The sequence below is a fragment of the Kitasatospora sp. NPDC034035 genome (assembly GCF_055575755.1).
In genome coordinates, this window is sequence record NZ_JBVISA010000022.1 from 1 (window position 1) to 112,217 (window position 112,217).

Sequence of the window (112,217 nt, forward strand, 5' to 3'; positions counted from 1 at the left end):
AGACACCATCAGGCCGTAGCCCGCCGAAGCCACTACCGGCGGCGACTCGCCAGCCCCTCAACCGGATAGATCACGAAGTCGCACTGGAGTACTAGGCCGCGCCCACCGGGCCGGGTGCCCGCCCCGCGCTGGACGAATTCCAGGGGGCGGGCGCCCGGCCCGTGTCGCGTCTCAGGGCAGTCGAGGTATCAGGGCAGTCAGGTTTCCGGGCAGTCAGGGTTTCCGGGCAGTCACGACGGTGAAGGCGGCCAGGGCAGGCCAAGCACGGCCCGGCCGAGGCGCAGCAGGCAGTCCCCGAGATCCGGCCGGGTGCTGTGCGGGCGGTTCCGCACCCCGTCGTTGACCAGCGCGAACAGCGCGTGCACCCGGATCCGGGCGGCCGCCGCGTCGTACTCCGGACGCACCTGCCGCAGCAGGCCGACCCAGGTGCGCAGGAAGTCCCGCCGGAAGTCCACCGCGGCCCGCCGGTCGGGCGGGGCCAGCCGCTCCGTCTCGCTGAGCATCGCGCCCAGGTAGTCGCCGTTGCGCAGCGCGAAGCCCACGTACGCGTCCAGCCCGGCGGCCAGCGCCGCCCCGGGCCCGTCGGCGGCCGCGATCGCGCCGCCCACCTCGTGCCAGAGCCGCTCCCGGCTGCGCACCAGCGAGGCGGCGAGCAGGTGGGCCTTGCTGTCGAAGTGCCGGTACACGCTGGGGCCGGAGATGCCGACGGCGGCGCCGAGCTGGTCGGTGCTGACGTTGTCGAAGCCCCGCTGGTGGAACAGCCGGACGGCCGCCGCGAGCAGTTCCTCCCGGCGGGCCTGCGGCCCGGGTTCGGGCGCCGGTCCGGCCGCGGGCTCGACGGTCGTGCCGTCCAGCGAGACCGCGAGGACGGCCGCGACCAGCTCGCGCAGCAGCGCCTCGGCACGGCGGGGCTGCGGCACGGCCGACTGGTAGGAGAGCCCGGCGCAGGCCGAGAGCGCCGACCAGCAGAGCAACTCGGCGTCATCCGACGCCAGTTCGGGACGCTCCGCACGCAGTACGACGGTCATCGGCGCGACGTCCGCGCGCAGCTCACGGCGCAGCGCGGCCCGCCGGTCCGGCGGCAGCAGCCGGGCGTCGCGCTGCACCAGGGTGCCGAGCGGGCGGTGGCCGACCGCGACGGCGGCCAGCGCGGCGCCGAGCTCCTCGGTGGTACGGGCCGCGCGCAGCCCTTCGGCGAGCTCGTCCAGCCCCAACCGGACGGCGCGGTCGAGCAGTTCGGGCTTGCCCCGGAAGTGCCGGTAGAGCGCGGGCGCGGTGATGCCGACCCCGGCGGCGACCTCGGTCATCGAGACCTGGTGGTAGCCGCTGCGGTGGAAGCGGTCGGCAGCCACGGCGAGGATCTGGGCACGCCGCCCGCGCGGCCGTCGGACCACCATGGCACGCCTCCCTCCCGTCCGGCCGGACACTCCGCCCGTACCGTTCCGAGCACCCCGCCCGTACGGCTCCGAACGCCCCACCCGGTGCCGTCCGGGCGCCCCACCCGGTGCCGTCCGGGCGTCGACCGAAGGCTAGCAAGGATTCACTTGGCGCCCCCGCCGACCTTGATTTCCACGCCTGTCGACTCTGGACAGCCGAAGCTACCCGGGATTAACTTGTGGGGCCATCACCTGGTACGTTCCGCCCCGCCGGCAGCTCCGGCCGGCACCGTCGAAGGGAGCGCCGCCGTGCGCCGCACCGTGTTCAACGAGGACCACGAGGCCTTCCGGGAGACCATCCGGGACTTCATCGCGGGCGAGGTCGTCCCGGTCTACGAGAGCTGGGAGGCCGAGGGCCACCCGCCGCGCGACTTCTACCGGCAGCTCGGCGCGCTCGGCGTCTACGGCATCGAGGTGCCGGAGGAGTACGGCGGCGCGGGCGAGAGCGGATTCAAGTACCAGGCGGTGATCGCCGAGGAGACCGCCCGGGCGGGCGTGAGCTTCGGCTCCTCCGGCGTGCACACCGGACTGGTGCTGCCGTACCTGCTGGAGTACGCGAACGAGGAGCAGAAACGGCGCTGGCTGCCCGGCTTCGTCTCCGGCGACATCATGACCGCGATCGCGATGACCGAGCCGGGCGCCGGCTCCGACCTCGCGGGCATCACCACCACCGCGCGGCTCTCCGACGACGGCACCCACTACGTCCTGAACGGCGCCAAGACCTTCATCACCGGCGGCGTGCTGGCCGACCTCGTCCTGGTGGTCTGCCGCACCGCCCCGTACGACCCGGACAACCGCCGGGCCGGCCTGTCCATCCTCTGCGTGGACACCACCTCGGCGGGCTACACCGTCGGCCGCAAGCTGCAGAAGATCGGCCTGCGCACCTCGGACACCGCCGAGCTGGCCTTCAGCGACGTCAAGGTGCCGGTGGAGAACCTGCTCGGCGAGGAGGGCAAGGCCTTCTCCTACCTGACCCACAACCTGGTCCAGGAGCGCCTGGCGATCGCCGTCGGCGCGTACGCGGCGGCCGCGGCGGGGGTGCGGTTCGCGGTGCAGTACGTCAAGGACCGCAAGGTGTTCGGCAAGGCCGTGGCCGAGTTCCAGAACACCAAGTTCACCCTGGCCGACTGCGAGGCCCAGGTGGTGGCGCAGCAGTCGATGGTGGACCGCGCGCTGGAGCTGTACCAGCACGGCGAGCTGACCGTGGCCGACGCGGCCGCGGCGAAGCTGTTCTGCACCGAGTCGGCCTCCACCGTGATCGACAAGTGCCTCCAGCTGCACGGCGGTTACGGCTACATCCTGGAGTACCCGATCGCCCGGCTCTACACCGACAACCGGGTGTTCCGGATCTACGGCGGCACCAGCGAGGTCATGCGCAGCATCATCGCCAAGTCGCTCGGGCTGTAGGCCCGTTCGGGTCCGTTCGGGCCCGACGGCGTGGCGAGCCGCACCCCCATGGCGGCCCGCCGCGCCGCTGTCCGGGGGCTGTTGTCCGGGGGGGCTGATGTCCCCGGGGCTGGTGTCCCCGGGGCTGGTGTCCGGCGGGCGGGTCACTCAGTTGGGCGGGTCGCTCAGTTGGGCGAGCTGTGCTCGGCGCGCCAGGCCTCCCAGCCGGCTGAGGAGGCCACCCGCGCCTCGCGCAGGGCGCGGTGGGCGAGCGCGGTGGGCGGGGTCTCCAGGCCGCGCACCCAGCCGCGGCCGGCCGTGATCAGTGCCGCGCACACCATGGCCGCCCCGGTCGCGCTGAGCACGGTGCCGATCGCGGTGAGCGCCACGCCCCCGGTCACCAGTGAGCGGTTGACCTGGAACCCGTTGAAAATCTGCTTGGTCGCCATGCCTCCACGATGCGGGAAGTCGGCGAGGCCTGCACCTCGGACCGCTCGGGGTTGGCCCGCACGGGCCGGACCGCTCCGGGTGCGGGAGGCCGGGATGTCCGCGACCCTGGGCACACGGAGTGAGGAGGCGGCGCGATGCCCGATCTCGAACAGCTCGCCGTGGAACACGCCGCCCTCGCGGCCGAGAGCCCGCACGGGCGCAGCGCCCACCTGGTGCTGCACGACGGCGCCCTGCGGCAGACCGTGATCGCGCTGACCGCCGGAACCGCGCTGGACGAGCACAACCCGCCCACCGCCGGAAGCGTCCAAGTGCTGCGCGGCCGGGTCTCGCTGACCATCGCCGGGCGGCGGCTGGAGCTGTCGACCGGCCGCCTGGAGCCCGTCCCGCAGGAGCGGCACGGGCTGCTGGCGCACGTCGACTCGGTGGTGCTGCTGACCGCCGTCACGACCTGACGGCCCGAGCCGAACCGAGCCGAACCGAACCGCTCAGCCGGACGTGAAGACGCTGGCGCTGACCAGCCGCAGCCCCCGCAGGAAGTCCTGTCCGCTGGGCGCGAGTTCGGGCGCGGCCAGCCACTGGGCGGCGTAACCGGCCAGCAGGGTCTGGTAGAAGGCGCCGCGGACGACCTCCTCCTCGGTGTCCGGCACCTCGGTCAGCCCCTGGAACAGGGCGGCGAGCCCCAGCCGGCCCTCCTTCTGTGCCTCCGTGAATGCCTGCGCCAGGTCGGGGGCGTGCGCGGCCTGGGCTAGCGCCTCGAACTGGGCCGCCCAGAGCCCCCGGTGCTCGACGAAGACGTCCCGCAGGCCGTTCCAGACGGCGGCGAAGCGCACCTCCGGGTCGTCCGACACCTGGTTGGCGGCGAACACCACCACGCCCAGGGCCTCCCCCATCTCGCCGATCGCCTCGATCATCGCCGCGTTGAGCAGCGCGTCCTTCGAGCCGAAGTGGTAGCCGATCGCGGCCAGGCTGACACCCGAGGCGGTGGCGATGTCGCGGGCGGTGGTGCGCCCGTAGCCCTTCTCGTACAGGCAGCGCTTGGCGCCTGCCATCAGGTCTTCGCGGTTTCCCATGCCCCCGATCCTACGGAAGGACTGCACAGATGTCTTGCACGGTCGTCTTGCACGAGCGATTTACACATATGTACTAGACAAGCGTCTGACACGCTCGTACTGTCTACCTCATGACCGCAACCACCGGCCGCGCAGGCCGTCGCGAATGGATCGGCCTGGCCGTCCTCCTGCTCCCGACCCTCGTCCTCGCCATGGACATGGGCGTGCTCTTCTTCGCCGTCCCCTACATCTCCACCACGCTGGCGCCGAGCGGCACCCAGCAGCTGTGGATCATGGACATGTACTCGTTCCTGCTGGCCGGGCTGCTCATCACGATGGGCTCGCTGGGCGACCGGATCGGCCGCCGCCGGCTGCTGATGATCGGCGCCACCGGTTTCATCGGAGCCTCGCTGCTGGCCGCCTGGTCGCACGACGCCAACCAGCTGATCGCGGCCCGCGCCCTGCTCGGCACCGCCGGGGCCACCGTGATGCCCTCGACCCTCGCGCTGATCCGCAACATGTTCCACGACCCCAAGCAGCGGCAGATCGCCCTCGGTGCCTGGGGCGGCATCCTCACCGCCGGGGCCACCCTCGGCCCGGTCACCGGCGGCCTGCTGCTCGACCACTTCTGGTGGGGCTCGGCCCTCCTGCCCGCCGTCCCGGTGATGGCCCTGGTGCTGCTGACCGCGCCCGCCCTGCTCCCCGAGTACCGCGCCACCGCCCGCACCGGCCGCTTCGACCTGCTCGGCGCCGCGCTCTCGCTGGCCGCGATCCTGCCGCTCGTCTACGGGATCAAGACCCTCGCCATCGAGGGCTGGAGCACGCTCCCCGCGCTCGCCGTTCCGGCCGGCCTGCTGCTCGCCGCCGCGTTCGTGTGGCGTCAGCGCACCGCCGCGAACCCGCTGCTCGACCTGAGCCTGTTCCGGATCCGCACCTTCAGCGGCGCGATCAGCGTCAACACCATCGCGATGTTCGCGATGATGGGCTTCTCCCTCTTCACCTCGCAGTACCTACAGCTGGTCAAGGGCATGAGCCCGCTGATCGCCTCGCTCTGGTCGCTGGTGCCGAGCGTCGGCGTCGGCGCGGCGGTCGGGATCAGCTCGGCGCTGGCCGGCAAGGTCCGCCCGGCGGTCCTGATGGGCGGCGGGTTCCTGATCGGCGCGGTCGGCTTCGCGATGATGACGCAGGTCGGCGCGCACTCCCCGCTGGCGCTCATCCTCACCGCGGCGGGAGTGCTGGCCGCCGGGACCGTCGGCACCATGACGATGACCGCCGAGATGGTCGTCTCCGCCGCCCCGGTCGAGCAGGCCGGCGCCGCCGCCGCCACCTCGGAGACCGCGGTCGAGCTCGGCAGCTCCCTCGGCATCGCTCTGCTCGGCGCGGCCGGCGCCGCGGTCTACCGCCACCAGCTGGACGGCGCCCTCCCGACGGGCGTCGACGGCGAGGCCGCCCGGACCGCCCGGGACACGCTCGGCGGCGCGGTCACCGTGGCCGCCCACCTGCCCGGCCGGCTCGGCGCCGACCTGCTGGAGACCACCCGCGCCGCCTTCACCGACGGCCTGCACGTCGCCGCCGGGGTCGGCGGGGTCCTCGCCCTCGGCGCCGCGCTCCTGGCCTACCGCCTGATGCGCCACCTCCCGGCCGCCGCCCCCACCCCGGCCCCCGAGACCGAGGCTGAGCCCGAGACCGAGGCCAAGCCCGCCACCGTCACCGTCTGACCCACCCCGGCCCGATCCACGCGAGTCATCGAGAGCCCCCGCCCACACCAGGGCGGGGGCTCTCCGCCGTCTCCGACGGCTGGATCCACATCTGCCGGTGTCGCGGCGGTTGCCTACCGACATGACCCAGACGACCAACACGCCGGCCTCGACCGTGTAGACGACCCGGTAGTCCCCGACCCTCAGTCGCCATCGGGCGTGGTGCGCCTGAAGGGCCTTGATGTCGAACGCCGAGGCGTCGCCGGCGTCCAGCGCCCTCTGGAGTTCGGTGAGTCGGTGGAGGATCCGGACCACATCCGGCCTGGGCACCTTGAGAAGCTCCCGCTGAGCGCGCTGGCTGAACCGCGTGACGTACCCCATCGCGATCAGCCGTGGTGCTCGCGAGGCATGGCGGCCATCGACTCGATCACTGGCTCAGTCATGCCGCATATTCGCCTCGGCGTGCCAGGGTGAGCGGCATGGGTGCTGATCGGGCGCGGGTGCGCGGGAGTTACGACACGGTGGCGGCGGAGTACCTGGAGCGGGTCGGGGGTGAGCTGGCGTACAAGGCGGTGGACCGGGCGCTGCTGGGGGTGGTCCTGGAGGAGGCGGCCGGCGGGGTGGTGGCGGACCTGGGGTGCGGGCCCGGGCACGTGGCGGGGTGGCTGGCCGGGCACGGCGCCGAGGTGGTCGGGGTCGACCTCTCTCCGCGCATGGTCGAGCTGGCCCGGCGCGAGCAGCCGAAGGCCGCGTTCCGCACCGGCGACCTGCTGGCGCTGCCCGCCGCCGACGGGGAGTTCGCGGCCGCGGTGGCGCTGTACTCGGTGATCCACCTGGAGCCGGACGAGTTGGCGCCCGCGTTCGCCGAGATGCGGCGGGTGCTGCGGCCCGGCGGGGTGCTGCTGGTCTCCTTCCACCTGGGCGCCGAGGTGCGGCGGATGGAGGAGTGGTGGGGCCACCCGGTGGACGTGGACTTCCACTTCCTGGAGACCGGCACCGTCGCCGACCGCCTCGCCGGGGCCGGGTTCACCGTCGAAGCGCGGATGGAGCGCGAGGGCCTGCCCGAGGAGGCCCCCACCCGGCGCGGCTACCTGCTGGCGCGACGGACGGAGTGAGCGGGGCGGGCGGCGGCGGACGCAATGAGCGTCCACCCCGGGGTGGACGCACCACCGTCCACCCCGGGGTGGGTGCGCCGGCGACCCCACGGGAGCACCGTGGAAGGGTCCCTCCGACCGCCGGGAGCCGCCCCATGTCCCTGCCCACCCTCCTCTCCCTCCTCGGCGTCCTGTGCTGGGTCGCCTACGAGCTGCTGCTGCGCCGGCGCGCGGACGCCGCCGCCGGCACCTGGCACGCGGACCGCCGTGACCGCGGCTCGACCCGGCTGCTGCTCGGCTGCTACTGCACCTCGGCGCTGGTCGTGGTGCTGTTCGACCGTGGCTCGATCGGCCAACTGCCGGCCTGGGCACGCTGGTTCGGGGTCGCGACGGTCGCCGTCGGGCTGGCGCTACGGGCCTGGGGCATGCGCACCCTGGGCGCCTACTACACCCGCACCCTGCGCACCGTGGACACCCAGCGGGTCGTCCGCACCGGCCCGTACCGGCTGATCCGCCACCCCGGCTACGCCGGCAGCCTGCTGGTCTGGATCGGCTACGCCCTCGGCACCGGCAGTTGGGCGGCGGCCCTGGTGGTCGCGGCGCTGCTGTCCGCCGCGTACGGCTGGCGGATCGCCGCCGAGGAGCGGCTGCTGCTGGACTCGTTCGGGAGCGAGTACGCGGAGTACCGCCGGGTGTCCAAGCGACTCATGCCATTCGTCTACTGATCGCACCGGGGCGGGCTGCGGATGCGGGCTCCGCCCGGGCCCTCCGGACTCCGCCGTCTCACAATCCGCTCGAGCGGCACCTGGTTTTTGGCCAGCGTTTCCCGGCCGGTGTATCCGTTCGCCGTGAGGGCCAGGCATACTGGCCAGCACGGGCTCTAGCGCCCGCCATGACTCTAGACAAGAAGGGACCGGTGGCCAGGGATGCTGCGGAACGGTCTTGAGCCCTGGCACATCTTCGTGGTGCTGGCGGTCGTCATCCTGCTGTTCGGATCGAAGAAGCTGCCGGAGATGGCACGCGGCCTGGGCAAGTCGATGCGCATCCTGAAGGCCGAGACGAAGGCCATGCGCGAGGACGAGACCCCGGCGGACGCCGGCACCGCGCAGAGCACCGCCGCTCCCCAGCAGAGCGCGGACCGTCCGGCCGTCACGCCGACCAACGTGACCAAGGCCGAGGACACGAAGCGGCCCGAGACGAACATCTGAGTCTCCCCTCTTCTCCGGAAAGCCCCTGGTGAACCCACCAGGGGCTTTCCGCTGTCCGGGGGGCGCTCGTCCCACCGGAACCCGCCTGCTGAGGTGCTACGGCGGGTCCCGACGCCCCGGTCGTCGTGCTGACCACATTCGACGACGACCGGCTCTACCCGGCCCTGGCCGCCGGGGCCTGCGGGTTCCTCGCCAAGGACGTCGAACCGGCCACGGTACCGGACGCCGTCCGGCGGGCAGCGGCCGGCGACAGCCCGTACAGCCCGTCCGTACTGCGCCGGGTGGTCGCCCGGGCGTCGGCCGACTGGACGGGACCGGAGCGGCGGGAGGCGGTGGCACGGTTCACCGAGCGGGAGGGCGAGGTGCTGCGACATCTGGCGGAAGGGCTCTCGAACGGCGAGATCGCCGACCGGATGCACCTCGGGGTGACGACGGTGAAGACCCACGTGTCGAGTCTGATGACCAGGACCGGCAGCCCGAACCGGGTCCGGCTGGCAGTACTGGCGATCCAGCAGGGGCTCACCTGAACGGAGCAGGCGGACGGGCGGCGCGGGCGGCTGACGGGAAAGGCTGGGCGGGATGTCCGAGAACCCGCCTCCGCCACCGCCACCCGCCGATGTGCGGGCCTGGTCGGGGATGCTGGCCGCGTTCACGCTCCTGATGGTCGCGTACTTCACGCTGCCTCTGGAGTGGTTGGGCGAACGGCGGCCGGTGCTGAGCTGGGCAGTGTTCGCGGGGGCGCTGGTCGGAATGACCTGGTTGATGCTGGTCAAGATCGCGGGTGTGCTGCTGGGGACGGTGAAGCGGCCGGTGGTCTGGCTGGCCTTCCTGATCTGCCTGGCAGTGACCATCTTCTCGGCGACGTACTACGTGTTGGGATCGCACAAGGCCGAGTTCGCCGGGCTGGAAACCCGACTCGACGCGCTGTACTTCACGGTCGTGACACTGGCGACGGTGGGCTACGGCGACATCACGGCCTCGGGGCAGTCGGCCCGATTCGTGGTGGTCCTGCAGATCGGGTACAACTTCGTGTTCCTCGCGGCAGCGGCCGGGACGGCGTCCCGGACGATCCGGGGGAACGTGGAGCGGCGCATCCGGAAGAAGAGCTGACTCGGGGATTCGGCGCGGCGGGCCTGTGCACGCGACCCGCCACACATCCGGTCGGTCTAGCTGTCCTCGTCGGGCGGGGCCACGCGGAGGGCGGTGACAACACCCAGGGCGACGGTCGCGAAGGCGAGGGCGAGGAGGACCGCGAACGCGGTCGCGATCAGGAATCGCACGAGGCGTCCCGCTCGGCGTCCAGGAGGAGCACGAGCAGGTTCAGGAGGGTCGAGGCCGGCGCCGTGTTGAAACGGACGAGGACCCGGCCGTCCATGGTCCGGTCGGTGGCAGCCGAGGGCCAGATCAGGCCGAACTTCCGTCCGCGCTCCTGAACTTCGGCCAGAAGGGTGCGGATGTGGTCGTCCGTGTAGTGCCGGATCCGGGGGTCGGTCGGCAGCATCGGCCGGCGGTTCACGCGGCGGAGTCCAGCTCGCACTCGAACCAGACACACTTGCCGCGCTCCTGGGGAAGGACGCCCCAGCGGCGGGTGAGGCCGGCAACGAGCTGGAGACCCCGGCCGGACTCGGAGAGCGGGGAGGGGGTCTGCTCGATGGGGAGGACGGGGCTCTCGTCGGAGACCGAGACCCGGAGGACCTTGCCGAGGAAGAGGATGTGGATGATCGGCGCGGGGGTGTTCCCGTGCCTCCAGGCATTCATCAACAGCTCACAGAGGGCGAGTTCGGCGTCGAAGGTGGCCGAGGACGGCCACCCCGCGCGGACCATCGCGTCCCGGAGGGACTGGCGGGTGAGGGCGAAGGAGGGCGTGTTCAGGTGACGCATGGGAGATCTCCCGGGCGTGATTGAGAAGGAAGAACCGGCGGACACGTCGCCGTGAGCCAGGCCAGGCAGATGGGCATGGCTGCTCTGCGGTGCGGACAGCGCGCATTACTGACGATCCGTCGGATCGCTGTGAGAACGACCATAGCGCAGGCGGGGCTCAAATTTGAGCCCACCATAAGGGGTCTTCACCCGAACGTGGCACCTCCGCCCTCGAGGCCTACGGCAGACTGGTCATCATGGCGCTACGACCGAACCCAACCCTTCGCCAGCGGCGGATCGGGGCCGAGCTGCGGAGGATGCGGGAGCAGGCCGGCCTCGGCGGCAGCCAGCTGGCGCGCGAACTCGGGATCCAGCCCGCCCAGATCACGCAGATCGAAAGCGGCAAGGGTGGGGTCAGCGTTGAGCGGCTGCGGACCATCGCCGCCGTGTGCATGTGCACCAACCAACCTCTGATCAACGCCCTCGCCGACGTGATCACCGAGCGAGACAAGAACAGTTGGTGGGAGGAGTATCGCGGATCCGTTTCCACGCACCTGCTCGACATCGCAGAAGTGGAAGGCACAGCGAAGAAGCTCACCACCTACACGATCACGTTCGTTCACGGGCTGCTACAGACCAAGGCCTATGCCGCTTCCGTCTTCGCTCGCGCGATTCCGCCGCTACCGGACCACGAGGTCGATGTCCGCACAGACTTCCGGATGAGGCGACAACAAAACGTCCGATCTGGCACGACACCCATCCGCGCTTTCATCCATGAGGCAGCGCTTCGGATGCAGTTCAGCGGCCCGAAGGTCCTCGCCGAACAGCTCGACGCCCTGATCGACCACTCCGAAGACCCCAAGGTCTCGATTCGGGCCGTGCCGTTCGACGTCGAGTCCCTGCCCGGGCCAAGCGAGAACTTCACCTACGCAGAAGGTGCCGTAACCGAGCTGGACACGCTCCAGATCGACACCAGCCACAACAGCATGATCTTCGACTCGCCTGCACAGCTCGCGAGCTACCGCGAGATCCTCAGGCGGATGGCTTCAGTTGCGCTCTCCGAGCAGGAGTCACGAGACTTCATCCGGCAGATCAAGAAGGAGATTGAAAGCAAGCATGGATAGCTCCGCATGGCGGAAGTCCAGTTACTCCGGCTCAAGCAACGCATGCGTGGAGGTCCGCACGATGGACGGGCGCATCGAACTCCGCGAGTCCGACGAGGGCCACCTCATCCTCCGCACCACCCCCGCCACCTTCGCCACCCTCCTCCACGGCATCAAAGCCGGCGAGTTCGACCATCACGCCTGAACCCAAGTGGCCCACCACGGGACGGCTGGAGCCGAGCGACTTCGACCGCGCGGAGACCGGCGTTGCCGACCGCTTCCACCTCGCGATGGCCGGATACGAACAGGGCGTCGGAGCGCGGTATCAGCACGTCCTCACCGAAATGGGCGGTCCCGACGCGGAGACGCTTCACGATCTCATCCTCGCGGCGATGATCAGCTGTGACCTGCTCGGCCTTTCGAGGTGGCTCGACCAGCGGCACGGGCCCGAGGCTTTCCGCCGCACCTTCCGCTCACCGGCCTACACCGGGCCCGACCCCGGTGAGTAGACGTCCTTTCGTGGCGCGGGAAGTCGGCCGGGCTGACTTCCCGCGCAGAACACCCGCTGAAGGGCTCGCTGCACAGAAATATCCACAGGCTGTGGACAACGTCGTGGATTCAGGAGCGGCTGGTGTCGATGACGCAGAAGCGGTTGCCCTCAGTGTCTGCAAGGACGACGAAGTCCGGGTCCTCGGGGTAGAGGTCCCACTCCACGCGCTCGGCGCCGAGGGCGAGCAGGCGTTCGACCTCGGCGGCTTGGTCCTCGGCGTCCCCGGCGTAGAGGTCGAGGTGGACGCGAGGGTGGTCCTGGACGGGGGACTCGCTGAGGGCGAGGGCGAGCTGTACGCCGCTGCCGCCCTCGGCGGGTTCGAGGACCGTCCAGTCGTCCTCGACCAGGCCGCCGCGCGGGACGTAGTCGAGCGCCGCCGCCCAGAAGGCGACGGCGCGGGGCATGTCGGAGACACCGAGGACGAGGGAACCGATCGTCAGCATCCCGCCATTGTGGCGGACCGTCAGTCGTCCTGGAGGTCGGCGGCGGTGTGGAGGGTGGCGAACAGGGCCGAGAGGCGGGCGTTCCAGTTGGCGTAGGTGGGGGCGTCGATGGCGTGCTTCTTGGCCATGTCCTTGATCACCCGCTGGGCGTTCTTGAGCTCCTGCGCCGCCTCGTCCGGGTTGCCCTCGTTGAGGCGGGCGGATGAGGCGTCGAGGATCCTCAGCAGCTCCACCTGCTTGTCGCGCTCCTTGGGGACCTGGGCCTGGGCCACCGCCTGCCGGAAGGACTGGAGCTGCAGAGCCGCCGGCTGGTTGCGCGGGACGGCCTGGGTGGGTGTCGGGGCCGCCGGCGGGGTGGTGGGGGCGGCGGAGGGTGCGGTCCCCGCCGGGGTGGGCTTCGCGGCCGGGCCGGGGGCGGTGGCAGCCGGGGGCACCTTGGTGGCGGCGGCGTTGCCCGCCGGTCCGTCGAAGGCGGTGAGGGCCAGGGCGGTGACGCCGGCGAGGCCCGCTATGCCCAGCGCGCCGAGGACGAGGGGCTTGCGGCGGCTGGTGCGGGCGGGAGCCGGGGCAGGCGCGGGGGCGGGAGCGGGAGCAACCGGAGCCGGAGCCGGGACCGGCGCCATCACCGAGGTGGCGGCCGGGGCTTGGGGCGGCAGCAGGGTGGTGTGCTGCTGGTTCGGTGCGACTGCGCCCGGGACGGGGACGGGCGGCAGCATCTGCGTCGGAGCGGCCGTGGCCAGCAGTTCGGCCGTCGGGTCGCCGACGACCAACCCGGGGACGGTGGCCAGCAGTTCGGCCCGGGCAGCAAAGGCGTCGGCCGGACGGCCGGCCGGGTCCTTGGCGAGCAGCCGCAGCACCGCCGCATCCAGGGCGGGTGGCAGGCCGGGGCGCCGCCCGGACGGCGGCAGGGGCTGCTCACTGACGTGCTTGAAGGCGATCGCCACCGGGGTCTCGGCCGTGAACGGGGTCGCGCCGGTGAGCATCTCGGTCAGCACGCAGCCGACCGCGTACAGGTCGGTCCGCCCGTCCAGCGCCGACGCGGTGGCCTGCTCGGGCGACAGGTACGCCGCCGTCCCGAGCACGCTCGCGGTCTGGGTCAGGTTGCCGGAGGAGCCGGCCCGGGCGATGCCGAAGTCGACGACCTTCACACCACCGTCGTCGGTGATCATGATGTTCCCGGGCTTGATGTCCCGGTGCACCAGCCCGGCGGCGTGCGCGACCGCCAGCGCCTCGCAGACCGCCGCCGCGATGCCGATCGCCCGCTCCACCGGCAACTGGGGCTGCTGCGCCAGCACGGCGGCCAGCGACCGGCCGTTGACCAGCTCCATGACGATGAACGGGGTGCCCTGGTCCACACCCGAGTCGAAGACCATGACGATCCGGGGGTGCGCCAGCATGGCGGCGTGCTGCGCCTCGCGGCTGAAGCGCTCGGCGAAGCGGGGGTCGTCGGCGAGGCCTCCGTTGAGGACCTTCACGGCCACCTGGCGGCCCAGCACGCGATCGACGCCGCGCCAGACGGTGGCCATGCCGCCGACGCCGAGCATGTCGACGAGTTCGTAACGCCCGTTCAGCGCCCGTCCGATCACCTGGAGCTCCCCTCACGTGCCCTGCCCGGGGTCCCGGGCCGCCTCGTGCACCCGTGCACGATAGCCGTACGGCCTTGCGACCCGGCCGGGGGCGGAGGGGGGCGGCCGGGGGACCGGGCAGCGGTCCCCCGGCCGCCGGCGCGGGGGTGCGGCCCGCCCTGACTGCGGGAGGGCGGGCCGCACGTTTCCGGGCCGGCCGGGCCGGCAGCGCGTCCGGGGTGACGCCTTGCCGGTCCGGCCGGGGCCGGCCGGGTGGACGGTGGGCACGGGGGAGCCGACCGGCCACCCGGAGTCTTCGGGTGGTACTGCTTCCTGCTGGTACCACGAGTGTTACCGGGTGGTGCTGGTACTGCGGGTGGTGCGTTCCGGGTGGGCGGTGAGCCCGGGGGGAGTCGCTCGCCGCCCACCCGGAGTTCTGGGGTTATCCCGTGGACGACTGCCCGTCCTCGGATCGGCCGGTCTTGCTCGGGCGGATGTCCGGCAGGGTGGGCGCGGCGGGCAGCGGCGGGACGGTCGCACCGGTCTTGCCGGGCTTGGTGCCGCTGCCGCCGGTGTCCTGGCCGTTCCCGCCGCCCTTGCCGGCGTCGGTGCCGCCCTTGCCGGCGCCCGCGCTGGGAGCGTCGCCGGGCCGGCCGGGGTCGCGTGGCTGCGCACTGGTGCCCTGGTGGTCGCCGTCTCCCGCGCCGAGGGCCTTGGCGCAGAAGTCCGGCACCCGGTCCGCTCCCTCGGCGGCCGCGACCAGCGGACCGTAGAGCGGATCGGTGACCAGCCGGGCAGGGCGGTCGCCCTTGGCCGTCCGGTCGGCGAAACCGCGGCAGAGGCCGAGCAGCGCGGGCGGTACGGCCGGACGATCGCCGTGACCCTCGGCCGACGGGGTGCCGGGGGTCGCGGTGCCGAAGGGGGCGGCCGTCTGTGGGCCGGGGGAGGCGGCGTCGGACGGACGGGCGGAGCCGGACGGCGGGGCGAACGGGGCGCCGGCGAAGTGGCCGCCGCCCGACGCGCCCGGCGAGGTGCCGGAGGCGCCGCCCTGGGCCGCGAGCGTGCGCTCGGGCTCGGCGGTGCCGCCGCTCAGCGGGGACGGCAGGTTGCCGGTGCCGGCGGCGACCGCGACCCCGCACAGCGCGGTGGCGCCGAGCACGGCGGCAGCAGCCTTCGTGCTGAAGGCCCTGGCCAGCGCTGCGGTTGCCATTGATCGTCTCCGGACGGGGGTCACTACGGGGTCGGGCGTGAGACTCGCCTCCCGGAACGCGGCCAGGGCGGCTTCCTCCCCGGCCAGTTCACCGGCCGTCGCGGGAGCGGCGGCCGCGGCGAGCACCCGGGCGAGCTGCCCGGGACCGCCGTCCGGTCCGGTGAGCGAGGCCTCCTGCCCGGCCGACGGGGCGGCCACGGCACCGCCGAGCAGCTGCTCGGCGGTATCACGGTCGATCCGACGGGATCGGTTGGTGCTCATCTCATGTCCTTCAGCGTCGCGGCCCGGCGTTCTGTCACACCCTGCGGAGAACTTTTTTTCGCGGGTTTCCCCGCGGGCTGCCCGGAGGCCTTGCCCGCGCTCCCTTCGGCGGCCTTCCCGGGGTCGCCGGGGGCCCTTCCTGCGGTGCCGCCGGGGGCCTTGACGGCGCCCTCGTCGGCTGACCCGCCCGTCCGCGCAGCCGGGATCCCGCCCCCGGACGCGAAGGGCTGCTCCAGTAGCTTGGCCAGCCGTCGAAGCCCCCGGTGGGCGGCCATCCGGACGGTGCCGGCCCGCTTGCCGAGCACCTGGGCGGCGCTCTCCGCGTCCAGCTCCATGACCACCCGCAGCAGCACTGCCTCGGCCTGGTCGCGCGGCAGCCGGGAGATCAGCGCCAGTGCGTCGGCGGTGCCCACGGTGGTCAGCGCGGCGCCCGCGGTGTCATCCCCGGCCGCAAGTTCGACGAGGTACTCGAAGGGCAGGTCGGCGACCGGACGGCGGCGGCGGGCGCGCAGGTGGTCGAGTGCCCGGTGGCGGGCGATGGTGGCGGCCCAGCCGCGGAAGCCGTCCCCGTCGCCGGAGAAGCCGCTCAGGTCGCGGGCGATCTGCAGCCAGGTCTCCGAAGCGATGTCCTCGGCGTCCTGCATGTCCTCCGGCCGGCCGCCGACCAGCACCCGCAGGTAGCGCAGCAGGCCCGGTTGGACGGTCCGGAACAGCAGCCGGAACGCCTCCTCGTCCCCGCCCTGCGCGGCGCGGACCGCGTCGGCCAGATCGACGGGAGCGGCCGCCGGTCCCGGTGGTGGGTCGTCTGCGGTCGGTATTGGTCCGGACCGGCCGACTGGGCTGCCGGTGCCCGCTCCGGGGCGCTCTGCACTCTGCACCCGCCACATGATGCGCCATTCGGGCGAACAGGTCGGCTCCGGTCGAAGGACCGGCCCGCCCGGGGCCAAGGTCCCGCGCGCTGCTGCCCTTCGTCCGCAGACCCGGCGGGCCTGCACCGCCTATGTTGTCCGTAGACGAATCAGTCCGGGGCCGCCGGCACGCCCGGAGACCGGATCCGCCGAAGTGCCCGGTCCGCCGCCGCGGACCCGCCGCGCCCGACGACGTACGCGCGTCCACACGCACCCGGTTCGTGCACATCCGGGACGCATGACCCGGCCCCGACCGCGCAGACGAGGCGGGGACCACCGGCGGCCCACCCAAGACCCCGCAGGACCGGCACAGGACCGACCGAGAACCGGCACAGGACCGGCGCAGGACCGGCGCAGGACCGACCGAGGACCACCGCAGGGGCCGGCCGAGGACCACCGCAGGACCGGCCATGCCACCCCCAGGCCCGCCCGAGGGTGCCACCAGCAGCCACGGCCAGTAGCCACGACCAGCAGGGACGAACGATGACGACTGCCCTCGAGCTCCACACGAAGGGCCTGCGCGAACACCTCGCGCCCGCCCTGCGCGCCCTGGGCCTCACCGGGTGGCGCCGGAGCTTCAACCTGCCGGACGACACCCACTGGGTGCTGCTCGGCCTCGTCGAGCGCCCCGCCGCCGACCGGGTGCCCTTCACTTCGACCTCAGCCTGGTCCGCCGCACCGACTGGACCGCTGCCGCCCTGCCCGGCCATCGGCCCGACCCCCGCGTCCGGTACGGCATCGAGACCTGGCGGGCCCGGATCGGCGAGGTGCTGCCGGTCGGCGAGGACGTCTGGTGGGAGGTGCTGCCCGGGCGGCGCTGGCAGCTCCCACTGGACGATGCCGTCGCCGCCGTCCGGCACTACGGCCTGCCGGAGCTGCGCCGCCGGGCCGAGGCCGACCGTGCCCCGACCGGGGAGACCTATCTCTCCCCCGCCGAACTGCAGGAGGTCAACGCCGCGCTGCCGACCGTCGCGGTGGCCCGGGTGCAGCGCGCCGAGCTGGCCGACAAGGCGCTGGTGCTGACCGGTGCCTGGACCCGGGGCGACGCCGTCGCCCGGACCGTCCTGGCCGGGGTCGCGCAGGGGTTCCTGTCCGCCGGGGACGAGCGGTTCGGCACCGTCCGCTGCCGGGACACCCTGGACCGCGAGCTGTGGACCTTCCCCGCTGACGACTAGAGAACCGCAGGTCGGACGGGGTGTCACGGTGCGCTCCATGACAACTGTCACGCGGATCCCGCAACGGACGGCACTGCTCTGACGGAGGGTCGGCCGGAAAGACTGGAGGCACGACGCGGGCAGCAGCCCGCGGCCACCAGCCGGGGAGGAACCCACCGTGAGCCAGATCGTCAGCGCCGCCGCCGGCGCCCCCACCCTCGCCGTCACCCCCACCGTCACCCCCACCGTCGCCGTCGCCGTCTCCGCCCGTGCGAAGGCCGCTCCCGCGAAGGCCGCCGCCGATGTTCGGCAGGCCCAGGCAGTTGCCGAGGGCGCCGCCCACGCCAAGGCCGCCAACCCGCTGCTCTCCGGCCTCCGCCCGCTGGCCCTCGACGTGGCCGCCCCGCTGGCCGGCTACTACCTGTTGCACTCGGCCTGCGGCCTGAGCGAGTTCGCCGCCCTGGCCTGGAGCAGCGCCTTCCCGGCCGCCCGCACCGTCATCGGCCTGCTCCGGGAACGCAAGGTCAACCTGTGGGCCGCGCTGATGCTGACCGTCAACCTGGCGGGCCTCGCCCTGACCTTCGTCACCGGCGACGCCCGGATGATGATCGCCAAGGACGGCGGACTGAGCGGCACCGTGGCGCTCGCGATCCTGGTCTCGGCGGTGATCGGCCGACCGGTGATGAGCCCGATGCTGATGCCCTTCCTCACCAAGGGCAAGCGGGACCGCGCCGCCGCCTGGCAGCGGCTGGTCGAGGGCCGGGCGGCCGCGTCGCGATCCTTCCGCCGCCACGAGCGCCTGTTCTCGGGCATCTGGGGCGCCGCGCTGCTGACCGAGTGCGCGGCCCGGGTGGTCGGCGCCTTCACCCTGCCGGTGTCGACGATGGCCTGGCTGTCCACCGTGTTCCTGATCGGCGCGATCGTGGCCGGTTCGATGCTCGGCCAGATCGCCACCGAGCCGATGGAGAAGCTGGTCAGTGCCGAGACCGAGGCCCCGACCGCCGCCTGAGCCCCACACCCGCCCGCCGCCCGACCGCCGCCTGACCAGCACCCCGACCACCACCCCGATCAGCACGGGAGCGCCACCCCGACCGGCACGTGAACAGCCGGTTCCGAGGACTCGAACGGCCAGGAACCATCCTGATCTCCCGGGAGTCCTTACATAACGAGGGGGTAACGGGACCCCCCGACGAGGAAACGGGGAGTCCCATGAACCGGACGACGGACGCGCTGACCACCATCGAGGACCGCACCCTCGTCTGGGACGGCTGCCTGAACATCCGCGACCTGGGCGGGCTGCCCACCGCCTCCGGCCGGCTCACCGCCCGCCGTGCGATAGTCCGGGCGGACAACCTGGACCGCCTCACCTCCGAGGGCTGGGACGCCCTCCTCGACCACGGGGTCCGCACCGTGATCGACCTGCGCAACGCCGAGGAGTACAAGCCGCTCCTCCCGCTCCCCGACGACGTCGACCTGATCCGCGTCCCGCTGGACGAACTGGCCGGCCCCGCCTGGTGGGAGGACCACGGCCGGCTGGACGGCACCCCGCTCGCGCTCCGCCCGTACCTGGACCACTGCCCGCACGCCGCCGCCGCGCTGATCGCCGCGATCGCCGGCGCCCGCCCCGGCGGCGTGGTCGTGCACTGCGGCGCCGGCCGTGACCGCACCGGCCTCGCCGCCCTGCTGCTGCTCGCCCTGGCCGGGGTCGACCGGGCCTCGATCGCCGAGGACTACCTGCTGAGCGGCCCCAACGTCCGCCCGCTGTACGGGATGCTGGGCCTGCCCGACCCGTACCGCCGGATCGACGCGGTGCTCGCCGAGGCCGGCACCACCGCCGAGGCCGCCCTGGAAGCCACGCTCGACGGGTTCGACCCGGCCGGCTACCTGCTCGCGGCGGGCGTCACGCCCGACCGGATCGCCGCCGTCCGCAGCCGACTGCTGCCGGCCGCATAGGAACCGCCAGGCAGGAACGCCGCACAGGAACCGCCACATAGGACCCGACGCACAGAAGCCGACGCACAGAAGCCGCCGCGCAGGACGGGTCGCCGGAAGCCTTCACGACAATCGTCAATCGATGGTTGACGATCCCGGGGCGACAACCTACGGTTGACGCATGGAGAATCCCGTTGTTCCCAACACCACTCCGTTGCGCCTCGACGACCTGATCGCCGCGATCAAGAAGGTCCACACCGACGCGCTCGACCAACTCTCCGACGCGGTCATCGCCGCCGACCACCTCGGCGAGCTCGCCGACCACCTGATCGGCCACTTCGTCGACCAGGCCCGGCGCTCCGGCGCCTCCTGGACCGACATCGGCCAGAGCATGGGCGTCAGCAAGCAGGCCGCCCAGAAGCGCTTCGTCCCCAGGGACCCGGCCACCCCGAACGACCTCGACCCCAGCCAGGGTTTCAGCCGGTTCACCCCCCGGGCCCGCAGCGTCGTGGTGGCCTCGCAGGAGGAGGCCCGGAAGGCGAGCAACGCCGAGATCACCACGGAGCACCTGCTGCTCGGCCTGCTCGCCGAGCCCGAGGGCATCGGCATGAAGGCGCTCGCCGCCCAGGGCGTCGCCCCGCAGGCCCTGCGGGAGGCGGCCACCGCCGCCCTGCCGGCCGCCGTCGACGAACTGCCCGCGCTGATCCCGTTCGACGCCCGGAGCAAGAAGGCGCTGGAGCTGACCTTCCGCGAGGCGCTCAAGCTCGGACACAACTACGTCGGCACCGAGCACCTCCTGCTCGCGCTGCTGGAGCAGGACAACGGCCAGGGCATCCTCACCGCGCTGAAGGTGGACAAGTCCGAGGCGGAGACCTTCGTCTCGGAGGCCATCGCCGCCATCATCGCCGCCCGGAACGCGGAGTCCGAGCAGCAGGGTTGAGGACCCGGCGCCGCGCCCCGGGCGGAACACCCGCCCGGGGCACGACACTTCCTGCTGGAACCCGGAGCCTAGAAGCCGGAGACTCGGGTGGTGACGATCCGGACCCGGCCGTCCTCCGCCGCCTCCAGCGCCGCCCGCAGCCGGGCCGATCGGGCCGGGCCGAGGAGCTCCAGCGCCTCCTCGAGCGGGGCCCAGCGGTGGTCGTCCAGCTCACCGGCTGGGACGGTCACGGGGGTGCCGTCCGGGACGGTGCCGAAGTCGAACATGAAGTGCTCGGCGGGGTGGTCGAGTTCGGCCGAGGGGTGGGTCCAGGAGATGGCCAGCAGCTCACCGGCCTCCCGGACGATGCCGGTCTCCTCCTCCAACTCCCGCTTGGCGCACTCGACCGGGCCCTCCCCGAGGTCGATCGTGCCCCCGGGGAACTGCCAGTGCTCGCGGTACCCGGCCTTCACGATCAGGATCCGACCGGACTCGTCCCGCAGCAGGCCGCCCGCCCCCGCATAGATCCGGGGCAGGGACGCCAGCCATTCCTCGCGGGACTTCAAGGGCTCAGCCGTCACGGTGCTCCTCCTGGGGCAGGTGGGGTTCGACGGCCCCACTCTGCCACCAGGCTTCGTCCCCAGGCTTCGTCACCGCACCTCGCTACCGCACCTCGCCACCGGACCTCGCCACCGGACCTCGCCACCGAAACGTCGCCGCCGGACTTCGGAGCGGACCGATGAGTCGGCACCGTCATGCCGGTCCAATCCGTATGACCACCACCACCGGGACCACCGGCGAGACCACACCGAGCACGACCGTGCTGACCTGCGACCTGCGCGCGCTGACCGCCCCCGACCTGGCCGTCGTCGACGCGCTCGCCCGGCTGCGCCTCGCCGCCGCCCGGTACGGGGTGGACGTGGTGCTGCTGAACGCGAGCGGCCCGCTGCGGGAACTGCTCGCGTTCAGCGGGCTCGCGGCACTGCTGCCGGGCGCGGCCGATCCACTCGACCTGTACGGGCTACTCGGCGTCGACCTCCCCCTCGCGGACATCCGGGCGGACATCCGGGCGGGCGTCGACCGGTCCAGCGCCGACCGGCCCGACCCCGGCCTGCCCGGCATCCAGTCGGGGCGGCAGGCCGAACAGTGGGAAGAGCACATCGGTGTCCAGGAAGTTGGTGAACCCGGTGATCCGCCCCGCTGACACCTCCGGCACGATCAGCGCCCACGGCTCGTGCCCGCCCGCCGGGCTCGGCCGGTACTGGGCGAAGGCCGGCCCGCCGTTGGCCGTCACCGGGAGCAGCCGGGAGTCACGGCAGCCGTGCCCGGGGCCCAGCATCCAGGCCCGGATCTCGTCCTGCCCCTGCAGCCACATCGCGAACGGCGGCATGTTGAGCGTGACGTCCTCGTGCAGCAGGGCGGCCAGGCCGTCCATGTCGTACGCCTCGAAGGCGCGGACGTAGCGGTCCAGCAGCGCGCGGTGGTCCTCGTCCAGCGCGGGGACCGGCCGGGCGGCCGAGGCGTCGGTGGCGAGCACCGCGCGGGCGCGCTGCAGCGCGCTGTTGACCGAGGCCACCGTGACGCCGAGGAGTTCGGCGACCTCGGCGGCCTTCCAGCCGAGCACCTCACGAAGGATCAGCACCGCCCGCTGCCGGGGCGCGAGCCGCTGCAGCACGGCCACGAAGGCCAGCTTCACCGATTCGCGCTGGGCGGCCACCTCGGCCGGGTCCCCCGTCTCGGGCAGCACCCGGCCGTCCGGGGCGGGGCCGATCCAGGTCACCTCGGGCAGCTGGGTGTCGTGCGCCGTGGCCACCGTGACCGGGCCCGCCAGGTCCATCGGACGGGCCCGGGCGTTGCGGCCGTTCAGCGCGTCCAGGCAGACGTTGGTGGCGATGCGGTACAGCCAGGAGCGCAGCGCGGCCCGGCCCTCGAAGCCCCGGTGCCCGCGCCAGGCCCGGACCATGGTCTCCTGCACCGCGTCCTCGGCCTCGAAGACGGAGCCGAGCATCCGGTAGCAGTAGCCGGTGAGTTCCGTCCGGTACCGCTCCAGCTGGAGCTCGACCGGCTCCTCCGTGATCACGTCGGCCATCGTGCGCCCCCGTCGTCGTGCCGTGCCCTGGTGAACGGGACGAACGTAGCGCAGGGCACCGACATTGATCCGCTCACGGCTCCGGCAGCCGGCCGTCGGCTCACCGCTCCGACGGCCGGCTCACTGCTTCCCGTACACCTGGCCGGAGCCGAAGCCGGTGGTCACCAGCTTCCACAGGGTGGGGAACTCCTCGCCGGAGATGCCGGTCGGGTTGAGCCCGACGATCACGGTGCGGGAGAGGTCGCGGGTGGCGAAGAAACCGCTGCTGTAGCCGGGCCGGGCACCGGTCTTGCCCCAGATCTCGGTGCCGTTCGGCAGCACGCTGCGCAGCATGCCGCCCGCGCTGAAGCAGGCGTGGCCGGCGGTCGGGCCGATCTCGCAGCTCTTGTTGTGGTCGTTCGGCACGTTCGGGACGGCGAACACCTCAGCCTGCTGGGCGGGCGGCAGCAGCCGGCCGCGGAAGAGGGCGTCGAAGAACCGCTCCAGGTCGGCGGCGGAGGAGATCATGCCGCCTTCGGCCCACGGGTACGGGCTCTGCTCGGTGACGTCCACCCGGTCGGTGGTGCCGTCGGCGGCGCGGACGTCCACGTAGCCGGAGGCGTGCGGACCGTGAACGGTCAGGTCGTCGGCGGCCGGGACGTAGGTGGCGTGCAGGCCGAGCGGGCCCGTGATGCGTCGGCGCACCTGGTCGGCGAAGGTGTCGCCGCTGACCTTCTCGATCACCATCCCGGCGACGAAGTAGTTGTTGCCGTTGTACTGCTGGGCGGTGCCGGGCACGAAGCTCATCGGCTGGGTGAGCATGTCGGCGACCACCTGCTCGGGGCTGAAGTAGTCCGCCTTGTGCGCGGCGAACCACGCCGTGCTGCCGTCCCCCGCGGTCATTCCGCCGCCGCCGGGCAGACCGCTGGTGTGGTCGAGCAACTGCCGTACGGTGACCGGCGGGTAGCCGGTCGGCAGCAGGCCGGGCAGGTAGTGCTGGACGGTGCCGTCCAGGTAGACCTTGCCCTCGGCGACGAGCTGGAGCATCACGGTCGCCGTGAACACCTTGGAGATGCTGCCGATCCGGAACCGGGCATTCGCCGGGACGTCCTCGCCCGAGGTGCCGCGCCACCGCGCGTCCTGGCCGCCCACCCGGACCAGCGCGCCGGTGATGTCGGCGGGCAGGGTGTCGAGGGTCTTCGCGAGCGATTCCCGGTCCAGCGGCCCCGGTTGGGCCGACGCGGAGGCGGAGCCAGCGCTGACGGACGGCGCCTCCGCAGCCAGGGCCGGGGCCGCAGCGCCGACCGTGACGGCGGCGAGCAGCGCACCGGCTGCCGCAAGGGTGGACCAACGAATGCTGCGCGTACGGGTGTTCATCCGGCTTCTCTCCAACGACGGCTCGCCCGGCGGGCGGTGGCTCTGACAGGAGAGAGTCTTCGGCGGGACACCCGGCCGCGGCATCCGGGAACTCCCCTGAGCCGGCCCGGAGAAGGCCCCCGAGAAGACCCCCGAGGAGAGCCCCGAGGAGAGCCCTGATGAAAGCCCCCGAGGAAAGCCCCCGAGAGCACCCCTGGCCATGCGCCGGGGGCGGACACCCGCAGCTCGGTGCCCGCCCCCGGCCGGACGGTTCAGTGGGCGGAGTGCTTCTCCGCGCCGCGGTGCCGGTGGCCCTTGAGTTCGGCGTGCATCGCCGGAGCGGAGTGCGTGGCCGCGGCCGGCGTGTCGCGCCCGCCGTGGCGGAACGCCTCGCCGGTGCCGTACCCGGCGCCGGCGGAAGACACCGCGCCGGTGCGCAGCTTCGGCCCGATCCGGGCGGGTGGGCTCGCCATGCCGCGGCGTTCCAGCAGTTCCTGGGTGCCCTGGCGGAGCTGGGCGGTGCTGCCCGGTGTTCGCTTGGTCATCGTGGGCCTCCCTTCGGCGGTCCACCGGCCGGACGGGCGTCGGCCGGAGGGGCCGCACGGGCTTTATGTCCGGATTTTATCCGTCGTGCGCGCCCACGCCACCGGGGAGAGCGGGGAGAGCCGCGAGACCCGGGAGACCGGGGAGACCGGGGAGACCGGGGAGACCGGTCGCGAACGCCCGTCTCAGCCCATGACCTCGTGGACGAAGCACCAGCGCCAGTCCTCCCCCGGCTCGTACGAGCGGATCACCGGGTGGGAGGTGTTGTGGAAGTGCGCGGTGGCGTGCCGCTGCGGCGAGAAGTCGCAGCAGCCGATGTGGCCGCAGTCCAGGCAGATCCGCAGGTGCACCCAGTCCCGGCGCCCCTGCGCCAGGCAGTCGGCGCAGCCGTTGGTGGGAGGAACGGGCTCGATGTCCTGAGGGGCCAGAGCGAGGTCTTCGCAGGCACTCATGAGTGCAGGCTAAGCCGCCCCGGGCCGTCCCGCCCGCTCAGAACTCCCCGGACGGCCCGCTCAGGACGACCCGGCCCGACCCGCCCCGGACGGCCCGCTCGGCCTGCCCGGGACGCCTCCGGCGCTCAGGAGACGCCGGACGCCTCGGACTCCGCCCCCGGCGCCGTCCAACTCGCCAGCAGCGCCAGCTTCTGGGCGGTCGGCGAGCCCACCGGGGCGGTGTAGACGACCAGCAGTTGGTCCGGCGAGCCGTTGACGCCCAGGGTCTCGTAGCCGAACTCCAGGTCGCCGACCAGCGGGTGCCGGACCAGCTTGACGCCGTGGGTCTTCTCCCGGACCAGGTGGTCCGCCCAGAGCCGGCCGAACTCCTCGCTGCGCACCGACAGTTCACCCACCAGGGCGCTCAGCTCCGGGTCCTCCGGGTGCAGTCCGGCGTCCCGGCGCAGGTAGGAGACGGTCTCCGCGGCGACCGCGTCCCACTGCCGGTAGTAGTCCCGGGCCGCCGGGTCGAGGAAGCCGTGCCGGGCCTGGTTGGGCGGGCCGTCCGGGCCGCCGTCCGTACGCGTGGAGAAGCCGTTCACCGCGTCGCCCAGCGCGTTCCAGGCCAGGACGTCCATCCGGCGGCCCAGGACGAAGGCCGGCACCTCGGTCATCAGGTCCAGCAGCAGCCTGGTCCCCGGGCGGACCTGCTGCCGGGCCTGTCCCCGCGCGGCACCGGCGGCGGCACCGGCCGGGGCCTTGGGCGGACGGGCGAGCGAGCGCAGGTGTGCCGTCTCCACCTCGTCCAGCCGCAACACGCGGGCCACCGCGTCCAGCACCGCGTCCGAGGCGCTGCCGCCCCGGCCCTGCTCCAGCCGGACGTAGTAGTCGACGCTGACGCCCGCGAGCTGCGCCACCTCCTCCCGGCGCAGCCCCTGCACCCGGCGGCGGCCGTGCGAGGGCAGGCCCACCTCCTCCGGCAGGATCCGGGCCCGGCGCGTGCGGAGGAAGTCCCCCAGGGTGTTCTCCATGCCTGGCAGGTTAGCCGCGAGCGGCCGCGCGAGGGTGGTACTGCCGTACCCAGGAAAGGCCGTCCCGGGAAGGGGGTTCCCAGGACGGCGGTACCCGGGAAAGGCACAGCCCTGGGTCGGCGGCGGCGGTCCGCGCAGAGTGGTCGACGTCAGCCCGACCACCGCCGGAAACCCCGGAACCCCCGGACCCTCTGGCCCCCGGAACACCGGAACCTCTGGACCCGGACCCCGGAACCTGGACCCCCCTGGAGCCCCCGATGAGCCTCGCCTCCCTCGCCACCCGCACCGCCGTCGTCACCGGAGCCGCCAGCGGCATGGGCGCCGCCACCGCCCGGACGCTCGCCGCCCAGGGCGCCCGGGTCGCCCTGCTCGCCCGGCGCACCGATCGGCTGGACGCGCTCGCCGCCGAGATCGCCGCCGCCGGCGGGCAGGCGCTCGCCGTCACCGCCGACATCACCGACCAGGCCTCCGTGGACGCCGCCGCGAAGGCCGTCCACGACACCTACGGGCAGGTCGACCTGGTCGTCAACAATGCCGGGGTGATGCTGCCCAACCCGCTCGTCGACGGCCGGATCGACGAGTGGACCCGCATGGTCGACACCAACCTCACCGGCGCGCTGCGGATCGTCCGCGCCTTCACCGCCGACCTCACCGCGGCCGCCGCCGAGGGCCGCACCGCCGACCTGGTCAACGTCTCCTCGATCGCCTCACACGTGGTCTTCCCCGACTACGCCGTGTACGGCGCCACCAAGGCCGCGCTCACCCAGCTGTCCGCCGCCCTGCGCAGCGAGCTGGGCCCGCGCGACGTCCGGGTCAGCGCGATCGAGCCCGGCCTGACCGACACCGAACTCGGCGGGCACATCGACAACCCGGCCCTGCGCGAACAGCTCGGCGGCATGTTCGACGTCATCCCGGCGCTCGCGGCCGAGGACATCGCCGACCTCATCGCGTACACCGTCAGCCGCCCCCGGCACGTCAACCTGCGCCACCTGGTCGTGCTGCCGACCCGGCAGGCGTGACCGGCCCGCCCGGCGTCCACGCTCCGCACGCACGGGTGGCATGGGAGCATGCCACCCGTGGCGATCGTGACGGGGAGAACGAACGGCGACACCGACGGGGGCGACACCGGCGGTGTGCCCGCGCAACTGGCGGGTGACGCGGGCGATGCGGGTGACGCGGGCGACGCGGGGGTGCCGGACGGCGGTGCAGCAGGCAGCGGCACAACGGGCAGCGGCGGTGCGACGGACACCAGTAGAGCGGGCAGCAGGGTCACCGGGATCCCCGGGCAGGCCGGACCCGGCCGGTTCCCGGCCCGCCCGGTGCCCGCCACCGGCCGGCTCCGGCAGCCCGTCGCCCTGATCCGGTTGCTCGGCGGCCTGTTCGCCATCGCCCTCACCCTGCTGCTCGCCGACTACGCCCGCGCCACCACCGGCGGCATCGCCGCCGACGTGGCCGAGGCCGCCGCCCTGGTGCCGCGGCCGCTGGCGAGCCTGGCAGGCGGGCTCACCACTGCCGCCGTCCTGCTGCTGCCGGTCGGCCTCGCCGTGCGCCGCCTGCTCGGCCCCGACCGGCGGCGCGCCCTCCAGCAGGTCTCCGACGGGCTGCTCGCCGCCGTCCTCGCGTACGGCGCCACCCTCGGCGTGGACCTGTGGGCGGACGGCCTCGCTCCGCACTCGCTGCTCACCGCGCTCAGCCAGCCGCTGCCCGGCGACGTCCTCGGGCACACCGAACCGGTGTACGGCTACCTCGCCCCGGTCCTCGCCTTCATGACCGCCTCCGGCAGCCGCGAACGCCGCCTGCCCTGGACCGTCCTCGCCCTCTCCGGCCTCGCCGGACTGGCCGGCGGCTTCGCCACCCCCACCGCGCTGCTGCTCGGCCTGCTGATCGGCTGGACCGGCGCCCACGGCACCCTCTACGCGGTCGGCACCCCCGACCCCTGCCCCCGGCCCGGCGAGATCCTGCGCGCCCTGCGCGAGAGCGGCCTGCGCCCGGTCGAAGCCCACCCGACCGGGCCCGACCGCTACCGGGTCCGACAGGCCGACGACCGCCCCGACCTCGACGTCCAGCTCCTCGACCGGCAGGCCGTCACCGCCGCCGCCGTCCAGCGCGCATGGCGCCGGCTGCGCCTGCGCACCGCCCCCGACCCGCGGGTCCTGCGCTCCCCGCGCACCGGCCTGGAACACGAGGCCCTGGTGACGTACGCGGCCCTGGCCGCCGGCGTCCGCACCCGCAGCATCGCCGCCACCGCCGGTGTCGGCCACGACACCGCCCTCCTCGCGTACGAGCGGCTGGCCGGCCGCACCCTGGACCAGCTCGCCGACGAGGAGATCACCGACGAGCTGCTCACCGACGCCTGGGGCCAGCTCGCCCTCCTCCAGCGCCGCGAGATCGCCCACCGCGCCCTCGTCCCCTCCTCGCTCCTGGTCGACGGCTCGGGCGCGGTGCACCTGGTCGACTTCGCCGACGGTGACATCGCCGCCACCGAACTCGTCCTGCGCTGCGACATCGCCCAGCTCCTCACCACCCTCGCCCTGCGCACCGGCGCCGCCCGCTCCGTCCGCACCGCCACCACCGTCCTCGGCCGCGACCCCATCGGCGCCGCTCTCCCCCTCCTCCAACCGATCGCCCTCACCCACACCACCCGCCGCGCCCTCAAACGCCACGCGAAACCCACCGGCCCGGCCCCGGCCCGGCCGGAACCGTCGCCCGCCGCCACCCCGGCCGCCTCGGCTGGCACCGCCCCAGGCGCAGGCACCGGCACCGGCACCGGCACCAGCACCAGCACCAGCACCGCCGACGGGGCGCAGACCCAGAACGCCCCCGTTCCCGGTGGGCTGCTGGAGGAGATCCGGGCGGAGGTGCTGCGGGCGCGGCCGCAGGTGGTGGGGCGGCCGGTGCGGTTGGAGCGGTTGCGGCCGCGGACGATGCTGGCCGTCGTGGGCGGGGTGGTGGCCGGGTGGCTGCTGATCCCGCAGCTGTTCGCGGCGGAGGACAACCCGGTCTCCGCCCTGGCGGACGCCGATCCATGGTGGCTGCTGCTGGCGCTGGTCGCGGCGGCGACGAGCCACGTCACGGCGGCGATGGGGTTCGTCGGCTTCGTGCCGGAGCGGCTGGACTTCCGCAACGCGGTGCTGGCGCAGGTGGCCGGGTCGTTCGTGAAGCTGGTGTCGCCCGGCGGGGTCGGCGGGGTCGCGCTGAACACCCGCCTGCTGCAGCAGGCGGGGATCCCGACGGCGCAGGCGCTGTCCAGCGTCGGTGTGGGGACGATGATCGGACTGGTGCTGCACCTGCTGCAGCTGGGGGCCTTCGTCTACCTGCTGGACCTGCAGCCGGGCGGCTCCGAGCTGGACGCGCTGCCCGCGGTGGTCGGCGGGCTGGCGGGGGCGGCGGCGCTGCTGGCGTTGGTGTCGGCCATCCCGGTGGCCCGGCGGTGGCTGGCGGCGCGGCTGCGGCCGTTGACGACCGAGGTGGTGCCGCGGCTGCTGGACCTGCTGCGCAGTCCGACCCGGCTGGCGGTCGGGGTGACCGGGCAGCTGCTGGTGTCGATCTGCCTGATCTCCTGCCTGTACTGCTGTACCCGGGCGATCGGCCGGGAGCCGTCCTTCGCCTCGGTCGCGGTGGTGTTCCTGGTGGGCAACGCGGCGGGCAGCGCGGCGCCGACCCCGGGCGGGGCCGGCGCGGTGGACGGGGCACTGATCACGCTGCTGCAGCAGACCGCGTCGATGGAGAAGGGCGGCGCGCTGGCGGCGGTGGCGCTGTACCGGCTGCTGACGCTGATCCTGCCGGTGCTGCCGGGCTGGGCGGCGCTGGCCTGGCTGCAACGCCGCCGCGCGCTCTAGGGTCCGCCACACGCCGTAGGGCCGCCGCTCGGGAACAGCCCGGCACGCGGGGCCCGCTCGGGTTCAGCCCGACCCCGCGCGGCCCGCTCGGGACGGCTACTCCCGGTACTCGTCCTCGTCGAGCTGGACCACCCGGGTCTGCTCCGCGACGTCCGCGACGTCGGTGGCCGGGTCGGCGCCGAGGGCGCGGCGCTCGGCGACCTCGTCGTACTCGTCGACGTCGGGCGCCTCCTCGTCGGGCTCGACGGTCTCGGCGGTCTCGTCGATCAGGTAGTCCTCGTGATCCTGCGGCATGGCATCGTCCTCACTGTTCGGAGGCTCCCACGGGCCCGGGTGGCGGTACTGGCAGTATCCGCCGCCCGGTGCCCGGACGCGAAGCGCCGAGCCCGCCCGGGCGTGTTGCCGCAAGCGCCGTGCCGCCTCCGTGCCGCCTCCGTGCCGCCCGGCCGAACCCCTCGCATTGACCCACGAATCACGCTGCCGAATGACCCAAGAGAAGGGTGCATTCCGAGCCTAGGGTCGTAGCCATGACGACGAACGAGCTCACCGAAGCCCCCGCCCGCCTCGACTACGCCCGCACCGTCCCGAAGGTGTTCCGGGCGATGATCGCCCTGGACGCCGCCGCCCGCGAGGGCCTGGACCCGGCGCTGGTCGAGCTCGTCCAGATGCGCACCTCGCAGCTGAACGGCTGCGCGTACTGCCTGGACATGCACACCAAGGACGCCCGCAAGGCCGGCGAGAGCGACGAGCGGATCTACCTGCTGCCGGTCTGGCCGGAGGCCCCGGCCGGGGTGTACAGCGAGCGCGAGCGGGCCGCCCTGGCACTCGCGGAGGAGATCGCGCGGATCGGCGGCGGGGTCTCGGACGCGGTGTACGCCCGGGCGGCCGCGCACTTCGCGGAGGCCGAGCTGGCGCAGCTGATCTCGGTCTGCTTCACCATCAACGCCTGGAACCGCATCAACGTGGCCACCCGCAAGTCCCCCGGCGCCGCCTGACCGGGCCACCTGCCGGACCGCCGCGCGGGGCACCGTACGCAGCACCGCCCGGTGGCCCGCGCGGAACGCCGCCCAGGCCACCGGGGGTACGATCGGTGCCGTACAAAGGGCTTACCCACACCCACCCGGTGGCCCCGAGGCCCACACGAACGACGGGGAAATCATGTCCGGCTCGCACTACTTCAGCGGTGCACCCGAGGTCGCCAGCGACCGTCGGCCGATCACGGTCTCCCTGCCGGACCTGACCCTGGAACTGACCACCGACACCGGGGTGTTCTCCCGCGAGCGGCTCGACCCGGGCACCCGGATCCTGCTGGAGCACGCCCCGCAGCCGCGGGTGCGCGGCCCGATCCTGGACGTCGGCTGCGGCTACGGCCCGATCGCGCTCACCTGGGCGACCCGGCGCAAGCGCCTGCCGGTCTGGGGGGTGGACGTCAACGAGCGCGCCCTGGAGCTGGTGCGGCTCAACGCCGAGGCGCTGGGGCTGGGCAACGTCCAGGCCGCGCTGCCGGACGACGTCCCGGAGGACCTCCGGTTCGCGACGATCTACTCCAACCCGCCGATCCGGATCGGCAAGGCGGCACTGCGCCGCCTGCTGACGCACTGGCTCGGCCGGCTGACCCCGGACGGCTCGGCGTTCCTCGTGGTGCAGAAGCACCTGGGCTCGGACTCGCTGCAGAAGTGGCTGAACGACCAGGGCTACCCGACGACCCGGGTCGCGTCGGTCAACGGGTTCCGGATTCTGGAAGCGCGGCCCCGTCCCGAGGTGGGCGAGGGCTCCGAGAATGGACGAGGTACGACGTCGTGAAGCAGCTCCGCGGGACCGAACTGAAGCGTCTGCACCGCTCGTGGCGGCGCAGCAACGAGTTCCGGCTCGCGATGATCCTGGAGAACCTGCAGTCGCCGTTCAACGTCGGCTCGGTGGTCCGGACCGGTGCGGCGATGGGCGCCGAGAAGCTGTACCTGGTCGGGGACACCCCGTCGGTGCGCTCGTCCGGCGCGCAGAAGGCCGCGATGGGCACCGACAAGTACCTGAAGGTGGAGCACTTCCCGACCATCGCCGAGGCGGTGGCGGCGGCGAAGGCGGACGGCTTCAAGGTGGTCGGCCTGGAGCTGGCGGACGAGGCGGTGCCGATGTTCGCCGCCGAGCTGACCCCGGCGGTGGCCTTCGTGCTCGGGCACGAGGACCGCGGGATCACGCCGGACGCGCTGGAGCTCTGCGACCAGGTGGTGTTCGTGCCGCAGCTGGGCCGGGTCGGTTCGCTGAACGTGTCGGCGGCCGCGACGGTGGCCTGCTACGAGGCGCGCCGGCAGGGGTACACGATCAGCGGCACCCCGGACGGCGACCTCGGCGGTGACTTCGGGGGCGACCTCGGGGGCGACGAGGACTGAAGCGTGTGAACGGCGGGAGGGGTGTGCCGAAAGGCCCACCCCTCCCGGCGTTTCCGCCCGGAAACCCCGCACATCTCTGCCGAACGGCAGATGTGCGAACGGCCTCCGCCCGGAAGCATTCCGTGCGTGACCGAACTCCGGATCCTCGACCTGACCAAGGAGTACCGCGGCGACAAGCGCGCGGTGGACTCCTTCACTCTGACGCTGCGGCCCGGCGTGCTCGGCCTGCTCGGCGCCAACGGCGCCGGCAAGTCGAGCCTGATGCGCATCCTGGCCACGGTCACCCGGCCCACCTCGGGCCGGGTGCTCTGGGAGGGCGAGGACATCGCCCGCCGCCCCGGGCCGCTGCGCCGTGCCGTCGGGTACCTCCCGCAGGACTTCGGCGTCTACCCGCAGCTCACCGCGCGCGAGTTCCTCGGCTACCTGGCCGCCGCCAAGGGGATGCGGCGGCGCCCCGCGAAGGCCCGGATCGACGAACTGCTCGAGCTGGTCAACCTGTCGGGCGCGGCCGGGCAGCGGCTCGGCGCGATGTCCGGCGGGATGCGCCAGCGGGTCGGCATCGCCCAGGCACTGCTCAACGACCCGGCGCTGCTGATCGTGGACGAGCCGACGGTCGGGCTGGATCCGGAGGAGCGGCTGCGCTTCGGCAGCCTGCTGAGCGGGCTCGGCGCCGACCGGATCGTCGTGCTGTCCACCCACATCGTCCCGGACGTGGCCGCCACCGCCGACCGGATCGCCGTCATGGGGCACGGCCGGCTGCTGCACCACGGCACCCCGGAGGAGTTGCTCCGCCGCGCCGAGGGCTCCGTCTGGGAGTTGACCGTCGGGGCCGAGCAACTCCCCTCGCTGCGTTCGCGGTTCCTGCTCGGCGGCACCACCCGCACCCCGCAGGGCGTCCGGGCGCGGGTGCTGTCCGGGGCCCGGCCCGCACCGGAGGCTCAGCCCGTCACGCCCCGGCTGGACGACGCGTACCTGCTGCTCACCGCCGCCCCGGCCGCGGCCGAGGAGGTGGCGGCATGGTGACGCGCGTCGGGGCGCTGGCCCTGGCCGACTTCCGGGAGCGCCGACGGCGGCCCGGCTACCTGGTCGTGCTGCTGGGCACGCTCGCCCTCGGGCTGCTGGCCGCGCCGGTCGGCGACTCCCGCTGGGAGGTGTTCCAGGTGACCGATCTGCACGGCCGCTACACCAGCGGCTACGTGGGGACGGTGACGGCGCTCGGCGGCGCGGTCTGGCTGTCGCTGGCGGGCTTCGGCATCGTGCGCGGGGCGATCCCCCGGGACGAGCAGAGCGGTGTCGGCCGGCTGCTCGCCGCCACGCCGATGAGCCGGATCGCCTATCTGGCCGGCAAGTTCGGCAGCAACCTGCTGCTGTTCGGCTCGATGCTGCTCGCCCTGGCCGGAACGGCGCTCGGGGTGCAGCTGCTCAAGGGCGACGCGGACCACGTGGACGTGGTGCGGCTGCTGCTGCCGTACGTCCTGATCACGCTGCCGCTGCTGGCGGCGGTGGCCGGGTGCGCGGTGCTCTTCGACACCGTGCCCGGGCTGCGCGGCGGGCTGGGGGCCGCGGTCTGGTGCGCGGTCTGGCTGGTGCTCGTCCTGGGCGCGCAGACGAGCAGCGGGCTGGATCTGCTGGGCATGCGGCGGATCACCGCGTCGATCCGGGAGGTGCTCGCGGCGGGCGGACGGCCGGTTGACGGCGTGGAGTTCGGGGTCGGGCTGACGGCGGACGACCGGGTGCTCGGCACCTTCGACTGGCCCGGTCTGGGGCCGGGCGAGGCGGGCGGACCGGCCGCGACGGGGCTCCTGCTGACGGCGGCGGCCGTCGGGCTCGCGCTGCTCGGGGCGCTCTGGTTCCGCCGCTTCGACGGGGCGCAGGCACGCCCGGGTACGACGACGCTCCGCCCGGGCGCGACGGGGGTGCGCCCGGGCGGGTGGGGCCGTGGGGCCGCCCCACAGGACGGCGCGGCGGGCGCGGATCCGGAGGCCGGCCCCGCCGCCTTCGCACTGGATCCGGCCCGACTGACCCCGGCCCACCGGGGCGGCACGGTGCTCGCCGCGCTCGCCGGTGAACTGCGGATCCTGGCGCAGGGGCAGCGGTGGTGGTGGGCCGGGGCCGCGGTGATCGCGCCGGTGGCGCTGAGCGTCGCACCGGACGGGCCCAGCCACGCGATGCTGCCGTTCGCGATGCTCTGGCCGATGCTCCTCTGGTCCCGGATGGGCCACCGGGCGGGCGGCGGCAGCATCGAGGAACTGCTCGGCGCCTGCCCGTCCCCGCTGCGCCGCGGGCTGGCCGCCCTGCTCGCCGGGATCGTCCCGGCGCTGGCGGTGGCGGCCGGGCCGGTGGTCCGGCTGCTCGGCGCCGGGGAGTCCCGGGCCGCCGCGGGCGCCCTGGCCGGGGCGCTGCTGATCCCCTCCCTGGCGATGCTCTGCGGCACCGTCACCCGCGGCCCCCGGCTGTTCCAGACCCTCTACCCGCTGCTCTGGTACGCGATGGTCAACCACGTCGGCGGGCTGGACTTCCTCGGCGTCTCCGGGGGCCGCGCCCCGGCCCCGGCGGCGGTCGCCGGCCTCGCCGCCGCACTGGCCCTGGGCGCGCTCACCGTCGACGCGATACGCCACGCCACCCGCTAGCCGACGGGTCGAGAGCCGGTTCCCCCGCCCGGGGGAGCCGGTCCCTCCGCAGGACGGAGGCCACGCCCGGGGGCGAACCGGCAGCGTTGTCGGCAACGGACGCACAGCCCGAAATCCCGCCCCGCACCGAAGGACCGACCATGCGCAAGCCGATCACCGCCATCGCCCTCGCCACCGCAGCCACCGCCCTCTCGGCGGGCACCGCCATCGCAGCCCCCGCCCCCGCGCCCGCAGCCGACCACCTCCGGCTGCACAGCTGGACCGTGCTCAACGAGCACGGCCCCGGCCCCAACCCCGGCGAGCGGCTCACCGCGTGGGTCGACGCCCGGACCGTCGACGGCCGCACACGTGGACACGCCGTGGTGCAGCACGAGTTCATCGGAACCGGTACCGCCCGGGTCGAGTTCGACATCGACTGCCTGACCGCCGACGCCGGCGGTGCGGTCACCGTCACCGGGCCGGTCGGCACCGCCACCGTCACGCCGGTCAACGGCCCGGCGACCGCCGGCCGGGCCGACTGGCACCCCGAGACCGGTCTCACCTTCTATCCCGCGGACGCGAGCGGCGAGCACCGGGTCGGCTGGGCCGGGGCCGACTTCCTGCACCCCGACGCGCCCGCCCGGGCCACCAGGTGCACCCCGGTCCCGGCCGGTCTCTGGGTCATCGAGGGTCGCACCGCCGTACACCGGTGATCCATCCGCGCCCACCGGAGAAGCACCGGAGTGAGGAGGACGGCCATGCCGACCGCCGCCGGACGGGCTGCCCGTCGTGGCCCCGCGGACACGGCAACGATCCGCAAAGCTGCCGGTCAACCGGCAGATTGGGCCCGGCGCGAGGCCGAAACCCCGGAGTACGATGGCCCGGTCCCGGAGGCGCCGAACGCATCAGAGTCCCGTGGGCCCGCCCCTCGCCGAAGCCGAAGCGATCCTCTCGGAGCGAGGTCGGGCAGGGCCGCGCGCCCGGGGATCGTCAATCGCACCACAGCACCAGGCAAGGCCCAGAACGACGGCCCGTCGTGCTGCGCAGGCAGGGCGAGGGGCCGCGCCACGCCCCGATGCCCCGTCTGTGAGGACGCACCCATGACCCCTGCCTTGTCCACCACGAGCCCGACCACCGGCGGACGCCCGACCGGGATCGCCGACTCCACCGACTCCACCTCCACAGCCACCGGAGTCTTGACCTCCACCTCCACCTCCACCGAACCCGCGACCGAACCCTCCACCTACAGCAGGCTGTTGGGCCTACTGGCCACCCATCCCGCCGCCTACCGGACGATCTGCCACGAGCCGGAGGGGAACACCGCCCTCGCCAGCGAGCTGCGCGGCCACCCGCTGGAGCAGGCCGCCAAGTCCATCGTCATCCGGGCCAAGCGCACCAAGCAGGCCGGCGGCGGCCGGTACGCGCTCGCCGTGGTGCCGGGCGACCGCCGGGTCGATCTGGACGCCGTCGGCCAGGCCCTCGGGTCCAGCCGGGTCGGCTTCGCGGACCGCACCACCGCCGAGCGGCTGAGCGGCTGCGTGACCGGCTCGATCATCCCGTTCTCGTTCCACCCCGATCTCGAACTCCTCGTCGACCACGACCTGTTGGCGCATAGCCATCTCTTTTTCAACGCCGCGAGACTCGATCGCTCCATCGAACTGCGCACCGCCGTCTACCGGACGCTGGCACAACCGCAGGTGCTCGCCATCGCTGCCTAGCCCCTCCCGGTCCGGCCCGGGAGCGGATCCCGAGCCGGACCCCCCGGGCCGCCCTGCCAGGACGAGATTCCGCCACCTCCGGCGACCTGGTAGGAAGTGGATCATCATGAACGACAACGATGTAGTACGACTGGACCAGGTCACCCGCACCTACGGAGCGGGCCAGAACACCGTCACCGCCCTGGCCGGGGTCACCCTCGGCTTCGCCCGCGGCAGCTTCACCGCCGTCATGGGCCCGTCCGGCTCCGGCAAGAGCACCCTGCTCCAGTGCGCCGCCGGACTCGACCGCCCGGACTCCGGCACCGTCATCGTCGACGGCGTCGACCTCGGCGGCCTCGACGAGACCGCCCTGACCGAACTGCGCCGGGAGCGCCTGGGCTTCGTCTTCCAGGCCTTCAACCTCCTGGGAGCCTTGACCGCCGAGCAGAACGTCGGCCTGCCACTGCGCCTGGCCGGCCGTAGACCCGACCCGGCGCAGGTCCGGGACGCCCTCGCCCAGGTGGGCCTGGGCGAGCGGACCGGCCACCTGCCCTCGCAGATGTCCGGCGGCCAGCAGCAGCGGGTGGCGATCGCCCGGGCGCTGATCGCCGCCCCCGAGGTGCTCTTCGCAGACGAACCAACCGGCGCCCTGGACAGCTCCAGCAGCCGCGAGGTGCTCACCCTGCTCCGCTCCCTGGTCGATCGGCAGGGCCAGAGCACCATCATGGTCACCCACGACCCGGTCGCTGCCTCCTACGCCGACACCGTGCTCTTCCTCGCCGACGGCCAGGTCGTCGACCGTCTGGCCGACCCGGACCCGCAGACCGTAGCCGCCCGGATGACCGCGCTGGAAGACGCCCGCGCAAAGGCTGCCGCCAACGCCGCCGCAGAAGCCGGAACCCCCGGACACGGTGACCCCCGATGAACGGTCTCCGACTGCTGCTCCCGATCGCCGCCGTCTCCCTGCGGCGACGGTGGCCGTCCTTCGTCGGCTCCTTCGTCGCGCTCGCCCTCGGCGTCGCGGTGATGTCCGCCGCCGGGGTGCTCCTCAACACCACGATGGGCGAGGACTCGCTGCCCGGCGCGCCCTCGCTGCACAAGCTGGTGAGCTTCATGGCCGCCATGGCCGGATTCGTCTCGGTCTTCGTGGTCTCCTCGACCTTCGCCTTCGCCGTCGCCCAGCGCCGCCAGGAGACGGCGATGCTGCGCGCGGTCGGCGCGACGCCGCGTCAGGTCCGGGCGCTGGTCCTCGGCGAGGCCCTGGTAGTGGCGCTGGCCGCCGCGGTCTCGGGCTGCCTGCTCGGGCTGGCCGTCGCCCCGGCGATCGCCGGCTGGCTGGTCGACCAGGGCGCCGCGCCGAGTGGCTTCCACTCCGAGCCGGCCCTGCTGCCGCTGCTGCTCGCGGCCTCGGGCGGGCTCGTCGTCGCCCTGCTCGGCGCCTACGCGGCCTCCCGCCGGGCCGGCCGGGTGCGGCCGGTGGAGGCACTGAACGAGGTCGCCGTCGACAAGAAGGTGATGCCGGTGGTCCGTTGGGTGGCCTCGGTCCTCTTCCTCGGTGTCTTCGGCTACACCCTGTCGACGTTCATCTCGATGCCCGCGTCGATGCTGGCCGACCCGCAGTCCCGCGATCCGGAGACCACCCCGCAGTGGGCGCTGCTCTTCGACGTCATGGCGGTGCTCGCCGTCGTGCTGATCGCCCCGGTGCTGGTGCCGCCGCTGGTACGGCTGCTCACCTCGCTCGTCCCGTTGCTGCCCGGCGCGGCCGGGCTGATCGCCCGACAGAACGCGCTCGCCGCGATCCGCCGCACCGTCTCCACCGCGACGCCGGTCTTCCTGGTGATCGGCCTGGCCGGCTCGGTGGTCGGCGGCACGGTGGCCTTCAGCGACGCGATGGCCGCCCAGGGCCGCGCCGCCCTGAAGGCCGGGTACGTGATCGAGCCGTCCGACGGCCACACCGTGCCCGCCGACGCCCTCCGGGGCCTCGCCGCCCTGCCGGACGCCCGACTGACCACCGCGGCGACCGTACGGTTCGACGGCCTGGCGCTCCCGGACCAGCAGCCCGCCCCCGGCCGCCCCACCGACCTGCCGATCCCGGAGGACGGCCTCGCCGTCGACGGCGACCTGCGCGAGGCCTGGAACCTGACCGCCGACGCCGGCTCGCTCGCGGATCTGCACGGCAGGACGGTCGCGGTCTCCACCGACATGGCGCGGGTCTTCGGCTGGCACGTCGGCGACACCCTGAACGCCCGACTCGCGGACGGTACCCGGGAGCCGCTGCGGCTGGTCGCCCAGGTCCGCCACCTGCTGCCACAGCTGCCCGAGATCGTCGTCCCCCGCGAGGCCGTCCCCGGCGAGAGCGCCGTCTCGGTCGCCTACCTGGGCACCGGCGCGGGCCCCGAGCAGGTCACGGCCGCGCTGGGCGGCAGCGCGGCCCGGGCCACCACGGGCGCGGACTGGATCGGGACGCACAACGACCGGACCGCGAAGAACAGCTGGATCGCGATGCTGGCGATCCTCGGCCCGGCCCTCCTCTACGCGCTGATCGCGATCGTCAACACGATGATGATGTCCACCGGCGACCGCCTGCGGGACTTCGCCACCCTGCGCCTGACCGGCGGCACCCGCCGCCAGGTCCTCCGCGTGGTCGCCGTCGAGACCCTGCTGGTCGTCGCCACCGCGGCGGCCCTCGGACTGCTCGTCACCCTGCTGACCCAGTACGCGACCGTCCTGCTGATCGAGAACCGCATCCTCGACGCGACCCAGTCCGCGGCCTTCGACCTGCCCTGGGGCGCCCTCGCCGGAGCCACCGCGGTCTGCCTGGTCCTCGCCCTGGTCTCCAGCCTGGCCCCGGCCCGGCTGGCGCTGCGCATCCGCCCCCTCGACCTCGCGAGCGGCCGCCACTGACCCCCGCCCCCGCCCGGCCCCGCTCCCCCACCCAGGCAGCGGGGCCGGCCCGTTCCCCCACGAAAAAGCCCAGGTCAGAAAGGATCTGACCTGGGCTTCAAGCTGAGCAGACCGGCCGAGCGACACAAAGCGCAAAAGCCCCAGGTCACGGCGAGTGAGTCCTGGGGCTTCTACAGAGCCGCCTGCGGGATTCGAACCCGCGACCTACGCATTACGAGTGCGTTGCTCTGGCCAGCTGAGCTAAGGCGGCACCGTTGCCGTGTGTGGCGGCAACGCGGGCCAGTCTACACAGGTTTCGCGGGTGATCCGTACCCGGATGCCGGGGGGTGGATCAGGCGGAGGAGACGGCCAGTTTGGCGGCGAAGCCGGCGAAGAGGACGGCGACGCCGCTGGTGAGGGTGGCGGAGAGGCGCTTGCGGCGGCGGAAGGCGGTGGCGAGGGTGGTGCCGGCGAAGATCAGCAGCGAGAGGTAGAGCAGGCTGAAGGTCTGCAGGACGCCGCCGAGGAGGGCGAAGGACAGGGCGGGCCGGCCGTAGGACGGGTCGACGAACTGGGTGAAGAAGGAGAGCAGGAAGAGGATGGCCTTGGGGTTGAGGAGGCTGACCACCAGGGCGCGGCGGAAGGGGTTCTCGGCGGATTCGGGGGCCGGCTCGGCGGTGGGGTCGGCGGCCACCCGGCGTTCGCGCCAGAGCTCGCGGGCGGCGCGGAGCATGCCGTAGCCGAGCCAGAGCAGGTAGGCGGCGCCGCCGAACTTGACCACCGCGAAGACGGCGGGGTTGGCCTTCAGCAGGGAGGCGGCACCGATCGAGGTGAGGCTGATCAGGGTGAGGTCGCCGACGAAGACGCCGGCCGCGGCCCGGTAGCCGGTCCGGACGCCCTTGCGGGCGGCGACGGACAGCACGTACAGGGAGTTGGGGCCGGGCAGCAGGACGATGACGAGGGCGCCGAGGATGTACGTCGCCAGGTCGTTGACTCCGAGCACGTTGCGCTCCGGTGCGGGGGAAGGGCAGGGGGCGCTCATCGTAACGTCGCACCGGCAATCGATTGAAGCGAGAACTACCTACCGGTCGCCCGGAACCCCCGCCCCCTACCGGTCGCAGCGCTTGCCCGGCTCGGGGGCCTCCCCGGTCAGCAGGAAGCGGTTCACCGCCCCGTCCACGCAGGCGCTGTGCCGGCCGTACGCGGTGTGGCCGTCCCCGTCGAAGGTGAGCAGGCGGCCGGACTCCAGCTGCCCGGCCAGGGACTGGGCCCAGGCGTACGGGGTGGCCGGGTCCCGGGTGGTGCCGACGACGACGATCGGGGCGGCGCCGGCCGCCCGGATGGTGTGCGCCGTACCGGTGGCCCGGACCGGCCAGTACGCGCAGGTCAGCGCCATCCAGGCCATGTCGCGCCCGAAGTGCGGCGAGACCTGCTCGAAGTCCGGCACCGCCCGCTGGACCTCCTCCGGTCCGCGGAACGGGGCGGGCAGGTCGAGGCAGTTCACCGCCGTGTTGGCGAACATCAGGTTGGGGTACGAGCCGTCCGCCTCGCGCCCGTAGTAGGCGTCGGAGAGCTTCAGCAGCCCGGTGCCGTCGCCCGCCTTGGCGTCGGCGAGCGCGGTGCGCAGCTTGGGCCAGAGGAAGTCGGCGTACATGGCCTCGATGACGCCGGTGGTCGCCTGGGACTCGGTGAGTCGGCGCCCGCTGTCCGTGGTGGGCAGCGAGGCGGTCTGGACGGCCGCGAACAGGGCTCTGAGCTGCTCGCCGACCTGCTGCTCGGTGCGGCCGAGCGGGCAGTCCTCACGCTTGGCGCAGTCCTTGGCGAAGGCGGCCCAGGCGGTCTCGAAGCCGCCGGCCTGGGTGCGGTTGCCGGTGACCGAGTCGAGCGCCGGGTCCATCGCGCCGTCCAGCAGCAGCCGGCCCACCCGGGTCGGGAAGAGCCCCGCGTAGGTCGCGCCGAGGAAGGTTCCGTAGGACTTGCCGACGAAGTTCAGCCGCTCGTCGCCCAGCAGGGCGCGTAGCACGTCCATGTCCCGGGCGGCCTCGACGGTGCTGAGGTGGCCGAGCGCCGTTCCGGCCTGCTTCCGGCAGCCCTCGGCGAACTCCTTGTCGGCGGCGACGAGGGCGTCGATCCCGTGCTGGTCGCCGGGGGTCAGGTCGACGGCGGTGAAGGCGTCCATCCGGTCGCCGCTCAGGCAGGTGACGGGGGTGCTGCGGCCCACCCCGCGCGGGTCGAGGCCGACCAGGTCGTACCGGGCGCGCACCCCGAGGTCGTACGTCCGGGCGGCGGACTCCAGGTACTCGACCGCCGAGCCGCCGGGCCCGCCCGGGTTGAGCAGCAGCGAGCCGAGCCGCGGGTCGTGGGAGCCGGCGCCGGTACCCGCGCCGGTCGCGGCGGGTTCGGCCGCCGCGCGGGCGGCCGCCAGGGTGAGCTCGCCGTCCCCCGGCCGGTCGTAGTCCAGCGGCACCCGGAACGTCGTGCACTCGAACCCGCCGTCGCACGGCTGCCAGGCCAACCGCTGCGCGTAGTACGGCGCGAGCGCGGCCGGGACGGTGGCGGGCAGCGGCTCCAACGGGGTGGCCCCCGGCGCGCCGGCCGCCGGGGTCGAGGGCTCGCCGGGGCCCGGCGTCGCGGCCGGGGCCGAGGACACACCGGAGTCGGCCGAATCGGACGAGGCCGCCCTCGGCGCCCCGTACGGGCCTGAGCCGCACCCGCCGGCCAGCAGGCCGACGGCCAGCGCCGCGGCCGACACCCGCGCCGTCGCGGCCAGTACCCGAATCCGCCCGAAGGCCCTCATCCGGTTGCTCTCCTCAGAGGATGGAAGGGACGAAGAAGCGATGACCCGGAAAGCGGAGGAAACGCCGCTGCCCGGTACCCACCCCGGGGTACCGGGCAGCGTAACGCCCGCTCGACGGGTGCTCAGGACGCCTTGGCCAGCGCCTCGGCCAGGAACTGCGCCGCCTGCCGGACCAGCCGCAGCCGCTCCCGGTCGGGGGTGAAGTCCTGCACGTTGTCCGAGATCCGCACCTCGGCCTTGGCCGCCGGACCGGGGCCCGCCTTGAGTGAGGCCTGGAGCTTGCGGGCCGCGTCCAGCCCGGCGGAGTCGGCCTTAGCGGCGGCCAGCAGCAGCTTGGCCGCGCTGCCGGTCGGGGCCTCGGCCCCGGTCTGGGTGAGCGCGGCGGCGTCGTAGCGGCCGGAGACCGCCGCGGCCGCGCCGTACAGGTCGGGGCGGGCCAGCCCGGCGGCGGCCGCGCACGGCGCGCCGCCGTCGACGCCGAGGGTGCCCCAGGAAGCCGGGCCGGGCGGCAGGGTGCGGAAGGAGGCCGCGATGGTGGTGCGCAGCGTCGCGTCGTCCGCGACGGCGGCCGGGGCGGCGGCGACCAGCTCACAGGGGTGCGCGGTGCCGTTCGGCGCCTCGGGGGCGACCAGGATGAACGCGCGGGCCTTGCCGGTCTGCAGCGCCGAGCCGATGCCCTCGAACACGTCCGGGACCTCGGCGTCGGCGGTCCTGCGCGGCGCGGCCGCGTGCATCACGACGACCGGGAAGCGCGCGTTGGGCTCCTTGGCGTACTGCGGCGGCAGCCAGACCCGGACGTTGCGCGGGCGCCCGTCGGGGCCGAGCACGGCGGACTGAAGGAGCTCGCCGCCGCCCGGGTGGCCGACGCTGTCGAAGCGGCTGACCACGGCGGGGGCCGTGGTGGCGACCGGGGTGGCAGCGGCGGCAGCAGCGCCGGCGGCCGGCTCGGTGGCCGCGGGCGGCGCCGCCTGCTGCCGGGCGGCCGCCCCGGCCGCCGACTCCGAGCCCGCCCCCGCCGCGTCCACGACGGGCTGCGGACGGTCCGGGTCCTGGTCGCCGCGGCCGAGAGCGCCGAAGGCGCCGAGCCCGGTGAGCAGCGTCAACCCGGTGACGCACACCCCGCAGACCATCGCCCCGCCCGCGCGCACCAGCATCGGCCACCGGTCTCCGGCCAGCTCGTAGGTCTCGGCGGCGCGCAGGTCGCGCCAGCGCTGCAGGGCACCGCGGGCCAGCCAGATCCCGCCGAGCGCGGCGGCCAGTAGGGGAATGACGAGGAGCGAACGAACCATGCGACGCACCGCCTCGGGAGGAGGGCCGGCGCCGGACCGGACCCGGCGCGTACGGGAGGCGACCGGCCCGGCACCGGGCGCAGTCGGCCCCCAGCGTGCACAACCGGCGGACGGTCACACGCTCGTGTGCCCGGCGCGTATCGCCCGTTCACTCGAAGGTGGGACAACGCACCGGCTCCGGCAGGCGTACGGCCGTCGGCCGGTGGAGCGGACCGGCGGGCGGCTTGGGCGGACGGCTTGGGCGGAGCGGACCGGCGGACGGCTGGGCGGAGCGGACCGGCGGAGCGCCCCTACGGACGACCCGGCCGACACCCCTGCGGCCGGCTCAGCCCGCGCGCAGCGCCACCGTCATCGCCTCGACCGCCAGCAGCGGGTCCACGTTGCGGTCCAGCGCCTCGCGGCAGGCCAGCACCGCCTCGATCCGGCGCAGCGTGCCCTCCGCCGGACCGGCCTGGGCGACCCGGTTCAGGGCCTGCCGCTGGTCCTCGTTGGCGAGCGCGCCGGTGGAGCCGAACTGGATCGCGAGCACGTCCCGGTAGAAGCCGAGCAGGTCGAGCAGGGCGACGCCGAGGGTCTCCCGGCGGGTGCGGGTGGCGCGGCTCTTCTGCCGCTTCTCCAGCTCCTTGACCGCCCCGGCCATGCCGCGCGGCGCCTTGCTGCCCTCGGCGGCGCCGTAGGCGGCCTTGAGGTCGTCGGTCTCCTTGGCGTCCTGGGTCTCGGCGAGCGCTTCCGCGTCGGCCTTGGCGGTGTCGACCAGGCGCTGGGCGGCGGTCAGGCAGCCGCCGATGTCGCCGACCTCCAGCGGGATCCGCAGCACGTCCGTCCGGCGGGTGCGGACCTGCTCGTCGACGGCGAGGCGGCGGGAGCGCTCGATGTCGCCCTGTCCGGCGAGCGCGGCGAGCCTGGCGGTCTCCGGGTCGACGCCGTCGCGGCGGACCAGCGTGTCGGCGACCGCCTCGGCGGCGGGGGTGCGCAGCACCAGCAGGCGGCAGCGCGAGCGGATGGTCGGCAGCACGTCCTGGACGGAGGGGGCGCAGAGCAGCCAGACGGTGCGCGGGGAGGGCTCCTCCACGCCCTTGAGCAGCGCGTTCGCGGCGGCCTCGGTGAGCCGGTGGGCGGCGTCCACCAGGATCACCGACCAGCGGCCGCCGGTCGGGTAGCTGGAGGCGCGCAGCACCAGGGCGCGCATGTCGCCGACACCGATGGACAGGCCGTCGGTCCGGACGTACTTCACGTCGGCGTGGCTGCCGGCCAGCACGGTGTGGCAACCGTCGCAGAACCCGCAGCCGGGCGTGCCGCCGAGCGCGAGGTCGGGACTGGTGCACTGGAGGGAGGCGGCGAAGGCTCGCGCGGCGGTGACCTGGCCGGCACCGGGCGGACCGGTGAACAGCCAGGCGTGCGTCATCAGGGAGGCGTTCCCACCCTCGACGGGGGCGGCCCCGCGGCCGACCTCGACCGCCGCCCCGGCTGCCCGGGCTGCGGCGGTCAGCTGCTCGACCACCCGCTCCTGGCCCACCAGGTCGTCCCAGACGGCCACTACTGCTCCCAAGCTCCGTACGGCAGCGCCCACGGCGCCTCTTCCCCGCCGTCGAGCATACGTCTCCGCCCCGACAGCCACTGCTCCATCGGGGTCACGGCGGACGGGCGGAGCGGCGGGCAGCGGACGGCCGACGGCGGACGCGCGGTGGCCGGAGGAGCAGACGGACGGGCCGACGGCATGACCGCCACCGGCCCGGGGCCGCCGCCCGACAGCAAGGCGGCGCCGCCGGGGAGCTACCCCGACGGCGCCGCCCACACCGTGTCCGGTCAGCACCGTGTCCGGTCAGCCCCGGCGGCCCCAGCGCCGGCCCTTGCCCTTGCCGTCACCGTCCTTGCCGTCGCCGCCCTGGCCCTGGTCGTCGCCGTCGCGCGGATCCGCAGCACGCTGCGGGCCACCCTGACCCTGGCCCTGGCCCGGGTTGCCGCCGTGCTCCCAACGCGTCCACTCGTCGTGCGAGCCGAGCAGGGTGTCGGTGAGGCTCGGCAGGTCGTCCATCGGCGTCTCCTCGGCCCACTCCGGCCGAGGCCGCTCGGCGACCGGCTGCGGCTGCGGCTGCGGCTGCTGAGCCTGAGGCTTCGCCGGGGGCTGCTGCCGAGGCGGCTGGGCCTGGCGCCGAGGCTCCGTGGCGGGCTCCCCGCCGACCACCGGCAGCTCACGCGTGCTGTCCACCGGACGGTCCGGCTCGACCCGCGGCAGCACCGCCGTCCGGTCGGCCTCCGCCGGGACCGTCGGCAGCACGGCCGTCTCGTCCACCGCCGAGGCCGGCACCACCGGCAGCTTGGCGGTCGCGTCGACCGCCCCGGCGGCTCCCGCCGCCTTGCGCGCCTCGGCGGCCTCGGCCGCCCGGACCGCGGCCTGCCGGTCCTGCGGCGACAGCTCGCGCGTCGCCTCGTCCCCGAGCCCGTCCGCCGGACCCTGCGCAGCATCCCGAACCCCAGCAGTCCGAGCCGCAGCGTCGTCCGGGGTGTCCCGGACCGCCCGCAGCTGCGTGGTCACGGCATCCCCGCCCGGCGCACCCGGGGCCGCCCCCGGCCGCCCGGTCGCCCGGTCCTCCGCCGTCTCGGCCGCCGCAGCCGCGGCCGCCAGGGCGGCGGCCTGCGCCAGCCGAGCCTCCTCGGCCCGCTGCAGCGCCTCCTCCGCCCGGCGGCGCTGCTCCTCGCGGGCGAGCTCCCGCTGCCGCTGCAGCTCGGCCTGGGCGGCCGCCTCGTCGGCGATCCGCTTGCGCTCGGCGGCCTCGGCCGCCAGCCGGGCCTCCTCCACGGCGCGGAGCCTGGCTTCCTCCTCGGCGCGGCGCTTGGCCTCCTCCTCGGCCCTGCGGCGCGCTTCCTCCTCGGCCTTGCGCCGGGCCTCGGCGGCGGCCCGCTCGGTCTCCTCCTTGGCCAGCCGCTCCTTCTCCGCCTGCTCGGCGCGCAGCTGCGCCAGCAGCTCCTGCCGCTTGCGCTCGGCGGCCTCCTCCTCGGCCTTCTTGCGGGCCTCCTCGGCGGCGCGGCGCTCGGCCTCCTCACGGGCGAGCCGCTCCTGCTCGGCGCGGGCAGCCTTCTCCTGCTCGGAGAGCGGCAGCTCGCGGTCGAGCCGGTGCCGGATGGCGGTGGTGACGGAGCCGGGGGCCTGGCTTCCGTCCACGACCAGGTAGCGCGCCGGGTCGGCGGCCGCGAGGGCGAGGAAGCCGGCCCGGACCCGCTGGTGGAACTCGGTGGGCTCGGACTCGAGCCGGTCCAGCGCCTCGGTGAAGCGCTCCCGGGCCCTGGTCGGGTCGACGTCCAGCACGACGGTCAGGTCGGGCAGCAGTCCGCCGGTGGCCCAGCGGGAGATCCGGGCGACCTCGGTGGCGGCCAGGTCGCGCCCGGCGCCCTGGTAGGCGATGGAGGAGTCCATGTACCGGTCGGTGATCACCACGGCGCCGCGGGCGAGGGCCGGGCGGATGACGTTCTCGACGTGCTCGGCGCGGTCGGCGGCGTAGATCAGCGCTTCGGCGCGGTGCGACAGGCCGGTGTTGCCGACATCCAGGACGAGGCCGCGCAGCCGCTGGCCGACCGGGCTGCCACCGGGCTCGCGGGTGAGCACGACCTCGTGCCCCTTGCCGCGGATCCACTCGGCGAGTGCCTGGGCCTGGGTGGACTTGCCGGCGCCGTCGCCGCCCTCGAGGGCGATGAAGAAGCCGGTGCCCGCGCCCCGGTGCGGGACGGGGCCGACGGCGCCGCGCACCGCGTCCACCAGGTCCCGGCCGAACGGCACGGTGCCGCGCCGGTCGTCGGTGCGCAGCAGCACGACGGCGGCGAGCACCAGGGTGAGCAGCCCCGCGGTGGCGACGGCGAGGGCCGCGCCGCCGTGGATGAAGGTGAAGGAGCCGGGTTCGACGGTGCCGTACTCGACGTCCCCGTAGGCGGCGGCGATCAGCGGGACGACGACCAGCGCGGCGGCGACCACGGTCCGCAGCACCGCCACGAGGTGCTCGGTGACCTTCGGCAGCCGGGCCTCCTCGACCTCCTGGGCGAGCAGGGTGCGCCCGGCCGAGACGACGATCCCGGCGGCCAGCGCGGCCAGCACGGTGAGCAGCAGGACCAGCACGAAGTCCAGCACCAGCCCGGCCAGGATCAGCGCGACGCCCTGGGTGAGCAGCGCCAGCGCGAGCAGTCGGCGGCGGGAGAGCGAGGGCAGCGTGGCCCGGGTGAGCCGGGCGCCGAGGGCGGGCGCCGCGGTGGCGGCGAGCACGAGCAGGCCGTAGCCGATCGGCCCGGCCCGGTGTTCGGCGGCGGTGAGCAGCGCGAGCGCGGCGACGCCCGCCATCGAGGCGAAGCCGGCCGCGACGGCGAAGGTGAAGTACGGGGCGCTGCCGGTGCGGCCCTTGCCCAGCGCGGGACCGGGTGCCGAGTCGGTCGGGGCGCGCAGGCCCTGCAGCGGGGAGACCGGGGCGACGGCCACCGGGCCGCCGGGCAGCTGCTGGAGGTAGCCGCGGGTCGCCGAGGCGGCGAACAGCCCGGCCGCGCCGAGTGCCGCGAAGGTGAGCTGGTGGGCGCGGAGCCAGTCCGAGCCGGCCGCCGCGCCGATGTTGTTGAGCAGGGTGAAGCCGACCAGGCCGACGGCGGCCAGCGGCACGGTGACCCAGCCGGTGAAGCGGTCGATGCCTCGGACGGTCTCCAGGTTCGCGGCCGCGGGCCGCTGCTCGGCGGCCGGGGCGTAGGGGTTGGCCGGCGGCAGCAGGCCGGGGACGGCGGCGGCCTTGGCGATCCCCCAGACCCGCTCGGCGGCACCGGTGACGAACACGGTGGCGAGCAGGACGTAGGTGGCGGCCCCGGAGGGCTTCGAGCCGGAGCCCAGCCAGACGGTCCACCAGGGCGCGAGGCCGATCAGCAGGGCGCGCAGCGCGTCGGCGCCGACCAGCGTCCAGCGCCGGTCGAGCTTGCCCGCGACCAGCCGGTGCACCGGGCCGAGCAGCGCCACACCGACCAGGCCGGTGGCCGCCACCCGGACGGCGAGGACCGCCGCGAGGGCGAAGGCGAGGCTGCGCGGCAGGTCGCCGAACCGGCCGCCCAGGGCGGCCGCGATCACGGTGAGCGCGAGCAGCACCAGCAGGCCGAGCCGGTCGGCGGTGCCGCCGATCAGCTGGGTGGTCCACAGACGCCGGTAGGCCCGGGTCCGCAGCAGTGCCCGGGCCCGGTCCACCGGGGTCCCGGCGGGCGCGACCTCCGGCAGGTCGGGCGTCGCGGCTCTGGCGGCCGGGGCGGCGCTGGGGGTGGGCTGCTCCTCGCTCGTCATACGGTCAGCGTAGCGGGCGGGGCTTGGCCGGATTGTGGCGAACGGGCTTCCGGATCCCGCTCATCACCGGGTTGTGACGTTCCCCGCACAGATCCGCGCACAGATCCCCACGCGGGCCCCGCACAGATCCGCACGCGGGCCCCGCACAGATCCGCACAGCTCCCCGACCGCCCTGACCACCTCCCGCCCGGTCCCCGGCAGCACGCGGGCCCGTACCCCCGGGATCGGGGGCACGGGCCCGTCGGCGGTGATCGGGGATCAGTCCTCGTCGGTCGCCGTGGTCTTGGCGGCGGCCGTCTTCTTGGTCGCCGTCTTCTTCGCCGCCGCCGTCTTGGTCGTGGTCTTCTTGGCGGCGGTCTTCTTCGCGGCCGCGGTCTTGGTGGCCGTGGCCGCCGTCTTGGTCGCGGTCGCCTTCTTGGCGGCGGTCTTCTTCGCCGGGGCCTTCTTCGCCGTCTTCTTCACCGGTCCGCGCGCCCGCTTCTCGGCGAGCAGCTCGTAGCCGCGCTCCGGCGTGATGGTCTCGACGTCGTCGTCCTTGCGCAGGGTCGCGTTGGTCTCGCCGTCGGTCACGTACGGGCCGAAGCGGCCGTCCTTGACCACCACCGGGCGCTCGCTGACCGGGTCGTTGCCCAGCTCCTTGAGCGGCGGGGCGGCGGCGGCCCGGCCGCGCTGCTTGGGCTGGGCGTAGATCGCCAGCGCCTCGTCGAGGGTGATCGTGAAGAGCTGGTCCTCGCTGGTGAGCGAGCGGGAGTCGGTGCCGCGCTTGAGGTACGGGCCGTAGCGGCCGTTCTGCGCGGTGATCTCCGCGCCCTCGGCGTCGGTGCCGACCACGCGCGGCAGCGAGAGCAGCCGCAGCGCGTCCTCCAGGGTGACGGTGTCCAGCGACATCGTCTTGAACAGCGAGGCGGTGCGCGGCTTGACCGCGTTCTTGCCGGTCTTGGGCGTGCCCTCGGGCAGGATCTCGGTCACGTACGGGCCGTAGCGGCCGTCCTTGGCGACGAGCATGTTGCCGCTGACCGGGTCCGGGCCGAGCTCGAAGTCGCCGCTGGGCTTGGCCAGCAGCTCCTCGGCCAGCTCGACGGTGAGCTCGTCCGGCGGCAGCTCGTCCGGGATGTCGGCGCGCTGGCCGGGCTCGCCCTCGACGGCGGAGGCACGCTCGACGTACGGGCCGTAGCGGCCGACCCGCAGCGTGATGTCGTCGCTGATCCGGAACGAGCTGATCTCCCGGGCGTCGATCGCGCCGAGGTCGGTGACCAGTTCCTTCAGGCCGCCCAGGTGGTCGCCGTCGCCGTTGCCGGCCTCGGCGGCGCCGCCCACGGCGTGGCCTTCGCCCTCGCCGAAGTAGAAGCGCTTCAGCCACGGCACGGACTTGGCCTCACCGGCGGCGATCCGGTCGAGGTCGTCCTCCATCTTGGCGGTGAAGTCGTAGTCGACCAGCCGGCCGAAGTGCTTCTCCAGCAGGTTGACCACGGCGAAGGAGAGGAACGACGGGACGAGCGCCGTCCCCTTCTTGAACACGTACCGGCGCTGGATGATCGTGTCGATGATCGACGCGTAGGTGGAGGGGCGGCCGATCTCCCGGTCCTCCAGCTCCTTGACCAGCGAGGCCTCGGTGTAGCGGGCCGGCGGCTTGGTGGCGTGGCCCTCCGGGGTGATCCGCTCGGCGCCCAGCGGGTCGCCCTGGGCGACCTGCGGCAGCCGGCGCTCGCGGTCGTCGAGCTCGGCGTTCGGGTCGTCGGCGCCCTCGACGTAGGCCTTGAGGAAGCCGTGGAAGGTGATGATCTTGCCGGAGGCGGAGAACTCGACGTCCCGGCCGTCGGCGGAGGCGCCGCCGACCCGGACGGTGACGGACTGGCCGACGGCGTCCTTCATCTGGGAGGCGACGGTGCGCATCCAGATCAGCTCGTAGAGCCGGAAGTCGTCACCGGTCAGGCCGGTCTCGGCGGGGGTGCGGAAGCGGTCGCCGGAGGGGCGGACGGCCTCGTGCGCCTCCTGCGCGTTCTTGACCTTGCTGGCGTAGGTGCGCGGGGCGTCCGGCAGGTAGTCGGCGCCGTACAGCTGGGTGACCTGGGCGCGGGCGGCGCCGATCGCGGTCTCCGACAGCGTCGTGGAGTCGGTACGCATATAGGTGATGAAGCCGTTCTCGTACAGCTTCTGGGCCACCTGCATGGTCCGCTTGGCCCCGAAGCCCAGCTTGCGGCTGGCCTCCTGCTGGAGCGTGGTGGTGCGGAACGGCGCGTACGGCGAGCGGCGGTAGGGCTTGGACTCGACGCTGCGGACGCTGTACGCGGTCTGCTCCAGGGCGGCGGCCAGCTGCCGGGCGGCCTGCTCGTCCAGGTGCAGGGTGTTGGCGCTGCCGGCCTTCAGGCGGCCGTCCGAGCCGAAGTCGCGGCCGCTGGCGATCCGCTTGCCGTCGACCGAGGCGAGCCGGGCGCCGAAGGTCTCCGGGTTGGCGGAGTCGGCCGGGGTGCGACCGGTACCGAAGGTCCCGACCAGGTCCCAATACGAGGCGGTGCGGAAGGCAATCCGCTCACGCTCGCGCTCGACCACCAGCCGGGTGGCGACGGACTGCACGCGGCCCGCCGACAGCTTCGGCATGACCTTCTTCCACAGCACCGGCGAGACCTCGAAGCCGTAGAGGCGGTCGAGGATGCGACGGGTCTCCTGGGCGTCGACCAGGCGCTGGTTGAGCTCGCGCGGGTTGGCCACGGCCTCCTGGATCGCCGACTTGGTGATCTCGTGGAACACCATCCGGTGCACCGGCACCTTGGGCTTGAGCACCTGCTGCAGGTGCCACGCGATGGCCTCGCCCTCGCGGTCCTCATCGGTGGCGAGGAAGAGCTCGTCGGACTCCGCGAGCAGCGACTTCAACTTGCTGACCTGGGACTTCTTGTCCGCGTTGACCACGTAGATCGGCGCGAAGTCGTGATCGACGTCCACTCCGAGTCGGCGCACCTCACCGGTGTACTTGTCCGGCACCTCGGCCGCGGTGCTGGGCAGGTCGCGGATGTGCCCGACGCTCGCCTCGACGATGTAGCCGGGGCCAAGGTAGCCCTTGATCGTCTTCGCCTTGGCCGGCGACTCGACAATGACGAGTCGCTGTCCGTGCGCGGTCTCGCTGCTCGGGGACACCTTCGCTCTTCTCTCCCGGTCCTTATGTGGCTGGTCGGCGCTGGCAGCACGGGCTGCGCTCCGCCCGACCCCTCCACCGTCCCGGGGCCGCCGCTGCACGACACCCCACCAGCGGAGTGTGACCGTACCCCGGCCACCCTTGTCAAACGGACGGATACCGCGTTTTCACTTGCCGGGCTCACCGACGCCACTCGAACGGTAACCCGATGACGGAGGTTCCCGCCCCGTGGAGGGCGGCCTTCGGCAGGTTCCGGAGGATGGAATGACGGATTTCAAGATCTGTCAACGGAAAATCGACGGTGGATCGACCGGTGGGCGGGTCGGCGGGCGGACCGGCGGGCGGATCGACCGGCGCCGGGGTCCCGTCGAGGGCGCGGCCGGGGACGGCCGCGCGCGTGGGTGGCCCGCTCAGCCGCCAGCCGCCGCCAGGAGCCCGGCGCCCGCCGCCAGACAGGCCACCCCCAGGGCGCTCCACAGCAGGTCGGCGACGACCGCCCGGCCGATCTCCCCGGCCGCCAGCACCGCCCGGCTCGGGTGCTGCGGGTCGTAGCAGATCCGCACCGGGGCGCCGGGCCCGAAACGGTCCGGACGGCGCAGCGGGGTGTGCCCGCGCGGCCGGGTGAGCACGAGCCCGGCGATCCGGCACGCGCCGGAGCCATCGGCCGAGGGCGGCACCGAGAAGGAGAGCAGCGGCGCACTGTCCAGCTGACCGTGCGCGTCGTCCTCGGCCATCACCGTGGCCACCGCCGCCACCCCGCGACGGCGCACCCGGTGGCGAAGGCGCACTTCGGCCGCGCACCAGAGCAGCAGCACGCCACCGAAGAGGGCGAGCACCAGCCCGCCCACCGTCGCCGTCGTCGTGTCCACCCCTGGCCCCCGGCTCCCCAGCTCTGTCCACAGCCTGTGGACAGAGCCTCACAGCGGAGAGCCAACGGGGGGCAGCCGTTCGAAGACCGCCGGACGAACCAGGGGGGACGGGCGGGTGAACCGGGCCCGCCGACCGGTCCGTCGGCGGGCCGGCCCTTCGGCGGGGTCGGCACAGCGAACGGCTTGGCCCAGCGACCGGGTCGACACGCCGACGGCTTGGCCCAGCGGACCGGGTCGGCTCAGCGGACCGGGTCGATGAACCCCTGCTCGGTCAGCAGCCGCAGCGACTCCGGCACCCGGTCGCGCAGGACCACCCGGTCCTCGCCGAGCAGCTGCGCGATGGCGTCCACGATCTCGCCCGCCGACAGCGTCCCGTCGCAGACGCCGACGAAACCGGCGCCCACCGTGTCCACCTTGGTGGCCCGCCGCATGCCCCGGTTGTGACGCAGGATCACGTGCTCCGGGTCTTCCGCGCCCGGTGCGCCGACCTGCTCCTGGACCACCTCGTCGGCCAGCACGTAGCGGGCCGCGAGCAGGCCCGCGTCGTCGTGCGAGCGGAGGAAGTCCTGCCGGTCGAACCAGGCCTCGATGTGCGGGCCGAGCGGCTGCTCCACCGGGTGCGGCCACTCCTCGACCCGGACGGTCGGGCGCTCGGCGCCACTCGCCCGCAGGGTGATCCACCCCATGCCGATGCCCTCCACCCGGCCGGCCTCGAAGGCGTCCAGCCACTCGCCGTAGCGGGCCTGGTAGTCGCCGCCGGGGCCGCGGTGGTCGCCGCCGTCGCGCAGCCACAACTCGGCGTACTGGGCCACGTCCTGGACCTCGCGCTGGACGACCCAGGCGTCCAGGCCGGTGCCCGCGACCCAGCCGGCCAGCCGCTCGTGCCAGTCCTCGCCCTTGACGTGCTGCCAGTTGGCGAGCAACTGGCAGTAGCCGCCGGGCTCCAGGTGGTCGGCGGCCGAGCGGACCAGGCTGCGGCACAGGTCGTCGCCGGCCATCCCGCCGTCGCGGTAGGTGAACCGGCCGCCGGGCGAGATGACGAACGGCGGGTTGGAGACGATCAGGTCGAACTTCCGCTCCCCGACCGGCTCGAAGAGGCTTCCCGCGAGCGCCTCGGTGTGGTCGAATCCGGACAGCGCCAGGGTCAGCTCGGTGAAGCGCAGCGCGCGCGGGTTGAGGTCGGTGGCGGTGACCGTACCGGCGTGCCGGGCCGCGTGCAGGGCCTGCACACCGGAGCCCGCACCGAGGTCCAGCGCGGCCCGGACCGGGCGGCGCACGGTGATATTGGCCAGCGTCGTGGAAGCACCGCCGACACCCAGCACCAGGTCCTTGCGGGCCACGCCGTGCGCGGTCTCGCCGGAGCCGATGCCGCCCGCGCCGCCCACCGCACAGCCCAGGTCGGAGACCACCCAGGCATCCGAACTGGGCATCCCGGACACCTCGTTGGCGTACGGCCGGACGTCGACGGTGGCCCGCACCAGGTCCCCGTCGGGGCGCAGCCAGCCGTCCGCCAGGCAGTCCTCCACCGGCAGCGCCGCGGCGGCCGCCCGGTACGGCACCGGCTGCTGCAGCAGGAACAGCCGCACCAGCGTCTCCAGCGGGCTGCCACCGCGCGTCGCGCGCAGCGCTGGAACGGCCTCGCTGCGGGCCAGCGCGGCATAGCCGGTGGGCCCGAGCAGGTCCAGGCAACCGTCGGCGGTGAACGAGGCGGCGAGCAGCGCCTCGCGCAGCTTGGCGAGGCGGGTCGGGTCGAGAACGGGGCTACTGGTCACCCCGCCATTGTCCCCCGCCGGTTCCCCACCGCCCGCCTCCGGGCCCGACCGGCCCGTACGTCGCCGCCCCCGTCCGGGCCCGCCCGCCGGGAGCGTCCCAACGGGAGCCCGAGCCGCACCGCGCGCCCCACCGCGCGCCCCCACCGGGCTTCCACACGCCCGGTCGTACGCCCCGGAGCTCAGGCTCTGCGGCTCCCCGCTCGGCGGTGCTCGCCCTCGGCCTCACCCGTACCGTGCGGACGCCTCGGCCGGTCGCCCGGTACACCCGGGCCCCGCGGCACCCCGCCTGCGACGCGCAGCAGCCGGCGCCGCTCCCCGAGCGGCACCGGCTGCTATTGCTGTCCGTCCCTCTTCACGCCTTCAGGCGGCCTTCAGGCGGTCTTCACGCCGACGCTGCCGCCGACGCCGTGAAGGCGGGATCGGCCCTCGGCCCCCGGTCAACTCGCGGCGGGAGCCGGGGTGGTGGCCGGAGCGGCCGGGGCGGCGGGGGTGGTGGCACCGGCGGCGGGGCTCGCGGTGTCGGTCGCGCCGGGCGCGGGGGTGGTGGCAGGGGCGCTCGGGGTGGCGGTCGCGCCGGGGGTCGCGCCCGCGCCGACGGGTGCCGGGGTGCCGCTCGCGCCGGTGCCCGCGCCACCGGTCGGGGCGGTGGTCGGGGACGGCTTGCAGCCCTCCTGCTTGGCCATCGCCGCACCAAGGTCGCCGCGCTGCAGCTTGCTCTGCGCCTGGGTGGAGAGCGAGGCCAGCTGCTGGATCTGGTCGGCGACGCTGCGCAGCCCGTCGGCGAACTTCGCCTGGTCGTTGTTGGGCAGCGCGTCCAGCTTCTTCTGGACCTCCTGGTAGCCGTCGGCCGCCTTCTTCAGCTCGTCGACGGTGTCCTTCTGCAGGGTCGCGCCGTCCTGCACCTTGGGCGCACCGGCCCCGTCGATGGCGGCCGCGATGTCCTGGTTGGTCTTGGCCAGCCGCCCGATGTCCGTGGAGAGCCGCTTCTGCAGGTCGGCCGGGGCCTCGCCGGTCTTCACCTGGCCGGTGTCGGCGAGCGCGGTCTGGGCTTGGGCGATCGGGTCCTTGGCCGCGCCGCAGACGCTCGACGCCCAGGACTCCAGCTGCTTGCTGTTGTCGTCGCCGCCGCAGCCGACGGCGCCGAACGCCAGCAGCACGCCGAGGACGGGTACGGCCAGCAGTCGCTTGTTCACCGGGAGAAGCCTTTCGGTTTCGGTCGTCATCGGTCGTCGAACCTACACGGCCGGTTCCCGCCCCCCGGTTCCCGGTTCCCGCCTGCGACGTCCCGCCCCGGGCCTCCCCGGGACCGCCCGCGGGCCGTTTGCGGCCCGTGCCCGGCCCGTCCCGGTGCCCCGCCCCCGGCCGCGACTCAGGCCCGCTCGACCCTGATCGGATCGCCCGGGCGGACGGTGCGCAGCACTGCGGCGTCCCCGTCCAGCGCGCCCAGGACGTTGCAGGGACTGGCCAGCCGGCACTCGCCGTCGCGCGAGATCGGCGTCGGCCCGTACGGCAGGGCGAGGCTGTCGCCGTCGGTCCAGAAGGCGACCGTGCCGGGTTCCACGACCTGCCGGGCGCCGGCCTCGCGCGGCACGCTGACGGGCGTGCCGAAGTAGACCTCCTCGCCCCAGGTGCTCGCCGAGGAGCTGATCGGCAGCTCGGCCCAGAGCGCCTCGGCGGTGGGGGTGACCGTCAGCGTGGCGGTGGCCTGCCCGGCCGGCCACAGAATGCGAATCCGCATGGACTTCCTTTTTCGCGACGAGGTCCGATCAGGGATCGGACCCGGTCGTGCCGGAAGCAGCGAACCGCCACACTCAACATTTTGTCAACGCACGCCCCGGGGACTGGACCCCGGTCGCGCGCGAGAAACGCGAAGACGCGCGAGAAACACGAAGGACGGACGTGAAAGACGCGAAGGACGCGACCACCGCGGAAGTGGGGCCTCAGACCGCGACGGAAGCGACCGAAACCGGCCAGCTCATCCGAATCAGGCCACCGTCCGTGCCGCTGGTGACCTCCAGGTCTTCGACCAGGCCGGTGATCACGGCGAGGCCGAGGGTGTCCTCGTCCGGCTCGCCGCCCTCGGCAGCGCCGGAGGCCGGGACGGCGGGGGGGCCGGCCTCGTCCTCGACCTCGATGAGGAAACGCTTCTCCTGGTCGGTCAGCGCGACCCTGACCGTGCCGCCGATGCCGCCCCGCTGGTGCAGGCCGACCGCGCGGGAGCACGCCTCGCCGACCGCGAGCCGTACCTCGTCGAGCACCGACTCGTCGACCCCGGCCCGTCTGGCGACGGCCGCGGCGACCAGTCGGGCCGTCCGCACGTGCTCGGGAAGCGCGCTGAATCGAAGTTCGACGGTTGCCATCTCTCCCCCTCGGGGTGCTCCGACCGGGGCCGGAAGTACGGCCCCTGCGGGCCGGCTGGACCGGCCCAGAGGCGGCCGGGACGCGCCGGGCCGAACCGGCCCAGGCACCCCGGACGCGTGGAAACGGGGCGGGCCGGCCACGAGGACCGGCCCGGCCGCGTCAGTCGGTCGCGTTGACCGCGTCGTCCACCGAGGTGTGGATCGGGAAGACCTTGGTCAAGCCGGTGATACGGAAGATCTTCAGGATGCGCTCCTGGTTGCAGACGAGGCGCAGCGAGCCCTCGTGGGCGCGCACCCGCTTCAGGCCGCCCACCAGCACACCCAGGCCGGTCGAGTCGAGGAAGTCGACGCCTTCCATGTCGACGACGAGGTGGTACTTGCCGTCGTTGACGAGCTCGACCAGCTGCTCCCGCAGCTTCGGGGCGGTGTACACATCGATCTCGCCGCCAACCTCGACGACCGTGCGATCGCCGACTGTACGGGTCGACAGGGACAGGTCCACGGAACCTCCAGCACCTTGCCTTGCTACGTCATGTGCGATCCTCGGCCGGACGGCCGCCACCGCATGGTCGCGAGCCCGGGCGCGCCCCAACCAGCACGTGGCAAGCCTCAGCGCTGCGACCCACGGCCGTACGGCCGTCACGGCCACATTCAACCACCTGCGACCATGCCCGCACGATGGCTTACGACGATTCTCCGTCACGCCGGTGACACACTGGGTCCTCATGCCGCCCCGACACAGCCCGCCCGAGGCACTGCTCACGAGCCTGATCACCAGCCGGGGGCGGTCCGACCGGCTCACCCATACGGAGCACCTTCCCGCCCGACCTGCGCGTTATTCACCGTGGCCCGGGTCGATCCGGCCGGAGATCGTGGCCTCGGCACTCGCGGTCGGGGTCGAACAGCCCTGGGCGCACCAGGCAGAAGCAATGAATCTGGCCAAAAGTGGCCAAACTGTGGTGATTGCCACAGGCACCGCCTCGGGCAAGTCGCTGGGCTACCTGGCCCCGGTGCTCAGCGATCTGCTGGACGGCACCGAGGCCCGCAACGGCCGCGGCGCCACCGCGCTCTACCTGGCACCGACCAAGGCCCTCGCCGCCGACCAGCGCCGCCGGGCCGCCGAACTCGCCCCGCCGAGGGTCCGCGCCGCGCTGTACGACGGCGACACCCCGCCCGAGGAGCGCGAGTGGGTCCGCCAGTACGCGTCCTACGTGCTCACCAACCCGGACATGCTGCACCGGGGCATCCTGCCCGGCCACGCCCGCTGGTCCTCCTTCCTCAAGGCGCTCCGCTACGTGGTCGTCGACGAGTGCCACAGCTACCGGGGCGTGTTCGGCTCGCACGTCGCCCAGGTGCTGCGCCGACTGCGCCGCGTGTGCGCCCGTTACGGTTCGTCACCGACCTTCCTGCTGGCCTCCGCCACCACCGCCGAGCCGGCCGCGACCGCCGAACGCCTCACCGGCCTACCCTCCGTCGCCGTCACCGAGGACGCCTCGCCGCGCGGGCCGATGGTCTTCGGCCTCTGGGAACCGCCCCTGACCGAGAACGTCGGCGAGCACGGCGCGCCCGTGCGCCGCACCGCCACCGCCGAGGCGGCGCACCTGCTCGCCGACCTGGTCGAGCGGGAGACCCGCACCGTCGTCTTCGTCCGCTCCCGCCGCGCGGCCGAGGTCGTCGCCCTCCAGACCCAGGACCAGCTCGGCCGACCGCTCGCCGACCGGGTGGCCGCCTACCGCGGCGGCTACCTGGCCGACGAACGCCGGGCCCTGGAACGCGCCCTGCACAGCGGCCGGCTGCTCGGCCTCGCCTCCACCTCCGCCCTCGAACTCGGCGTCGACATCTCCGGCCTCGACGCCGTCCTGATGGCCGGGTACCCGGGCACCCGGGCCTCGCTCTGGCAGCAGGCGGGCCGGGCGGGCCGCGAGGCCCAGGGCGCGCTGGCCGTCCTGATCGCCCGGGACGACCCGCTGGACACCTACCTGGTGCACCACCCGGAGGCGCTGTTCGCGGCACCCGTCGAAGCCACCGTGCTCGACCCCGACAACCCGCACGTGCTCGCCCCGCACCTGTGCGCGGCCGCCGCCGAACTGCCGCTCACCGACGCCGACCTGGAGCTGTTCGGCCCGTCCACCGCACCGCTGCTGCCCGTCCTGGAACGGCGCGGCCTGCTGCGTCGGCGCGGCGACGGCTGGTACTGGACGCGCCGCGAGCGCGCCGCCGACGCCGTGGACCTGCGCGGCAGCGGCGGCAGCCCGGTCCAGATCGTCGAGGCCGACACCGGCAGGCTGCTCGGCACCGTGGACGCCGCGGCCGCGCACACCACCGTCCACACCGGGGCCGTCCACCTCCACCAGGGCCGCACCTACCTGGTCCGGGAGCTCGACCTGGAGAACTCGGCCGCCCTGGTCGAACCGGCCGATCCGCCGTACACCACGGCCGCCCGCGACATCACCTCCATCTCCGTCCTCGGCACCGACACCACCGTCGACTGGGGCGAGGGGCGGCTCAGCTTCGGCTCGGTGGAGGTGGTCAACCAGGTGGTCGGCTACCTCCGGAAGCGGATCTCCACCGGAGAGATCATGGGCGAGACCAAGCTCGACCTGCCGCCCCGCACGCTGCGCACCCGCGCGGTCTGGTGGACCGTCACCGAGGACCAACTGCTCGACGCGGACATCCCGCCCGACCAGCTGCCCGGCGCCGCCCACGCCGCCGAGCACGCCTCGATCGGCCTGCTGCCGCTGTTCGCCACCTGCGACCGGTGGGACATCGGCGGCGTCTCCGTCCCGCTGCACCCGGACACCGGGCTGCCGACCGTGTTCGTCTACGACGGCCACCCGGGCGGGGCCGGCTTCGCCGAACGCGCCTTCCAGCGGGCGGTCGAGTGGCTGACGGCCACCCGCTCGGCGATCGCCTCCTGCGAATGCGAGCGCGGCTGCCCGTCCTGCGTCCAGTCACCCAAGTGCGGCAACGGGAACGACCCGCTGGACAAGGCGGCCGCCGTCCGGCTCCTGGACGTGCTGCTGGCCGGGGCTCCGGGGACCGCGGAGGCGGGGGCCCGGACGACGGCGGGCACGGCAGAGGCGAAGACGGACGCAGCAGAGGCGGACGAGGCCGGGGCGGGCCCGGACGGTGGGGCGCCGGCCGCGTCATGAGGCCGCCGACGCACCGCTCGGGGCGCTGTCGAGGCCGTCCTCGGCGGCGGTGACCGGGGCCCGTACCGGACCGGCCCGGGCCCTCGCCCGCGCCGGTCCGACCGGCAGACGGACCGGGAGCCAGCCGACCCTCACCTCGGCCACCACCTCGACGACGTCCGCCGACCGGTCCACCACGCAGGACACCAGGCCCGCACCCTGGGCGGCGGCGATCCCGGCGGCCCGGGCGCAGCCACCGTCCGGGTCCAGCAGCAGCCGGTCCGCCGCCGCCAGGGCCGCGAGGTCGGCGGCCGACTCGGCCCGGTGCCGGGCGGCGACCACCGACCCGACCGCGATCGTCGCGGCGAACACCGCCGTGCCCAGCATCGCCAGGGCGAGCAGCCAGACCGTCGCGGAGCCGGTGTCCGGCCCGCGCCCACCCACCACCGCCCGTCCGGTACGGGCCCGGGCTAACCGCCCCACCGCCGTCCGCAGCCCGAACGGGCCGGCCTGCGCGGTCAGGACGGCCGGCCCGGTCAGGACGGCCATGGGCCGCCACCTCCCTCCGCGACTCCCACCAGGACGTCCTCCCGCGCCGCCACGGCCGCCGCGCCGACCCGCACCGCGAGCAGTCCGCCGAGCCTGCCCGGCGCCGCACACGGTGCGTCCACGTCCACCCGTACCGTGTCGGCCGTCGGCGTCACCCGGACCCGTGCGCCCTCCGGAGCCGCCGCACGGGCGAGTTCGACGGCGTCCGTCTCCCCGCGTGCGGCCGCTCTGGCACCGACCCGGGCGGCGTCCACGCAGCGGATCTGCGCGGCCGCCGCAAGCACGCCCCAGATCAGCATCGCCGCGAGCAGGACGAGCGCCGGCAGGGCCACCGCCGTCTCCGCCGTGACGTAGCCGCCGTCACCACGCCGACCCGGACGACCGGCTGCTGCCCTGCCCGTCGCGGCCACCGGCCCGGTGCGCGCACCGCGCCGCCGGCACGCACCGACGGCGCCCGGGTCTCCGGCGGCCACCTCGGTACCGGCCGCACCGCCGTCACCGCCGTCACCGCCTCCCTGGCTCGTCCTAGGCCGCATGGAGCGCCCGTTGGAGCATGTCGGTCAGCGCGCCGGTGATGGCCTCGCTGGTCACCACCTTGTAGAGCCCGGCCGCGAGGGCGCACGCGCCCAAGGTCCCGACCGCGTACTCGGCCGTGGTCATCCCGGCGTCCGACCGGCCCCGGCGCCGAGCCACCCGGCTCACCCGGCAGGCCGCCCAGCGGCTCTTGCGCCGCCACGCCCCGAGCAGCCGCCGGAGCGGGCGCCCGCCGGCGGGCCTGATCGCGATCACCGCAGTCATGGATCTCTCCTGTCTCTCGTCGTTCTCGTCGTTCTCGTCGTTCTCGTCGTTCTCGTTGCTCTTGCCGCTCTTGCCGCTCTTGCCGCTCTTGCCGGCCGCATGTTCGGCTCCCGGTCACATCGCCTGCGCGAAGAGGCTGGTGAGGCCGACGACCACCGGCACCACCCCGATCAGCACGAAGGCCGGCAGGAAGCAAAGCCCGAGTGGCGCGGTGGCGAGCACCGCGGCCCGGCGGACCCGGGCGTGGGCCGCGCGGGCGGCCGCCGTCCGCAGCCCCTGGGCCAGCCCGATCAGTGGCTCGGCGGCGGGAGTTCCGCCGAGGCTCGTCCGCACCAGGCAGCGCGCCAGCGGCGCCAGCGGCGGGTGCTGCTCGCCCAGTCGGTTCCAGCACAGCTCCGGTGGTGCGCCGAGGGCCAGTTCGGCCCCGATCGCCACCAGCCGGGGCCCCATCGGCGCGCCCACGCTCCGGCCGACCGCCGACACGGCCTCGGAGGGCAGCGCCGCCGAGCCGAGGCAGGCCGCCAACAGTTCGGCGCTCAGTGGGAGTTGCCTGGTCAGCAGCTCCTCCTCCAGGGCCGCCCGACGATCCGCCGGCGATCGCACTCGGGCCGACCACCGGTGGGCGCCCACCGCCGCCAGCGCCCCGACGACCAGCCCGGTGCCGCCACCGAGCAGCACTGCCACCGCGAGCCCGGCTACGGCAGCCGTGACAACCCGCCGTCGATGCCCGACGCCCGACCCGGCCGGCCCGGTCGACCTCCGTCCCTCCTCCCGCTCACGGGCCCCGGCGAACGCCCGCCGCCGCCTCATCCGGCCACGCACCAGCGCCCGCACCCGCAGTAGGGCGGCCGCCACGGCCGGAAGTCCGGCCACCGCCCACTCGACGCCCCGCATCACCCGACCCCCGCTCCCGCGCCGAGGGCCCGGGCCCGCAGCCGCGACAGCCCGCCGCCCCGTTCGCTCGCTCGGAGCGCGGGCAGCGCACCGTCAGCCGCTCGACGGGGCTCGCCACGCCCCCGGGGGACCTCCAGGGCGCCCCGGGCCGCCGACCGGACGATGCGTGCCGTCCAGAACACCCCCAGCCCCTCCAGGACCGCCCCCGCCGCCAGGCAGCCCAACCCGGCGGTCGTGTGCAGCAGCACGGCCAGCGGGCGGGCCCCGAGGGCTGCGCCGAGGAGCAGCCCGGTGGCCGGCAGCGCGGCCAGGACGGCGATCGTCGCCCGTGGCCCGGCCAGTTCCCCGGCGATCTCCTCCGCCAGCGCCCGCTCGCCGCGCAGCGCCTCCGCGACCCGGTCCAGCGCGGCGGCCAGCCCCGCCCCGCTGTCGGCGGCGACCCGCCAGCAGGCCGCGATCGCCGCCGCCCCGCTCCCGCCCGGCAGTTCGGCCAGCAGGTGGAACGCGGCGGGCACGTCCGCGCCGTAGCGGCCGGCCGCGAGCCGGGCCACCGGCTCCTCGCCGAGCCTGCGCCGTCCGTCCGGGTCGGTGGCGAGCCGCGCGGTGACCAGGTGCAGCGCCCGTTCCGGCGTCGCCCCGCCGCGCAACTCCCCGGCCAGCCCGGCGCAGAGCTCCACCACCGCGGCCGCCCGCTGCCGGGCCTCCGCCGCCAGGCGCCGGTGCAAGCGCCACCGGCGCAGCGGCAGGACGGCCAGGGCCGCCGCGAGCACCGGCACCGGCGAGGCGGTGGCCTGCCCGGCGGCCAATCCCACCGGCAGGGCCAGGAGTTCGGGCGTGAGGACCTCCGAAAGCCGGAGCCGGCCGGGCCGCGCCGCCTCCAGCCCCGGGCCCGGTCCCCGTACGGGAGGCCCGCTGCCCGCGAGCACGAGCCTGGAGCGCCGCCCGCCCGGCAACTGCTCCTGCAGCGCTCGCCACCCGGCGACAGCCGCCAGACACAGCACCACCACCCAACAGAGCGGAAGTTGACTTTGCATCGCGCCATTGACCCCCGTTGCCATCGTCATCAGCCCTTTCGTTTCCAGGCCCCGAGCAGCGCCAGGGCGCCCGTGGCGCACCCGCCGAGCAGCAGGACGAAGGCGAGTTCCACCGCCCGCACCCCCGCCGCGCCCGCCGTCACGACGGCCCTCCGGGGCCGGGTTCGGCCCCCGCCCCGAGCACCACCCCACGCGCTGCCAGCAGCCCGACCAGCCGCTCCCAGCCCGCCCCGGGCACCAGGCCGCCCGCCGCCGGGAAGGCCACCGCGGGGGTGGTCACGGCCAGCCCGGCGCGGTCCCCGGCCAGGGTGTGGATCTCCGCCACCCGGCGCCGCCCCGAGCCCGGATCCCGGACCAGGTGCACCACCACCTCGAGCGCGGCCCGCAGTTGGCTGTGCAGCGCCGGCCGGTCGAGCCCGGCGAGCGAGCCCAGGGCCTCCAGCCGGACCGGCACGTCCGCCGCCGTGTTGGCGTGGACCGTGCCGAAACCGCCCGCGTGGCCGCCCTAACCGTGCATGAATTCGATGCGCGCTAGGGGAACCCGAGAGGGGGCACCCATGCCAACCGTGATCATCTACGACCGCCTGTCCCGGCTGTTCGCTGAGGAAGCGCCGGACCACCGCATCAACGCGTGCAAGGCATACGCGGCACAGCGCGGGTGGGAGGTGGTCCACGTCGCAAGCGACACCAACGTATCCGGCGCGACGAAGCTTGAGGACCGGCCCGGCATGCGCGAGGTGCTGGCCTGGCTTCCGCGCGTTGACTACGTGCTTGCGTCGAAGCTGGACAGGTATGCCCGAAGCGTCTTGGAGTTCCAGCGCTTGCTGAAGGCAGCGGAGTCCACCCGGACAAGTGTCGTCACTGCTGATGGTGTGGTTTCGCCGGAAAACTCCTCGATCGTCATCAACGTGCTCGCTGCGTTCGCCGAGTACGAGCGAGACATGATCACGTCCCGTATCCAGGACTCAAAGAATCACTTCCGGGCTCTCGGCAACCACCTGGGCGGGCTCGCGCCGTACGGCTATGAAGTCAACGGGCCTGTGAATAACAAGCGTTGGGCAATTGACGAGACTGCCGCCGCTGTCGTTCGGGAGTGCGCAGATCAACTCATCAACCACGGGGCATCGCTGACCGGCCTGGCACGGGACCTCAATGCGCGGGGCGTACTGCCCCCTGCTGACCATGCGCGACAGCGCGACGGACGCAAGGTGCGGGGCGGTCGCTGGCACTCGACGACGCTGCGGGATGTGCTCTACACGCCTGCTGTCCGTGGCTGGCTTGTTCAGGCTGTACCGGGCTCTAAGCGGGGCGCGCTGACCAATCAGCCGGTCCTGGACAGCGAGGGGCAGCCCTTGTCCGCTGGTCCGGCCATCCTGGACGGTGCCACTTCGTCCGCCGTGCGCGCGATCATCGATGAGAAGGCCAAGGGGCGGGGTGTGGAGCGCAGCGGGAAGGCGCTCCTATTGCACGTGGCGCGCTGCTCCGAGTGCGACGGCCCGATGTACCGTCAGCGCCGCGAGGTACGCGGCAAGGACTTCAGCACGTACGTGTGTCGCGCAGGTGTCGGCAAGCTGGGCATCCACCGGCCGAACGTAGTAGTTGCCGCGCCGGTCGAAGACATGGTGACCGCCGACTACCTCAAGCGGTTCGGTCGGTTGAACCTGATGCGCTGGGCTGAGCCGGACGGCAGTGCGGTGCTCCAACTCGCCGAGGTGAACACGCAGATTGAGCGGCTGGCCGGAAACCTTGTGAACCTCGACCCCAACGGAGCGGCAGCGCGGATCGTCATCCCGCAACTGAACGCGCTTGAGCGCCGACAGGCGGAGCTACGCACAGAGGCCGAACACGCCGAAGGACGTTGGGTTGACGCTGGCGGGACCATCGCGAACGAGTGGAAGCGGCGAGACAACGAGGGGCGGCGGGGGTTGCTGGCTGACTTGGGCGCGCGGGTGGTGATCTCGCCCCCAAATCCGGGGGCTCCCAAGCGGTTTACCGCAACCCGCGTGTCGGTCAGCTTTGACGGCCCGTCGTGGTGGCGTGAGGTTGACCCGGACGTAGCCATGCTTCGAGATGCCGCCCTCGAAGAGGCTGACCTTCTCAGCTAGGCGACAAAGCCCCTGAGCGCCCCTCAGGCGCCCGTTCAACCCCTGTCTGGCCCACCGGCCCGGCAGGGGCTTTTTCGTGCCCGCAGATGCCCACACAGGGCCTCGGCGCGGCACTACTGCACGCCGTAGAAAACCGGGAATTCGCTGCGCTCTCCCTCAACCAAGACCCACCCCAAGGCTCATCGAGCCGACCTGAGGAGAGGTAGGAGACCACCATGACCGACACCGCCCACGACACAGCCACCTTCGCTGTCACGGCCCCGGCGCACCTCGTCGCCTTCGCTGCCGAGCTTGCACAGGACGAGATTGCCGCTGACATGGAACGTGGCGAGGAGATGCCGGACACCGCCTCGGTCGCCGACAAGCGAACCGCCCTGCGTGACTGGCTCGACACGGCAGCGTTCGCGGCGAACATCGGCTACGTCGACAGCGAGAACGAGGCCGCGCAGCACCGCCTTCACGACGAGTGCAACGTCTGCCGCGCAGAGATGGAAGAGGCCGAATCGGACGCTTGCGACGCGTACGCCTACTCCGTGTGCGCCCGCGAAGCTGCCACGCTCGCCAAGTACTCCGATGCCGTCGCCGACGCCGTCGCCGCGCTGGTGGACTTCCCCTCTGACCGCCCATAGGCAGCCTTTCAGCCCCCGTCTGGCCCCTCGGCCCGGCGGGGGCTTTCTCGTGCCCGCAGAGGGCCTACAGGGCATCTGAGATGGCCGTACAGCGGGGCGGGAATGCCTTGCCCTCTCCCAAAACCAGGGAAGCGCGGGCGGCCCGTCCGTCGGAATCCGTCGCAACGTCGAACCCCGTACGAGACAACCAAGGAGTAACGACGTATGGACAACCCCCATTTCGACGCGATACGCCGGGCGCTGGAGTCGGCCGAATCGGCCGTCTGGGATGCCTTGGGCGCTCGGAACCCGGCTCTCATGGAAGCGGCGCACAAGCAGGTACGCGAGGCACTGAGACTCGCTGAGGCCGTCAGCCAAGCACCCCAGTGCGGGCGGCCGGAGTGCTCAAACCCTTTGCTGCGCAACGGAATCGGCCGTCCAGCGCTGTTCTGCTCTCGGAGGTGCCGGGACCGTATGCGGTACAGGGCGGCGCGGCAGGCTGGGGCCGCGTAGCGGGCCCTGTAAGCCCTTGAGACGCCCCGGTGTGGCCCCGAGCCTGCCGGGGCGTTCTCGTGCCTCACAGCGGGGCCGGACAGCGGGCGCGCACTCGACGCAGCACGGAGAATCCCGGAAATCATCCCCGGCGATGTAGATATGTAGTTTGGACCTTTGTTCTGGTAATGCATATAGAACTCTATAGGGAAACCTCAAACGGGTCTCAAAGCTACATATCTACATTGGCCCCCAACGCGTGCCCGCCCCGCTGGCGGGAATCCAGTGCTCTCTAGTACAAAACGAGAGTAGCCCACCGCCCCTCGCGCAGCGCTCTGCTCTCTCTGCGCTTGGCGGCGCGCTCCCCTGATCTTGGCCCTCGTGGTACCCGGAATGCAGCCGCCCTTGGCATTCCAGGTCTACGGGGGCCTTTTTTGATTTCCAAGCAAGGAATCATCATGACTCCACACGAGATGACTCGTCCGCTGAGGCCCACCACGGATGCCGGGCCCGACGCGTTCATTCCGGAACTACGCCTACGCCTCAACGCGCTTTCCCTCGCTGCGCTTGAAGCGGTCGAGCGAGACGGCGTGGCGGTCGAAGGAAAGCCGCACCCGATGCTTTCCGCCCTTACCACGCTGGTCGAGGTCGGCACCGACATGCGCCGCCTGGCGGTCGACCGCCGGATTGCAAATGCGGTTCTGGAACAGCGTGGAAAGTAACCGACCGGCGAAGCAGCCTGAGAATGACAAGGAACCAAATGACTAAGCGGGAAATGATCGCGGAACTGCGAGCGAAGCGCGAAATGTCGCGGGATGCGCTGAATCGCATTCTTGAGCGCGCGAAGGCCGGAAATCGCACCCTGACGCCGGCCGAGGCCCGGAATTTTGATACGACGGAGGCCGAAATTCGTGCTCTCGACGACCGTATCGAGGAACTAGACGAGCAGGTGCGGGCGGACGAGGCTGCCGCGCCCATGCAGCGCATGTATGCGCCGAAGACTGGAGTAGGCCACATGAGTACTGAGACCCGTAAGCCGACCATGCCTGGCGCTGCCATCATTACCCGCGAGCCAGAAATTTATAAGCGCGAGGATGCGGCGACCTCATTCTTTATGGACATGCTCAACGTCCGTAACAACGGCGACCGTAACGCGCTTGAGCGGCTGGACCGCAACAACAGGATGGTTGCCGACCGGGCTCGCGCGAATGGTGAGCTTCGCGCTATCAGCACCACGAACGGCAGCGGTGGCGAATTCGTGCCCCCGAAGTGGCTAGAGGATCAGTTCGTTCGTCTCGCCCGGCCGAGGCGGGTATTTGCGGACCTTGTGGCAAACGATCCGCTGCCTCCCGGCACTGATCAGCTAGCTCTGCCGAAGGTCAACACCGGCACTGCGACTGCTGTGCAGAGCACGCAGAATAGCCAGATTCAGCAGACGGATCTGACGACCACCAGCATTTCGAGTGGCGTGACGACGATTGCGGGCGGGCAGACCGTATCCTTGCAGCTCATAGAGCAGAGCCCGCTAAACATTGATGACGTGATCCTGGGCGACCTCGCCGCCGATTACGCCATGCGCCTCGACACACTGTGCCTTACCGGCCCGGGTACCGGCGGACAGCCGACCGGCGTTCTGACCCTTGCGGGCACCAACTCCGTTTCGTGGTCCGGCACCGCACTGACTGGCACCAATTCGCTTTACAACGCGATTGTGTCGGCGATCAGCAAGGTTTATACCTCGCGCTATGAGGCGCCGGATGCCGTGGTTGTTCATCCCCGCCGGTTTATGTGGATGCTGGCGCAGCAGGACACGCTAGGCCGCCCGGTCATTGTTCCCGCCGAAAGTGGCCCGAATAATGCTCTCGGCGTGCTCGGCCCGAAGCTGAATGCTGATGGTCCGGCGGGCCGCATCGCTGGTCTGGATGTGTATCTCGACGCGAACATTCCTACCAACCTGGGAACCGGAACGAATGAGGATCGAATTCTCGTCCTCAAGTCGGATGACGTCCGGTTGTGGGAGTCGCACATTCGGGCTGAGGCTTTCCAGCAGACCTACGCCAACCAGATGTCTGTTTTTGTGCGGCTATACAACTACGCAGCTTTCCAAGCGGGCCGTTACCCCGGTTCAATTTCAGTGATCTCCGGCACTGGTCTTAACCAGGTCCTCTAAGGGCATATGCCAGCTATCGCCCGTCATAGTCGCCTCATTGGCTGCTGCGGCGGGCGCTTTCTCGTTGCGAGATTTCTGCGCGCGACGCTTACTTAGTGTGACCGCCAAAACGGACATTAGGGGCATGGGGGGCGGTCGTATGTCTACGTCGTAATGCGTCAGGGACCCGGCCCCCTGATCTCGAACACAAACTAAGTGCGTGAAACGCACGAGACTACGAAGGGCCCAATTCTATGGACTTCTCAGAGAAGCTTTCGTCACTTAGTGTCACGGCGCTTGGCTTGTGGGAGTCCGTGAATTCCGATTACGACCTCACTCCTCAGGAGCAACGCCTTCTGCTGGAAGTCTGCCGAACCTCTGACACGCTAGACGCCCTCGACGCCGACGTTCAGCGAAACGGCGTCATGCGGGCGAACAAGGTCAATCCCGCTGTGGTCGAATTGCGGCAAACCCGAATCGCCTTCGCCCGTCTGAATGCCGCTCTCGCGCTGCCGGACCTTGAAGAGGGCGACGACGCGCCGCCGAAGTATCAGCGGCTCGGGACTCGCGGACCGTACAAGCTTGTGAAAGGTGGCTGAACATGGCTAAGGCCAAGCGAAAGGCCGAGAATACCGCCGCCCTGTTCCGGCGGACCGAAATCGAATGGGAGCGAATCCAGGGCCACGATCGAGGCGCCGCCTTTTACGCCGCTCTACCGGCTGCGGGTATCTGGGCACTCGTGAGGCACGGCGCGGCGACCCCCGCTGAGATCGCGATGATTCACGCCGTAGCGGAGGGGCGGGCCGAACACGAGCACCTGACCGCCGAACGTGCGGTCAGCATCCTGGCGGACATGCCCGCCGACTGAGCAGCGCCAGCACCTGCGCTGCTAGATGGAGTTGAGGACTTCGGCACCACAGCCGGCGTAGGGCAACTGCCCCTGCGGACAGTCGAGTTGTCGCGCTCTCCCATCGGCGCGCATCCCCAACTCGACTTATCATCCCGTTGCGGCCGTCTCGCCGTCCGCAGCAGCACGAAGCCCCCTGTACCGTCCGTCATGGTCGGCGCAGGGGGCTCTCTGCGTTGGTGCGGGCCGTCACACGTCGCCGAACTCACCGGCCTTCACGGCGTCCACGAAGGCGGCGAACGCGTCGGCGCTGAAGACCAGGGCGCCACCCTCGGGGTCCTTGGAGTCACGAACTGGCATGATGCCGGGAGAGCCGTCAGCTACCTCGATGCATTGGCCGCCGTTGTCGCTGTAAGTGCTCTTGCGCCAGCGGGCGCCCGTCGGGTCAAAGTTCATATTTCTCAAGCTCCTCACGAACCTCGCGGATCCTCGCCAGCGAAGCCATTTTTGGCAGCGACTCCACTTGAAGCTGATCGTAGTCCCTGTCCCATGCCGCAACGGGCTCCCGGTTACGCTCCAGGTAGCCGCGCTGCTGCGATTCGCTGTAGGCGACCGCCGTGTGATCAGCCAGCGTAAGAAGCGTGACCGGGCAGGTGAACGGCCTGTGCTCCCCCAAGCTGAAGGGGGCCACCTGGATGGTGGTGTTGGGTCGGTACGCGAGCTCCTCCAGCCGTGTCAGCTGTTCGATCATGACCAAGCGACCACCGACAAGCCGCATGAGGCAGCTCTCGTCCAGTACCGCGTGAATGACCGGCTTCGGTGTCCGCTCCAGGAGTTGCTGACGCTTAGCCAGGAAGGCGAGGCGCTCCTCTGCCTGATCCTCTGTGATGGTTCCTCGCATCACGGCGGCTGTGGCGAGCGCTTCAGCGTATGAGCGGACCTGAAGAAGCCCCGGGATCACGCCAAGCTCAAAGGCTCGCAACTTCCGGCTTCGACCCTCCAGATCGGCGAACTCCTCGAACCCCTCCAGTAGGGCGGCGCCGGTGATGCGGCGGAGCAGCTCGACGAACAGTCCGCCGGTCTCGAACACTTCATCGGCTTTTAGTGCCAGCTTGGAAGTTGGGGTCTCCTTCCCTCGTTCGATCAAAGAGACCCATGTGTCCGAGTACCCCAGGAGCCCGCCAAGCTTCTCCTGTGTCCAGCCGCGCAGCCGTCGTAACCTGCGGAGTTCTGCGCCGAAGCGCATTACCGGGGATGACGTTGGGTCAGGTTCGGTCGTCAAGGTGGCCATCGGGGATTTTTACCTGCCGATCTACTACGGGTTGGAGCACTGGTCTTCGGCCCTCTTGGTGCCGATCCTAGTTACGAACCCAGCACGGAGAGGAGCGGCGGTGGCGACGCACAGAAAGGCCCCCAGGGCGCTGTATCGGCCCAAGGTGGGGGAGGTCGTCCGGGACCTAGCTCACAAGGGCGCTGAGGGCGTCTACATGGGCACGGTGGCGGGCAGGGTCTACCTCCGCCCCCGGGGTGGCGGACTGGAGTGGGAGACCTACCCCAGCGAGATCGAACCACTCGGGAATGTGCCGGAGTTGGTCCGTGTCATGGTGCCGAGCGCGCCCTCCCGGGCGCTTCCAGCGCGGATCGCATCGTGAGCGAGCTGGAGAGCAAGGCGGAGAGACTCCGCTCATTCCGTGCGGAAGCCGAAGCGGCAGCAGATGCCGTAGAGACCGCCTGGCAGCTCGCTGGCCTGCCGTCCGGCATTGACGTGATGCCCGTAACCAGCGGGCGCGGGATGCGCGAGGGGCCTCACGTGTCGCTCGGCGGCTGTCACGCCAGCACGGCCCGTGCGCTGGCCGACGTGCTGACCGAGTACGCGCGGCTCACTGGGCGCCTGATCGACGGTGAGTCCCGGTCTTTGGTGGCTCGCCTGCTCGCTGACTGCGGCGTGACGCCTGCTCTGCCAAGTGACGGACTTCGCGTTGTTCCAAGGGAGTTGAACGCGTAGTGGACCCCTACGCGATACCCCTTGTGGGCCCGTATGGCTCGATTATCGGTGCCCGCCGGGCACGCGCCGGACTGCCACCGCCACCGCCAACTAGGCGCGGCAAGTGGGAAGTTGTTCATCAAGTCTCACTTCCTGCCGGTGCCCCCGCCAGGGAACCTCCGGCCGTCCAAACCAACTCACCTGATAAGGAGTTAAGTTGAACCATCCGAACCCCCTCATGGCCAACCCGCCTGCCCGACGACTCGGCTGCCTGGTGATCGCCTTCAACGAGGCGGGCGAGGTGCTCATGGTGGACCCGGAGTACAAGGACGGCCTGATCCTTCCGGGTGGCAGCGCCGAACCCGGCGAGGCGCCGGACGAGGCCGCCGCCCGACACTTCGAGCAGGAAACCGGGCTTGCGCTCGACCTGTGGAAGGTCGTCGCCGTGGACTACGTTCCGGCGGGCGACTACCCCGAGGGGATCAACATCGTCTTCTCGGGTGGCGTCCTCACGGCCCAACAGACGAAGCGAATCAAGCACGGACCCCACCACCGGGGGCACCGCTTCGTACCCATGGCGGAGCTGCACGAGCACACGTCCATGCACGCCCGACAGCGCATCTCGCAGGCATGGCAGGCTCGCCGGGACGGACAGGGCATCCCGCTGTTGGTCATGGGCGAGCCGGTCGGCTGAGCCCTGATCCCCGCCGAACCCCACCTACCGGCGGACTGCGCTCCGGGGCGATAGCCGTTCCCGCACTGTTGAGCACACCGGCCCAATTCAGGCACCAAAGCGCCGAGTTGAGCCGGTCCTAAGACTCCCGCCCCGGCGACGGACAATCGGTCAGACCGGACCGGGGCGGGCACAAGACCCCCGGCGCTCACGTGCCGGGTAAGGCCCCGTGCGTCAGCCAACCTGGTCTGCCGCTGGCAGGCGCACGGGGTGCCGCTCACCGAATCGAGAGAGAGGACACTGCAATGACCGCACGTCCCGAATTCGAGTTCGTCACCGTCGCCGCCTGTCAGAACACGGTGCGCAAAGCGTGCCCGCAGGTGGCCACCAACATCCCCGGCGTGGTCGCCTTGCGCGACAGCGAGCGGCCCGGTGAGGTGGTCACCATGACCCGCGAGGCGTGGGCGGAGTTCACCAGCGCCATCAAGGGCGGGGAGTTCGACCTGAGCGCGTAGGAGATCCGTGGACTGTCCGCTGTGTGATCAGCCCATCGTGTTCGATCCGGAGATCGGCGAAGGGTTTTGCTGCTGGTGTGACCAGTGGGTGACCCGCTATCCGGATCAGCCGGACCCGTACCGGTACACGCCGAAGGGCCGTCCCTACTGGCCACGGAAGCATGGGCCCGGCGGTGGGCACAGCGGCGGGCAGTCCACGCCTGCGTAGCCAAGATCGGCCCCGTTCATGCGATCCCCCCGGCGCATGGGCGGGGCTTCGCACTGCGTGGTTCCCCCGGCCGGGTACGTGTACGGTTTCCGTAGTCACGCGCCTTCGTGTCCGGTGTTCAGCGCGGCCAGCAGGTCCGACACCTCGGCCCCGCGCACCTCGCCGATCACCAGCCGGTCCGGACGCATCCGCAGCGCCTGGCGGACGAGGTCCCGGAGCGTGAACTCGCCGAGCCCTTCCTGGTTGGGCGGCCGGCTCTGCAGTCGGACCACGTGCGGATGGGCCGGCTGAAGCTCCGCCGAGTCCTCGGCGACCACGATCCGCTCGTCCGGCCCGACCAGTCCGAGCAACGCCGCGAGCAGCGTGGTCTTGCCCGAGCCCGTCCCGCCGGAGACGAGCAGCGACAGCCGCGCCCGCACGATGCCGGCCAGCAGGTCGGCGCCCTCCGGCGGCAGTGCTCCGCCCGCCACCAGCTCGTCGAGCGTGAACGGCCGGGGCCGACAGACCCGCAACGAGATGTGTGTGCAGCCCGCCGCGATCGGGGGCAGCACGGCGTGCAGCCGGGTGCCGTCCGGCAGCCGGGCGTCCACCCAGGGCCGGGCGTCGTCCAACCGCCGCCCGGCCGCGGTGGCCAGTCGGTGGGCCAGCCGCCGCACCGCCTCGGCGTCGGTGAACCGGACTCCGGTGGCCCGGTGCAGGCCGCCGCCACGGTCGACCCACACCTCCTCCGGACCGTTCACCAGGACGTCAGTGACGTCGGGCGCCGCCAGCAGCCGGTCCAGCGGGCCCGCACCCACCAGTTCGGCGCGCAACGAGCGCACGGTGTCCAGGACCTCGTCCCCGCCGAGCGGCGGGCGGGTGGCCCGCAGCGCGGCCGCGACCGAGCCCGCCGTCGGGGCGGCCCCCGACTCGGCCAGCCGCAGCCGCACCGCGTCCACCAGGGCCGCCGCCCGCTGCTCGCGGGCCGTCCGGCCGTACGGGCAGGGCCCGTGCTCGGCCTCCGGCGGCCCGCCGGGCGGCGGCACGCTCCGGAGCGGCCGGTGCTCCCGCGCACCGGTGCCCGGGCCGGGCGCACCGCCCCGAAGGCCTGTTCTGCGCAGACGGACCATCAGTACACACCTCCTCCGACCGCCGGCACCGGCGGCAGCACCTCGTTCAGGAAGGTCGCGCAGAAGCGCGCGAGCGGACCGCTCTCCCTCGTCCCGGGCGGGATGCCCTTCTCGACGTCCTGGGCCAGGCCGGGCTCCGGTTCCAACTCCCCTGCCAGTGGCAGCCGCAGGCCGCGGGCGATGCGGTGGGCCGGCAGCCCGCCGGCCCGGATCGGTCGCACCACGGCCCGGACGTCGCCGAGCCGCATCCGGGCGGCCGCCGCGACGCGGTCGGCGGCGGCCACCGCGCGCAGCTCGGCCGGCACCACCAGCAGCGCCAGGTCGGACTGCTCCAACGCCTGCCCGGCGGCCGCGTCGAGGTGGCGGGGCACGTCGACCACCACCAGCCCGCCGCGCCGCCGGGAGGCGGCCAGCACGCTGCGCATGGCCTCCGGCGGCACCGTCAGGGTGTCGCCGCGGTCCCAGGACAGGCAGGCCAGCTCGGAGAGCCGGTTGAGCGCGGGCAGCGCCCGGGCCAGCTCGGCCCCGCTGACCCGCCCGCGCGAGCCGGCCAGATCGGGCCAGCGCAGCCCGCGGGCCATCTCGCCGCCGAGCAGGATGTCGAGGCCGCCGCCCAGCGGGTCGCCGTCGATGAGCATCGTCCGTCGGCCGGCCCGCGCGGACGTGACCGCCAGGGCGCAGGCCAGCGTCGAGGCCCCGGCGCCGCCCCGGCCGCCGAGCACCGCGACGGTGACCGCCGGGGGCCCGCCGCCCTCGGCCGCGTCGGCGATCCGGTCGAGCAGCCAGGCCTCCGCGTCGGGCAGGAACAGCACGTGCTCGGCGCCGAGTCGGACGGCCCGGACCCACACGCCGGGGTCGTCCAGGTCGAGTCCGAGCAGCAGCACCCCGCCGCGCCGGCCCAACTCGGAGCAGTGGACGGCCTGGTCGTCCCCGACCAGGACCAGCGAGGCACCTTCCCAGAGCTCCCGCGTCGGCGGCGCGCCCCGGATCAGCCTCGGCTCGGTGCCCGCCGCCGCGCAGAGTCGCAGCAGGTGCTCGGCCAGGCCCTCGTCCTCGGTGACGACGAGCGGCCCGACGGGGCCGGGGCCCTCGGCGGTGACGTGGTCGGCGATCGGCGTCGACATGGTGGTCTCCCCTCCGCGCCGTCGGCCACCGGGGGCGGCCGGCGACGCACGTCGGACGGTTCCGGCGGACGGCCGCCAGGCAGACCTCTGAGAGAGGAAGGGGATGAGGCCCTGCCCGGCGACCGCCGCCGACCATCACGGTGGGGGGAGATCCGGATTCCGTCATCCACGTTCCGATTGCCTGTGGATAACTCGTGGGCTGTGGAGGAAAACGTTCACCCGGGCGGGGGGCTAATCGGCGAAGAATTGACGAAAGGGGGTCGCCGAGATGAACCGGCGGTCCGTCGCGGCGCGATCGGACGATCTCCCGGCCGATCTCCGGGCGGTCTCCCGACCGCCTTCCGACATCTCCCGGAACGGCCCGCGCCGCCGATCGGAACCAGCCGTTCGTTTCTTGGCAGCGATGAGCAAACAGCGACGCAGAGTGACGAAAGGTGGTCGATGGACCCAGGCGCCGACACCCCCTGTACACCGTCGGCGGGGCGCGCGCGGAATGCGCGGCAGCGGACCTTCAAGCCCTGAAAATGGCCCCGGACGTGCGACGACCCCCGCCGGGGGGGAGAGCGGGGGTCGTCTATCCACAGCCCGACTCGGGGGGGAGGAGCCGGACCGGGTTAGCACGGTCGCGAACGATCCGTGACTTCCATGGTGTACCCGAGCGGCCAGAAACACAAACCCACACGCCCGCGAGTACACCGAATGGCGGGGTGTTTTGTGGCGCCCTCTATCCTCGGTTCCCGTGGACACCACCGAGAACGCCGACGACCACGCCGACGAGTCCCCGGGCGACCCCACCGGGCCCGAAGAGCTCCCCGCACCCGACCGCCCCCGGTCGGGCGGGCTGCGCACGGCGGCCTTCTTCGACCTCGACAAGACCATCATCGCCAAATCGAGCGCGCTGGCCTTCAGTCGCCCCTTCTACCAGGGCGGCCTGATCAACCGTCGGGCCGTACTGCGCAGTGCGTACGCCCAGTTCGTCTTCCTGGTCGGCGGCGCGGACCACGACCAGATGGAGAAGATGCGTGAGTACCTCTCCGCGCTGACCCGGGGCTGGAACGTCCAGCAGGTCCGCGAGATCGTCGCCGAGACCCTGCACAACCTGATCGACCCGATCATCTACGACGAGGCCGCCTCGCTGATCGAGCAGCACCACGCGGCCGGCCGGGACGTGGTGATCGTCAGCAGCTCCGGCTCCGAGGTGGTCGAGCCGATCGGCGCGCTGCTCGGCGCGGACCACGTGATCGCCACCCGGCTCAAGGTCGAGGACGGCTGCTACACCGGCGAGATCGAGTACTACGCCTACGCGGAGAACAAGGCCGCCGCCATCCGGGAGTTGGCCGCGGTCGAGGGCTATGACCTGGCCGCGTCCTACGCCTACAGCGACTCCTCCACCGACCTGCCGCTGCTGGCGGCGGTCGGCCATCCGTCGGCCGTCAACCCGGATCGGGCGCTGCGCAAGGAGGCGCAGGCCCGGGAGTGGCCGGTGCTGGTCTTCGACAAGCCGGTGGAACTGCGGCGACGGCTGCCCGAGTTCTCCGCCCCGAGCGGTTCGGTGCTGACCGCGGTGGCGGTCGGGACGGCCGTCGTGACCGCCGGAGTGATCTGGTACCTGGCCCGTCGGCGGCGCCCCCTCGCCTGAGGCCCCGCGTCCGGCCGAACCGGCCCGCCCGGCCCGTCCTGGATAAAACGGGCAATCGACACAGACTTCTCGTTTCGGGTTCCCCTTTCGCCCGAAACGCGATACAAATGAAGCACGGCCCGCGAGACCCGGTCAGGACCTTAAGAGGTCAAACCGACAACGCAGTTCAGGCCCCACGGACCGCGTGTACAGATAGCCGAGCACCCACATGCAGCCGACCCGCTGTCGGGCCGCCGGACCAGACGAACGGGCAGGATCCCCGTCTGATCGGCACTTCCGGTGCATGCATGGTCACCTGGCATCTGCACCAGCGGCGGCACCCAGCAGGATCAGGTGCCGCCGCATCTCCGTGTCTACGGGCCCCTTCGCGGGGCCCTTCCGCTCGTCCCCGTCCGGCCCGGCCGCTCAGGCCATGCCGCGCTGCATGGCCTCGCAGACCGCCGTGCTCTCCCGCACGCCGAGCCGCAGCGCCGCGCCGCAGTGCGCGATCCAGGCCCCCATCCCCCCGGGCGTGCCCGCCAGGTAGCCCGCGAGGGCCCGGCGGTGGGCGGCGGTGCCGAGTTCCGCCAGGCCGACCTCGGCCGGGCAGATCGACTTCGGGTCGAGCCCCTCGGCGATCAGCACGATCCGCTGGGCGGCCCGCGCGATCACCCCGTTGTAGGCGCCGAACGGCCGCAGCGCGAGCAGTTCACCGTGCACCACCGAGGCCACGACGAGGGCCGGCGTGCCCACACCCTGCCCCTCCGCGCGCGCGACCAGCAGCCGGGAGAGCTGGTCGAGTCGGGCCGCGACCTCCTCCGCGCCCGGTGCGGGCGGCAGCTCGGGCAGCGGCCCGTCGGCGGTGTCGGCCTCGACGCTCTCCACCCGCTGCAGCTCCAGCGGGAACAGCGGCTCGGCGCCCTCCCCCGCCCGGCGCGGGCGCCCGGCGACCGGGTCTCCGTCGCCGACCGCGAGCAGGTGCAGCCGGGCCAGCACCTGGAGCGGCGAGTGCCGCCAGATGCTGAGCAGCTGGCCGGCCTCGGCGGCGATCCGCAGGGCGGCGCCGACCGTGCGGGCCTCGGTGTCCGCGCCGAAGTCGGTGCGGCGGCGGACCTCCTCCAGCGGCCAGTCGGCCCCGGCCAGGGCCGCTGACGCGCGGGCGCCGCGCAGCGCGGACTCGGAGGTGACCTCGGCCGCGCGGCGGCGCATCACCCGGTGGCCGTAGAGCCGGTCGACGGCCTTGCGGACCTCGGCGACCGCGTCGGGCACCCCGGGGAGCTGGGCCAGCGGGGCGAGGGGATCTGTTCCAGTGCTCACCTACCCGAGAGTAATGAACGGGCCGCCCCTCCCGGAACAGCAACCCCGCATCACCCGTTAGAGGCAATCCTCACTTCCCTCCCCCGGTGAGGTCCAAACCCCGGCTAGCATGACCACTATCGGAGACGATAACGATTTCCAACTAGAGGGCGCCCCCGTCGCACGCGCCCCCTGGGCAGGCGGCCCCGAGCGAGGGCCCTGAGCGAGAGCCGGAGTCCCCAGATGAAGATCGCCTTCGTCGGCAAGGGCGGCAGCGGGAAGACCACGCTGTCCGCACTGTTCATCCGCCACCTGGCCGCCGCCGGTCGGCCGGTCATCGCCGTGGACGCCGACATCAACCAGCACCTGGGCCCCGCCCTGGGACTGACGGATGCCCAGGCGGCCGGCCTGCCCTCGCTCGGCGCACACCTGCCGGAGATCAAGGAGTACCTGCGCGGCAGCAACCCGCTGATCCGCTCGGCCGAGGAGATGATCAAGACCACGCCGCCCGGCCGCGGTTCGCGGCTGCTGCGGATCGTCGAGGAGAACCCGGTCTACGCCGCCTGCGCCCGCCCGATCGCGCTGGACGAGGGCTCGGTCCGGCTGCTGGCGACCGGCGCGTTCACCGAGGAGGACCTCGGGGTGGCCTGCTACCACTCCAAGGTCGGCGCGGTGGAGCTGCTGCTCAACCACCTGCTGGACGGCCCCGACGAGTACATGGTCACCGACATGACGGCGGGCTCGGACTCCTTCGCCTCCGGCCTGTTCACCCGCTTCGACCTGACCTTCCTGGTGGCCGAGCCGACCCGCAAGGGTGTCTCCGTCTACCGCCAGTACCGGGACTACGCCCGTGACTTCGGCGTGCAGCTGCGGGTGGTCGGCAACAAGGTGCAGGGCCCGGACGACCTGGCGTTCCTGCGCCGCGAGGTCGGCGACGACCTGCTCACCACCTTCGGGCAGTCGGACTGGGTGCGCCGCCTGGAGCAGGGCGCCGAGCCGCCGTTGAAGTCCCTGGAGCCGGCCAACCGGGCCGTGCTGGAGCAGTTGCGGGCCGAGGCCGACGCGGCGCACGGACGGCGGGACGCGCTCCGCTACACCGAGCAGGCCGTGCTCTTCCACCGCCGCAACGCGGAGAGTTGGGCCAACGCCAAGGTCGGTATCGACCTGGCGACGCAGGTGGACGAGGGCTTCGTCCCGGGCGAGTTCGCGGACGGCGGCGAGCGCACGGCTCCGGCGGGCGCCCACGCCTGACACCCGCCCCAGCGCGCCCGGACGGGCCGCGGTCTCCCGTCACCCCGGGAAGCCGCGGCCCGTTCGCCGTGTCCGGCCCCACCGCTCGCCCCGCCACTCGCCGCCAGGCCCCCGACCGTTCGAACACCACCCATTGGGGTGAATCAGGGGGTTTTCCGCTTCCCTCCCGCAACGACGCTATGCAAAGCTTTCATTACTCTCGGTTTACCGAGTCTTGATGGTCCGTTCCGGCGGCCCTCGGCGAGACCTCCCGCTCCTCGCCCGGGCTCCTGGCGGGCCCGATGGTCGACGCCGGCCGGTGACACCCGCACTCCCCGCCGCGCCCACGCCATCCCGCCACACCGTCGCGACCCACGACAGCCGATCCGCCCGGAGCCCCACCCCGGATTCACCGCCGGACCTGACTGCGTTCGTTCCCCCGGACAGACGGGAAGACAATGACCCTCGACATCTCCAGCGCCCCCATCGCCTCCGACACCACCGACCACGCACCGCCGGGCCCCGGCGCCCGGATCCGCTGGGCGCAGGACCTCTCCGCCTCGCTCGTGGTCTTCCTGATCGCCGTGCCGTTCTCCCTCGGCATCGCGCTGGCCACCGGCGCCCCGCTCACCGCCGGCCTGGCCGCCGCGGCCGTGGGCGGCATCGTGGTCGGGCTGTTCGGCGGCACCACACTCATGGTCAGCGGCCCCTCGGCAGCGCTGACCGTGATCACCGCCGGGCTGATCGCCCAGTACGGCTGGCAGGCCACCTGCGCCATCACCCTCGCCGCCGGTCTTCTCCAACTCCTGCTCGGCGCACGCCGGGTGGCCCGGACGGCGCTCGCCGTCTCGCCCGCGATCGTGCACGGCATGCTGGCCGGGGTCGGGCTCACCATCGCCATCGCGCAGCTGCACGTCGTGCTCGGCGGCTCGCCGCAGAGCTCCGCGATCGCCAACATCCTCGCACTGCCCGGGCAGTTGGCCGGTCCGCACCCGCCCGCACTACTGGCCGGCGCGGTGACCGTGGCCGTCCTGCTCGGCTGGCCCCGGCTCGGCCGACTCCCCGGCCGTGCGGGCCGGTTGGGCGCCCGGCTGGCCAAGGTGCCGGGCCCGCTGGCCGCCATCGCCCTGGCCACCGCCCTCGCGCTCGCCCTGGACCTGCGACTCGCCCACATCGAGCTGCCCGCCTGGCAGCCGCACGCCTTCGCGCCCGCCCTGCCGCACGGTCCGGTGCTCGGCCTGATCGCCGCCGTCCTGACCGTCACCGCCGTCGCCAGCGTGGAGTCACTGCTGTCCGCCGCCGCGATCGACCGGATGTCCCGCCGCACCGGCGACCTCGACCGCGAGCTGCGCGGCCAGGGCCTCGCCAACCTGGTGAGCGGCCTGGTCGGCGGGCTGCCGATCGCGGGCGGCGCGGTGCGCAGCACTGCCAACGTCCAGGCCGGCGCGCGGTCCAGGTGGGCCTCGGTGCTGCACGGCGTCTGGGTGCTGACCGCCGCGCTGGCGCTGAGCGGCGGGCTGCGCCGGATCCCGCTGGCCGCGCTCGCCGCGCTGGTCCTGGTGGTCGGGCTGCAGATGGTGAGCTTCGCGCACATCCGCAATGTGCACCGGCACCGCGAGTTCCCCGTCTACCTCACCACCGTGGTCGCCGTGGTGGCGGCCGGGGTGCTGTGGGGTGTCGCGATCGGGGCCGGCACCGCCGTCCTGCTCGCGCTCTACCGGCTGACCCGCGCCCATGTGGACGTCAGGACCGGGCCGGACGGCTCGGTCACCGTCCAGACGCACGGCCCGCTCACCTTCACCGCCGTGCCCCGGCTCAGCCGGGCACTGTCCGACATCCCGGCCGGGGCCGAGGTCACCGTGGTCCACGACGGCTCCTTCCTGGACCACGCCGCTTACGAGACGCTGCACAGCTGGCGCGCCGGGCACCAGGACGCGGGCGGCCGGGTCTCGATGGTGACGAGGCGCCAGGACGACGAGGTGCTCGACCCCGACGGCACGGTGCGCGCCGGCAGTTCACCGGGGCCGCACCGCTGCCGGGCCTGGACGCCCTGGGTCGGCCACCACTGCATCGAGCAGCAGGAGGACCCGCACGGCCGGCTGCTGGACGGGGTCCGGGTGTTCCAGCTGCACACCGCCCCACTGATCAGGCCCGAACTCGCCCGGCTGGCGCGGGAGGGGCAGACGCCCTCCCAGCTCTTCCTGACCTGCGCGGACTCGCGGATGGTCACCAGCATGATCACCAACAGCGGCCCGGGCGACCTCTTCACCGTCCGCAATGTGGGCAACCTGGTGCCGGCCCCGTTCGAGCCCGGCGCGGCCGACGACTCGGTGGCTGCCGCGGTGCAGTACGCCGTCGAGGTGCTGGAAGTGCGCTCGATCACGGTCTGCGGCCACTCCGGCTGCGGCGCGATGAAGGCCCTGCTGGACGGTGTGCACGAGCATCCCGGTCCGCCCACCCCGCTGGCCCGCTGGCTGCGCAACGGCCGCGGCTCGCTGGACCGGCTCCGGCGGGCGCCCGCCGAGTTCGCCACCCGGCCGGTGGTGGACCCGGTGGAGCAGCTCTGCCTCACCAACGTGGTCCAGCAGTTGGACCAGCTGATGGCGAACCCGGCGGTGGAGCGCCGGGTCGAGGAGGGCACCCTGCGGCTGGTCGGGATGTACTTCGACTTCGCGACCGCCCAGGCCTACGTCCTGGACCGCGCCGCCGGGACGTTCAGCGCGGTCGAGGCCCGTACCGCAGCCGATGCCGGGGCCCACGCCGGGGCTCGGGCCGGCGTGGCATCGGCCGAACGGGTGAATGAGGACGGCCGGGTGCCGTCCGGCGTCGGCGAGGAAGGCCCCCGGCTGGCCGCCTGAGAGCCGGGCCCGTGTCCCCGCCGGGCGGGCTGGGGCACGGGCCCACCAGCCCCGGCACGGCCCTCCGCTCCCGCGCGGCGGACCGTACCGGTCGTGGCCCGATATTCGGTCAAAGGTCTACACCAATTATCGGCAGCCTCTTGTCAACTGCCCCGTTCTCCTGGTGAGCTGTGCGCTGGGACACACGGGACAATCCCCACGCACGGGATCGTCTCTGATCATGACTCGATGAGGAGTGCGTGTGAGCAACGAGAGCCTGGCCAACCTGCTCAAGGAGGAGCGGCGCTTCGCTCCGCCCGCAGAGCTCGCCGCAGCCGCCAACGTCACCGCGGCCGCGTACGCGCAGGCCTCCGAGGACCGTCTGGGCTTCTGGGCCGAGCAGGCCCGTCGCCTCAGCTGGGCCGTCGAGCCGACCGAGACCCTCGACTGGTCCAACCCGCCGTTCGCCAAGTGGTTCGCCGACGGCAAGCTCAACGTGGCGTACAACTGCGTCGACCGCCACGTCGAGAACGGCCTGGGCGACCGGGTCGCCATCCACTTCGAGGGCGAGCCCGGCGACAGCCGCTCGATCACCTACGCCCAGCTCAAGGACGAGGTCTCGCAGGCCGCCAACGCGCTGCTGGAGCTCGGTGTCCGCAAGGGCGACCGGGTCGCGGTCTACCTGCCGATGATCGCCGAGGCGGTCGTCGCGATCCTCGCCTGCGCCCGGATCGGCGCCACCCACTCGGTGGTCTTCGGCGGCTTCTCCGCCGACGCCGTGGCCTCCCGCATCCAGGACGCCCAGGCCAAGCTCGTCATCACCGCCGACGGCGGCTACCGGCGCGGCAAGGCGTCCGCGCTCAAGCCGGCCATCGACGAGGCGCTCACCAAGGTCGACGGCGTCGAGCACGTCCTGGTGATCCGCCGCACCGAGCAGGACGTTGCCTGGACCGAGGGCCGTGACGTCTGGTGGCACGAGATCACCGCACGCCAGTCCACCGAGCACATCCCCGAGGCGCACGACGCCGAGCACCCGCTCTTCATCCTCTACACCTCGGGCACCACCGGTAAGCCCAAGGGCATCCTGCACACCTCGGGCGGCTACCTCACCCAGGCCAGCTACACCCACCACGCGGTCTTCGACCTCAAGCCGGAGACCGACGTCTACTGGTGCACCGCCGACATCGGCTGGGTCACCGGCCACTCGTACATCGTCTACGGCCCGCTCTCCAACGGCGCCACCCAGGTCATCTACGAGGGCACCCCGGACACCCCGCACCAGGGCCGGTTCTGGGAGATCGTCCAGAAGTACGGCGTGACCATCCTCTACACCGCGCCGACCGCGATCCGCACCTTCATGAAGTGGGGCGACGACATCCCCGCGAAGTTCGACCTGTCCTCGCTGCGGGTGCTGGGCAGTGTCGGCGAGCCGATCAACCCCGAGGCGTGGATCTGGTACCGCGAGCACATCGGTGCCGGCAAGACCCCGATCGTGGACACCTGGTGGCAGACCGAGACCGGCGCCATGATGATCAGCCCGCTGCCGGGCGTCACCGAGACCAAGCCGGGCTCGGCCCAGCGCGCCCTGCCGGGCATCGCGGCCACCGTGGTGGACGACGAGGCCAACGAGGTGCCCAACGGCTCCGGCGGCTACCTGGTGCTCACCGAGCCGTGGCCGTCCATGCTCCGCACCATCTGGGGCGACGACCAGCGCTACATCGACACCTACTGGTCGCGCTTCCAGGGCCGCTACTTCGCCGGTGACGGCGCCAAGAAGGATGAGGACGGCGACATCTGGCTGCTCGGCCGGGTGGACGACGTCATGCTCGTCTCGGGCCACAACATCTCCACCACCGAGGTCGAGTCGGCCCTGGTCGGCCACCCGTCCGTCGCCGAGTCCGCGGTGGTCGGCGCCGCCGACGCCACCACCGGGCAGGCCATCGTCGCCTTCGTGATCCTGCGTGGCGGCATGACCGAGAGCCCGGAGCTGGTCGACGAGCTGCGGGCGCACGTCGGCCGCACGCTGGGCCCCATCGCCAAGCCGAAGCAGATCAAGGTGGTCGGCGAGCTGCCGAAGACCCGCTCCGGCAAGATCATGCGCCGTCTGCTGCGCGACATCGCCGAGGGCCGCGAGGTCGGTGACACCACCACCCTCGCCGACAGCTCGGTGATGAGCCAGATCCAGGCCCAGCTGCCGCTCATGGGCAACGGCAACGGCTGAGCCGACTGAGACAGCGACTGTGCCCCGGGCGGTGGTCATCGCCCGGGGCACAGCCGTTCCTCCGGGCCGCCGCCGTTCCTCCGGGTGCGGAACCCATCCGTAGGGCTTAAGTCCTTGAATAGGACAATCCGGACGTCACCCGAACATCCCGTTAGACTGTTAACGACGCATCAAGATCCCCCGGCGGGATCCGGGCGTCACAGGGCGCGCCGGGAAGTCTGGTCGGCAACTGCACCACTCGTGCATCCGTTGCCGCTCCCAGCCCCAGGAGGTCCCGCGTGACCGACCAGCCGCCCGTCCTCGAGCCGACGACCCGCCGCCGGCAGTTCCCCGGCCGGCTGTCACTGCCCGAGCGCACCTTCATCACCGACGCCCTGCGGACCGAGACGGTCGGCGGCATGCTGCTGCTGGGCGCCGCCGTCATCGCACTGATCTGGGCCAACGTCTGGCCGCAGGCGTACCAGAGCATGCTCGACTACACCGTCGGCCCCTCCGCCCCGCTGCACCTCGACCTCACCCTGGCCACCTGGGCCAAGGACGGACTGCTGACGATCTTCTTCTTCGTCGCCGGGATCGAGCTCAAGCGCGAGTTCGTCGCGGGCGAGCTGCGCACGCCCAGCGCCGCGGCGCTGCCCGTCATCGCCGCCGTCTGCGGCGTGGCGATGCCCGCGATCCTGTACGCCCTGGTGAACTCCGGCAGTGGCGGACACCCCGGCGGCTGGGCGATCCCGACCGCCACCGACATCGCCTTCGCCCTCGGCGTCCTGGCCGTGGTCGGCAGCCACCTGCCCTCGGCGCTGCGCGCCTTCCTGCTCACCCTGGCCGTCGTCGACGACCTGATCGCGATCCTGATCATCGCGGTCTTCTACAGCTCCGGCATCAAGTTCTGGGCGCTCGGACTGGCCCTCGCCGGGCTGGTGCTGTTCTGGTTCCTGCACCGGCGCGGGGTGCACGGCTGGTACCTGTTCGTGCCGCTGGCCCTGGTGACCTGGGCGCTGATGCACGAGAGCGGCATCCACGCCACGGTGGCGGGCGTCGCGATGGGCCTGATGCTGCGCTGCCACCGGGAGGGCGACGAGCAGCACTCCCCCGGCGAGCACATCGAGCACCTGGTCCGCCCCCTCTCTGCCGGTTTTGCCGTCCCGGTGTTCGCGCTGTTCTCGGCCGGGGTGACGATCTCCGGCCCGGCGCTGCGCGAGGTGTTCACCCAGGCCGTCCCGCTCGGCATCGTGGTCGGCCTGCTGGTCGGCAAGTCGGTGGGCATCTTCGGCGGCACCTGGCTTGCCGCCCGGTTCACCAGGGCCGAGCTGAACCCGCAGCTCAAGTGGGCCGACATGGTCGCCGTCTCGGTGCTCGCGGGCATCGGCTTCACCGTCTCGCTGCTCATCAGCGAGCTGGCCTTCCCGGACGACCCGGCGCTCGCCGCCCTGGCCAAGACGGCCGTCCTGGTCGGCTCGCTGCTCTGCGCGATGGTCGCCACCGTGCTGCTGAAGCTGCGCAACCGGCACTACCGCGCGCTGTGCGAGGAGGAGGACCGGGACACGGACGGGGACGGCATCCCGGACGTCTACCAGGAGGACGACCCGGCCTGGCGGGCCCGGGTCTCCGGCGGCTCCGGGGGCTCCGCCGACTCCGGGAATGCCGGGAACGCCGACAACTCCGGGAACGCCGGCAACTCCGGCAACTCCGGGGCCGCTGGAGCGGGCCGCTGACGGTCCCTCCGGGAGGCTCCGCGCACGGACCCCGGCGCCTCCCGGGAACCCCGTCCGGGAGCCCCTGGAGGCCGTCCGCAACGGAGACACGTCCCTCCGGCGGGGGCCCGGAGTGGTGTCCGACTGACCGGTAGGGGCATGATTCTGAGCTGTCGACAATCCACTGACGCCTCCGGACCCCCCAGCGGCCCCGGAACCGCAGACCCGCGGCGGCGTCACGCCGCACAGCCGCAGAGGAGAACCGCTGATGCCCGCAGGAGCCGCAGACCCGTCCAGCAACGGCCGGGCGCCCTACGAGGGCGAGCGTTCGGTGGGGCAGCTGTTCGCGGCGGCCACCGCCGACCTGTCCGCGCTGGTCCACGACGAGATCGCGCTCGCCAAGGCCGAGATCCGGGCGGACGTCAAGCGCGGCGTCTCCGGCGGCGTCTCGCTGACGGTCGCCGGCGTGGTGGCGCTGTTCTCGATCCCGATGCTGAGCGCCGCCGCGGCCTTCGGCATCCACGCGCTGGGCATTTCGCTGGGCTGGTCCTTCCTCATCGTGGCCGGCGCCTACCTGCTGCTCGCGTTGCTGCTCGGGGCGCTGGCGTACCGCTCGTTCAAGAAGATCGAGCCGCCGCGCCGCACCATCGAGGGCGCCCAGAAGACCGCCGACGTGCTGAAGAACGCCCGGCCGCGCCCGGCCACCAAGGAGGAGATCGACCGCGCCCTGGGCCGCATCCCGTAAAGCGGTCCTGTCGGGCGGTTCCGTCAACCGTCCCGTCAGACGGTCCCGTCACGTGGTGCCGTCACGTGGTGCCGTCAACCGTCCCGTCAACTGCCCCGCCGACGGTCCCTTGCCGGAGGGGCCGACAGTGAGTGCCGGGCACGTGTCCGACGCGCGGATGTGACACGCTCTCGGTATGCCGCTTGACCAGAAGCCCGTGCCCGCGCAGCCGTCCGCCGACTCCGGCCCCGACTCCGGCCCCGGCCTCGTCCCCGAGGGCCCCGGCCCGGCCCCCGAACGGAAGCCCGTCGAGGCGGATGTCGAGGCGGATGTCGAGGCGCCCGCCGGGGCCGCTGCGGCGGCGCAGGCCGAGGCGTGGAGCATCCGGCAGGCCGGCCCGTGGACGCACCGCGACCTCGCGGCCAACGGCGCCCGCTTCCACATCGCCGAGCTGGGCTCGGGCCCGCTCGTGCTGCTGGTGCACGGCTGGCCCGAGTACTGGTGGGCCTGGCGCCACCAGCTGACCGCGCTCGCCGAGGCCGGCTACCGGGCGGTGGCGCTCGACCTGCGGGGCGTCGGCGGCAGCGACCGCACCCCGCGCGGGTACGACCCCGGCAACCTCGCCCTGGACATCACCGGGGTGATCCGCTCGCTCGGCGAGCGCCGGGCGCACCTGGTCGGACATGCCTCCGGCGGCACCCTCGCCTGGGTGGCGGCCGTGATGCGTCCGTCCGTCATCCAGAGCCTGACCGTGGTCTCGGCCGCGCACCCGAGGGACCTGCGCCGGGCTCTGCTGACCGACCGCCGCCAGTTCGCCGCGTTCGAGCACGTGCTGGGCTTCCAGCGGCCGTGGATACCGGAACGCCGCCTGGTGGCCGACGACGCCGAGCTGGTCGGCCGCTACCTGACCTCCTGGACCGGCCCGAACGGCCTGGACGAGGCCGAGGTGCACGCGTACCGGCAGGCGATCCAGATCCCCAGCACCGCGCACTGCTCGATCGAGCCGTACCGCTGGCTGATGCGGTCGATGGCCCGGCCGGACGGCATCCAGTTCGCCCGGCGGATGAAGAAGCCGATCACCGCGCCGACCCTGCACGTCCAGGGCGCGGCGGACCCGGTGCTGCTGTCGCACACCGCGCTCGGCGGGGGCGAGTACGTGGCGGCGCCCTACCGCTGGCGGCTGCTGCCGGGGGTCGGGCACTTCCCGCACGAGGAGGCGCCGGAGGAGTTCACCGCCGAGCTGCTGGACTGGGTCGGGCGTCACAAGGAGTGACCCCGCGTCGGAGACGGCCGGAGACGGTCGGGGAGGCCGGGGAGGCCGGGCGGCGAGGCGGCCGGGCGGTAGGGGAAGGCGCCTGGGCCCAGTGGCTCGAGTGCAACTCCCTTGATGCTGTGTTCATATGACAAGCACATAGGCCAATCTCGACACAACCCCGGCGGTTACCTCGACCGGCCCAGGGGCATCCATACCGGTATGAGTTGGATGCCCGATCGCGGCGCCGCCCCGCGCGGCCGACGCCAGAACAGCCCCCAGCGTTCCGCCCACCGCCCCGACCGGGCGGACGACCTCGGCTTCGACGGCCTCGACCCTCGTCAGCGCGCCGAACGGCGGCAACTCGGCATCCCACACATCCTCGGTCGGCGCGCCCGCTGGGTGGGCGCACGACTGCGGCGCGAGACCTGAGGCCTCGCGCCGCGTAAGTCCGACGGTGACGGACGGCCCGTGGTGACGGACGGCCCGTGGTGACGGGCGGCCGGTCGACGGCCGCCCGGCGCGCACCGCTCAGTTCGTGATCGGCGACAGCGCGGTGAACCAGAGCAGGACGAAGGTCGCCACCGACATGATCGGCACCAGCACCTTGGTCTCGACGTCGTTGCCGCTGCGCTTGATCAGCACGATCTCGTAGCGCTCCTTGTGCGGCCAGAGCAGCGGCGCGCCCTTCTTGGTCAGGCAGTCGCCCAGCAGGTGCGCCAGCGTGCCCAGCGCCACCGCGTACGGCAGCCAGCCGGGCGCGTTGGGCATCCAGGTGTTCATGCCGAAGGTGCCCAGCGCGGACAGCCCGATGATGGTGATCCAGCTCTGCGGACCGTCACCCGGCGGGCAGAGCCGCAGCGCCCGGATCGCGAGCGCCAGCAGGAAGAACGTCAGCACGAGCGTGAAGTTGCGGCCCAGGAAGGTGACGCCGGCCCAGGTGCCGGCGCCCATCAGCCCGACGAACAGCAGCGAGTGGGTGGCGTGCCGGTGGCCGCCGGAGGCCCACGCCACGAAGCGGCAGAGCGCCTTGGAGATCGGACCGAGGAAGTTGGCGATCGAGCCGTCGTGGTGGTCGAGGTCCGGCAGCAGGGCCGCACCCGCGCACAGCACCGTGCCCATCAGTATGTCCGCCGGCTGCAGCGTGGTGTGCAGCAGCAGCGGGGGCAGGAAGGGGGCCGATGCCGCGTACAGCATCGCCCCGCTCACCGCGTGCGAATGACCCATCATCGGACTGCCACGACCTCCCGTCGGGCCCACTCCGGGACGACGCCAGATTGAGCCGAACGGGTGAGCGCGGCCGAGGCTACCAGGGCGGACTGACGGTGCGACGGATATCGGACGGCCCGGCCCCCGGCGCGCCCCGCCCACAAGAGGCCCGGACCGGGGCTTCCGGGCCGCCCGGGCCCGGACCGGGGCGCCCGACGTCAGAGCGCGCAGCCCTGGGTCTCCACCCGGGCGGTCGCGGCACTGCCCTGCTGGACGTCCTCGCGGACCTCCGCCGCGGTCAGCACGTACCCGGTGTCGGCGCTGTCCAGGGACTTGGCGAACACCACGCCGTACACCTGGCCGTCCGGGGTGAGCAGCGGGCCGCCGCTGTTGCCCTGGCGGACCACCGAACGCACCGAGTAGACGTCGCGCACCACCTGGCCGCGGTGGTAGATGTCCGGGCCGTTGGCCTGGATCCGGCCGCGGATGCGGGCCGGCTGGACGTTGAAGGCGCCGTTCTCCGGGAAGCCGGCCACGATCGCGCTGTCGTTGGTCTTCGCCTCGCCCGCGAAGGTCAGCGCGGGCGCGTTCAGCTTCGGCACGTCCAGGACCGCGATGTCGCGCTGCCAGTCGTAGCGGACCACCGTCGCGTCGTACAGCTGGCCGAGGCCGCCGATCTGCACCGTCGGCTCGTTGACCCCGCCGACCACGTGGGCGTTGGTCATCACCCGGTGCGGGGCGAAGACGAAGCCGCTGCCCTCCAGGGTCTTGCCGCAGGAGGTCGCCGTGCCGACCACCTTGACCAGGCTCTGCTTGGCCCGCGCCACCGCCGGGCTTGCGGCCAACGCCGGGTCCGGGGTGTCGACCTGGGTGATCGGCTCGTGCTCGAAGGGGTTGAAGACCTGCGGGAAGCCGTTGCGGGCGAGCACCTTGGAGAAGTCCGAGAACCAGTTCGGCGCGTCGGAGGGCAGGGCGTTCTGCACCCCGCCGAGGATCGCCGAGGAACGGACCTGCTTGGAGACCGTCGGCAGCGAGGCCCCGGCCAGCGCCGAACCGATCAGCCAGGCCACCAGCAGCATCGAGACCACGTTCACCACCGCGCCACCGGCCGCGTCCAGGACCCGGGCCGGGCGGCGGCCGATGTGGCCGCGCAGCTTCCAGCCGAAATGCGCGGTGACCGCCTGGCCGATCGCGGCGAAGACGATCACCACCACGACGGCCACCACCGAGGCCGTGGTGCCGGGGCTCAGGTGGTCCAGCAGCAGCGGCAGCAGCTCGACGGCCAGCAGACCGCCGCCGAGGAAACCGACCAGCGACAGGACACCGACCACGAAGCCCTGCCGGTAGCCCGACACGGCGAATCCCACGGCAGCGGCGATCAGCAGCACATCCAGGACGTTCACTCCGACACCCTCCCACGGTCCGCAGGCCGGACCGGCCGACAGCCGGTCACGATCCTCCGGCGTCGCCGCCCGGCAGCGCGCGGGAATGCTCGAGGTCACCCTGGACCAGGGCCAGCGCGTCGTCCGAGAGGTCGACGACCCGGGACGGATCCCAGGGCAGCTCCAGCCCGCTGTGGTGCAGCACCCGGTCGATCACCCCGGCGGTGAATCCCCAGACCAGCCGTCCGGCGACCGCGAAGGCCGGACCGATGTGCCCCGAGGGGTGGCGCAGCCGCACCCGGTTCGCCGGATCGGCCAGGTCTGCGATCGACACCCGGAACACCGCGCCGGTCTCGCCCTGGTCCACCGGACGCACCGGCGACTCCTCGCGCCACCAGCCGAGTACCGGGGTCACCACGAAACGGCTCACCGGGATGTACAGCCGCGGCAGCGCCGCGAACACCTGCACCCCGTCCGGGTCCAGGCCGGTCTCCTCCCAGGCCTCCCGCAGCGCCGCGGCGATCGGCCCCGGGCCGTCCGGGTCGCCGTCCTCCGGGTCCAGCGCGCCGCCCGGGAAGGACGGCTGACCGGCGTGCGAGCGCAGCGACCGGGCCCGCTCGATCAGCAGCAGGTCCGGCCCCTCCGGGCCCTCGCCGAACAGCATCAGCACGGCTGCCGCCCGGCCGCCCCCGACCGGCGGCAGGAAGCGGCTCAGCTGCTCCGGCAGCACCCGCTCGGCCGCCTCCCGGACCGGCTCCAGCCAGGTCGGCAGGTCCTCCCGCTCGATCCCCCGCGCGATCATGCGCCCACCGCCAGGTCCGCGACCTGCCCCTGGTGGGCGGCGGCGTCCGCACGGGCGGCCGCCTCACCGGGGAAGTCCGCCGGGGGCCTCAGCCGCTGCCCGGGTTGGCCGCCCATCTCGTACTTCAGCAACTTCCGTGCCTTCTCCGGGTCGGTCACGCCCTCGCCGTACGCGGGGCAGAGCGGCGCGATCGGGCAGGCGCCGCAGGCGGGCTTCTGGGAGTGGCAGATCCGGCGGCCGTGGAAGACCACCCGGTGCGAGAGCATCGTCCACTCCGACTTCGGGAAGATCTCGGCGACGGCCGCCTCGACCTTCACCGGGTCCTCCTCGGACGTCCAGCCGAACCGCCGGGCCAGGCGGCCGAAATGGGTGTCGACGGTGATCCCCGGCACTCCGAAAGCATTGCCCAACACGACGTTCGCGGTCTTGCGGCCGACACCCGGCAGAGTCACCAGGTCGGCCAGGCGCCCCGGGACCTCACCGCCGAACTCGTCGCGCAGCGCGATCGAAAGACCGATCAGCGACTTCGCCTTGTTCCGGAAGAACCCGGTCGGGCGGATGATCTCCTCCAGCTCCTCCGGGTTCGCCGCCGCCATGTCCTCCGGCGTCGGGTACTTCGCGAACAGCGCCGGAGTGGTCTGGTTCACCCGCAGGTCGGTGGTCTGCGCCGACAGCACGGTGGCCACCAGCAGTTGGAAGGGGTTCTCGAAGTCCAGCTCCGGATGCGCGTACGGGTACAGCTCCGCCAACTCACGGTTGATCTTCCGGGCCCGCCGCACCATCGCCAGGTGCGACTCGGCCTTCCTCGGCTTCACGGCGGGCCTCTTCGCCGCCTTCGCCACCGCCGACTTCACCGCCGGCTCGGCCTTCGGCGCCGCCGCGTTCCGGACCTTGCTCTCTGCCATGCACGAAGGCTACGCCGACCGGACCACCGCTTGTGGGCGATCAAGCACGGAAGCCGGGCCCGGCCAGGGCGTGTTGTCCGACTCCTCGGCACGAAGTCGGACCGCCCGGAAAAATCTTCGGTGGGAGCGATGAGTTCCGGGACGTGCTCCGGTCTATCTCCGTGACCGGCTCGTACGACGACAGAAGGAACAGCTCATGAGCACCGTGATCTCCGCTGATGGCACCACCATTGCCTGCACCGTCACCGGCTCCGGCCCGGCGGTCGTCCTGGTGGACGGGGCGACCACCCACCGGGCGTTCGATCCGGGTGCCGCGCTTGCCGAGCAGCTCTCGGCGCACCACACCGTGTGGGTGTACGACCGGCGTGGCCGTGGCGGGAGCGGGGACACCGCGCCGTTCGCGGTGGAGCGTGAGATCGAGGACCTGGCCGCCGTGATTGCGGCGGCCGGCGGCTCGGCCGGTGTCTTCGGTATCTCCTCGGGCGCCGCGCTCGCGCTGCGGGCCGCCGCCGCCGGCGTCGGCATGTCCCGGCTCGCGGTCTACGAGCCGCCGTTCAGCACCGAGGAGGGGCAGAGCGCCCGCTTCGTCGGGTACGTCGACGAGTTGGAGGCGGCGCTCGCCGAGGGGCGGCGCGGGGACGCCGTCGCGGCCTTCATGACCTTCGTCGGGATGCCCGCGGAGATGGTGGACGGGATGCGCGCCGCCCCCGTGTGGCCGCTGTTCGAGGCGATCGCGCCGACCCTGGCGTACGACGCGGCGGCGCTCGGCGCGCGGACCGGCGCGACCGTCCCGGTCGACGTCCTGGCCCGGATCACCGTGCCGGCCCTGGTGCTGGACGGCGGCGCCAGCCCGGAGCTGCTGCGGGCCCCGTCCGCGGCGGTGGCCGCGGCCGTGCCCGGCGCCGAGTACCGGACGCTGGCCGAGCAGACGCACGACGTGGCGGCCGAGGTGCTGGTGCCGGAGCTGGTGAAGTACTTCGCCTGAGCCCGGGATGGACCCCGGAGTCCGTGAACACCCGTCCACGTCCGCGTCCTAGTCTTCCGGTGGCCTGACGGCCGGAGGAACGCAGAGCCGGCGCAACGCAGCGGAAGCAGCGGAAGAGGAAGAGGAAGCATGGACGCGGATTTCAAGGACATCCCCACCACGACCCTGGCCGACGTCCTGGGCCGCGCCCGGGTCATGGACATCGGCCTGCGCCCGCTCTGGGACGGGATGCCCCGGGTGGCGGGCCCGGCGTTCACCGTGCGGTGCCCGCCCGGGGACAACCTGATGCTGCACGCCGCGATCCACCGGGCCGAGCCCGGCTCGGTGATCGTGGTCGAGTCCGGGGACCTGGACTACGCGCTGGCGGGCGGCAACGTGTGTGCCGTGGCGCAGCGGCGGGGCGTGGTGGCCTTCGTGGCCGACGGGCTGATCCGGGACCTCGGTGAGGTGCGGGAGCTCGGCTTCCCGGTGTTCGCCCGCGGGGTGATCCCGATCCCCGGGGCGAAGAAGGCGCTGGGTGCGCACGGCACGCCGGTGCGCTGCGGCGGCGTGCTGGTGGCGGCCGGCGACATCGTGGTGGCCGATGAGGAGGGTGTCGTGGTGGTGCCCGCCGCCGAGCGGGACCGGGTCCTGGACGCGGCCCGGGCGAAGCTGGCCAAGGAGGCCGCCGAGACCCTGGACGAGTGGGCGGCGGAGCACCGCGACCGGATCGAGCGGGCCCTCGCCGAGCTGGGTTTCCAGGGCTGAGCCCGGCCGCGGCAGTCAGCCCCGCAAGCCGAGCCCGGCCGCGGCAGTCCTGGCAACCCGGCCCGGATCAGCCCTGGTACAGCCCGTTCAGTTCCCCGAAGCCGAGCGCCCCGTCGAGCTGCGTCAGTGTCCCGGCGCCGAGCAGTTCGACGGCGGCGCGGCGGGCCGCGGTGTACGCGAGCTGGGCGAGGCCGGTACCGAGGCTGATTCGCCGCACCCCGGTGGCGGCGAGTTCGGCGACGGTCGGCCCGCCGGGGACGGCCATCGCGTTCACCGGCAGCGGCGCGCGCTTGACCAGCTCGGTGAGGGCTTCGAGGTCGAGCAGCCCGGGGACGAACAGGCCGTCGGCGCCCGCCTCCGCGTAGGCCTCGGCCCGGACCAGCACGTCGTCGAGCCCGCCGAGCCCGAACAGGAAGACGTCGGTGCGGGCGTTGACCACCAGCTCGGGCAGCCCGGCCGCGGCCGCCGCCGTACGGGCCGCGCGCAGCCGCTCGGCCTGCTCGGCCACCGGGAAGAGCGGGCCGCCGACGGCCGTCGAGTCCTCCAGGTTGACGCCGACCGCGCCCACGCCGACCAGGGCGGTCACGGTCTCCGCGACGTCGGCGGGCAGCGGCCCGTACCCGCCCTCGGCGTCGATGGTGACCGGCAGGTCCGCCGCCGCGACGATCCGGCGGGCCGCCTCGACCGCCGCCGCCCGGTCGAGCCGCTGGCCGTCGCCGTGCCCGAGCGACCAGGAGACGCCGCCGCTGGTGGTGGCGATGGCCTGGGCGCCGGCCGAGGCGATCACGGCGGCGCTGCCCGCGTCCCAGGCGTTGGGCAGGACGAGCACGCCGTCGGCGACCAGTCCGCGCAGTCGCAGCGCCCGCTCACGGGACTCGGGGGTGGTGGACATGGGTGTCACCGGCTTTCGTACGGATCGGTGGGGACGCAGGCATCCTGTGCCCGGCTCCCCGGCCGGTACCAGTGATTAAGCTGGGACTGAATCTTCGCGAAGGGGGGCCCGCATGCGTACCGAACTGCACTTCTCCGCGCAGGACCTGGCGCTGACCCGGTTCGCCGTCTCGCCGATGCAGGAGGTGGTGACCAGCCTGCGCGCCCTCGCCCACTCCCCCGTCCCGGCGCTGCACCGGCGCTGGGCCGGGGAGGTCCGCGAGCGGCTGGCCGCCGCCGGGCCGGCCCTGGAACGGCTGGCCGCCCTGGTGCCGCCCACCGGCCACCTGCCGGACTTCCTCAACCCCGCCCCGGTGGGCTTCTCCCCCACGCTCGCCGAGGAACTGGCCACGATCACCGCCACCGGCGCCGAGCAGGTCCGGGCCGACCTGGACATCCTGGCCGCCGAGGCCGACGGCCGGCTGCCGGCCGTCCTGGCGCCGCTGCACCGCGACCCGGCCGGGCAGCTGCCCCGGCTGGCCGCCGACCTCGCGGCGTACTGGGAGCTGGCGCTCGCCCCGTACTGGGCCCGGATCCGGGCCCTGCTCGCGGCGGACGTCTTCCACCGCTCCCGGCAGGCCGCCGAGCACGGCACCGCGCGGATGCTGGGCGAACTGCACGACACTGTCCGCTGGGACGGCTCGGCGCTGCTGCTGGAGCGGCGGCACTGCGCGGTCACCCGACTGACCGCCGGGTCCGGGCTGCTGCTCCTGCCCTCGGCCTTCGCCTGGCCGCGGGTGCTCACCCGGGTGCTGCCGCCCGACCCGCCGCAGCTGGTCTACCCGGCGCGCGGCACGGCCACCCTGTGGGAACGCCACCCGGGCCCGGCGGCCCGCACCGACGCGCTGGCCGGCGTCCTCGGCCGCTCCCGCGCCCGGCTGCTGGCCGAGCTGGACTCCCCGGCCTCGACCAGCGAGCTGGCGCGCCGCACCGAACTCTCCGCGGCCGGCGTCTCGCAGCACCTCACCGCGCTGCGCACGGCGGGCCTGACCAGCGCCCACCGCGCGGGCCACGCCGTCCTGCACGCCCGTACGGCGGTCGGCGATTCCCTGTTCGATCAGGACGGACAGGCATTCGATTAGGGCCGGTCCGGGAACTGCCCCCGTCCGTCCCGCCCGATGACCCGCCGGTACGAATGGCCCCGCACGGCACACCTCGGCAGACCCCCTCCTCATATGATCGGAGCGACATGCGCCATGCTTGGTGATGCAGAACACTGAACGGAACTTGCGCCGGACGGCCCACCCGCCGCCCGGCCGAGAAGGAGGAAGCACGTGGACGACGTTCTGCGGCGCGCCGCACTCTTCGCGGCACTCGACGACGAACAGGCCGGCGAGCTGCGCGCTTCCATGACCGAGGTCACCCTCGCCCGTGGGGAGTCGCTGTTCCACGAGGGCGACCCGGGCGACCGGCTGTACGTCGTCGCGGAGGGCAAGGTCAAGCTGCACCGCGCCTCGCCGGACGGCCGCGAGAACATGCTCGCCGTCCTCGGCCCCAGCGAGATGATCGGCGAGCTGTCGCTGTTCGACCCGGGCCCGCGCACCGCGACCGCCAGCGCGCTGACCGAGGTCAAGCTGCTCGGCCTGGGCCACGGCGACCTGCAGCCCTGGCTGCACGCCCGCCCCGAGGTCTCCATCGCGCTGCTGCGGGCCATCGCCCGCCGACTGCGCCGGACCAACGACGTGATGTCCGACCTGGTCTTCTCCGACGTGCCCGGCCGCGTCGCCAAGGCCCTGCTGGACCTCTCCCGCCGCTTCGGCGTGCAGTCCGAGGAGGGCATCCACGTCGCCCACGACCTCACCCAGGAGGAGCTGGCCCAGCTGGTCGGCGCCTCCCGCGAGACGGTCAACAAGGCGCTCGCCGACTTCGCCGGCCGCGGCTGGCTGAAGCTGGAGGCCCGCGCGGTGGTCCTGCTGGACGTCGAGCGGCTGTCCCGCCGCTCGCGCTGACGCTCCGCGCGCCCGCACCGCACCCGCACCACGCCGAAGGGCCCGTCCGCATGGACGGGCCCTTCGGCGTTCGCGGTCGGCCCCGGTCGGCCGGTCGGCCCCGGTCGCGGGTCAGTCGAGGTCCGCGATCAGCCCGTGCTCCTCCAGGTAGTCCAGCTGGGCCCGGACGGACAGCTCCGCGGCCGGCCACAGCGCCCGGTCCACGTCGGCGTAGACCCGCGACACCACCTCGGGAGCGGTCCGGCAGCCCGCCTCGACCGCGGTCTCCACCTGCGCGAGCCGGTTGGCCCGGTGGGCCAGGTAGTAGTCGACGGCGCCCAGCGCGTCCGCGAGCACCGGGCCGTGGCCGGGCAGCACGGTCCGAACGCCGTGATGGGAGGCCATCGTGTGCAGCCGACGCAGCGAGTCCAGGTAGTCCCCGAGCCGGCCGTCGGGGTGGGCGACCATCGTGGTGCCGCGGCCGAGCACGGTGTCCCCGGTGAGGATCGCGCCGTCGTCCGGCAGGTGGAAGGTCAGCGAGTCCGAGGTGTGGCCGGGGGTGCCCACCACCCGCAGGTCCAGGCCGCCGATGTCCAGGCGCTGGCCGCCCACCAGGCCCTCGGAGCCCAGCCGGTGCGCCGGGTCCAGGGCCCGCACCTCGGTGCCGGTGAGCTCGGCGAAGCGGGCCGCGCCCTCGGAGTGGTCGGCGTGGCCGTGGGTGAGCAGGGTCAGCGCGATCCGCTTGCCCCGCTCCTCGGCGAGGGCGACCACCCGGCGCAGGTGCTCCTCGTGCAGCGGGCCGGGGTCGATCACCACGGCGAGGTCCGAGCCGGGCTCGGAGAGCAGCCAGGTGTTGGTGCCGTCCAGCGTCATCGGCGACGGGTTCGGCGCCAGCACGCACAGCGCCCGGGAGGTGGCCTCGCCGCCGACGACGGCGGCGGGGTCACCCGGCAGGAGTCCGCTCATGCGCCCACCTCGCTGCGCTCGGCAGCCGCTTCGCGCAACGCACACCTCTCGACGATTCGCTCACTTCGCTCGCTCATGCGCCCACCTCGCTGCGCTCGGCAGCCGCTTCGCGCAACGCACACCTCTCGACGATTCGCTCACTTCGCTCGCTCACCGGCCACCCTCGCCGTCGCGATGGAGGGCCCGCAGCGGCAGCGCCCGGACGAGGGCGCGCTGCGCCACCTCGACGAACGGGACCGGGCTCTCACAGGCCGGGGTACGGGGGATCAGGCGGCGGGCGGGCATCTCGGGTGCCGTCCGGGGAGCCACGTCGTTGTGGGTCATCGGGCGTCGGTCCTTTCTCTGCGGTGCGACTGCGGTCTGACTGCGGGGTGGGTGATCGATCGGTCGGTACGGATGGTCCGGCGGTGCGGGTGGGTCAGGAGTCCTCGGGGAAATCCCCGTCGATGGTCAGTTCGTCGTACCCGGGCCAGCGGACCGTCATGCGGTCCCCGCGGACCTCGGCCCGGCCCAGGACCGGCTCCAGCGGACGGTCGGCGGCCGCGGCCAGCGCCTCGGCGGCGGTGCGGACCGGCGACAGTTCGCGCAGCACCGTCACGGTCGGCGGCAGCATGCCGAACCGGCCCTCCTGGTAGCCCCGGACCGCCTCGGCGGGGCTCAGCCACGCGACCCGGTCGGCCTCACCGACCTCCAGGGCGGCGCGCTGGCCGGCCGGCAGGGCCGCCACGAAGAACCAGGTGTCGTAGCGGCGCTCCTCGAACTCCGGGGTGATCCAGCGGGCCCAGCCGCCCAGCAGGTCGCTGCGCAGCACCAGGCCGTGGTCGCGGAGGAACTCGGCGAAGGACAGCTCGTGCGCCTCCAGCGCGGCGCGCTCGGCGGACCAGTCGCGCGGCGCGGCGACGCTGTGCGCGTCCGGGCCGGCCAGCAGGACGCCGGCCTCCTCGAAGGTCTCGCGGACGGCCGCGCAGACCACCGCCCGGGCCGTCCGGGCGTCCACTCCGAGCCGGCCCGCCCACTCCTCGGGCGAAGGACCGGCCCAGCCCGGTTCGACCTCGGCGTCCCGCGGGTCCACCCCGCCGCCCGGGTAGGCGTACATCCCGGCCGCGAAGGCCATCGAGGTACGACGGCGCAGCAGGTAGGCCTCCGGCCCGGCGGCGGCGTCGCGCAGCAGCACGACGGTGGCGGCGGGCCTGGGCACCGGCGGGGTCAGCACGCCGGATTCGACCGCCCGGATCCGGGCAGGCCAGCCGGGCGGCATCGGGAGCGTCGTTGCTCGATGGTCCATGCCCGGATGCTAAGCGCACGAAGGCGGGGTTGGACAGGCCCGACCCCGCCTTCGCGATCACACTCAGGCCTGCTTGACGCGCACCTGCAGCTCGATCTCGACCGGGGCGTCCAGCGGCAGCACCGCGACACCGACGGCGCTGCGGGCGTGCACGCCCGCGACACCGAGCACCTTGGAGAGCAGCTCGCTGCAGCCGTTGATGACGCCCGGCTGGCCGGTGAAGTCGGGGGCGGAGGCGACGAAGCCGACGACCTTGACGACCCGCTCGATCCGGTCGAGGTCGCCGATCACGGACTTCACGGCGGCCAGGGCGTTCAGCGCGCAGGTCTGCGCGAGCTCCTTGGCCTCCTCCGGGGACACCTCGGCGCCGACCTTGCCGGTGCTCGGCAGCTTGCCGCCGACCACCGGGAGCTGGCCGGAGGTGAACACGAACTCGCCGGACTGCAGGGCCGGCACGTACGCGGCGACCGGGGCGGCCACCGGCGGCAGGGTCAGGCCCAGCTCGGCGAGCTTCGACTCGACGACGCTCATGCGTTCTTCTCCCGCTTGAAGTAGGCCACCAGGTTCTCCGGGTTCAGGCCGGGCACGACCTGGACGAGCTCCCAGCCGTCCTCGCCGAAGTTGTCCAGGATCTGCTTGGTGGCGTGCACGAGCAGGGGCGCCGTCATGTATTCCCACTTGGTCATGGCCAGACTCTAGACGAGCCGCCGCGGCGATCGGCGCCGCGCGGCGGGCGACGTGTGAGGTGGGCCACAAAGAGGGCATGATCAGGCCTGGCAACCCCGGGTGCTCCGGGCATCCGGCGCGGTCCCTGGTTACGCTCGCGAGAGGGCACCCTGGTGAGGGCCACCCTCGTCAGGAGGGGACGCCCGCAGGACGGAGACGGACGGAGACGGAGCGTGGCACGCACCCCCGGCCAGGCGGACCGGCGCGACCCCGACTGGGAGGGCGTCCGGCTGCACGTGGTCAGCGGCAAGGGCGGCACCGGGAAGACCACGCTGGCCGCCGCACTGGCCCTGGCGCTCGCCGCCGACGGCGGCCGGGTCCTGCTGATCGAGGTCGAGGGCCGGCAGGGCATCGCCGAGCTGTTCGGGATCGCCGCACTGCCGTACGAGGAGCGCCGGATCGCCTCGGTCTCCCGTCGGCAGCTGGGGCTCCCGGCCGGGGAGGCGCCCGCGGGCGGCACACCGGCCGGCGAGGTCTTCGCACTGGCGATCGACACCGAGCAGGCGCTGCTCGAGTACCTGGAGATGTTCTACAAGCTCGGCCGGGCCGGCAAGGCGCTGCAGAAGGTCGGCTTCGTGGACTTCGCCACCACCATCGCGCCCGGTGTCCGGGACGTCCTGCTGACCGGCAAGGCCTGCGAGGCGACCCGGCGCAAGGACCCGGACGGCCGGCGCCGCTACGACGCGGTGGTGATGGACGCCCCGCCGACCGGGCGGCTGACCCGGTTCCTCAACGTCAACGCCGAGGTCGCCGGGCTGGCCCGGATCGGCCCGATACACACCCAGGCACAGGCCGTGATGCGGGTGCTGAAGTCACCGGAGACCGCGGTGCACCTGGTCACCCTGCTGGAGGAGATGCCGGTGCAGGAGACGGTCGACGGCATCGCGGAGCTGCGCGAGGCGAAGCTCCCGGTGGGCGGCGTGATGGTCAACATGGTCCGGCCACCGGTGCTGGACGCGGCGGCGGTGGCCGCGGTCGACGGGAACCACCGTGAGGAGGTCGCCCTGGCGCTCGGGGAGGCCGGGCTCGGGGGCCGCTCGCGCAAGCCGGAGACGGTCCGGGCGGCGGTGGAGCCGCTGATCGACCCGCTGCTGGAGCAGGCCAGGGAGCACGCCGAGCGGGTCGAGCTGGAGCGCGAGCAGCGCGCCGACCTGCAGCAACTGCGGCTCCCGACGTACGAACTTCCGCTGCTGGGCGAGGGCGTGGACCTCGGCGGGCTGTACCGGCTGGCGGGCGACCTGAAGCGGCAGGGGGCGGCATGACCTCGAACGGGGTGCGGAGCACCGGGAAGCGGCTCGCGGTGGACGAGCTGATCGACGACCCGAAGACCAGGATCATCGTCTGCTGCGGGTCCGGCGGCGTCGGCAAGACCACCACCGCCGCGGCGATCGGCCTGCGGGCCGCCGAACGCGGCCGCAAGGTGGTGGTGCTGACCATCGACCCGGCCCGCCGGCTCGCCCAGTCGATGGGCCTGACCGAGCTCGACAACACCCCCCGGGTGGTCAAGGGGGTCACCGGGACCGGGGAGCTCCAGGCCATGATGCTGGACATGAAGCGGACCTTCGACGAGGTCGTGCTGGCCCACGCGGACCCCGAACGGGCCCGGGCGATCCTGGAGAACCCGTTCTACCAGTCCCTGTCGGCCGGCTTCGCGGGCACGCAGGAGTACATGGCGATGGAGAAGCTCGGGCAGCTGCGCGCCGCCGAGGAGTGGGACCTGATCGTCGTGGACACCCCGCCGTCCCGCTCGGCGCTGGACTTCCTGGACGCGCCGAACCGGCTCGGGTCCTTCCTGGACGGCCGGGTGATCCGGATCCTGACCGCCCCGGCCAAGGTCGGCGGGCGCAGCGCGATGCGGTTCCTGAACGCCGGGATGGGCCTGCTCACCGGCACCCTCGGCAAGATCTTCGGCGCCCAGCTGCTCACCGACGTGCAGACCTTCGTCAGCGCGACGGACTCGATGTTCGGCGGATTCCGCGAGCGCGCCGACCGCACGTACCAGCTGCTCAAGGCGCCGGGCACGGCGTTCCTGGTGGTGGCCGCACCGGAACGGGACGCGCTGCGCGAGGCGGCGTACTTCGTGGACCGGCTCGCCGCGGACCGGATGCCGCTGGCCGGACTGGTGCTCAACCGGGTGCACGGCACGGGCGCACCGCAGCTCACCGCGGAGCGGGCGCGGGCGGCGGCGGAGGCGCTGGAGGAGAACGGCTCGGAGCACACCTCGCCGGAGGCGGAGCTGCTCGCGGCCGGGCTGCTGCGGCTGCACGCCGAGCGGATGCAGATCATGGGACGGGAGCGCCGCACCCGCGACCGCTTCGTCTCGGTCTACCCGGACGTGCCGATCGTGGAGGTCCCGGCGCTGCCGGGCGACGTGCACGACCTGGAGGGTCTGCGGGCCATCGGGGACCGGCTCGGCGGCACGGCGTCGGACGGCGCGGCGTAGGACGGCACGGCGTAGGACTGCGCAGCACAGGACTTCGCGGCACAGTAGTTCGCGACGTTGGACGGCGCGACGTCGGACGGCTCGGGGCGGTGCGGCGTGGGCGCCCGCCCTGGGCCGACCGGCCCGGACCCCCCGGTACGGCCGGTGCGGCCTGTGCGGTCGGGCTCAGCCCGCCTGGGCGTAGTCCGTCAGTATCACACCGGTCGCGAGGGACTCCTCGTACTCGGTGCGGGCCGTCTCCAGCAGCCTGCGCCACGAGATGACCGTCGGGCGGCGGCGCAGCAGCGCCCGGCGCTCGCGCTCCGTCATCCCGCCCCAGACCCCGAACTCCACCCGGTTGTCCAGGGCGTCCGCGAGGCACTCCGTCCGCACGGGGCAGCCGCTGCACACCGCCTTGGCGCGGTTCTGCGCCGCCCCCTGGACGAACAGTTCGTCCGGATCACTCGTGCGGCAGGCGGCCTGCGCACTCCAGTCGTCAACCCAGCCCATCCCGGCGCCGTCCTCTCCCGTATCGAGGCTCCCCCACGGCGGCAACGGCATATTCACCGTTGCCAGTTGAGGACGTTACGGAAGAACGACAGCTTGCAACAGCCCCTTCGGGCTCAATCTCGCATGACCCGATTGGACTATGGGTACCGGTCAGCTCACTCGTTGGAGTGATCGCAGGTCACATGCCTTGCCAATGCGTAGTCCCCCACTCTCGCCACAGGCGCCATCACGGAGAGCGACCATTCGCGCGAATGCCACAGCCCCCAGCCGCCACAGAACCCGGTCATCCACGGGCAATTCGGGCAACTCTCGCCACCCACACGAGTGAATGATGTTGACGCACCGAAGCTGTACCAAGCTTGTGACAAGCCTAGGCGAACACCTGCCCCGATGTACGGGAATCCGCGACGTAGGGTTCTCCCCATGGCACCGAAGCGCCCCCAGGCATCCCAGCCCCCAGGCAACACCGGAGCTCCGCGCGGCAGGTCCGGCGGATCACCGTTGGAGCACGTCGGCAACGGCGTGAAGTTCCTGGGCGTCAGCGTGCTCTCCGGAGTCCTGCTGGCAGGCCTCGCCCTGCCCGCCGTCGGCGCCATGGGGCTGACCGCCAAGGACACGGCGGAGAGCTTCGACAACATCCCCGACGACTTCAAGACGCCGCCGCTCACCCAGGCAACCCAGATCTTCGACGCCAAGGGCGGCCTGATCGCCAAGGTCTACGAGCGCGACCGCACCGTCCTCACGGTCGACCAGATGTCGCCGTTCATGCGGCAGGCCCAGGTGGACATCGAGGACGCCCGCTTCTACGAGCACGGCGCCATCGACCTCAAGGGCATCCTCCGCGCGGCCAGCAAGAACGCCGAGAGCGGCACCGCCTCCCAGGGTGCGTCGACGCTGACCCAGCAGTACGTGAAGAACGTCAACGTGGAGAAGGCCGGCGACGACCAGGCGGCCGTCCTGGAGGCCCAGCGCAAGACCCTGGGCCGCAAGATCCAGGAGCTCAAGGTCGCGATCAAGCTGGAGGAGGACCTGACCAAGGATCAGATCCTCACCAACTACCTCAACATCACCTTCTACGGCCACCAGGCCTACGGCGTCGAGGCGGCCTCCCAGCGCTACTTCAGCAAGAGCAACAAGGACCTGACCGTCGCCGAGGCCGCCACCCTGGCCGGCATGGTGCAGAACCCGTCGTCCTACGACCCGGTGCGCTACCCCGAGAACACGGTCAAGCGCCGCAACGTCGTGATCGACAAGATGCTCGAGAACAAGCACATCACCGCGGACCAGGCGAAGGAGGCGAAGGCCGCCCCGCTGGGTCTGAAGTACAAGGACCCGCAGAACGGCTGCATCACCGCCCAGGCCGGGATGGGCTTCTTCTGCGACTTCGTCCGCCACGTGGTCAAGCAGGACCCCGCGTTCGGCAAGAGCGCCGACGAGCGCAAGAAGCTCTGGGACACCGGCGGCCTGAACATCTACACCACGCTGGACCCGGACAAGCAGGCCGCGGCCCAGAACGCCGTCACCAAGCTGGTGTACGTCACCGACCCGGTGTCGGCCGCCGCGACCATGATGGAGCCGGGCACCGGCAAGATCCTGGCGATGGCCCAGACCCGCCCGTACGGCCTGGACGCCAACAAGAACCAGACCGTCGTCAACCTCAACGTCGACGCGGCGATGGGCGGCGGCAACGGCTTCCAGCCGGGGTCGACCTTCAAGCCGATCGTGGCCGCCGCCGCCCTCGAGTCCGGCATCCAGCCCACTCAGCAGTACAAGTCGGAGAACCGCATCGAGTGGCCGACGATGAAGACCTGCGAGGGCACCTGGAAGAACACGGAGAAGGGCAAGGCCCGGACCGTGCCCAACGAGTCCGAGAGCGAGAAGGGCCCCTACGACCTCAAGACGGCCATGGCCATGTCGGTCAACACCTACTTCGTCGAGATGGAGGCCGACATGGGCCTCTGCCCGGTGAAGCAGATGGCCAACAAGCTCGGCATCACCACCAAGGCGAGCGGCAAGCCCCTCGAGGAGGTCCCCTCGATGGGCCTCGGCGTGCAGGAGATGTCGCCGCTGACCATGGCGAACGTCTACGCGACCTTCGCCGCGCACGGCAAGTACTGCACCCCGATCGCCATCAACAAGATCACCACGGTGGACGGCAAGGACATGGCGGTCCCGCAGTCGGCGTGCAGCCAGGCCTTCTCGGAGTCCACGGCCGACGCCATGAACACCGTGCTGAGCGGCGTGACCGAGAAGGGCACCGGTAAGGACCTCGGTCTCGACGACGGCCGCCCGATCGCCGGCAAGACCGGCACCTCGGACGAGAAGCGCGCCGCCTGGTTCAGCGGCTACACCCCGCAGCTGGCCACCTCGGTCTGGCTCGGCGGCCCGGCCGGCGGCGTCCCGATGAAGAACATCAAGATCGGCCCGACCCCCTTCGCCGAGGTCTTCGGTGCCACCGGCCCCGGCCCGATCTGGCGCATGGCGATGAACCAGGCCCTGAAGGGCGCCCCGGTGGAGCAGTTGCCCACCGCGAACATCCCGGACATGCCCAAGCCGGACCCGGCGGCCGGGGCCACCCCGCCGGCCGACCCGAACACCCCGCCGGCCGGCGCCAACCCCCCGCCGCAGCAGGGCGGCGGCGCCCCCGGCGGCGGGAACAACGGCGGCGGGAACAACGGCGGCGGCACCCCCGGCGGAATGATCGGCGGCGGGTTCACCTTCCCGCCGGGCATGATCGGCGGCGGCGGGAACAACGGCGGCAAGCACGGCGGCGGCAACGGCTGACCGAGCCGCCCGGGCCGAGCCCGCGGAACAGTAGCGAAGGGGCGTCCTCCGGTTCGGAGGACGCCCCTTCGGCGTGTTGCCGGGGTGACGGGCCGTCGGGCCCTGGAGAGCCCCTTACGGGCCCTCCAGGGCCGCTCGATTCCGGCCAGAGCCGGCTTGACCCGACGACCCCGGGCCGCCCGCGGTCAGGACAGCGCGGCCTTCACGGCGGCGGCGACCCGGCCACCCTCGGCCAGGCCCTCCACCTGAGGCTTCACCAGCTTCATCACGGCGCCCATCGCCTGCGGGCCGCTCGCCCCGGTCTCGGCCACGGCGGCCGCCACGATCGCGGCGAGCTCCTCGTCGGAGAGCTGCTTGGGCAGGTAGGTCGCCAGCACCTCGCCCTCGGCCCGTTCCCGGGCGGCCTGGTCGGTGCGACCGGCGCCGTCGAAGGCCTCGGCGGCCTCCCGGCGCTTCTTCGCCTCGCGGCCGATCACCTTCAGCACGTCGGCGTCGGACAGCTCGCGCTTCTGCTTTCCCGCCACCTCTTCGCTGGTGACGGCGGACAGCGTGAGCCGGATGGTGGACGCGCGCAGCTCGTCCCGGACCCTGATGGCAGCCGTGAGGTCCTCCTGCAGCTGCTCCTTGAGCGTTGTCATTTCCTCTTCTTATCCTTCGGCTGTGGGTGGTCTCAACCGGTTTCCACCGGGTATCCCCTGCGGATTGTGCAGGTGAACGAGTATGCCGTGCCGAGGCCGGCCGGGGTCATGTGACGACGCGTCGGACGGTGGCCGATCGCGACCGGGAAGGGGCAGTGGATTCCAGTCGACATGGCCGATAACGGCTGCATACTCGCGGCAGAACAGTCGGAAATTGCCGGAAGCACCGAGGAGTTGCCGGTGCCAAAAGGGGCAAATCGAACGTAGCGGCAGGTTCGCGAAATAGTCCGCGTAGTACACTCGTTCGCAGCTAGCTTGAGTATCCTAACGGGCTGTGGTCACCTCACCGATAACGGCCGCTCCCGAGCCGCAGCAGAAAGCCGCTGTCAAGTCCCCAACTCATTTTTCCACGGTTCTGACACATCGCGACCCACGCTCGGCGCGAGTGCTTCCGCATGCGCTCCGCCATGACCGCGTGGTCAGTAATGATCGTTTCCGGAGTGATTGGCGCCGCAGTCCGGCGCGTTAAGTTCCGACTTGGATTCTGCTCACGACAGCAGGAAGCGCGGGGGAATGGACAACAATCAGCTTCGCTCCATGTTAGTAACCCAACGAAAGATGGTCGGCTGGAGCCAGGAGCAATTAGCCGAGCATTCCAATGTCAGTGTGCGGACCATTCGCAATCTGGAAACCGGCGCCATCAAGAATCCGCGGCGCAGTTCCGTGGAACTCCTGGTCGGCGCCCTGCTGTCCGCGGCGACCAGCCAGGACACCCTGATATCCCACGTTGCCAATGCGGGTAATCCGACCGGGATGCTGTCCTCCCGACTGGAACCCGGTCTGCTGACCAATGTCGTCGAGGTTCCGGACAACGCCCGGTGGCAGGGGCTGCGCCCCAAGACGGACATCACCGTCGGGCGCCAGGCCGACCTGCTGCACGTGGTGACCACCCTCCGGCCGGGCCGGCCGCTGGTGCTCACCGGCCCCGCCGGCGTTGGGAAGACCCGGCTGGCACTGGATTCCGCGGCCCATCTGCTCGACCGCTTCCGCGACGGCGTGGTGGTCCTGGAGCTCGGCTCGGTGACCCCCGAGAGTGTCGACGCCGGCGCCGCCTCGGCGGAGGTGCAACGCTCGCTCGACACCCTGCTGCACGGCTACGACCGGGACCCGCGGACCAACCCCGAGCTGCAGATGATGGTCGTCATCGACAACGCCGAGCACGTCATCGGCGCGGCGACCCGGCAGGTCAGGATGCTGCTGGACCGGCATCCCGCGCTCCACATCCTGATCACCTCGCTGCGGGCGCCGGCCTCCATCCCGGCGGACCTGTGGGAGGTGTCGCCGCTGTCGGTCGACTACCCCGAGGGCAGCTACGGCTGCCCGCCCGCCGCCGAGCTGTTCTGCCGCCGGGTGCACTCCATCGTCCCGACGCTGGACCTCAGTGACCAGATGCCGCAGGTGGTGGAGCTCTGCCGGCGGCTGGGCGGTCTCGCGCTCGCCATCGAGAACGCCGCCTTCCGGATGCGCTCGGTGCCCCTGCAGGTCCTGGTGGACGAGTGCCAGGTGCTGCCGATCCTCGGCCAGGACGAGGTGGGCGGGCTGTCCCACCACCGCTCGCTGCACCGCAGCCTCGCCTGGGCGTACGGACTGCTCGACGACCGGCAGCGCAGAGCCCTCAGACAGCTGTCCCGCTTTCCCGATGAATTCACCATCGACGATGTCCGGCAGGAACCGGTCGACGGCGGCCGGGAGCCCTCCCGCAATATCGATGTGCTGGCCGATCTCGTGGATTTCTCCGTCATCCAGGTGAAACGTGGCCACCAGTACGCGTACCGGGTCCCCCGGATGATGCGCGAGTACGTCAACGCCATTCCGGCCTGAGGCCGGCACACACACTCACACCGTCCGCTCGTCGGGGCGCTTTCCGTCCATGCCGGCCGTACTGCCGCGCCCGGAATCATTTCCGGGCCGGCCCGGTTGTCGGGCGATCATTCGATCGAATCGACCGGTTCGCTCCTCCGGCCTGTCCGGAAACGCCTCTGCGGCACATTCAGCACTGCCCGGCGAAACGCCCTGAGCGCAAATGGGGATCGATGACCACGATAGACTCCTCCGTCCGCAACGACAGAACCGACGAAACGTCGGACGAAACTCCGCTGCCGGAAACCGGTGTGGCGCCCCTGGTGGACGGCGCGAAACTGATCGGTGATCCCCGGGACAGCGCCGTCGTCCGGGCTTCACACCGCGTTTACGAACACTTGATTGCGATGTTCGCGCCCGGCATGATCGAGGCCGCATTCGACCTCGGTGTGTTCGTCGCCCTGGCGGAGGGCCCGGCCACCCCGGCCGCGCTCGCCGAGCGACTGGACGCCGACACCCACGGCCTGCGGGTGCTGCTCGACGGCCTGTACTGCTACGACATCGTCCAGCGGTCGCGCACCGAGGACGGTCAGGATGTCTACCGGCTGGTGGACGGCATGGCCGAGTGCCTGCTGCCCGGCGGCCTGTACAGCCTGGCCGGCCGGATCGGCTACGACCGGGCGATCGGCTGGGACGTCTGGCGCAACCTCGCGGACCACGTCAAGCGGCCCGCCCGCGGCGCGGACGGCGACTACCAGGCCAACCAGCTGTCCGCCGAGGACTACGAGCAGGTGGCCCGCGGCATCAACTTCTGGGCACCGCCGATCGTCGAGTCGCTCGCCAACCTCCTGGCGGAGGAAGAGGGTTGGAAGGGCGAGGCGGACCGCTCGATGCTCGACGTCGGCTGCGGCACCGGCATCTACAGCCAGCTGCTCCTGCAGCGCTTCAGGGGACTGCGGGCCACCGGCCTGGACCACCCGCGGATCGTGCCCATCGCCCGCGGGCAGGCGGAGCGGCTGGGCGTGCAGGACCGGTTCGAACCGGTGGAGCGCAACTTCTTCACCGAGGCGTGGGACACCGGCCAGGACCTCGTCCTGCTGGTGAACATCTTCCACCTCCAGACCGCGGAGGGCTCCGAGGAGCTCATGCGACGGGCGGCGCAGGCGGTGCGCCAGGGCGGCGTGGTCGCCATCGTCGACCACATCGTGGACGACGAGACCGACGCCCAGTCGATCCAGAACCGCTTCTTCCGACTGTTCGCCGCGTCGATGCTCGTCACCGGCGGCGGAGACTCCTTCTCCCTGGCGGACTACGACCAATGGCTCGACCGGGCCGGCCTGGTGAGGACGGCACTGGTCGACACCCCGATGCACCGGATCCTGCTCGCCCGGCGCCCGTGAACACCACCAGCCCGGCCGAACCCCCTGTTCGGCCTGCCGGATTCCATTCCTCAGAGGGGACCAGGACGTGACCGACAACCTCGTGCTCGAAGCGGCGAGAATGACCGCCGCCGACATCTTCAACGCCACCGTCGCATCCTCGGCGATCGGCGCCGCCTGGGAGGTCGGGGCGCTCGACGAACTGGCGGACCAGGACAAGCTGGACGTCGCCGAGTTCTCGGAACGCAACGACCTCGACCGGTTCGCCGTCGAGGGCATGTTCCAGGCACTGGCCAGCGTCCGCATCGTGCAGCGGCAGGGCGCCCTGATCGTCGGCGACGTGAACTTCGCCGAGGTGTACCGCGCCAAGGCCTTCTACCACTGGCTGTCCCGCGGCTGCGCGTCGCTCTTCGCCGACATGCCCGCCGTGCTGAAGAACGAGAACCGGATCGGCGACTTCTACCGCCGCGACTCGGCCGCCATCGCGATCGCCTGCCGCGACATCAACTCGAACTTCTTCGACCCGGTGTTCAAGAAGGCCCTGGGCTCGGTCGGTGAGTTCGGCAAGATCGCCGACCTCGGCTGCGGCAGCGGCGAGCGCATCATCAGCGTGCTGCGGCAGAACCCGAACGCTACCGGCCTCGGCATCGACATCGCCGAGGGCGCGCTGGGCGTGGCCCGGGCCTCGACCAAGGAGGCCGGCTTCGAGGGCAAGGTGTCCTTCGTCAAGGACGACGCCACCAACCCGCAGCCGCACCCGGAGTTCGCCGACGTCGACCTCCTGACCTCCTTCCTGATGGGCCACGACTTCTGGCCGCGGGAGAACTGCATCGCCTCCCTGCGCGGGCTGCGCGAGGCGTTCCCGAACGTCAAGCGCTTCCTGCTCGGCGACACCGCGATGACCACCGACATCCCGGACTCCGAGATCCCGGTCTTCACCCTGGGCTTCGAGGTCGCGCACCGCATGATGGGTGCCTACCTGCCGACCCTGGAGGAGTGGAACGGTGTGTTCGAGGAGGGCGGCTGGCGCCTGGTCGAGGCGCACCGCGTGGTGACCCCGGCGGACAGCGTGATCTTTGAGCTCGAGCCGCTTGCCGCCTGATGACACGGAAGTGCTCCGGGGCCGAGCACCCCGGAGCACTTCTCGCTGTGTACAGACAGTTTGACGAGACGTCAGTTCGCCTGGGCGTCGCTCTCCTCGGCCTTGGGCATGGTGTAGCCCGGGCCGGTGGGCCGCACCTCGGTGATGCCGGGAGCGCGCCGCATCATCACGCCCTGCTGGACGGCCAGCGTCACACCGACCCCGAGCCAGACCCCGTTGCCGTTGAACCGGCCGTGGAAGAAGACCACTTCGACGCCGCCGACGATCAGGCGCTCGGCCAGGTTCGCCACCCACAGTTTGGCGGTGGTCCGGCCGCCCTTGCGCAGCAGTCGGCCGGTCTGGTCGCGCCACATGGGCATCGTCAGACCGCGGTAGTAGCCGAAGACCAGCGAGAACGCCAGGCCGATGAGCAGGAAGACGATGCTGGTCGTCTTCGCCTCGGCCGGGCCCGGCGGCAGGAAGCCGCGCAGCACGAGCATCGCGACCCACAGGAAGGTCTGGGCCCTGACGTCGCGGACGCTGAACTGGGAGACGAGGACGATCGCCGTGATGAGGACGATGAACGCCACGTTGAGTACGGCGAAGACCGTGTCGTCCGCGGGCGAGTGCTGAGCGGCCAGGGATCCCCAGGATGCCAACAGCGTCATTGAGCCACCTCGGTGGTGTTAGGGGTGATGGTCGGACCAAGTGCCTTGGGACAGAAGGTCGCTGAGCGCGGAAACCACCGCGGCCGGGGCGGTGCGCGGGCGCCGGCTGCCGAAGGCGCCCGCGTCGGCGCCGGCCGGCGGCCGGCAGATCACCCGCGGTCGGGGTCGCGACGCCACAACACAGCTGATAATCCTGGGAGTTGATGGCGACATCGACGGCACACCGGTGTCCATGCTCCGAGCATAGGGGGCGGACTCGGCCGATCTCCAGGCAAACCGACGGCAATCCGGTCACCCGTCGAGTTGGTGCGGTCACCGAACGTTCGATCTTGCCGAGTCGTTGCCGGAGCCGATGCCTGGAATGTCGGGCCCCGACCCGGCGACGATCCATGTATGACCGACATCGCCTCCGCCCAGATCCCTGATGTGATCAGTCAGCTGGTCCACCTCATCGCACCGACCAAGAAGGACCAGATCGGTCCGGACACCAAGCTCGTCAGCGAACTGAGCTACCACTCGCTCGCGATGGTCCAGCTGGGCCTCACCATCGAGGACGTCTTCGAGTTCGACAGCCTGCCCCAGGAGCGCGCCTCGCAGCTGGAGGCCGTCCACGACATCGTCGAGCTCGTCCGGGAGATGCTGGACGAGGGCGAGGGTGCCCTGCCGACCGTCGACCACCTGCAGTCCATCGTCGTCCCGCTCGGCGGTGACTGGCCGCCGGCGTCCTGACCGCGCGACACCGCACATGTCCTGACGCTGCGTCACCGCCCCCGGGCCAGGCACCGACCTGGCCCGGGGGCGGACCCATGTCCGGGCGGCCCGGGTCCGACCGGTTCGTGTCCGGGGCCCGGGTCCGGGGCTCAGGCCCCGGCGCGGAAGGCCAGCACGGTGTTGTGCCCGCCGAAGCCCGCGCTCTGGGTGAGCGCCACCAGCGGACCGGCGCGCAGCGGGCGGGGCGCGAGGCGGACCACGTCCAGGTCAATCGCGTCGTCCAGGTCGTCCAGGTTGATGGTGGGCGGGGCGGTGCGGTGGTGCAGGGCCAGGACGGTGGCCACCGCGGCCAGTGAGCCGGAGGCGCCGATCAGGTGCCCGGCCGAGGACTTGACGGCCGACACGGCCGGCCGCACGCCGTCCAGCACGGTACGGATCGCCAGCGCCTCGGCCGCGTCGCCCACCGAGGTGGAGGAGGCGTGCGCGCTGACGTGGCCGACCTCGGCCGGCTCCACCCCGCCGTCCGCGAGCGCGCGCCGGATGGCCCGCGCCATCCCCTCGCCGTCCGGGTGCGGGCGGGTGATGTGGTGTGCGTCGGCGCTCGCCCCGGCCCCGGCGAACTCGGCGT

At 72.8% G+C, this 112,217-nt stretch carries 105 protein-coding genes, 1 tRNA gene and 3 pseudogenes (1 of these 109 running past the window's edge); 54 read left to right on the plus strand and 55 right to left on the minus strand.

Translation table 11 applies throughout. The features are described 5' to 3' along the window. Positions 1–230 precede the first annotated feature (230 nt). Entirely contained in the window at positions 231–1,397 is a 1,167-nt protein-coding gene (locus ACZ52J_RS27755) for a TetR/AcrR family transcriptional regulator (RefSeq protein ID WP_465622595.1), read from the minus strand. Positions 1,398–1,685: 288 nt separating this feature from the next. On the opposite strand from ACZ52J_RS27755, the gene ACZ52J_RS27760 reads away from it, so the two are divergent. Beyond that, complete coding sequence (locus ACZ52J_RS27760) at positions 1,686–2,843, plus strand: acyl-CoA dehydrogenase family protein (RefSeq protein WP_360495999.1); 1,158 nt, start codon at positions 1,686–1,688, stop codon at positions 2,841–2,843. A 164-nt stretch (positions 2,844–3,007) separates the two neighbouring features. On the opposite strand, the gene ACZ52J_RS27765 is transcribed toward ACZ52J_RS27760, so the two are convergent. Further along, entirely contained in the window at positions 3,008–3,271 is a 264-nt protein-coding gene (locus tag ACZ52J_RS27765; RefSeq protein WP_360496002.1) for a hypothetical protein, read from the minus strand. Between the two features lie 135 nt (positions 3,272–3,406). Between ACZ52J_RS27765 and ACZ52J_RS27770 the strand changes: the two genes are divergently transcribed. Further along, positions 3,407–3,724 carry a cupin domain-containing protein gene (locus ACZ52J_RS27770; RefSeq protein ID WP_360496004.1) on the plus strand — a complete coding sequence of 106 codons (318 nt, stop codon included), beginning with the start codon at positions 3,407–3,409 and terminating at the stop codon, positions 3,722–3,724. A 33-nt stretch (positions 3,725–3,757) separates the two neighbouring features. On the opposite strand, the gene ACZ52J_RS27775 is transcribed toward ACZ52J_RS27770, so the two are convergent. Continuing rightward, positions 3,758–4,342 carry a TetR/AcrR family transcriptional regulator gene (locus ACZ52J_RS27775; protein ID WP_465622598.1) on the minus strand — a complete coding sequence of 195 codons (585 nt, stop codon included), beginning with the start codon at positions 4,340–4,342 and terminating at the stop codon, positions 3,758–3,760. Between the two features lie 110 nt (positions 4,343–4,452). Here ACZ52J_RS27775 and ACZ52J_RS27780 point away from each other — a divergent pair, with 110 nt between their 5' ends. Then, positions 4,453–6,039 (plus strand): MFS transporter, encoded by a 1,587-nt coding sequence (locus ACZ52J_RS27780; protein ID WP_465622600.1) that lies wholly within the window; start codon positions 4,453–4,455, stop codon positions 6,037–6,039. 90 nt (positions 6,040–6,129) lie between these two features. Here ACZ52J_RS27780 and ACZ52J_RS27785 read toward each other — a convergent pair. After that, a pseudogene (locus tag ACZ52J_RS27785) lies at positions 6,130–6,399 on the minus strand (type II toxin-antitoxin system RelE family toxin); the annotation flags it as partial. Positions 6,400–6,497: 98 nt separating this feature from the next. Between ACZ52J_RS27785 and ACZ52J_RS27790 the strand changes: the two are divergent. The 5 genes from ACZ52J_RS27790 (at position 6,498) to ACZ52J_RS27810 (ending at position 9,430) form a co-directional block, all read left to right on the plus strand. Further along, positions 6,498–7,133 (plus strand): class I SAM-dependent methyltransferase, encoded by a 636-nt coding sequence (locus ACZ52J_RS27790; RefSeq protein WP_465622602.1) that lies wholly within the window; start codon positions 6,498–6,500, stop codon positions 7,131–7,133. A 134-nt stretch (positions 7,134–7,267) separates the two neighbouring features. Next, positions 7,268–7,837: a methyltransferase family protein gene (locus ACZ52J_RS27795; RefSeq protein WP_465622604.1), complete on the plus strand. Its 570-nt coding sequence runs from the start codon at positions 7,268–7,270 to the stop codon at positions 7,835–7,837. A 201-nt stretch (positions 7,838–8,038) separates the two neighbouring features. Then, positions 8,039–8,320, plus strand: coding sequence for a Sec-independent protein translocase subunit TatA (gene tatA, locus ACZ52J_RS27800; protein ID WP_465622605.1), 282 nt, complete (start codon positions 8,039–8,041; stop codon positions 8,318–8,320). Between the two features lie 125 nt (positions 8,321–8,445). Beyond that, the gene (locus ACZ52J_RS27805) at positions 8,446–8,847 is read left to right on the plus strand and encodes a response regulator transcription factor (protein WP_465622607.1); all 402 of its coding nucleotides are present in this window, start codon (positions 8,446–8,448) and stop codon (positions 8,845–8,847) included. 109 nt (positions 8,848–8,956) lie between these two features. Further along, on the plus strand, positions 8,957–9,430 hold the full coding sequence (locus ACZ52J_RS27810; RefSeq protein ID WP_465622608.1) for a potassium channel family protein: 474 nt from the start codon (positions 8,957–8,959) through the stop codon (positions 9,428–9,430). 157 nt (positions 9,431–9,587) lie between these two features. Here the strand turns inward: ACZ52J_RS27810 and ACZ52J_RS27815 are convergent, their stop codons facing one another. Continuing rightward, entirely contained in the window at positions 9,588–9,836 is a 249-nt protein-coding gene (locus tag ACZ52J_RS27815; RefSeq protein ID WP_465622610.1) for a hypothetical protein, read from the minus strand. Then, entirely contained in the window at positions 9,833–10,201 is a 369-nt protein-coding gene (locus ACZ52J_RS27820) for an ATP-binding protein (protein ID WP_360496030.1), read from the minus strand. The genes ACZ52J_RS27815 and ACZ52J_RS27820 overlap by 4 nt, the downstream gene beginning before the upstream one ends. Before the next feature lie 236 nt (positions 10,202–10,437). Between ACZ52J_RS27820 and ACZ52J_RS27825 the strand changes: the two genes are divergently transcribed. Both ACZ52J_RS27825 and ACZ52J_RS27830 read left to right on the plus strand, forming a co-directional pair. After that, a complete protein-coding gene (locus ACZ52J_RS27825) occupies positions 10,438–11,304 on the plus strand; it encodes a helix-turn-helix domain-containing protein (RefSeq protein ID WP_465622611.1) in 867 nt (288 codons plus the stop codon). After that, positions 11,297–11,488 carry a DUF397 domain-containing protein gene (locus ACZ52J_RS27830; RefSeq protein ID WP_465622613.1) on the plus strand — a complete coding sequence of 64 codons (192 nt, stop codon included), beginning with the start codon at positions 11,297–11,299 and terminating at the stop codon, positions 11,486–11,488. The genes ACZ52J_RS27825 and ACZ52J_RS27830 overlap by 8 nt, the downstream gene beginning before the upstream one ends. Positions 11,489–11,901: 413 nt before the next feature. Here the strand turns inward: ACZ52J_RS27830 and ACZ52J_RS27835 are convergent, their stop codons facing one another. From ACZ52J_RS27835 to ACZ52J_RS27850, 4 genes are all read right to left on the minus strand, one after another. Further along, positions 11,902–12,276 (minus strand): VOC family protein, encoded by a 375-nt coding sequence (locus ACZ52J_RS27835; protein ID WP_465622615.1) that lies wholly within the window; start codon positions 12,274–12,276, stop codon positions 11,902–11,904. 20 nt (positions 12,277–12,296) lie between these two features. Next, positions 12,297–13,862, minus strand: a complete 1,566-nt coding sequence (locus ACZ52J_RS27840) for a protein kinase domain-containing protein (RefSeq protein WP_465622617.1) — start codon at positions 13,860–13,862, stop codon at positions 12,297–12,299. Positions 13,863–14,283: 421 nt separating this feature from the next. Continuing rightward, complete coding sequence (locus ACZ52J_RS27845; RefSeq protein ID WP_465622619.1) at positions 14,284–15,312, minus strand: hypothetical protein; 1,029 nt, start codon at positions 15,310–15,312, stop codon at positions 14,284–14,286. Next, complete coding sequence (locus tag ACZ52J_RS27850) at positions 15,309–16,199, minus strand: RNA polymerase sigma factor (RefSeq protein ID WP_465622621.1); 891 nt, start codon at positions 16,197–16,199, stop codon at positions 15,309–15,311. Before ACZ52J_RS27850 ends, ACZ52J_RS27845 begins: the two co-directional genes overlap by 4 nt. A gap of 584 nt (positions 16,200–16,783) precedes the next feature. On the opposite strand from ACZ52J_RS27850, the gene ACZ52J_RS27855 reads away from it, so the two are divergent. The 4 genes from ACZ52J_RS27855 (at position 16,784) to ACZ52J_RS27870 (ending at position 20,246) form a co-directional block, all read left to right on the plus strand. Continuing rightward, positions 16,784–17,395, plus strand: a complete 612-nt coding sequence (locus ACZ52J_RS27855; protein WP_465622623.1) for a hypothetical protein — start codon at positions 16,784–16,786, stop codon at positions 17,393–17,395. A 157-nt stretch (positions 17,396–17,552) separates the two neighbouring features. Then, positions 17,553–18,383, plus strand: a complete 831-nt coding sequence (locus ACZ52J_RS27860; protein WP_465622624.1) for a VC0807 family protein — start codon at positions 17,553–17,555, stop codon at positions 18,381–18,383. Positions 18,384–18,583: 200 nt separating this feature from the next. Continuing rightward, positions 18,584–19,327 carry a tyrosine-protein phosphatase gene (locus ACZ52J_RS27865; RefSeq protein ID WP_465622625.1) on the plus strand — a complete coding sequence of 248 codons (744 nt, stop codon included), beginning with the start codon at positions 18,584–18,586 and terminating at the stop codon, positions 19,325–19,327. A gap of 160 nt (positions 19,328–19,487) precedes the next feature. Then, complete coding sequence (locus tag ACZ52J_RS27870; protein ID WP_465622626.1) at positions 19,488–20,246, plus strand: Clp protease N-terminal domain-containing protein; 759 nt, start codon at positions 19,488–19,490, stop codon at positions 20,244–20,246. Positions 20,247–20,314: 68 nt separating this feature from the next. Here ACZ52J_RS27870 and ACZ52J_RS27875 read toward each other — a convergent pair whose 3' ends face one another. From ACZ52J_RS27875 to ACZ52J_RS27900, 6 genes are all read right to left on the minus strand, one after another. Then, positions 20,315–20,806, minus strand: coding sequence for an NUDIX hydrolase (locus tag ACZ52J_RS27875; protein WP_360496110.1), 492 nt, complete (start codon positions 20,804–20,806; stop codon positions 20,315–20,317). Between the two features lie 440 nt (positions 20,807–21,246). Then, entirely contained in the window at positions 21,247–22,314 is a 1,068-nt protein-coding gene (locus tag ACZ52J_RS27880; protein WP_465622629.1) for a sigma-70 family RNA polymerase sigma factor, read from the minus strand. A gap of 120 nt (positions 22,315–22,434) precedes the next feature. After that, positions 22,435–23,670: a serine hydrolase domain-containing protein gene (locus tag ACZ52J_RS27885; protein WP_465622631.1), complete on the minus strand. Its 1,236-nt coding sequence runs from the start codon at positions 23,668–23,670 to the stop codon at positions 22,435–22,437. 251 nt (positions 23,671–23,921) lie between these two features. Next, entirely contained in the window at positions 23,922–24,194 is a 273-nt protein-coding gene (locus ACZ52J_RS27890; protein WP_360496119.1) for a hypothetical protein, read from the minus strand. A gap of 183 nt (positions 24,195–24,377) precedes the next feature. Beyond that, positions 24,378–24,644, minus strand: a complete 267-nt coding sequence (locus tag ACZ52J_RS27895; protein ID WP_360496122.1) for a UBP-type zinc finger domain-containing protein — start codon at positions 24,642–24,644, stop codon at positions 24,378–24,380. Positions 24,645–24,769: 125 nt separating this feature from the next. Continuing rightward, entirely contained in the window at positions 24,770–25,654 is an 885-nt protein-coding gene (locus ACZ52J_RS27900; protein WP_465622633.1) for a helix-turn-helix transcriptional regulator, read from the minus strand. Positions 25,655–25,911: 257 nt separating this feature from the next. On the opposite strand from ACZ52J_RS27900, the gene ACZ52J_RS27905 reads away from it, so the two are divergent. Then, positions 25,912–26,673: an SDR family oxidoreductase gene (locus ACZ52J_RS27905; protein ID WP_465622634.1), complete on the plus strand. Its 762-nt coding sequence runs from the start codon at positions 25,912–25,914 to the stop codon at positions 26,671–26,673. Positions 26,674–26,730: 57 nt separating this feature from the next. Next, on the plus strand, positions 26,731–29,493 hold the full coding sequence (locus ACZ52J_RS27910; RefSeq protein WP_465622636.1) for a lysylphosphatidylglycerol synthase transmembrane domain-containing protein: 2,763 nt from the start codon (positions 26,731–26,733) through the stop codon (positions 29,491–29,493). A gap of 96 nt (positions 29,494–29,589) precedes the next feature. Here the strand turns inward: ACZ52J_RS27910 and ACZ52J_RS27915 are convergent, their stop codons facing one another. After that, the gene (locus ACZ52J_RS27915; protein ID WP_465622638.1) at positions 29,590–29,787 is read right to left on the minus strand and encodes a hypothetical protein; all 198 of its coding nucleotides are present in this window, start codon (positions 29,785–29,787) and stop codon (positions 29,590–29,592) included. A 233-nt stretch (positions 29,788–30,020) separates the two neighbouring features. Between ACZ52J_RS27915 and ACZ52J_RS27920 the strand changes: the two genes are divergently transcribed. The 9 genes from ACZ52J_RS27920 (at position 30,021) to ACZ52J_RS27960 (ending at position 39,090) form a co-directional block, all read left to right on the plus strand. Next, positions 30,021–30,488 carry a carboxymuconolactone decarboxylase family protein gene (locus tag ACZ52J_RS27920; RefSeq protein WP_360496136.1) on the plus strand — a complete coding sequence of 156 codons (468 nt, stop codon included), beginning with the start codon at positions 30,021–30,023 and terminating at the stop codon, positions 30,486–30,488. Positions 30,489–30,651: 163 nt separating this feature from the next. Next, on the plus strand, positions 30,652–31,296 hold the full coding sequence (locus ACZ52J_RS27925) for a class I SAM-dependent methyltransferase (protein ID WP_465622641.1): 645 nt from the start codon (positions 30,652–30,654) through the stop codon (positions 31,294–31,296). Further along, on the plus strand, positions 31,293–31,880 hold the full coding sequence (locus tag ACZ52J_RS27930) for a TrmH family RNA methyltransferase (RefSeq protein ID WP_465622642.1): 588 nt from the start codon (positions 31,293–31,295) through the stop codon (positions 31,878–31,880). Before ACZ52J_RS27925 ends, ACZ52J_RS27930 begins: the two co-directional genes overlap by 4 nt. A 126-nt stretch (positions 31,881–32,006) precedes the next feature. Then, positions 32,007–32,903, plus strand: coding sequence for an ABC transporter ATP-binding protein (locus ACZ52J_RS27935; RefSeq protein ID WP_465622644.1), 897 nt, complete (start codon positions 32,007–32,009; stop codon positions 32,901–32,903). Further along, positions 32,897–34,510: an ABC transporter permease gene (locus tag ACZ52J_RS27940; protein ID WP_465622646.1), complete on the plus strand. Its 1,614-nt coding sequence runs from the start codon at positions 32,897–32,899 to the stop codon at positions 34,508–34,510. The genes ACZ52J_RS27935 and ACZ52J_RS27940 overlap by 7 nt, the downstream gene beginning before the upstream one ends. A gap of 140 nt (positions 34,511–34,650) precedes the next feature. Continuing rightward, positions 34,651–35,202, plus strand: a complete 552-nt coding sequence (locus ACZ52J_RS27945) for a hypothetical protein (protein ID WP_465622648.1) — start codon at positions 34,651–34,653, stop codon at positions 35,200–35,202. A 387-nt stretch (positions 35,203–35,589) separates the two neighbouring features. Next, a complete protein-coding gene (locus ACZ52J_RS27950; protein WP_465622650.1) occupies positions 35,590–36,207 on the plus strand; it encodes a YbaK/EbsC family protein in 618 nt (205 codons plus the stop codon). 106 nt (positions 36,208–36,313) lie between these two features. Beyond that, positions 36,314–37,111 (plus strand): ABC transporter ATP-binding protein, encoded by a 798-nt coding sequence (locus tag ACZ52J_RS27955; RefSeq protein ID WP_465622652.1) that lies wholly within the window; start codon positions 36,314–36,316, stop codon positions 37,109–37,111. Beyond that, positions 37,108–39,090 (plus strand): FtsX-like permease family protein, encoded by a 1,983-nt coding sequence (locus ACZ52J_RS27960; protein ID WP_465622654.1) that lies wholly within the window; start codon positions 37,108–37,110, stop codon positions 39,088–39,090. The genes ACZ52J_RS27955 and ACZ52J_RS27960 overlap by 4 nt, the downstream gene beginning before the upstream one ends. Positions 39,091–39,266: 176 nt before the next feature. Here the strand turns inward: ACZ52J_RS27960 and ACZ52J_RS27965 are convergent. The 13 genes from ACZ52J_RS27965 to bldG form a co-directional block, all read right to left on the minus strand. Further along, positions 39,267–39,340 (minus strand) — tRNA-Thr (locus tag ACZ52J_RS27965). An 81-nt stretch (positions 39,341–39,421) separates the two neighbouring features. Further along, positions 39,422–40,072: a leucine efflux protein LeuE gene (leuE, locus tag ACZ52J_RS27970; RefSeq protein WP_465622655.1), complete on the minus strand. Its 651-nt coding sequence runs from the start codon at positions 40,070–40,072 to the stop codon at positions 39,422–39,424. Between the two features lie 105 nt (positions 40,073–40,177). Further along, positions 40,178–41,866 carry an alpha/beta hydrolase gene (locus ACZ52J_RS27975; protein WP_465622657.1) on the minus strand — a complete coding sequence of 563 codons (1,689 nt, stop codon included), beginning with the start codon at positions 41,864–41,866 and terminating at the stop codon, positions 40,178–40,180. A gap of 122 nt (positions 41,867–41,988) precedes the next feature. Beyond that, positions 41,989–43,155, minus strand: coding sequence for an alpha/beta hydrolase (locus ACZ52J_RS27980; protein ID WP_465622658.1), 1,167 nt, complete (start codon positions 43,153–43,155; stop codon positions 41,989–41,991). A gap of 325 nt (positions 43,156–43,480) precedes the next feature. Next, positions 43,481–44,692, minus strand: a complete 1,212-nt coding sequence (locus ACZ52J_RS27985; protein ID WP_360496675.1) for a DNA polymerase III subunit delta' — start codon at positions 44,690–44,692, stop codon at positions 43,481–43,483. A gap of 285 nt (positions 44,693–44,977) precedes the next feature. Continuing rightward, complete coding sequence (gene tmk / locus ACZ52J_RS27990) at positions 44,978–48,451, minus strand: dTMP kinase (protein ID WP_465622660.1); 3,474 nt, start codon at positions 48,449–48,451, stop codon at positions 44,978–44,980. Between the two features lie 258 nt (positions 48,452–48,709). Beyond that, positions 48,710–51,583: a type I DNA topoisomerase gene (topA, locus tag ACZ52J_RS27995; RefSeq protein WP_360496172.1), complete on the minus strand. Its 2,874-nt coding sequence runs from the start codon at positions 51,581–51,583 to the stop codon at positions 48,710–48,712. Positions 51,584–51,991: 408 nt separating this feature from the next. Then, on the minus strand, positions 51,992–52,450 hold the full coding sequence (locus tag ACZ52J_RS28000) for a DUF3592 domain-containing protein (RefSeq protein WP_465622662.1): 459 nt from the start codon (positions 52,448–52,450) through the stop codon (positions 51,992–51,994). A 239-nt stretch (positions 52,451–52,689) separates the two neighbouring features. Further along, positions 52,690–54,222, minus strand: a complete 1,533-nt coding sequence (locus ACZ52J_RS28005; RefSeq protein WP_360496178.1) for a DUF7059 domain-containing protein — start codon at positions 54,220–54,222, stop codon at positions 52,690–52,692. A gap of 437 nt (positions 54,223–54,659) precedes the next feature. Continuing rightward, positions 54,660–55,445, minus strand: coding sequence for a hypothetical protein (locus ACZ52J_RS28010; RefSeq protein ID WP_465622664.1), 786 nt, complete (start codon positions 55,443–55,445; stop codon positions 54,660–54,662). A gap of 146 nt (positions 55,446–55,591) precedes the next feature. Continuing rightward, on the minus strand, positions 55,592–55,960 hold the full coding sequence (locus tag ACZ52J_RS28015; RefSeq protein WP_465622665.1) for a cyclophilin-like fold protein: 369 nt from the start codon (positions 55,958–55,960) through the stop codon (positions 55,592–55,594). Positions 55,961–56,162: 202 nt separating this feature from the next. After that, positions 56,163–56,582 carry an ATP-binding protein gene (locus tag ACZ52J_RS28020; RefSeq protein ID WP_465622667.1) on the minus strand — a complete coding sequence of 140 codons (420 nt, stop codon included), beginning with the start codon at positions 56,580–56,582 and terminating at the stop codon, positions 56,163–56,165. A gap of 160 nt (positions 56,583–56,742) precedes the next feature. Continuing rightward, entirely contained in the window at positions 56,743–57,084 is a 342-nt protein-coding gene (bldG, locus tag ACZ52J_RS28025) for an anti-sigma factor antagonist BldG (RefSeq protein WP_360496190.1), read from the minus strand. A gap of 223 nt (positions 57,085–57,307) precedes the next feature. On the opposite strand from bldG, the gene ACZ52J_RS28030 reads away from it, so the two are divergent. Continuing rightward, positions 57,308–59,734, plus strand: coding sequence for a DEAD/DEAH box helicase (locus ACZ52J_RS28030; RefSeq protein WP_465622668.1), 2,427 nt, complete (start codon positions 57,308–57,310; stop codon positions 59,732–59,734). Here ACZ52J_RS28030 and ACZ52J_RS28035 read toward each other — a convergent pair. The 6 genes and pseudogenes from ACZ52J_RS28035 to ACZ52J_RS28060 all read right to left on the minus strand — a co-directional run. Next, on the minus strand, positions 59,729–60,262 hold the full coding sequence (locus tag ACZ52J_RS28035; RefSeq protein WP_465622670.1) for an Rv3654c family TadE-like protein: 534 nt from the start codon (positions 60,260–60,262) through the stop codon (positions 59,729–59,731). The genes ACZ52J_RS28030 and ACZ52J_RS28035 overlap by 6 nt on opposite strands. Further along, entirely contained in the window at positions 60,250–60,594 is a 345-nt protein-coding gene (locus ACZ52J_RS28040) for a TadE family type IV pilus minor pilin (RefSeq protein ID WP_465622671.1), read from the minus strand. Before ACZ52J_RS28040 ends, ACZ52J_RS28035 begins: the two co-directional genes overlap by 13 nt. Positions 60,595–60,787: 193 nt before the next feature. After that, a complete protein-coding gene (locus ACZ52J_RS28045) occupies positions 60,788–61,060 on the minus strand; it encodes a DUF4244 domain-containing protein (protein ID WP_360496202.1) in 273 nt (90 codons plus the stop codon). Between the two features lie 114 nt (positions 61,061–61,174). Then, on the minus strand, positions 61,175–61,744 hold the full coding sequence (locus ACZ52J_RS28050; protein ID WP_465622672.1) for a type II secretion system F family protein: 570 nt from the start codon (positions 61,742–61,744) through the stop codon (positions 61,175–61,177). Between the two features lie 209 nt (positions 61,745–61,953). Next, on the minus strand, positions 61,954–62,988 hold the full coding sequence (locus ACZ52J_RS28055; protein ID WP_465622674.1) for a type II secretion system F family protein: 1,035 nt from the start codon (positions 62,986–62,988) through the stop codon (positions 61,954–61,956). 139 nt (positions 62,989–63,127) lie between these two features. Further along, positions 63,128–63,490 (minus strand): annotated as a pseudogene (locus tag ACZ52J_RS28060) (ATPase, T2SS/T4P/T4SS family); the annotation flags it as partial. Positions 63,491–63,545: 55 nt separating this feature from the next. On the opposite strand from ACZ52J_RS28060, the gene ACZ52J_RS28065 reads away from it, so the two are divergent. The 6 genes from ACZ52J_RS28065 to ACZ52J_RS28090 all read left to right on the plus strand — a co-directional run bounded on the left by ACZ52J_RS28065 (position 63,546) and on the right by ACZ52J_RS28090 (position 69,210). Then, complete coding sequence (locus ACZ52J_RS28065; protein ID WP_465622675.1) at positions 63,546–65,093, plus strand: recombinase family protein; 1,548 nt, start codon at positions 63,546–63,548, stop codon at positions 65,091–65,093. 215 nt (positions 65,094–65,308) lie between these two features. Beyond that, the gene (locus ACZ52J_RS28070) at positions 65,309–65,722 is read left to right on the plus strand and encodes a hypothetical protein (protein ID WP_465622676.1); all 414 of its coding nucleotides are present in this window, start codon (positions 65,309–65,311) and stop codon (positions 65,720–65,722) included. 929 nt (positions 65,723–66,651) lie between these two features. Next, positions 66,652–66,915 (plus strand): hypothetical protein, encoded by a 264-nt coding sequence (locus ACZ52J_RS28075; protein WP_465622678.1) that lies wholly within the window; start codon positions 66,652–66,654, stop codon positions 66,913–66,915. 38 nt (positions 66,916–66,953) lie between these two features. Continuing rightward, a complete protein-coding gene (locus tag ACZ52J_RS28080) occupies positions 66,954–68,363 on the plus strand; it encodes a phage major capsid protein (RefSeq protein ID WP_465622679.1) in 1,410 nt (469 codons plus the stop codon). 233 nt (positions 68,364–68,596) lie between these two features. Further along, positions 68,597–68,941: a hypothetical protein gene (locus tag ACZ52J_RS28085; RefSeq protein WP_465622680.1), complete on the plus strand. Its 345-nt coding sequence runs from the start codon at positions 68,597–68,599 to the stop codon at positions 68,939–68,941. Between the two features lie 2 nt (positions 68,942–68,943). Next, the gene (locus tag ACZ52J_RS28090) at positions 68,944–69,210 is read left to right on the plus strand and encodes a hypothetical protein (RefSeq protein ID WP_465622682.1); all 267 of its coding nucleotides are present in this window, start codon (positions 68,944–68,946) and stop codon (positions 69,208–69,210) included. A gap of 228 nt (positions 69,211–69,438) precedes the next feature. Here the strand turns inward: ACZ52J_RS28090 and ACZ52J_RS28095 are convergent, their stop codons facing one another. Both ACZ52J_RS28095 and ACZ52J_RS28100 read right to left on the minus strand, forming a co-directional pair. Further along, on the minus strand, positions 69,439–69,645 hold the full coding sequence (locus tag ACZ52J_RS28095; RefSeq protein ID WP_465622683.1) for a DUF397 domain-containing protein: 207 nt from the start codon (positions 69,643–69,645) through the stop codon (positions 69,439–69,441). After that, complete coding sequence (locus ACZ52J_RS28100; RefSeq protein WP_465622684.1) at positions 69,635–70,480, minus strand: helix-turn-helix domain-containing protein; 846 nt, start codon at positions 70,478–70,480, stop codon at positions 69,635–69,637. The genes ACZ52J_RS28095 and ACZ52J_RS28100 overlap by 11 nt, the downstream gene beginning before the upstream one ends. A gap of 357 nt (positions 70,481–70,837) precedes the next feature. Here ACZ52J_RS28100 and ACZ52J_RS28105 point away from each other — a divergent pair, with 357 nt between their 5' ends. The 3 genes from ACZ52J_RS28105 (at position 70,838) to ACZ52J_RS28115 (ending at position 72,361) form a co-directional block, all read left to right on the plus strand. Next, a complete protein-coding gene (locus ACZ52J_RS28105) occupies positions 70,838–71,194 on the plus strand; it encodes a hypothetical protein (protein WP_465622686.1) in 357 nt (118 codons plus the stop codon). A 196-nt stretch (positions 71,195–71,390) separates the two neighbouring features. Further along, positions 71,391–71,867: an NUDIX domain-containing protein gene (locus tag ACZ52J_RS28110; protein WP_465622687.1), complete on the plus strand. Its 477-nt coding sequence runs from the start codon at positions 71,391–71,393 to the stop codon at positions 71,865–71,867. 284 nt (positions 71,868–72,151) lie between these two features. Beyond that, positions 72,152–72,361, plus strand: coding sequence for a DUF397 domain-containing protein (locus tag ACZ52J_RS28115; RefSeq protein ID WP_465622688.1), 210 nt, complete (start codon positions 72,152–72,154; stop codon positions 72,359–72,361). A gap of 309 nt (positions 72,362–72,670) precedes the next feature. On the opposite strand, the pseudogene ACZ52J_RS28120 reads toward ACZ52J_RS28115, so the two are convergent. Both ACZ52J_RS28120 and ssd read right to left on the minus strand, forming a co-directional pair. Beyond that, positions 72,671–73,678 (minus strand): annotated as a pseudogene (locus ACZ52J_RS28120) (TadA family conjugal transfer-associated ATPase); the annotation flags it as partial. Continuing rightward, a complete protein-coding gene (gene ssd / locus ACZ52J_RS28125; RefSeq protein WP_465622689.1) occupies positions 73,678–74,802 on the minus strand; it encodes a septum site-determining protein Ssd in 1,125 nt (374 codons plus the stop codon). The pseudogene ACZ52J_RS28120 and the gene ssd, both read right to left, overlap by 1 nt. A gap of 841 nt (positions 74,803–75,643) precedes the next feature. Between ssd and ACZ52J_RS28130 the strand changes: the two genes are divergently transcribed. Then, a complete protein-coding gene (locus tag ACZ52J_RS28130) occupies positions 75,644–76,441 on the plus strand; it encodes an HAD family hydrolase (protein ID WP_360496678.1) in 798 nt (265 codons plus the stop codon). Positions 76,442–76,846: 405 nt separating this feature from the next. Here the strand turns inward: ACZ52J_RS28130 and ACZ52J_RS28135 are convergent, their stop codons facing one another. After that, positions 76,847–77,737 (minus strand): Fic family protein, encoded by an 891-nt coding sequence (locus ACZ52J_RS28135; RefSeq protein WP_465622690.1) that lies wholly within the window; start codon positions 77,735–77,737, stop codon positions 76,847–76,849. Between the two features lie 222 nt (positions 77,738–77,959). Between ACZ52J_RS28135 and ACZ52J_RS28140 the strand changes: the two genes are divergently transcribed. The 7 genes from ACZ52J_RS28140 (at position 77,960) to ACZ52J_RS28170 (ending at position 88,103) form a co-directional block, all read left to right on the plus strand. Then, positions 77,960–78,967, plus strand: coding sequence for an ATP-binding protein (locus tag ACZ52J_RS28140; protein ID WP_465622692.1), 1,008 nt, complete (start codon positions 77,960–77,962; stop codon positions 78,965–78,967). A gap of 437 nt (positions 78,968–79,404) precedes the next feature. Then, positions 79,405–81,804, plus strand: coding sequence for a SulP family inorganic anion transporter (locus ACZ52J_RS28145; RefSeq protein WP_465622693.1), 2,400 nt, complete (start codon positions 79,405–79,407; stop codon positions 81,802–81,804). Positions 81,805–82,045: 241 nt separating this feature from the next. Beyond that, positions 82,046–84,004: an acetate--CoA ligase gene (gene acs / locus ACZ52J_RS28150; protein WP_465622695.1), complete on the plus strand. Its 1,959-nt coding sequence runs from the start codon at positions 82,046–82,048 to the stop codon at positions 84,002–84,004. A 278-nt stretch (positions 84,005–84,282) separates the two neighbouring features. After that, complete coding sequence (nhaA, locus tag ACZ52J_RS28155) at positions 84,283–85,716, plus strand: Na+/H+ antiporter NhaA (protein ID WP_465622696.1); 1,434 nt, start codon at positions 84,283–84,285, stop codon at positions 85,714–85,716. Between the two features lie 247 nt (positions 85,717–85,963). After that, a complete protein-coding gene (locus tag ACZ52J_RS28160) occupies positions 85,964–86,440 on the plus strand; it encodes a phage holin family protein (RefSeq protein ID WP_360496235.1) in 477 nt (158 codons plus the stop codon). Between the two features lie 175 nt (positions 86,441–86,615). After that, positions 86,616–87,692, plus strand: coding sequence for an alpha/beta fold hydrolase (locus ACZ52J_RS28165; RefSeq protein ID WP_465622698.1), 1,077 nt, complete (start codon positions 86,616–86,618; stop codon positions 87,690–87,692). A gap of 201 nt (positions 87,693–87,893) precedes the next feature. Next, positions 87,894–88,103 carry a hypothetical protein gene (locus ACZ52J_RS28170; protein WP_360496241.1) on the plus strand — a complete coding sequence of 70 codons (210 nt, stop codon included), beginning with the start codon at positions 87,894–87,896 and terminating at the stop codon, positions 88,101–88,103. 99 nt (positions 88,104–88,202) lie between these two features. On the opposite strand, the gene ACZ52J_RS28175 is transcribed toward ACZ52J_RS28170, so the two are convergent. From ACZ52J_RS28175 to nth, 4 genes are all read right to left on the minus strand, one after another. Continuing rightward, entirely contained in the window at positions 88,203–88,901 is a 699-nt protein-coding gene (locus ACZ52J_RS28175; RefSeq protein ID WP_360496244.1) for a metal-dependent hydrolase, read from the minus strand. 197 nt (positions 88,902–89,098) lie between these two features. Further along, positions 89,099–90,283: a MarP family serine protease gene (locus ACZ52J_RS28180; protein WP_360496247.1), complete on the minus strand. Its 1,185-nt coding sequence runs from the start codon at positions 90,281–90,283 to the stop codon at positions 89,099–89,101. Between the two features lie 46 nt (positions 90,284–90,329). Further along, on the minus strand, positions 90,330–91,064 hold the full coding sequence (locus ACZ52J_RS28185; RefSeq protein ID WP_465622699.1) for an NUDIX hydrolase: 735 nt from the start codon (positions 91,062–91,064) through the stop codon (positions 90,330–90,332). After that, the gene (nth, locus tag ACZ52J_RS28190) at positions 91,061–91,969 is read right to left on the minus strand and encodes an endonuclease III (RefSeq protein WP_465622701.1); all 909 of its coding nucleotides are present in this window, start codon (positions 91,967–91,969) and stop codon (positions 91,061–91,063) included. The genes ACZ52J_RS28185 and nth overlap by 4 nt, the downstream gene beginning before the upstream one ends. Positions 91,970–92,165: 196 nt before the next feature. On the opposite strand from nth, the gene ACZ52J_RS28195 reads away from it, so the two are divergent. Beyond that, positions 92,166–92,954, plus strand: coding sequence for an alpha/beta fold hydrolase (locus ACZ52J_RS28195; RefSeq protein ID WP_465622702.1), 789 nt, complete (start codon positions 92,166–92,168; stop codon positions 92,952–92,954). A gap of 129 nt (positions 92,955–93,083) precedes the next feature. Beyond that, complete coding sequence (locus ACZ52J_RS28200) at positions 93,084–93,701, plus strand: RraA family protein (RefSeq protein WP_465622703.1); 618 nt, start codon at positions 93,084–93,086, stop codon at positions 93,699–93,701. Between the two features lie 67 nt (positions 93,702–93,768). Here ACZ52J_RS28200 and ACZ52J_RS28205 read toward each other — a convergent pair whose 3' ends face one another. Beyond that, the gene (locus ACZ52J_RS28205; protein WP_465622705.1) at positions 93,769–94,593 is read right to left on the minus strand and encodes an isocitrate lyase/PEP mutase family protein; all 825 of its coding nucleotides are present in this window, start codon (positions 94,591–94,593) and stop codon (positions 93,769–93,771) included. 112 nt (positions 94,594–94,705) lie between these two features. On the opposite strand from ACZ52J_RS28205, the gene ACZ52J_RS28210 reads away from it, so the two are divergent. Both ACZ52J_RS28210 and ACZ52J_RS28215 read left to right on the plus strand, forming a co-directional pair. Beyond that, a complete protein-coding gene (locus ACZ52J_RS28210) occupies positions 94,706–95,713 on the plus strand; it encodes an ArsR/SmtB family transcription factor (RefSeq protein ID WP_465622706.1) in 1,008 nt (335 codons plus the stop codon). Between the two features lie 192 nt (positions 95,714–95,905). Beyond that, positions 95,906–96,580 (plus strand): Crp/Fnr family transcriptional regulator, encoded by a 675-nt coding sequence (locus tag ACZ52J_RS28215; RefSeq protein WP_030288117.1) that lies wholly within the window; start codon positions 95,906–95,908, stop codon positions 96,578–96,580. A 111-nt stretch (positions 96,581–96,691) separates the two neighbouring features. Here ACZ52J_RS28215 and ACZ52J_RS28220 read toward each other — a convergent pair whose 3' ends face one another. The 5 genes from ACZ52J_RS28220 to ACZ52J_RS28240 form a co-directional block, all read right to left on the minus strand. Next, positions 96,692–97,525 (minus strand): MBL fold metallo-hydrolase, encoded by an 834-nt coding sequence (locus ACZ52J_RS28220; RefSeq protein ID WP_465622708.1) that lies wholly within the window; start codon positions 97,523–97,525, stop codon positions 96,692–96,694. 150 nt (positions 97,526–97,675) lie between these two features. Beyond that, entirely contained in the window at positions 97,676–97,849 is a 174-nt protein-coding gene (locus tag ACZ52J_RS28225) for a hypothetical protein (RefSeq protein WP_360496271.1), read from the minus strand. Positions 97,850–97,943: 94 nt separating this feature from the next. Then, positions 97,944–98,810, minus strand: coding sequence for an NUDIX hydrolase (locus ACZ52J_RS28230; protein WP_360496274.1), 867 nt, complete (start codon positions 98,808–98,810; stop codon positions 97,944–97,946). 63 nt (positions 98,811–98,873) lie between these two features. Next, complete coding sequence (locus tag ACZ52J_RS28235) at positions 98,874–99,341, minus strand: RidA family protein (RefSeq protein WP_360496277.1); 468 nt, start codon at positions 99,339–99,341, stop codon at positions 98,874–98,876. Next, on the minus strand, positions 99,338–99,496 hold the full coding sequence (locus tag ACZ52J_RS28240; RefSeq protein ID WP_360496280.1) for a DUF4177 domain-containing protein: 159 nt from the start codon (positions 99,494–99,496) through the stop codon (positions 99,338–99,340). The genes ACZ52J_RS28235 and ACZ52J_RS28240 overlap by 4 nt, the downstream gene beginning before the upstream one ends. A 213-nt stretch (positions 99,497–99,709) precedes the next feature. On the opposite strand from ACZ52J_RS28240, the gene bagA reads away from it, so the two are divergent. Together bagA and bagB are read left to right on the plus strand one after the other, a co-directional pair. Beyond that, on the plus strand, positions 99,710–100,798 hold the full coding sequence (gene bagA, locus ACZ52J_RS28245; RefSeq protein ID WP_360496283.1) for an ATPase BagA: 1,089 nt from the start codon (positions 99,710–99,712) through the stop codon (positions 100,796–100,798). Then, complete coding sequence (gene bagB, locus ACZ52J_RS28250; protein WP_465622711.1) at positions 100,795–101,979, plus strand: ATPase BagB; 1,185 nt, start codon at positions 100,795–100,797, stop codon at positions 101,977–101,979. The genes bagA and bagB overlap by 4 nt, the downstream gene beginning before the upstream one ends. A gap of 165 nt (positions 101,980–102,144) precedes the next feature. On the opposite strand, the gene ACZ52J_RS28255 is transcribed toward bagB, so the two are convergent. Beyond that, on the minus strand, positions 102,145–102,468 hold the full coding sequence (locus ACZ52J_RS28255; RefSeq protein ID WP_030240986.1) for a WhiB family transcriptional regulator: 324 nt from the start codon (positions 102,466–102,468) through the stop codon (positions 102,145–102,147). Positions 102,469–102,891: 423 nt separating this feature from the next. Here ACZ52J_RS28255 and ACZ52J_RS28260 point away from each other — a divergent pair, with 423 nt between their 5' ends. Further along, positions 102,892–105,252: a transglycosylase domain-containing protein gene (locus tag ACZ52J_RS28260; RefSeq protein ID WP_465622713.1), complete on the plus strand. Its 2,361-nt coding sequence runs from the start codon at positions 102,892–102,894 to the stop codon at positions 105,250–105,252. A 185-nt stretch (positions 105,253–105,437) separates the two neighbouring features. On the opposite strand, the gene ACZ52J_RS28265 is transcribed toward ACZ52J_RS28260, so the two are convergent. Further along, on the minus strand, positions 105,438–105,890 hold the full coding sequence (locus ACZ52J_RS28265) for a GatB/YqeY domain-containing protein (RefSeq protein ID WP_360496292.1): 453 nt from the start codon (positions 105,888–105,890) through the stop codon (positions 105,438–105,440). Positions 105,891–106,463: 573 nt separating this feature from the next. Here ACZ52J_RS28265 and ACZ52J_RS28270 point away from each other — a divergent pair. The 3 genes from ACZ52J_RS28270 to ACZ52J_RS28280 all read left to right on the plus strand — a co-directional run bounded on the left by ACZ52J_RS28270 (position 106,464) and on the right by ACZ52J_RS28280 (position 110,231). Then, positions 106,464–107,771 (plus strand): helix-turn-helix domain-containing protein, encoded by a 1,308-nt coding sequence (locus tag ACZ52J_RS28270; RefSeq protein ID WP_465622714.1) that lies wholly within the window; start codon positions 106,464–106,466, stop codon positions 107,769–107,771. A gap of 212 nt (positions 107,772–107,983) precedes the next feature. Next, positions 107,984–109,150, plus strand: coding sequence for a class I SAM-dependent methyltransferase (locus ACZ52J_RS28275; RefSeq protein ID WP_465622716.1), 1,167 nt, complete (start codon positions 107,984–107,986; stop codon positions 109,148–109,150). Between the two features lie 67 nt (positions 109,151–109,217). Next, entirely contained in the window at positions 109,218–110,231 is a 1,014-nt protein-coding gene (locus ACZ52J_RS28280; protein ID WP_465622718.1) for a class I SAM-dependent methyltransferase, read from the plus strand. Between the two features lie 71 nt (positions 110,232–110,302). Here ACZ52J_RS28280 and ACZ52J_RS28285 read toward each other — a convergent pair whose 3' ends face one another. Then, positions 110,303–110,878 carry a hypothetical protein gene (locus ACZ52J_RS28285; protein ID WP_465622720.1) on the minus strand — a complete coding sequence of 192 codons (576 nt, stop codon included), beginning with the start codon at positions 110,876–110,878 and terminating at the stop codon, positions 110,303–110,305. 393 nt (positions 110,879–111,271) lie between these two features. Here ACZ52J_RS28285 and ACZ52J_RS28290 point away from each other — a divergent pair, with 393 nt between their 5' ends. Beyond that, complete coding sequence (locus ACZ52J_RS28290; RefSeq protein ID WP_465622722.1) at positions 111,272–111,607, plus strand: acyl carrier protein; 336 nt, start codon at positions 111,272–111,274, stop codon at positions 111,605–111,607. Positions 111,608–111,738: 131 nt separating this feature from the next. Here ACZ52J_RS28290 and ACZ52J_RS28295 read toward each other — a convergent pair whose 3' ends face one another. Then, positions 111,739–112,217: the 3' end of a beta-ketoacyl-[acyl-carrier-protein] synthase family protein gene (locus ACZ52J_RS28295; RefSeq protein WP_465622723.1), read on the minus strand. The gene runs 781 nt beyond the window's last position; only the last 479 of its 1,260 coding nucleotides appear in the window; the start codon falls outside the window, past its right edge — the gene reads right to left on this strand; it ends in the stop codon at positions 111,739–111,741.

What these genes read in the sequence shown, in the direction of transcription:
- ACZ52J_RS28085 (WP_465622680.1), top strand. Translation starts at nt 68,597, where the DNA reads ATGGACTTCTCAGAGAAGCTTTCGTCACTTAGTGTCACGGCGCTTGGC.
- nth (WP_465622701.1), bottom strand. Translation starts at nt 91,969, where the DNA reads ATGGCAGAGAGCAAGGTCCGGAACGCGGCGGCGCCGAAGGCCGAGCCG.
- ACZ52J_RS27755 (WP_465622595.1), bottom strand. Translation starts at nt 1,397, where the DNA reads ATGGTGGTCCGACGGCCGCGCGGGCGGCGTGCCCAGATCCTCGCCGTG.
- ACZ52J_RS27915 (WP_465622638.1), bottom strand. Translation starts at nt 29,787, where the DNA reads ATGCCGCAGGATCACGAGGACTACCTGATCGACGAGACCGCCGAGACC.
- ACZ52J_RS28035 (WP_465622670.1), bottom strand. Translation starts at nt 60,262, where the DNA reads ATGGCCGTCCTGACCGGGCCGGCCGTCCTGACCGCGCAGGCCGGCCCG.
- ACZ52J_RS28090 (WP_465622682.1), top strand. Translation starts at nt 68,944, where the DNA reads ATGGCTAAGGCCAAGCGAAAGGCCGAGAATACCGCCGCCCTGTTCCGG.
- ACZ52J_RS28015 (WP_465622665.1), bottom strand. Translation starts at nt 55,960, where the DNA reads ATGCGGATTCGCATTCTGTGGCCGGCCGGGCAGGCCACCGCCACGCTG.
- ACZ52J_RS28230 (WP_360496274.1), bottom strand. Translation starts at nt 98,810, where the DNA reads ATGGACCATCGAGCAACGACGCTCCCGATGCCGCCCGGCTGGCCTGCC.
- ACZ52J_RS27870 (WP_465622626.1), top strand. Translation starts at nt 19,488, where the DNA reads ATGGAGAATCCCGTTGTTCCCAACACCACTCCGTTGCGCCTCGACGAC.
- ACZ52J_RS28170 (WP_360496241.1), top strand. Translation starts at nt 87,894, where the DNA reads ATGAGTTGGATGCCCGATCGCGGCGCCGCCCCGCGCGGCCGACGCCAG.
- ACZ52J_RS27775 (WP_465622598.1), bottom strand. Translation starts at nt 4,342, where the DNA reads ATGGGAAACCGCGAAGACCTGATGGCAGGCGCCAAGCGCTGCCTGTAC.
- ACZ52J_RS27925 (WP_465622641.1), top strand. Translation starts at nt 30,652, where the DNA reads ATGTCCGGCTCGCACTACTTCAGCGGTGCACCCGAGGTCGCCAGCGAC.
- ACZ52J_RS28020 (WP_465622667.1), bottom strand. Translation starts at nt 56,582, where the DNA reads ATGGCAACCGTCGAACTTCGATTCAGCGCGCTTCCCGAGCACGTGCGG.
- ACZ52J_RS28070 (WP_465622676.1), top strand. Translation starts at nt 65,309, where the DNA reads ATGACCGACACCGCCCACGACACAGCCACCTTCGCTGTCACGGCCCCG.
- ACZ52J_RS27940 (WP_465622646.1), top strand. Translation starts at nt 32,897, where the DNA reads ATGGTGACGCGCGTCGGGGCGCTGGCCCTGGCCGACTTCCGGGAGCGC.
- ACZ52J_RS27795 (WP_465622604.1), top strand. Translation starts at nt 7,268, where the DNA reads ATGTCCCTGCCCACCCTCCTCTCCCTCCTCGGCGTCCTGTGCTGGGTC.
- ACZ52J_RS28220 (WP_465622708.1), bottom strand. Translation starts at nt 97,525, where the DNA reads ATGAGCGGACTCCTGCCGGGTGACCCCGCCGCCGTCGTCGGCGGCGAG.
- ACZ52J_RS27830 (WP_465622613.1), top strand. Translation starts at nt 11,297, where the DNA reads ATGGATAGCTCCGCATGGCGGAAGTCCAGTTACTCCGGCTCAAGCAAC.
- ACZ52J_RS28095 (WP_465622683.1), bottom strand. Translation starts at nt 69,645, where the DNA reads ATGAACTTTGACCCGACGGGCGCCCGCTGGCGCAAGAGCACTTACAGC.
- ACZ52J_RS27850 (WP_465622621.1), bottom strand. Translation starts at nt 16,199, where the DNA reads ATGTGGCGGGTGCAGAGTGCAGAGCGCCCCGGAGCGGGCACCGGCAGC.
- ACZ52J_RS27780 (WP_465622600.1), top strand. Translation starts at nt 4,453, where the DNA reads ATGACCGCAACCACCGGCCGCGCAGGCCGTCGCGAATGGATCGGCCTG.
- ACZ52J_RS27945 (WP_465622648.1), top strand. Translation starts at nt 34,651, where the DNA reads ATGCGCAAGCCGATCACCGCCATCGCCCTCGCCACCGCAGCCACCGCC.
- ACZ52J_RS28255 (WP_030240986.1), bottom strand. Translation starts at nt 102,468, where the DNA reads ATGGGCTGGGTTGACGACTGGAGTGCGCAGGCCGCCTGCCGCACGAGT.
- ACZ52J_RS28210 (WP_465622706.1), top strand. Translation starts at nt 94,706, where the DNA reads ATGCGTACCGAACTGCACTTCTCCGCGCAGGACCTGGCGCTGACCCGG.
- ACZ52J_RS27975 (WP_465622657.1), bottom strand. Translation starts at nt 41,866, where the DNA reads ATGAGGGCCTTCGGGCGGATTCGGGTACTGGCCGCGACGGCGCGGGTG.
- ACZ52J_RS28200 (WP_465622703.1), top strand. Translation starts at nt 93,084, where the DNA reads ATGGACGCGGATTTCAAGGACATCCCCACCACGACCCTGGCCGACGTC.
- ACZ52J_RS27790 (WP_465622602.1), top strand. Translation starts at nt 6,498, where the DNA reads ATGGGTGCTGATCGGGCGCGGGTGCGCGGGAGTTACGACACGGTGGCG.
- ACZ52J_RS28235 (WP_360496277.1), bottom strand. Translation starts at nt 99,341, where the DNA reads ATGAGCGTCGTCGAGTCGAAGCTCGCCGAGCTGGGCCTGACCCTGCCG.
- ACZ52J_RS27960 (WP_465622654.1), top strand. Translation starts at nt 37,108, where the DNA reads ATGAACGGTCTCCGACTGCTGCTCCCGATCGCCGCCGTCTCCCTGCGG.
- ACZ52J_RS28285 (WP_465622720.1), bottom strand. Translation starts at nt 110,878, where the DNA reads ATGACGCTGTTGGCATCCTGGGGATCCCTGGCCGCTCAGCACTCGCCC.
- ACZ52J_RS28100 (WP_465622684.1), bottom strand. Translation starts at nt 70,480, where the DNA reads ATGGCCACCTTGACGACCGAACCTGACCCAACGTCATCCCCGGTAATG.
- ACZ52J_RS27845 (WP_465622619.1), bottom strand. Translation starts at nt 15,312, where the DNA reads ATGAGCACCAACCGATCCCGTCGGATCGACCGTGATACCGCCGAGCAG.
- ACZ52J_RS27765 (WP_360496002.1), bottom strand. Translation starts at nt 3,271, where the DNA reads ATGGCGACCAAGCAGATTTTCAACGGGTTCCAGGTCAACCGCTCACTG.
- ACZ52J_RS27950 (WP_465622650.1), top strand. Translation starts at nt 35,590, where the DNA reads ATGACCCCTGCCTTGTCCACCACGAGCCCGACCACCGGCGGACGCCCG.
- ACZ52J_RS27980 (WP_465622658.1), bottom strand. Translation starts at nt 43,155, where the DNA reads ATGGTTCGTTCGCTCCTCGTCATTCCCCTACTGGCCGCCGCGCTCGGC.
- ACZ52J_RS27770 (WP_360496004.1), top strand. Translation starts at nt 3,407, where the DNA reads ATGCCCGATCTCGAACAGCTCGCCGTGGAACACGCCGCCCTCGCGGCC.
- ACZ52J_RS28290 (WP_465622722.1), top strand. Translation starts at nt 111,272, where the DNA reads ATGACCGACATCGCCTCCGCCCAGATCCCTGATGTGATCAGTCAGCTG.
- ACZ52J_RS28140 (WP_465622692.1), top strand. Translation starts at nt 77,960, where the DNA reads ATGAAGATCGCCTTCGTCGGCAAGGGCGGCAGCGGGAAGACCACGCTG.
- ACZ52J_RS28160 (WP_360496235.1), top strand. Translation starts at nt 85,964, where the DNA reads ATGCCCGCAGGAGCCGCAGACCCGTCCAGCAACGGCCGGGCGCCCTAC.
- tatA (WP_465622605.1), top strand. Translation starts at nt 8,039, where the DNA reads ATGCTGCGGAACGGTCTTGAGCCCTGGCACATCTTCGTGGTGCTGGCG.
- ACZ52J_RS27810 (WP_465622608.1), top strand. Translation starts at nt 8,957, where the DNA reads ATGCTGGCCGCGTTCACGCTCCTGATGGTCGCGTACTTCACGCTGCCT.
- ACZ52J_RS27955 (WP_465622652.1), top strand. Translation starts at nt 36,314, where the DNA reads ATGAACGACAACGATGTAGTACGACTGGACCAGGTCACCCGCACCTAC.
- ACZ52J_RS28055 (WP_465622674.1), bottom strand. Translation starts at nt 62,988, where the DNA reads ATGCAAAGTCAACTTCCGCTCTGTTGGGTGGTGGTGCTGTGTCTGGCG.
- ACZ52J_RS27920 (WP_360496136.1), top strand. Translation starts at nt 30,021, where the DNA reads ATGACGACGAACGAGCTCACCGAAGCCCCCGCCCGCCTCGACTACGCC.
- ACZ52J_RS27900 (WP_465622633.1), bottom strand. Translation starts at nt 25,654, where the DNA reads ATGGAGAACACCCTGGGGGACTTCCTCCGCACGCGCCGGGCCCGGATC.
- ACZ52J_RS27880 (WP_465622629.1), bottom strand. Translation starts at nt 22,314, where the DNA reads ATGGCCGACGTGATCACGGAGGAGCCGGTCGAGCTCCAGCTGGAGCGG.
- ACZ52J_RS28205 (WP_465622705.1), bottom strand. Translation starts at nt 94,593, where the DNA reads ATGTCCACCACCCCCGAGTCCCGTGAGCGGGCGCTGCGACTGCGCGGA.
- bagB (WP_465622711.1), top strand. Translation starts at nt 100,795, where the DNA reads ATGACCTCGAACGGGGTGCGGAGCACCGGGAAGCGGCTCGCGGTGGAC.
- ACZ52J_RS27865 (WP_465622625.1), top strand. Translation starts at nt 18,584, where the DNA reads ATGAACCGGACGACGGACGCGCTGACCACCATCGAGGACCGCACCCTC.
- ACZ52J_RS28065 (WP_465622675.1), top strand. Translation starts at nt 63,546, where the DNA reads ATGCCAACCGTGATCATCTACGACCGCCTGTCCCGGCTGTTCGCTGAG.
- tmk (WP_465622660.1), bottom strand. Translation starts at nt 48,451, where the DNA reads ATGACGAGCGAGGAGCAGCCCACCCCCAGCGCCGCCCCGGCCGCCAGA.
- ACZ52J_RS28240 (WP_360496280.1), bottom strand. Translation starts at nt 99,496, where the DNA reads ATGACCAAGTGGGAATACATGACGGCGCCCCTGCTCGTGCACGCCACC.
- ACZ52J_RS28265 (WP_360496292.1), bottom strand. Translation starts at nt 105,890, where the DNA reads ATGACAACGCTCAAGGAGCAGCTGCAGGAGGACCTCACGGCTGCCATC.
- ACZ52J_RS28010 (WP_465622664.1), bottom strand. Translation starts at nt 55,445, where the DNA reads ATGACGACCGAAACCGAAAGGCTTCTCCCGGTGAACAAGCGACTGCTG.
- ACZ52J_RS28075 (WP_465622678.1), top strand. Translation starts at nt 66,652, where the DNA reads ATGACTCCACACGAGATGACTCGTCCGCTGAGGCCCACCACGGATGCC.
- ACZ52J_RS27905 (WP_465622634.1), top strand. Translation starts at nt 25,912, where the DNA reads ATGAGCCTCGCCTCCCTCGCCACCCGCACCGCCGTCGTCACCGGAGCC.
- ACZ52J_RS28165 (WP_465622698.1), top strand. Translation starts at nt 86,616, where the DNA reads ATGCCGCTTGACCAGAAGCCCGTGCCCGCGCAGCCGTCCGCCGACTCC.
- ACZ52J_RS28175 (WP_360496244.1), bottom strand. Translation starts at nt 88,901, where the DNA reads ATGATGGGTCATTCGCACGCGGTGAGCGGGGCGATGCTGTACGCGGCA.
- ACZ52J_RS28045 (WP_360496202.1), bottom strand. Translation starts at nt 61,060, where the DNA reads ATGACTGCGGTGATCGCGATCAGGCCCGCCGGCGGGCGCCCGCTCCGG.
- ACZ52J_RS27820 (WP_360496030.1), bottom strand. Translation starts at nt 10,201, where the DNA reads ATGCGTCACCTGAACACGCCCTCCTTCGCCCTCACCCGCCAGTCCCTC.
- ACZ52J_RS28185 (WP_465622699.1), bottom strand. Translation starts at nt 91,064, where the DNA reads ATGATCGCGCGGGGGATCGAGCGGGAGGACCTGCCGACCTGGCTGGAG.
- ACZ52J_RS27885 (WP_465622631.1), bottom strand. Translation starts at nt 23,670, where the DNA reads ATGAACACCCGTACGCGCAGCATTCGTTGGTCCACCCTTGCGGCAGCC.
- ACZ52J_RS28195 (WP_465622702.1), top strand. Translation starts at nt 92,166, where the DNA reads ATGAGCACCGTGATCTCCGCTGATGGCACCACCATTGCCTGCACCGTC.
- ACZ52J_RS27825 (WP_465622611.1), top strand. Translation starts at nt 10,438, where the DNA reads ATGGCGCTACGACCGAACCCAACCCTTCGCCAGCGGCGGATCGGGGCC.
- ACZ52J_RS28080 (WP_465622679.1), top strand. Translation starts at nt 66,954, where the DNA reads ATGACTAAGCGGGAAATGATCGCGGAACTGCGAGCGAAGCGCGAAATG.
- ACZ52J_RS28225 (WP_360496271.1), bottom strand. Translation starts at nt 97,849, where the DNA reads ATGACCCACAACGACGTGGCTCCCCGGACGGCACCCGAGATGCCCGCC.
- ACZ52J_RS27890 (WP_360496119.1), bottom strand. Translation starts at nt 24,194, where the DNA reads ATGACCAAGCGAACACCGGGCAGCACCGCCCAGCTCCGCCAGGGCACC.
- ACZ52J_RS28145 (WP_465622693.1), top strand. Translation starts at nt 79,405, where the DNA reads ATGACCCTCGACATCTCCAGCGCCCCCATCGCCTCCGACACCACCGAC.
- ACZ52J_RS27835 (WP_465622615.1), bottom strand. Translation starts at nt 12,276, where the DNA reads ATGCTGACGATCGGTTCCCTCGTCCTCGGTGTCTCCGACATGCCCCGC.
- ACZ52J_RS27895 (WP_360496122.1), bottom strand. Translation starts at nt 24,644, where the DNA reads ATGAGTGCCTGCGAAGACCTCGCTCTGGCCCCTCAGGACATCGAGCCC.
- ACZ52J_RS28030 (WP_465622668.1), top strand. Translation starts at nt 57,308, where the DNA reads ATGCCGCCCCGACACAGCCCGCCCGAGGCACTGCTCACGAGCCTGATC.
- ACZ52J_RS28115 (WP_465622688.1), top strand. Translation starts at nt 72,152, where the DNA reads ATGACCGCACGTCCCGAATTCGAGTTCGTCACCGTCGCCGCCTGTCAG.
- ACZ52J_RS28270 (WP_465622714.1), top strand. Translation starts at nt 106,464, where the DNA reads ATGGACAACAATCAGCTTCGCTCCATGTTAGTAACCCAACGAAAGATG.
- ACZ52J_RS28260 (WP_465622713.1), top strand. Translation starts at nt 102,892, where the DNA reads ATGGCACCGAAGCGCCCCCAGGCATCCCAGCCCCCAGGCAACACCGGA.
- ACZ52J_RS28275 (WP_465622716.1), top strand. Translation starts at nt 107,984, where the DNA reads ATGACCACGATAGACTCCTCCGTCCGCAACGACAGAACCGACGAAACG.
- ssd (WP_465622689.1), bottom strand. Translation starts at nt 74,802, where the DNA reads ATGTCGACGCCGATCGCCGACCACGTCACCGCCGAGGGCCCCGGCCCC.